Annotated in this window: 104 protein-coding genes, 3 pseudogenes and 1 riboswitch (2 of these 108 running past the window's edge); of the genes and pseudogenes, 51 read left to right on the top strand and 56 right to left on the bottom strand. The window is 72.2% G+C overall.

The genetic code is table 11. The features are described from left to right. A protein-coding gene (locus AB0O07_RS18000; protein ID WP_365633893.1) for an ADP-ribosyltransferase crosses the window boundary here: on the top strand, positions 1-1,401 show its 3' portion. 1,434 nt of this gene lie to the left of the window's left edge; only the last 1,401 of its 2,835 coding nucleotides appear in the window; its start codon lies off the left edge, out of view; the stop codon is at positions 1,399-1,401. Between the two features lie 47 nt (positions 1,402-1,448). Here the strand turns inward: AB0O07_RS18000 and AB0O07_RS17995 are convergent, their stop codons facing one another. Both AB0O07_RS17995 and AB0O07_RS17990 read right to left on the bottom strand, forming a co-directional pair. Next, positions 1,449-2,504 (bottom strand): hypothetical protein, encoded by a 1,056-nt coding sequence (locus AB0O07_RS17995; protein ID WP_365633890.1) that lies wholly within the window; start codon positions 2,502-2,504, stop codon positions 1,449-1,451. Between the two features lie 192 nt (positions 2,505-2,696). Then, entirely contained in the window at positions 2,697-5,219 is a 2,523-nt protein-coding gene (locus AB0O07_RS17990; protein ID WP_365633887.1) for a 2Fe-2S iron-sulfur cluster-binding protein, read from the bottom strand. Between the two features lie 66 nt (positions 5,220-5,285). Here AB0O07_RS17990 and AB0O07_RS17985 point away from each other — a divergent pair, with 66 nt between their 5' ends. Then, on the top strand, positions 5,286-5,906 hold the full coding sequence (locus tag AB0O07_RS17985; protein ID WP_365633884.1) for a TetR/AcrR family transcriptional regulator: 621 nt from the start codon (positions 5,286-5,288) through the stop codon (positions 5,904-5,906). A 126-nt stretch (positions 5,907-6,032) separates the two neighbouring features. Here AB0O07_RS17985 and AB0O07_RS17980 read toward each other — a convergent pair whose 3' ends face one another. Further along, on the bottom strand, positions 6,033-7,472 hold the full coding sequence (locus AB0O07_RS17980) for a gluconate:H+ symporter (protein ID WP_365633881.1): 1,440 nt from the start codon (positions 7,470-7,472) through the stop codon (positions 6,033-6,035). A 148-nt stretch (positions 7,473-7,620) separates the two neighbouring features. Continuing rightward, positions 7,621-8,658 carry a tripartite tricarboxylate transporter substrate binding protein gene (locus tag AB0O07_RS17975; RefSeq protein WP_365633878.1) on the bottom strand — a complete coding sequence of 346 codons (1,038 nt, stop codon included), beginning with the start codon at positions 8,656-8,658 and terminating at the stop codon, positions 7,621-7,623. Positions 8,659-8,804: 146 nt separating this feature from the next. On the opposite strand from AB0O07_RS17975, the gene AB0O07_RS17970 reads away from it, so the two are divergent. Both AB0O07_RS17970 and AB0O07_RS17965 read left to right on the top strand, forming a co-directional pair. Further along, a complete protein-coding gene (locus AB0O07_RS17970; RefSeq protein WP_365633875.1) occupies positions 8,805-10,622 on the top strand; it encodes an ATP-binding protein in 1,818 nt (605 codons plus the stop codon). Continuing rightward, a complete protein-coding gene (locus AB0O07_RS17965; protein ID WP_365633873.1) occupies positions 10,619-11,362 on the top strand; it encodes a response regulator in 744 nt (247 codons plus the stop codon). Before AB0O07_RS17970 ends, AB0O07_RS17965 begins: the two co-directional genes overlap by 4 nt. Positions 11,363-11,463: 101 nt before the next feature. Here the strand turns inward: AB0O07_RS17965 and AB0O07_RS17960 are convergent, their stop codons facing one another. Beyond that, a complete protein-coding gene (locus AB0O07_RS17960; protein ID WP_365633870.1) occupies positions 11,464-12,483 on the bottom strand; it encodes a hypothetical protein in 1,020 nt (339 codons plus the stop codon). Between the two features lie 218 nt (positions 12,484-12,701). Here AB0O07_RS17960 and AB0O07_RS17955 point away from each other — a divergent pair, with 218 nt between their 5' ends. After that, positions 12,702-13,520: a TetR/AcrR family transcriptional regulator gene (locus tag AB0O07_RS17955; protein ID WP_365633867.1), complete on the top strand. Its 819-nt coding sequence runs from the start codon at positions 12,702-12,704 to the stop codon at positions 13,518-13,520. A 112-nt stretch (positions 13,521-13,632) separates the two neighbouring features. On the opposite strand, the gene AB0O07_RS17950 is transcribed toward AB0O07_RS17955, so the two are convergent. Beyond that, positions 13,633-14,688 carry an amidohydrolase family protein gene (locus AB0O07_RS17950; protein WP_365633865.1) on the bottom strand — a complete coding sequence of 352 codons (1,056 nt, stop codon included), beginning with the start codon at positions 14,686-14,688 and terminating at the stop codon, positions 13,633-13,635. A gap of 415 nt (positions 14,689-15,103) precedes the next feature. On the opposite strand from AB0O07_RS17950, the gene AB0O07_RS17945 reads away from it, so the two are divergent. After that, positions 15,104-15,370 (top strand): GlsB/YeaQ/YmgE family stress response membrane protein, encoded by a 267-nt coding sequence (locus AB0O07_RS17945; RefSeq protein WP_365633862.1) that lies wholly within the window; start codon positions 15,104-15,106, stop codon positions 15,368-15,370. 34 nt (positions 15,371-15,404) lie between these two features. On the opposite strand, the gene AB0O07_RS17940 is transcribed toward AB0O07_RS17945, so the two are convergent. Both AB0O07_RS17940 and AB0O07_RS17935 read right to left on the bottom strand, forming a co-directional pair. Continuing rightward, positions 15,405-15,911: an NUDIX hydrolase gene (locus AB0O07_RS17940; RefSeq protein WP_365633859.1), complete on the bottom strand. Its 507-nt coding sequence runs from the start codon at positions 15,909-15,911 to the stop codon at positions 15,405-15,407. A 67-nt stretch (positions 15,912-15,978) separates the two neighbouring features. After that, positions 15,979-16,515: a DUF6879 family protein gene (locus AB0O07_RS17935; protein ID WP_365633856.1), complete on the bottom strand. Its 537-nt coding sequence runs from the start codon at positions 16,513-16,515 to the stop codon at positions 15,979-15,981. Between the two features lie 460 nt (positions 16,516-16,975). Between AB0O07_RS17935 and AB0O07_RS17930 the strand changes: the two genes are divergently transcribed. Further along, on the top strand, positions 16,976-17,491 hold the full coding sequence (locus AB0O07_RS17930) for a GNAT family N-acetyltransferase (RefSeq protein ID WP_365634277.1): 516 nt from the start codon (positions 16,976-16,978) through the stop codon (positions 17,489-17,491). Positions 17,492-17,717: 226 nt separating this feature from the next. Here AB0O07_RS17930 and AB0O07_RS17925 read toward each other — a convergent pair whose 3' ends face one another. After that, complete coding sequence (locus AB0O07_RS17925) at positions 17,718-18,185, bottom strand: NUDIX domain-containing protein (protein WP_365633853.1); 468 nt, start codon at positions 18,183-18,185, stop codon at positions 17,718-17,720. Next, positions 18,172-18,627 carry a DUF5919 domain-containing protein gene (locus tag AB0O07_RS17920; RefSeq protein WP_365633850.1) on the bottom strand — a complete coding sequence of 152 codons (456 nt, stop codon included), beginning with the start codon at positions 18,625-18,627 and terminating at the stop codon, positions 18,172-18,174. Before AB0O07_RS17920 ends, AB0O07_RS17925 begins: the two co-directional genes overlap by 14 nt. Positions 18,628-18,698: 71 nt before the next feature. Here AB0O07_RS17920 and AB0O07_RS17915 point away from each other — a divergent pair. Both AB0O07_RS17915 and AB0O07_RS17910 read left to right on the top strand, forming a co-directional pair. After that, positions 18,699-19,400: pseudogene (locus tag AB0O07_RS17915) on the top strand (hypothetical protein); the annotation flags it as partial. Positions 19,401-19,467: 67 nt separating this feature from the next. Then, positions 19,468-19,794 (top strand): DUF6087 family protein, encoded by a 327-nt coding sequence (locus AB0O07_RS17910; RefSeq protein WP_365633847.1) that lies wholly within the window; start codon positions 19,468-19,470, stop codon positions 19,792-19,794. Positions 19,795-19,866: 72 nt separating this feature from the next. Here the strand turns inward: AB0O07_RS17910 and AB0O07_RS17905 are convergent, their stop codons facing one another. The 3 genes from AB0O07_RS17905 to AB0O07_RS17895 form a co-directional block, all read right to left on the bottom strand. Beyond that, positions 19,867-20,094 (bottom strand): DUF397 domain-containing protein, encoded by a 228-nt coding sequence (locus AB0O07_RS17905; RefSeq protein ID WP_365633844.1) that lies wholly within the window; start codon positions 20,092-20,094, stop codon positions 19,867-19,869. A 79-nt stretch (positions 20,095-20,173) separates the two neighbouring features. Beyond that, the gene (locus AB0O07_RS17900; protein WP_365633841.1) at positions 20,174-20,383 is read right to left on the bottom strand and encodes a DUF397 domain-containing protein; all 210 of its coding nucleotides are present in this window, start codon (positions 20,381-20,383) and stop codon (positions 20,174-20,176) included. Further along, entirely contained in the window at positions 20,380-21,234 is an 855-nt protein-coding gene (locus AB0O07_RS17895; protein ID WP_365633838.1) for a helix-turn-helix transcriptional regulator, read from the bottom strand. Before AB0O07_RS17895 ends, AB0O07_RS17900 begins: the two co-directional genes overlap by 4 nt. 815 nt (positions 21,235-22,049) lie before the next feature. On the opposite strand from AB0O07_RS17895, the gene AB0O07_RS17890 reads away from it, so the two are divergent. Continuing rightward, on the top strand, positions 22,050-22,550 hold the full coding sequence (locus tag AB0O07_RS17890; protein WP_365633835.1) for a hypothetical protein: 501 nt from the start codon (positions 22,050-22,052) through the stop codon (positions 22,548-22,550). Further along, positions 22,540-22,665: a hypothetical protein gene (locus AB0O07_RS17885; RefSeq protein ID WP_365633832.1), complete on the top strand. Its 126-nt coding sequence runs from the start codon at positions 22,540-22,542 to the stop codon at positions 22,663-22,665. The genes AB0O07_RS17890 and AB0O07_RS17885 overlap by 11 nt, the downstream gene beginning before the upstream one ends. Before the next feature lie 25 nt (positions 22,666-22,690). On the opposite strand, the gene AB0O07_RS17880 is transcribed toward AB0O07_RS17885, so the two are convergent. Beyond that, positions 22,691-23,314, bottom strand: a complete 624-nt coding sequence (locus AB0O07_RS17880; RefSeq protein ID WP_365633829.1) for a hypothetical protein — start codon at positions 23,312-23,314, stop codon at positions 22,691-22,693. 192 nt (positions 23,315-23,506) lie between these two features. Then, positions 23,507-25,036, bottom strand: a complete 1,530-nt coding sequence (locus AB0O07_RS17875) for an alkaline phosphatase (RefSeq protein WP_365633826.1) — start codon at positions 25,034-25,036, stop codon at positions 23,507-23,509. Between the two features lie 357 nt (positions 25,037-25,393). On the opposite strand from AB0O07_RS17875, the gene AB0O07_RS17870 reads away from it, so the two are divergent. Continuing rightward, positions 25,394-26,173: a GntR family transcriptional regulator gene (locus AB0O07_RS17870; protein WP_365633823.1), complete on the top strand. Its 780-nt coding sequence runs from the start codon at positions 25,394-25,396 to the stop codon at positions 26,171-26,173. A gap of 31 nt (positions 26,174-26,204) precedes the next feature. Here the strand turns inward: AB0O07_RS17870 and AB0O07_RS17865 are convergent, their stop codons facing one another. The 5 genes from AB0O07_RS17865 to AB0O07_RS17845 form a co-directional block, all read right to left on the bottom strand. Continuing rightward, a complete protein-coding gene (locus AB0O07_RS17865) occupies positions 26,205-27,851 on the bottom strand; it encodes an aldehyde dehydrogenase family protein (protein WP_365633820.1) in 1,647 nt (548 codons plus the stop codon). Between the two features lie 92 nt (positions 27,852-27,943). Next, positions 27,944-28,864, bottom strand: a complete 921-nt coding sequence (gene dapA, locus AB0O07_RS17860) for a 4-hydroxy-tetrahydrodipicolinate synthase (RefSeq protein ID WP_365633817.1) — start codon at positions 28,862-28,864, stop codon at positions 27,944-27,946. A 94-nt stretch (positions 28,865-28,958) separates the two neighbouring features. After that, positions 28,959-30,338 (bottom strand): NAD(P)/FAD-dependent oxidoreductase, encoded by a 1,380-nt coding sequence (locus AB0O07_RS17855; RefSeq protein WP_365633814.1) that lies wholly within the window; start codon positions 30,336-30,338, stop codon positions 28,959-28,961. 258 nt (positions 30,339-30,596) lie between these two features. Beyond that, the gene (locus AB0O07_RS17850) at positions 30,597-31,955 is read right to left on the bottom strand and encodes an MFS transporter (RefSeq protein WP_365633811.1); all 1,359 of its coding nucleotides are present in this window, start codon (positions 31,953-31,955) and stop codon (positions 30,597-30,599) included. 234 nt (positions 31,956-32,189) lie between these two features. Beyond that, complete coding sequence (locus AB0O07_RS17845; RefSeq protein WP_365633808.1) at positions 32,190-32,894, bottom strand: GntR family transcriptional regulator; 705 nt, start codon at positions 32,892-32,894, stop codon at positions 32,190-32,192. Between the two features lie 235 nt (positions 32,895-33,129). Here AB0O07_RS17845 and AB0O07_RS17840 point away from each other — a divergent pair. From AB0O07_RS17840 to AB0O07_RS17820, 5 genes and pseudogenes are all read left to right on the top strand, one after another. Then, positions 33,130-33,879: pseudogene (locus AB0O07_RS17840) on the top strand (serine hydroxymethyltransferase); the annotation flags it as partial. A gap of 212 nt (positions 33,880-34,091) precedes the next feature. Next, positions 34,092-35,450, top strand: coding sequence for a sarcosine oxidase subunit beta family protein (locus AB0O07_RS17835; protein WP_365633805.1), 1,359 nt, complete (start codon positions 34,092-34,094; stop codon positions 35,448-35,450). Between the two features lie 188 nt (positions 35,451-35,638). Beyond that, positions 35,639-35,944: a sarcosine oxidase subunit delta gene (locus tag AB0O07_RS17830; RefSeq protein ID WP_365633802.1), complete on the top strand. Its 306-nt coding sequence runs from the start codon at positions 35,639-35,641 to the stop codon at positions 35,942-35,944. Further along, positions 35,941-39,153, top strand: a complete 3,213-nt coding sequence (locus AB0O07_RS17825; protein ID WP_365633799.1) for a 2Fe-2S iron-sulfur cluster-binding protein — start codon at positions 35,941-35,943, stop codon at positions 39,151-39,153. The genes AB0O07_RS17830 and AB0O07_RS17825 overlap by 4 nt, the downstream gene beginning before the upstream one ends. Further along, the gene (locus AB0O07_RS17820; protein ID WP_365633796.1) at positions 39,146-39,871 is read left to right on the top strand and encodes a sarcosine oxidase subunit gamma family protein; all 726 of its coding nucleotides are present in this window, start codon (positions 39,146-39,148) and stop codon (positions 39,869-39,871) included. The genes AB0O07_RS17825 and AB0O07_RS17820 overlap by 8 nt, the downstream gene beginning before the upstream one ends. Before the next feature lie 122 nt (positions 39,872-39,993). Here AB0O07_RS17820 and AB0O07_RS17815 read toward each other — a convergent pair whose 3' ends face one another. The 3 genes from AB0O07_RS17815 to AB0O07_RS17805 are packed head-to-tail and all read right to left on the bottom strand — an operon-like array spanning position 39,994 to position 41,594. Further along, positions 39,994-40,848 (bottom strand): helix-turn-helix transcriptional regulator, encoded by an 855-nt coding sequence (locus tag AB0O07_RS17815; RefSeq protein WP_365633793.1) that lies wholly within the window; start codon positions 40,846-40,848, stop codon positions 39,994-39,996. A gap of 4 nt (positions 40,849-40,852) precedes the next feature. Beyond that, positions 40,853-41,368: a DUF6879 family protein gene (locus AB0O07_RS17810; RefSeq protein WP_365633790.1), complete on the bottom strand. Its 516-nt coding sequence runs from the start codon at positions 41,366-41,368 to the stop codon at positions 40,853-40,855. Beyond that, the gene (locus AB0O07_RS17805; RefSeq protein WP_365633787.1) at positions 41,343-41,594 is read right to left on the bottom strand and encodes a hypothetical protein; all 252 of its coding nucleotides are present in this window, start codon (positions 41,592-41,594) and stop codon (positions 41,343-41,345) included. Before AB0O07_RS17805 ends, AB0O07_RS17810 begins: the two co-directional genes overlap by 26 nt. 81 nt (positions 41,595-41,675) lie before the next feature. Here AB0O07_RS17805 and AB0O07_RS17800 point away from each other — a divergent pair, with 81 nt between their 5' ends. Beyond that, positions 41,676-41,990, top strand: coding sequence for a hypothetical protein (locus tag AB0O07_RS17800; protein WP_365633784.1), 315 nt, complete (start codon positions 41,676-41,678; stop codon positions 41,988-41,990). Positions 41,991-42,191: 201 nt separating this feature from the next. On the opposite strand, the gene AB0O07_RS17795 is transcribed toward AB0O07_RS17800, so the two are convergent. Next, positions 42,192-43,556, bottom strand: a complete 1,365-nt coding sequence (locus AB0O07_RS17795; protein WP_365633781.1) for an alginate lyase family protein — start codon at positions 43,554-43,556, stop codon at positions 42,192-42,194. Between the two features lie 114 nt (positions 43,557-43,670). Here AB0O07_RS17795 and AB0O07_RS17790 point away from each other — a divergent pair, with 114 nt between their 5' ends. Next, positions 43,671-44,450: a PhzF family phenazine biosynthesis protein gene (locus tag AB0O07_RS17790; RefSeq protein WP_365633778.1), complete on the top strand. Its 780-nt coding sequence runs from the start codon at positions 43,671-43,673 to the stop codon at positions 44,448-44,450. Here the strand turns inward: AB0O07_RS17790 and AB0O07_RS17785 are convergent. From AB0O07_RS17785 to AB0O07_RS17770, 4 genes are all read right to left on the bottom strand, one after another. Then, positions 44,434-44,871 carry an ATP-binding protein gene (locus tag AB0O07_RS17785; protein WP_365633775.1) on the bottom strand — a complete coding sequence of 146 codons (438 nt, stop codon included), beginning with the start codon at positions 44,869-44,871 and terminating at the stop codon, positions 44,434-44,436. The genes AB0O07_RS17790 and AB0O07_RS17785 overlap by 17 nt on opposite strands. Further along, positions 44,868-45,209, bottom strand: a complete 342-nt coding sequence (locus tag AB0O07_RS17780; protein WP_365633772.1) for a metalloregulator ArsR/SmtB family transcription factor — start codon at positions 45,207-45,209, stop codon at positions 44,868-44,870. Before AB0O07_RS17780 ends, AB0O07_RS17785 begins: the two co-directional genes overlap by 4 nt. 292 nt (positions 45,210-45,501) lie before the next feature. Continuing rightward, a complete protein-coding gene (locus AB0O07_RS17775) occupies positions 45,502-45,705 on the bottom strand; it encodes an antitoxin (RefSeq protein ID WP_365633769.1) in 204 nt (67 codons plus the stop codon). A 165-nt stretch (positions 45,706-45,870) separates the two neighbouring features. Then, a complete protein-coding gene (locus AB0O07_RS17770; RefSeq protein WP_365633766.1) occupies positions 45,871-46,674 on the bottom strand; it encodes an SDR family oxidoreductase in 804 nt (267 codons plus the stop codon). 169 nt (positions 46,675-46,843) lie between these two features. Here AB0O07_RS17770 and AB0O07_RS17765 point away from each other — a divergent pair, with 169 nt between their 5' ends. Next, positions 46,844-47,515 (top strand): TetR/AcrR family transcriptional regulator, encoded by a 672-nt coding sequence (locus tag AB0O07_RS17765; protein ID WP_365633762.1) that lies wholly within the window; start codon positions 46,844-46,846, stop codon positions 47,513-47,515. 140 nt (positions 47,516-47,655) lie between these two features. Here AB0O07_RS17765 and AB0O07_RS17760 read toward each other — a convergent pair whose 3' ends face one another. Next, positions 47,656-48,813 carry a LacI family DNA-binding transcriptional regulator gene (locus AB0O07_RS17760; protein ID WP_365633759.1) on the bottom strand — a complete coding sequence of 386 codons (1,158 nt, stop codon included), beginning with the start codon at positions 48,811-48,813 and terminating at the stop codon, positions 47,656-47,658. Between the two features lie 199 nt (positions 48,814-49,012). Between AB0O07_RS17760 and AB0O07_RS17755 the strand changes: the two genes are divergently transcribed. The 3 genes from AB0O07_RS17755 (at position 49,013) to AB0O07_RS17745 (ending at position 52,659) form a co-directional block, all read left to right on the top strand. Next, a complete protein-coding gene (locus AB0O07_RS17755; protein ID WP_365633757.1) occupies positions 49,013-50,011 on the top strand; it encodes a substrate-binding domain-containing protein in 999 nt (332 codons plus the stop codon). Between the two features lie 244 nt (positions 50,012-50,255). Next, positions 50,256-51,497 (top strand): Gfo/Idh/MocA family oxidoreductase, encoded by a 1,242-nt coding sequence (locus AB0O07_RS17750; protein WP_365633754.1) that lies wholly within the window; start codon positions 50,256-50,258, stop codon positions 51,495-51,497. Positions 51,498-51,660: 163 nt separating this feature from the next. Beyond that, on the top strand, positions 51,661-52,659 hold the full coding sequence (locus tag AB0O07_RS17745) for a sugar phosphate isomerase/epimerase (RefSeq protein WP_365633752.1): 999 nt from the start codon (positions 51,661-51,663) through the stop codon (positions 52,657-52,659). 135 nt (positions 52,660-52,794) lie between these two features. Here the strand turns inward: AB0O07_RS17745 and AB0O07_RS17740 are convergent, their stop codons facing one another. Next, positions 52,795-53,454, bottom strand: coding sequence for a helix-turn-helix domain-containing protein (locus AB0O07_RS17740; protein WP_365633749.1), 660 nt, complete (start codon positions 53,452-53,454; stop codon positions 52,795-52,797). Positions 53,455-53,521: 67 nt separating this feature from the next. Next, positions 53,522-54,247: a rhomboid-like protein gene (locus AB0O07_RS17735; protein ID WP_365634274.1), complete on the bottom strand. Its 726-nt coding sequence runs from the start codon at positions 54,245-54,247 to the stop codon at positions 53,522-53,524. A gap of 34 nt (positions 54,248-54,281) precedes the next feature. Between AB0O07_RS17735 and AB0O07_RS17730 the strand changes: the two genes are divergently transcribed. Further along, positions 54,282-55,274 carry an aminoglycoside phosphotransferase family protein gene (locus AB0O07_RS17730; protein ID WP_365633745.1) on the top strand — a complete coding sequence of 331 codons (993 nt, stop codon included), beginning with the start codon at positions 54,282-54,284 and terminating at the stop codon, positions 55,272-55,274. Between the two features lie 53 nt (positions 55,275-55,327). On the opposite strand, the gene AB0O07_RS17725 is transcribed toward AB0O07_RS17730, so the two are convergent. Continuing rightward, positions 55,328-56,623: a helix-turn-helix transcriptional regulator gene (locus AB0O07_RS17725; protein ID WP_365633742.1), complete on the bottom strand. Its 1,296-nt coding sequence runs from the start codon at positions 56,621-56,623 to the stop codon at positions 55,328-55,330. Between the two features lie 230 nt (positions 56,624-56,853). Here AB0O07_RS17725 and AB0O07_RS17720 point away from each other — a divergent pair, with 230 nt between their 5' ends. From AB0O07_RS17720 to AB0O07_RS17710, 3 genes are all read left to right on the top strand, one after another. Next, positions 56,854-57,294: a hypothetical protein gene (locus AB0O07_RS17720; protein ID WP_365633739.1), complete on the top strand. Its 441-nt coding sequence runs from the start codon at positions 56,854-56,856 to the stop codon at positions 57,292-57,294. A 155-nt stretch (positions 57,295-57,449) separates the two neighbouring features. Beyond that, positions 57,450-58,184, top strand: coding sequence for a class I SAM-dependent methyltransferase (locus AB0O07_RS17715; RefSeq protein ID WP_365633736.1), 735 nt, complete (start codon positions 57,450-57,452; stop codon positions 58,182-58,184). After that, a complete protein-coding gene (locus tag AB0O07_RS17710; RefSeq protein ID WP_365633733.1) occupies positions 58,181-58,657 on the top strand; it encodes a GNAT family N-acetyltransferase in 477 nt (158 codons plus the stop codon). The genes AB0O07_RS17715 and AB0O07_RS17710 overlap by 4 nt, the downstream gene beginning before the upstream one ends. A gap of 93 nt (positions 58,658-58,750) precedes the next feature. On the opposite strand, the gene AB0O07_RS17705 is transcribed toward AB0O07_RS17710, so the two are convergent. The 4 genes from AB0O07_RS17705 to AB0O07_RS17690 all read right to left on the bottom strand — a co-directional run bounded on the left by AB0O07_RS17705 (position 58,751) and on the right by AB0O07_RS17690 (position 64,008). Further along, a complete protein-coding gene (locus tag AB0O07_RS17705; RefSeq protein WP_365634271.1) occupies positions 58,751-60,190 on the bottom strand; it encodes an MFS transporter in 1,440 nt (479 codons plus the stop codon). Positions 60,191-60,426: 236 nt separating this feature from the next. Next, entirely contained in the window at positions 60,427-61,815 is a 1,389-nt protein-coding gene (locus AB0O07_RS17700; RefSeq protein WP_365633730.1) for a hypothetical protein, read from the bottom strand. A gap of 147 nt (positions 61,816-61,962) precedes the next feature. Next, a complete protein-coding gene (locus AB0O07_RS17695; protein ID WP_365633728.1) occupies positions 61,963-62,946 on the bottom strand; it encodes an STM4015 family protein in 984 nt (327 codons plus the stop codon). Positions 62,947-63,126: 180 nt separating this feature from the next. Further along, positions 63,127-64,008: an SDR family oxidoreductase gene (locus tag AB0O07_RS17690; protein ID WP_365633725.1), complete on the bottom strand. Its 882-nt coding sequence runs from the start codon at positions 64,006-64,008 to the stop codon at positions 63,127-63,129. Positions 64,009-64,327: 319 nt separating this feature from the next. Between AB0O07_RS17690 and AB0O07_RS17685 the strand changes: the two genes are divergently transcribed. Together AB0O07_RS17685 and AB0O07_RS17680 are read left to right on the top strand one after the other, a co-directional pair. After that, positions 64,328-64,906 (top strand): helix-turn-helix domain-containing protein, encoded by a 579-nt coding sequence (locus AB0O07_RS17685; RefSeq protein ID WP_365633722.1) that lies wholly within the window; start codon positions 64,328-64,330, stop codon positions 64,904-64,906. 257 nt (positions 64,907-65,163) lie between these two features. Next, positions 65,164-66,186, top strand: coding sequence for a pyridoxal-phosphate dependent enzyme (locus AB0O07_RS17680; protein WP_365634269.1), 1,023 nt, complete (start codon positions 65,164-65,166; stop codon positions 66,184-66,186). 79 nt (positions 66,187-66,265) lie between these two features. Here the strand turns inward: AB0O07_RS17680 and AB0O07_RS17675 are convergent, their stop codons facing one another. Further along, the gene (locus tag AB0O07_RS17675; RefSeq protein WP_365633719.1) at positions 66,266-67,480 is read right to left on the bottom strand and encodes an amidohydrolase family protein; all 1,215 of its coding nucleotides are present in this window, start codon (positions 67,478-67,480) and stop codon (positions 66,266-66,268) included. A 200-nt stretch (positions 67,481-67,680) separates the two neighbouring features. Between AB0O07_RS17675 and AB0O07_RS17670 the strand changes: the two genes are divergently transcribed. Further along, on the top strand, positions 67,681-68,160 hold the full coding sequence (locus tag AB0O07_RS17670; protein ID WP_365633716.1) for a MarR family winged helix-turn-helix transcriptional regulator: 480 nt from the start codon (positions 67,681-67,683) through the stop codon (positions 68,158-68,160). Positions 68,161-68,211: 51 nt separating this feature from the next. Here the strand turns inward: AB0O07_RS17670 and AB0O07_RS17665 are convergent, their stop codons facing one another. Then, the gene (locus AB0O07_RS17665) at positions 68,212-69,144 is read right to left on the bottom strand and encodes an NAD(P)-binding domain-containing protein (protein WP_365633713.1); all 933 of its coding nucleotides are present in this window, start codon (positions 69,142-69,144) and stop codon (positions 68,212-68,214) included. An 84-nt stretch (positions 69,145-69,228) separates the two neighbouring features. Here AB0O07_RS17665 and AB0O07_RS17660 point away from each other — a divergent pair, with 84 nt between their 5' ends. From AB0O07_RS17660 to AB0O07_RS17645, 4 genes are all read left to right on the top strand, one after another. Further along, positions 69,229-69,600 (top strand): helix-turn-helix domain-containing protein, encoded by a 372-nt coding sequence (locus AB0O07_RS17660; RefSeq protein ID WP_365633710.1) that lies wholly within the window; start codon positions 69,229-69,231, stop codon positions 69,598-69,600. Positions 69,601-69,681: 81 nt separating this feature from the next. Next, a complete protein-coding gene (locus tag AB0O07_RS17655) occupies positions 69,682-70,302 on the top strand; it encodes a DUF4291 domain-containing protein (RefSeq protein WP_365633706.1) in 621 nt (206 codons plus the stop codon). 156 nt (positions 70,303-70,458) lie between these two features. Further along, positions 70,459-72,294 carry an Imm49 family immunity protein gene (locus tag AB0O07_RS17650; RefSeq protein WP_365633703.1) on the top strand — a complete coding sequence of 612 codons (1,836 nt, stop codon included), beginning with the start codon at positions 70,459-70,461 and terminating at the stop codon, positions 72,292-72,294. A gap of 132 nt (positions 72,295-72,426) precedes the next feature. Further along, on the top strand, positions 72,427-73,203 hold the full coding sequence (locus AB0O07_RS17645; protein ID WP_365633701.1) for a GIDE domain-containing protein: 777 nt from the start codon (positions 72,427-72,429) through the stop codon (positions 73,201-73,203). Positions 73,204-73,233: 30 nt separating this feature from the next. Here the strand turns inward: AB0O07_RS17645 and AB0O07_RS17640 are convergent, their stop codons facing one another. Next, on the bottom strand, positions 73,234-74,244 hold the full coding sequence (locus tag AB0O07_RS17640) for a zinc-binding dehydrogenase (RefSeq protein ID WP_365633697.1): 1,011 nt from the start codon (positions 74,242-74,244) through the stop codon (positions 73,234-73,236). A 187-nt stretch (positions 74,245-74,431) separates the two neighbouring features. Between AB0O07_RS17640 and AB0O07_RS17635 the strand changes: the two genes are divergently transcribed. Continuing rightward, positions 74,432-75,103: a pentapeptide repeat-containing protein gene (locus AB0O07_RS17635; RefSeq protein WP_365633694.1), complete on the top strand. Its 672-nt coding sequence runs from the start codon at positions 74,432-74,434 to the stop codon at positions 75,101-75,103. 314 nt (positions 75,104-75,417) lie between these two features. Here AB0O07_RS17635 and AB0O07_RS17630 read toward each other — a convergent pair whose 3' ends face one another. Continuing rightward, a complete protein-coding gene (locus AB0O07_RS17630; protein WP_365633691.1) occupies positions 75,418-75,915 on the bottom strand; it encodes a hypothetical protein in 498 nt (165 codons plus the stop codon). Between the two features lie 337 nt (positions 75,916-76,252). Further along, positions 76,253-76,828: a TerD family protein gene (locus AB0O07_RS17625; protein WP_365633688.1), complete on the bottom strand. Its 576-nt coding sequence runs from the start codon at positions 76,826-76,828 to the stop codon at positions 76,253-76,255. Positions 76,829-77,109: 281 nt separating this feature from the next. Here AB0O07_RS17625 and arfB point away from each other — a divergent pair, with 281 nt between their 5' ends. Beyond that, positions 77,110-77,538: an alternative ribosome rescue aminoacyl-tRNA hydrolase ArfB gene (gene arfB / locus AB0O07_RS17620; RefSeq protein ID WP_365633685.1), complete on the top strand. Its 429-nt coding sequence runs from the start codon at positions 77,110-77,112 to the stop codon at positions 77,536-77,538. 114 nt (positions 77,539-77,652) lie between these two features. Here the strand turns inward: arfB and AB0O07_RS17615 are convergent, their stop codons facing one another. Further along, positions 77,653-78,168: a flavin reductase family protein gene (locus tag AB0O07_RS17615; RefSeq protein ID WP_365633681.1), complete on the bottom strand. Its 516-nt coding sequence runs from the start codon at positions 78,166-78,168 to the stop codon at positions 77,653-77,655. Positions 78,169-78,620: 452 nt separating this feature from the next. Here AB0O07_RS17615 and AB0O07_RS17610 point away from each other — a divergent pair, with 452 nt between their 5' ends. Together AB0O07_RS17610 and AB0O07_RS17605 are read left to right on the top strand one after the other, a co-directional pair. After that, positions 78,621-80,597 (top strand): diguanylate cyclase, encoded by a 1,977-nt coding sequence (locus tag AB0O07_RS17610; RefSeq protein ID WP_365633678.1) that lies wholly within the window; start codon positions 78,621-78,623, stop codon positions 80,595-80,597. A 232-nt stretch (positions 80,598-80,829) separates the two neighbouring features. Next, positions 80,830-81,855, top strand: coding sequence for a CBM35 domain-containing protein (locus tag AB0O07_RS17605; RefSeq protein WP_365633675.1), 1,026 nt, complete (start codon positions 80,830-80,832; stop codon positions 81,853-81,855). On the opposite strand, the gene AB0O07_RS17600 is transcribed toward AB0O07_RS17605, so the two are convergent. The 3 genes and pseudogenes from AB0O07_RS17600 to AB0O07_RS17590 form a co-directional block, all read right to left on the bottom strand. After that, positions 81,836-82,927, bottom strand: a complete 1,092-nt coding sequence (locus AB0O07_RS17600; RefSeq protein WP_365633672.1) for a 1-phosphofructokinase family hexose kinase — start codon at positions 82,925-82,927, stop codon at positions 81,836-81,838. The two genes, AB0O07_RS17605 and AB0O07_RS17600, sit on opposite strands and share 20 nt — an antisense overlap. A 236-nt stretch (positions 82,928-83,163) precedes the next feature. Further along, complete coding sequence (nagA, locus tag AB0O07_RS17595; protein WP_365633669.1) at positions 83,164-84,303, bottom strand: N-acetylglucosamine-6-phosphate deacetylase; 1,140 nt, start codon at positions 84,301-84,303, stop codon at positions 83,164-83,166. A gap of 293 nt (positions 84,304-84,596) precedes the next feature. Continuing rightward, positions 84,597-85,466: pseudogene (locus tag AB0O07_RS17590) on the bottom strand (ROK family protein); the annotation flags it as partial. A 441-nt stretch (positions 85,467-85,907) separates the two neighbouring features. Here AB0O07_RS17590 and AB0O07_RS17585 point away from each other — a divergent pair. The 3 genes from AB0O07_RS17585 (at position 85,908) to otsB (ending at position 88,438) form a co-directional block, all read left to right on the top strand. Then, a complete protein-coding gene (locus AB0O07_RS17585; RefSeq protein WP_365633667.1) occupies positions 85,908-87,140 on the top strand; it encodes an extracellular solute-binding protein in 1,233 nt (410 codons plus the stop codon). 12 nt (positions 87,141-87,152) lie between these two features. Continuing rightward, a complete protein-coding gene (locus AB0O07_RS17580; protein ID WP_365633664.1) occupies positions 87,153-87,497 on the top strand; it encodes a DUF3263 domain-containing protein in 345 nt (114 codons plus the stop codon). An 86-nt stretch (positions 87,498-87,583) separates the two neighbouring features. Beyond that, positions 87,584-88,438 carry a trehalose-phosphatase gene (gene otsB / locus AB0O07_RS17575; protein ID WP_365633661.1) on the top strand — a complete coding sequence of 285 codons (855 nt, stop codon included), beginning with the start codon at positions 87,584-87,586 and terminating at the stop codon, positions 88,436-88,438. 37 nt (positions 88,439-88,475) lie between these two features. On the opposite strand, the gene AB0O07_RS17570 is transcribed toward otsB, so the two are convergent. Together AB0O07_RS17570 and AB0O07_RS17565 are read right to left on the bottom strand one after the other, a co-directional pair. Continuing rightward, on the bottom strand, positions 88,476-90,026 hold the full coding sequence (locus AB0O07_RS17570) for a trehalose-6-phosphate synthase (protein WP_365633658.1): 1,551 nt from the start codon (positions 90,024-90,026) through the stop codon (positions 88,476-88,478). Positions 90,027-90,153: 127 nt separating this feature from the next. Beyond that, the gene (locus AB0O07_RS17565; RefSeq protein WP_365633656.1) at positions 90,154-91,176 is read right to left on the bottom strand and encodes a glucosyl-3-phosphoglycerate synthase; all 1,023 of its coding nucleotides are present in this window, start codon (positions 91,174-91,176) and stop codon (positions 90,154-90,156) included. Positions 91,177-91,393: 217 nt separating this feature from the next. Continuing rightward, positions 91,394-91,521: riboswitch (SAM riboswitch) on the top strand. Here AB0O07_RS17565 and thrC point away from each other — a divergent pair. From thrC to AB0O07_RS17540, 5 genes are all read left to right on the top strand, one after another. After that, a complete protein-coding gene (thrC, locus tag AB0O07_RS17560) occupies positions 91,515-92,927 on the top strand; it encodes a threonine synthase (protein WP_365633653.1) in 1,413 nt (470 codons plus the stop codon). It overlaps the preceding riboswitch by 7 nt. 154 nt (positions 92,928-93,081) lie before the next feature. Beyond that, positions 93,082-93,357: a ubiquitin-like small modifier protein 1 gene (locus AB0O07_RS17555; protein WP_365633651.1), complete on the top strand. Its 276-nt coding sequence runs from the start codon at positions 93,082-93,084 to the stop codon at positions 93,355-93,357. Positions 93,358-93,744: 387 nt separating this feature from the next. After that, positions 93,745-93,948 carry a cold-shock protein gene (locus AB0O07_RS17550; protein WP_005315736.1) on the top strand — a complete coding sequence of 68 codons (204 nt, stop codon included), beginning with the start codon at positions 93,745-93,747 and terminating at the stop codon, positions 93,946-93,948. Between the two features lie 293 nt (positions 93,949-94,241). Then, positions 94,242-95,867 carry a chaperonin GroEL gene (gene groL, locus AB0O07_RS17545; RefSeq protein WP_365633648.1) on the top strand — a complete coding sequence of 542 codons (1,626 nt, stop codon included), beginning with the start codon at positions 94,242-94,244 and terminating at the stop codon, positions 95,865-95,867. 287 nt (positions 95,868-96,154) lie between these two features. Then, positions 96,155-96,895 (top strand): hypothetical protein, encoded by a 741-nt coding sequence (locus AB0O07_RS17540; RefSeq protein WP_365633645.1) that lies wholly within the window; start codon positions 96,155-96,157, stop codon positions 96,893-96,895. 61 nt (positions 96,896-96,956) lie between these two features. On the opposite strand, the gene AB0O07_RS17535 is transcribed toward AB0O07_RS17540, so the two are convergent. The 5 genes from AB0O07_RS17535 to AB0O07_RS17515 all read right to left on the bottom strand — a co-directional run bounded on the left by AB0O07_RS17535 (position 96,957) and on the right by AB0O07_RS17515 (position 102,372). Continuing rightward, positions 96,957-97,106, bottom strand: a complete 150-nt coding sequence (locus AB0O07_RS17535) for a hypothetical protein (RefSeq protein ID WP_365633642.1) — start codon at positions 97,104-97,106, stop codon at positions 96,957-96,959. Positions 97,107-97,194: 88 nt separating this feature from the next. Further along, a complete protein-coding gene (locus AB0O07_RS17530; protein ID WP_365633639.1) occupies positions 97,195-98,532 on the bottom strand; it encodes a DUF6056 family protein in 1,338 nt (445 codons plus the stop codon). A 187-nt stretch (positions 98,533-98,719) separates the two neighbouring features. Continuing rightward, positions 98,720-100,156, bottom strand: a complete 1,437-nt coding sequence (locus tag AB0O07_RS17525; protein ID WP_365633636.1) for a glycosyltransferase — start codon at positions 100,154-100,156, stop codon at positions 98,720-98,722. Between the two features lie 271 nt (positions 100,157-100,427). Beyond that, positions 100,428-101,411 (bottom strand): N-acetylmuramic acid 6-phosphate etherase, encoded by a 984-nt coding sequence (murQ, locus tag AB0O07_RS17520; RefSeq protein ID WP_365633633.1) that lies wholly within the window; start codon positions 101,409-101,411, stop codon positions 100,428-100,430. Between the two features lie 106 nt (positions 101,412-101,517). Beyond that, on the bottom strand, positions 101,518-102,372 hold the full coding sequence (locus AB0O07_RS17515) for a MurR/RpiR family transcriptional regulator (protein WP_365634266.1): 855 nt from the start codon (positions 102,370-102,372) through the stop codon (positions 101,518-101,520). A gap of 225 nt (positions 102,373-102,597) precedes the next feature. Here AB0O07_RS17515 and AB0O07_RS17510 point away from each other — a divergent pair, with 225 nt between their 5' ends. Genes AB0O07_RS17510 through AB0O07_RS17500 form a run of 3 tightly spaced genes read left to right on the top strand, consistent with a single transcriptional unit; the run spans position 102,598 to position 104,149 of the window. Continuing rightward, positions 102,598-103,032, top strand: coding sequence for a hypothetical protein (locus AB0O07_RS17510; protein WP_365634263.1), 435 nt, complete (start codon positions 102,598-102,600; stop codon positions 103,030-103,032). Then, positions 103,029-103,313, top strand: a complete 285-nt coding sequence (locus AB0O07_RS17505; RefSeq protein ID WP_365633630.1) for a DUF4031 domain-containing protein — start codon at positions 103,029-103,031, stop codon at positions 103,311-103,313. Before AB0O07_RS17510 ends, AB0O07_RS17505 begins: the two co-directional genes overlap by 4 nt. Before the next feature lie 53 nt (positions 103,314-103,366). Continuing rightward, positions 103,367-104,149: a TetR/AcrR family transcriptional regulator gene (locus AB0O07_RS17500; protein WP_365633628.1), complete on the top strand. Its 783-nt coding sequence runs from the start codon at positions 103,367-103,369 to the stop codon at positions 104,147-104,149. On the opposite strand, the gene AB0O07_RS17495 is transcribed toward AB0O07_RS17500, so the two are convergent. Both AB0O07_RS17495 and AB0O07_RS17490 read right to left on the bottom strand, forming a co-directional pair. Beyond that, positions 104,127-105,401, bottom strand: coding sequence for a Cmx/CmrA family chloramphenicol efflux MFS transporter (locus AB0O07_RS17495; RefSeq protein ID WP_365633625.1), 1,275 nt, complete (start codon positions 105,399-105,401; stop codon positions 104,127-104,129). The genes AB0O07_RS17500 and AB0O07_RS17495 overlap by 23 nt on opposite strands. 291 nt (positions 105,402-105,692) lie before the next feature. After that, positions 105,693-106,496 carry a hypothetical protein gene (locus AB0O07_RS17490; protein WP_365633622.1) on the bottom strand — a complete coding sequence of 268 codons (804 nt, stop codon included), beginning with the start codon at positions 106,494-106,496 and terminating at the stop codon, positions 105,693-105,695. A gap of 36 nt (positions 106,497-106,532) precedes the next feature. Here AB0O07_RS17490 and AB0O07_RS17485 point away from each other — a divergent pair, with 36 nt between their 5' ends. Then, positions 106,533-107,006: a hypothetical protein gene (locus AB0O07_RS17485; protein WP_365633619.1), complete on the top strand. Its 474-nt coding sequence runs from the start codon at positions 106,533-106,535 to the stop codon at positions 107,004-107,006. Between the two features lie 100 nt (positions 107,007-107,106). Here the strand turns inward: AB0O07_RS17485 and AB0O07_RS17480 are convergent, their stop codons facing one another. Next, positions 107,107-109,467, bottom strand: a complete 2,361-nt coding sequence (locus tag AB0O07_RS17480) for a heavy metal translocating P-type ATPase (protein WP_365634260.1) — start codon at positions 109,465-109,467, stop codon at positions 107,107-107,109. 303 nt (positions 109,468-109,770) lie between these two features. Here AB0O07_RS17480 and AB0O07_RS17475 point away from each other — a divergent pair, with 303 nt between their 5' ends. Continuing rightward, positions 109,771-110,478, top strand: coding sequence for a copper homeostasis protein CutC (locus AB0O07_RS17475; RefSeq protein ID WP_365633616.1), 708 nt, complete (start codon positions 109,771-109,773; stop codon positions 110,476-110,478). A 16-nt stretch (positions 110,479-110,494) separates the two neighbouring features. Here the strand turns inward: AB0O07_RS17475 and AB0O07_RS17470 are convergent, their stop codons facing one another. After that, on the bottom strand, positions 110,495-110,752 hold the final stretch of the coding sequence (locus tag AB0O07_RS17470; RefSeq protein WP_365633613.1) for a histidine-type phosphatase. It continues 1,308 nt past the right edge of the window; only the last 258 of its 1,566 coding nucleotides appear in the window; the start codon falls outside the window, past its right edge; it ends in the stop codon at positions 110,495-110,497.

Below are 110,752 nucleotides of genomic sequence, written 5' to 3'. Positions count from 1 at the left end.
AACAGCAGCGGCGGTTCTGGCTCTGGCGGTTCGGGTGGGTCCAGTTCCGGTGGGTCCGGTTCCGGTGGTTCGGGCTCCGGTGGCTCCGGTAGCGGCGGGGCGAGCGGCGGCAGCAGCGGATCGAGCAGTGGCGGGTCGAGCAGCGGGGGATCGAGCAGTGGCGGTTCCGGCTCCGGGGGCTCGTCGGGTGGGTCGAGTTCCGGCGGGGCGAGCGGCGGCAGCACGGGTGGCTCGTCCGGCGGGAGCACCGGCGGCCAGGACGACAAGGACAAGGACAAGGACAACGACGACAAGGACAAGGACAAGGACAAAGACAAGAACGACTGCCTGAACGCGAAAAACGTCGCCTTCTCCGGCAGCGCGACCGCAGGCGTCGGTGCGGGCGTCGGCGTCGGCATCGGCGCGGCCGGAGCGGGCCGCTACACGCTCGCCGCCGCTGCCGGTGGCCGTGCCCACCTGGTGGACGGGCGGCTGGTCGGCGGCGTCACCTTCGCGGCCGACTCCGGGCCTTCCGCAGTGGACATGATGTCGTCGGTGGCCGGGTTCTCGCTCGCCGGCGTCGACACGTACCAGAACATCAGGGACAGGGTCACGATCGCCATCGGCCTCACCGACGAGCCGAAGCCCCCGCCGGAGCGCAACCCGCCGCCCAAGGACGACAAGGACAAGGACAAGGACAAGGACGACAACAAGGACGACAACAAGGACGACAACAAGGACGACAAGCCCGAGGGCGACGACAAGGGCAAGGACAAGGACGACCCCGGCAAGGGCGGCGGGCAGTGCACCGACCCGATGCACGTGCTGGACGACATCCCGGACTTCCGTCCGGGTGACAAGAAGAAGTGGGCCGAGGAAGTCGAGAAGATCGCGCGCGGCAACCCGCTCACGAAGGACTTCACCGCTCAGGACGCGCTCATCATCGCCGACTACACCGGCTCGTGGGCCCTGGACGCCAACAAGTACCTGCGCGGCGACCCCATCAGCGGCCAGCGCCAGAAGTCCGTGCCGGAGTTCATCAAGCGCATGGACGAGGCGTTGAGCCATCTGCCGCCGGTCAAGGGGACGTTCTACCGGGGTACGTTCATGCCGGACGAGCTGCTGGATCGGCTCGCCAACGGCGAAACCGTCGAGATGCCCGAGTACCTCAGCACCTCCACCGACCTGAGCAAGGCCGAACGCGCCGCCAAGAACGCGAAGAGCAACGGTCGCAGCGGCCAGAACGTCCTGCTCGAAATCACCACGGACAACGGCCGCAACATCGACCCCCTCTCCCGCTACCGGGGCAAGGAATCCGAGGTGCTCATCCCCCGGGACGGCAAGTTCGAGAAGGTCGGCGAGGAGAAGAGGATCATCGACGGCAAGGAGTACACGGTTATCGGGCTGAAGCAGGTGGGGTGAGCGTCAGCGGCTCGCGCAGGTCGGCCGGGGCCTCAGGCTCCGGCCGGTCACGTATCCGGCGTATCCGGCGTACCCGCCGGGCGCAGGCGGCTGTCGAGGACCGCGAAGGCCGTGAAGGTGAACGGGAGGACCAGGGCCGCCGTGACCAGGATGCCGACGATGACCGGGGCGAGGATGCCGGCGTAGTACGCGGCGAAGAAGTTCCCCGTGGCCGGCTCCAGGAGCCCCCGTACGGCGGGCCGCAGCGGCAGGGCCATCTGTACGGTCAGCCGGAGCACCCCGGCGGCGAGCACGGCCGGCGGCAGCGCGAGCGCCACCACCCGGCCCCCGCCCGCCCGACTCCACGCCCGCGACCAGGAGTGGCGCAGCGCCGCGCGCGGGGTGAGCCCGGCCGCCGCGGCGGCCGGGGCCAGGGCGAGCGCGAGGCGCAGCAGTACGGCGACGAACGCGGCCACCAGGGGCGCGAACCGGACCAGGGTGAAGATCCAGGTGCCGCGCTCCAGCGGGTACGGGGTGTCGAGGGCGGGGCTGGTGAGGCGCTCCGACCCGTACGTCACGAGCAGCGGCAGCGGCCAGACGACCAGCCCGCGCAGGGCGTAGACGGCGACGACCGCGCCCCGGGCGCCCGTCCCCGCCGTGACCGCCGTGACTGCCGTGACTGCCGTCCCCGCCGTGACTGCCGTCCCCGCCGTCCCCGCCGTGACCGCCCGGGAACATGCCGTCTGGAGGGCTGCGCTGCCCATGCCGAGGAGGAGCAGGAAGAGCGGGAGGGTGCAGAGGGCGACCAGGACCAGGCCGCTGTTGTCGTGGGGGTAGAAGTCCTCGACGTACCGGTAGTAATTGACCTGGTTCCGCATGTGCGTGAAGAGGGGCCAGGAGGCCGCGAAGATCACGGTCGTGAGCAGCAGCCAGAGCGCGCCGGAGACACCGACGACGCGGGCGGTCGCGCCCGCCAGGGTGCGGCGGTGCTGCCGGAGGACGGCGAAGGCGGCGGCGAGGACGGTGCGTTGGGGGGCTTCGCCGTGGGGCGCGGGGGGTGCGGGGGGTGTGGGGGACGCAGGCGACGCCGGAGGCGTGGAGGACTCGGGGGGTGTCGGGGGCATGGGAGGGACCTTCGGGCTTTCGTGCGCGTGTTTCGGTTACGTGTGCGTGTTTGAGTTCCGTTCACCGTAGGGACGTCGGGCGGCCGGGCCTGGTTCGCCGGGTGCGCCCGGCCGCGTGCGTACGGGGTTGACCGGCGGGATCGTGCTGGTGGTGCCGGGGGGGGGCAGGGGTCGGTGGCCAGAGATCCGTGGTCAGGGGTCCGTGATGTCGAGGGTGACCTCTGTCAGGGGGCGGCCGACGCAGGTCAGGGTGGAGCCGGCGGCGCGCTGTTCCGGGGTGAGGCAGTTCGGCTCGTCCTGGGCGACCCGGCCGGCGCGGAGCCTGACCAGGCAGTCGCCGCAGTTCCCGACCGTGCAGGAGTACGGCAGCGGCAGCCCGGCCGCGAGCCCCGCTTCGAGCAGGGTCTGGCCGGGCGCGACCATCGCCGTGCCCGCGGGGCGCCCGTTCTCCCGTACGGTCATCGCCTGCGGCTCGGCCGGCAGGGAGCGCGTCCGCGACCGGGGCCCGCCCGCGAAGCGCTCGCGGTGCACCCGCTCGTCCGGGATCCCGAGCCCGGCCAGTGCCGTTCCGGCGGCGTCCATCAGGGGTTCGGGTCCGCAGAGGTAGTAGTGGGCGTCCGGGGCCGGGGCGCGGCCGGTGACCCAGCGGCGTATCCCCTCCGCGTCGAGGCGGCCGTCCCGGGAGGTCAGGACCTGGGTGACCGAGAGCCGGTCGGGGTGGGCCAGCGCCAGCCGGGCCAACTCCTCGCCGAAGATGGTCTCCTCCTCGCTCCGGCTGCTGTGGAGCAGGGTGACGCGGTCGCGGGCGGTACGGTCGGCGAGGCGGGTGCGGACCATGCTCATCAGCGGGGTCACTCCGCTGCCGCCCGCCAGGAGCACGGTCTCGCCCGGCGGTTCCGGCTCGGCGTGGAAGGAGCCGGAGGGGCCGCGTACGGCGAGCCGGTCGCCGGTACGGAGCGCGCGGTGCACATGGGTGGAGAAGAGGCCGCCCTCGATGTGCTTGACGGTGATCTCCAGCCGCTCCGAACCCGGTGCGGAGGACGCGGAGTAGGCGCGGCGGACGGGACGGCCGTCGATGTCGGCGACGAGGGTGAAGAACTGGCCGGGGCGGAAGTCGAAGGGGCGCCCGCGCTTTCGGGGCTTCCGGGGCTTTCGGGGGCGTCCGGACTTTCCGTGCCTTCTTTCGTGCTTGCTTCCGTGCCTGCTTCCGTGCCTGCTTTCGTCGGTGTCCTCCAGGACGAGGGTGAGGGTGGTCGGGGTCTCCCGGCGGAGTTCGGCTATGCGGACGTGGCGCAGGGGGGAGGGGGAGGGGGAGGAGGCGGCGGGGGTGGTTCGGGGGCTGCCGGGTACGGGGGCGGGGCCGTTGACGCCGCCGTTGTACGGGGCCGTCGCGCCGTCCGCGTAACTCTCCTCGTACCCCGGCTTCTCGTACCCCTGCTCCTCGTAACCCGGCTCCTCGTACCCCTCCTTGCGCAGCCCGGAGCGGTACGACACGTCGATCATCCGCCGCATCAGCCGGTGCAGCCCCGGGATCGCGGTGACCGCCTTCAGCAGGAACGCGGGCCCGCCGCCCTTCGCCGTGGCCATGCCGGTGGCGAGGTGGGCGCTGCCCAGGGCCATCATGTCCGGCGCCGTGGCCCGGTCCAGGTGGGTGTCCGGGGTCCAGAGCCCGGCGCCGGCCACGGCGTCGTTGCCGGTCACCTCGGCGTGCTCGACGTCGATCACCAGCGCGAGGTGCGGGGGCATCCCGCGCAGCGCCATCGTCGCCAGCAGCGCCGCGTCGTCGGTGATGGCGGCCCGGCCGCGTATCAGCAGCGTCTCGCTCCGCCCCGGGACCAGCGCGGCGAGGGAGATCCGGTCGTCCTGGAGGAGGTTGTGGAGGGTGTCGGCGCGCTTGTTGCCCCTGCGGTCGGGGAGGACGAGGGTGCGGCCGTCGAGGACCCGCGCCACCGTCCCCCGGTCGCCGCGCGGGCTCGTGTCGGCGCCGCCGCCGGTGTCCCAGGTGGAGAGGGCGAGGAAGGGCGAGGCGGCGAGGAAGGCGGCCACGCCGGGGTCGTGCAGGGGGCCTTCCCGGGAACCTTCGGGGTCGGCGGGTGCCGTGGTGGGAGCGGTGACGGGTGCGGTGGCGGGAGCAGCGATGGGTGCCGTGGTGGGAGCGGTGCGTGCACCCTGCGGCTGCCACAGGCGGGACCTGAGGACGGCCTGCGCGCAGTGGACGTACGCCTCCTGGACGGCGACGGTCACCTGAGCGCCCTTGCGCCCCGCCGCACGTTCCGTCACCTGTCCCGTCCCCCGTCCCGCCGCACGTCCCGTCACCCGCCCCGTCCCCCGTCCCGCCGCACGCCCCGTCACCGTGCCGTTGACGCGGAGGATCTCCCCGACCCCGGGCAGCAGGAAGAAGAGCGAGACCGGGCCGTACGGGTCGACGGGGCCCGGCGGCGTGAACGAGAAGCGGGTGGGGGAGTGCACGCGGGCGAACCCCGGCGCGCCCCCGATGAACGTCGTCGCGGCGGTGCCGCCGGCATCCCGGTAGCCGAGGGCCGCGACCGGGGAGCGCGCGAGGACGGTACGGCACCCCTCGTCGAGGGCGGCGACCTGCTTGAGCATCACCATCGACGCGGGGTGCCCGACGACCGCCTCCACCTGTTCCGCCGTCGTCAGCAGGGAGAAGGGCAGTGGTATGACCCCGGGCTCGGGGTTGTTTCCGCAGCTCATGGCTATATTGTGAGTAGTTGCTCAGCTCTTGGCTACTCGCCTTTCGTCCCCGAGGAGGCCTCCCGGATGCCGTCCGCCGATCGTCGTCTTCAGCCACGTCGCAGGCCCCGTCAGGTGCGTGCGGAGCTCACCCGGGAGCGCGTGCTGACCGCCGCTGCTCACGTTTTCGCCGAGTACGGGTACGCCGCGGGGACCACCAACCGCATCGCCGAGCGCGCCCGGGTCTCCATCGGCTCGCTGTACCAGTACTTCCCGAACAAGGACGCCATCCTCACCGAGCTGCTGATCCGGCACATCGACCGGGGCGACTGGCTGCGTCCCGACCAACTCGACTTCTCGGAAGGGACGTTGAAGGAGCTGGTGCGGGCGCTGGTGCGGGACGTGGTCGACCACCACCGGGACGACCCCCAGCTCCTCAGGATCATGATCGAGGAGGCGTCGCTCTCCCCGGAACTCCTCGACGCCATCGCCCAGCACGGCAAGAAGCGCGTCGCCCAGATCCGCGACGCGCTCGCGCGCCATCCGGATGTCCGGGTACGGGACCTGGACACCGCCGCCGAACTCGTCGTGACCACGGTCGAGTTGAACACGCACAAGCTGATGGCGGACCCGCAGGGCATCCCGGTGGAGACGTTCGAGGGCGAGTTGGTGGACATGGTGACGCGGTACTTGCTGGGCGACGGGTAGGGCGGCTCCGGCCATCCGGCCTTCCGGCCCTCCGGCCATCCGGCCATCCGGCCATCCGGCCATCCGGCCCTCCGGCCATCCAGCCCGGCCGGCCAGGTGTCCGGCCGACCGGGCGCCCGGCCGGCCTCAGGCGAAGACGGAGAGCAGCAGCGTCATCCCCAGGCCGATCACGCTCACCAGTGTCTGCACGGTCGTCTGCGTCTTCGTGGCCTGGCTCAGGTCCATCCCGAACGACTCCTTGACCAGCCAGAACCCCGCGTGGTTCACGTAGTTCAGGCCGAGCGAGCCCGCGCCGATCGCGACCACCAGGAGGGACGCCTCCAGGCCGCCGCCCGTGCCGACGAGCGGGGCGACGATGCCGGTGGCGGAGACGATGCCGACGGTCGCCGAGCCCGTGGTGAGGGAGAGCAGCAGGGCGATCAGCCAGCCCAGGACGATCACGTTGAGGTGCGCGCCCTTGGCGGCGGAGGCGATGGCGTCCCCGATGCCGGAGTCCTGGAGCACCTGCTTGAACGCGCCGCCACCGCCGATGATCAGGAGGATCGCGGCGACCGACTTGAGGCTGTCCGTCATCGAGGAGCGGGTCTTCTCGGCGGTGGTGGCGCCGCTGCGGGTGCCGGTCCAGAGGGTCACCGCCAGGGCGAAGAGGAACCCGGCGAGCATCGCGATGAGCGGCTCCCCGGCGAATTCCAGCGCGGAGCGCACCCCGCTGGACTTGTCGAGCACGGTCTCGGCGAGGGTACGGAGCAGCATCAGCCCGACCGGGATGAGCACGGCGGTCACCGCGAGCCCCATGCCCAGCCCGCTCCGGCCCCCGTGTCCGTCGCCGTCCTTCTCACCCTCACTGCCCGCGCCCGTCCCCGCGCCCGTCCCCGCGCCCGTGAACTGGGCCACCAGCGCCGCGTCCGGCCGTACCTCCGGGAGCCGGGGCGCGATCCAGCGCGCGTACACCGGCCCGGCGAGGATGACGGTGGGGACGGCGCAGACCAGCCCGACGGCGAGGGTGAGCCCGAGGTCGGCGTGGAGCCCGGTCATGGCGGTCAGCGGGCCCGGGTGCGGCGGCACCATGCCGTGCAGGGTGGAGAGGGCGGCGATGGCGGGCACACCGAGCAGCACGTACGGCGAACCCTGCGCACCGCCCCGGTCCTCCATCCTGCGCGCCACACTGAAGATCAGCGGGAGCAGCACGATCAGGCCGACCTCGAAGAACATCGGTATCCCGATGACGAAGGCGGCGGCCGTCACCAGCCAGGGCAGCCGGCGCGGCGTCGAACGGTCGAGGATGGCGCGGGCGATCGCGTCGGTGGCGCCCGAGTCGGAGAGCAGCCGCCCCAGCATCGCGCCGAGCGCCAGGGTGACCCCGACATCCCCGAGGGTGCCGCCCGCGCCGTCCTCGATGGACTCGATCAGATCGCCGACGGGCTCCCCGGCGGCGAGCCCGGTGCCGACGCAGACCACGATCAGGGCGGCGAAGGGATGGACGCGGAGCCGGGAGTTGATCAGGTAGATGAGCGCGGCGATGGCCACGACCAGGATCAGCAGGAGTTTCCAGGTGTGCGGGGTCATGCGGGGTGCCTTTCGGGCGTACGGGGGCATCGCGAACCCCGGTCGGGGCCGCGCGAAAAGGGGGAGTGAGGAGGGGGAGCGAGGAGGAGGAAGGGAGGGGAGCGAGGAGGGGGAGGGCGGGGGGGCTGTTCGGGGGCGCCCTCGGCGGCTACTCCAGCCCGAACTGGGCGACCAGTCGGCCGATCGCCCGGTCCTCCCGGGCCAGGAAGGCGGCGAACGCGTCCCCCGTGGCGAAGGTGTCGGTCCAGCCGTGCCGGGCCAGTTCCGCCTTCCACTCGGGGGTGTCGTGCAGCGCGGTCAGCGCGTCGATCCAGCGCCTGCGCTCCTCGTCGCCGATGCCGGGCGGGGCCACGATCCCCCGCCAGTTGTCGAAGACCAGGTCGATACCGGCGGACCTGAGCGTCGGCACGCCCGGGAGCGCCGCGACCGGCCGGGCGCCGGTGACCGCCAGGACCCGGAGCTGACCGGCCCGGATCTGGTCGAGGAACTCCCCGAGCCCGCTGGTCGCGAAGTCGACCTCGCCGTCGAGCAGCGCGGGCAGCAGGTCGCCGCCCCCGCCGTCGTACGCGACATAGGCGACCTTCCCGGGGTCGATGCCGACCGCCTTCGCGAACTGCATCGGGAAGAGTTCGTCGGGGCCGCCGACCGAGGAGCCGCCGCCCACCCGCATCCGGCCGGGGTGCGCGCGCCACGCGGCGACGAGGTCACCGACGGTGCGGTACGGCGAGTCCGCCGCCACCACCACGGCCTCGGACTCCGCGAGCAGCCGGGCCAGCGGCGTGGTCTGCGCGACGCTCGCCGTCGACCCGGAGACATGGGCGGCGCCGAGGACGCCGAGCCCCATCTGGAGGGCGAGGGAGCCGTTGCCCCGCTCGTTGACGAGACGGCGCAGGCCGACCGTGCCGCCGGCCCCCGGCAGGTTGAAGACCTGCACGTCGGAGGCGATCCCGGCCTCCCGGAAGACCCGGGCGACGGTCCTGGCGGTGGTGTCGTATCCGCCCCCGGCGGTGTTGGGGACCATGATGCGCGCACCGTCGCCGAGCGGTTCCCGCCCGCTCTCCAGCCAGGAACCGGGCCAGGGCCGGGACGGGGACGGGGACCAGGCACCGCAGCCGCCGACGGTGAGCAGCGAGAGCGCGGCGCACAGGGCGACGAGGACACGTACGGCACGTATCGGTGCTTTCATGCCACCGCCACCTCCCTCGCCTTCGAGTCGCCTCGCCCGTCGCCCGGCCTTTCGGCCCTTCCGCCCACCACGATGCGGGCGTCATGATTGTGCGGCTCCGTGCCCGCGCCGCCCAGATTGTGTCGGCAAAAGAGATTGAGTTCATTGTGTTCAGCCCGTTCCGGCGGCAGACGCTCGCCGGGGAGATGCTGGTGCTGCAACTGGGGATCGTCGTGGTCGTCCTGGTGGCGGTCGCCGGTGTCTCGCTCGCCCAGTCGGAGGCGACCTTCCACCGGGTCGAGGGGCGCCGGGTCAGCGCGCTCGCGGAGCAGCTCGCCGCGCATCCGCTCGTACGGAGCCAACTCGTGCTGCCCGCGCCGGAGGAGACCCTCGCCCCGCTGGTGCACTCCACGCAGTCCCAGTCCGAGGTGACCTCGGTGACGGTGGCGGACGCCGATGGCAAGATCGTCAGCTCCACCAACCCGACCGTGGTCGGCGACCCGCTGCCGCTGGGCGACGGGGCCGCCCCGGGGCGCGGCTGGTCAGGGGCGCTGACGCTGGACGGCAGCCGGGAGCTGGTGGCGCAGGTGCCGGTGCTCGGGGCGACGTCGCGGAACGCCGGGACGTTTCTGGGGACGGTGATGGTCGGGGAGGCGTCGCCCACCGTATGGCAGCGGCTCGGCGGGGCGTCCTCGTACCTCCTCGCGTATCTCGGCATCGCCAGCGGGCTGGGCCTGGCCGGTTCCTTGCTGCTGGCCCGGCGCGTGAAGCGGCAGACGCTGGGGCTGGAACCGCGCGAGATCGCCGGGCTCGCGGAGCACCGGGAGGCGATGCTCTTCGGGATCGCGGAGGGCGTGGTGGCGCTCGACCCCCACCACCGCCTCACCCTCCTCAACGAGGTGGGGCGGCGCCTGCTCGACCTGCCGGCCGACTGCGTCGGCAAGAGCCTGGCCGATCTCGGGGTCGACGGGCGGCTGCGGGACGTCCTGGTCGACGTGGACGGGGAGCGGGACGAGGTCGTCGTCCACCATGGCCGGGTGCTGGTGATGAACCGGATGACGGTGGTACGGAACGGACGCCTCCTCGGCTCCGTCACCACCCTCCGCGACCGCACCGAACTGGCCCGTCTGGAGCAGGAGATCGGCTCCTTCCGCAGCTCCTCCGAGCTGCTGCGGGCGCAGGCCCACGAGTTCGCCAACCAGCTCCACACCATCTCGGGGCTGATCCAGATCGGCGAGCAGGACGAGGTCGTACGGTACATACGGGCCCTGAACCAGCGCCGCCAGTCCCTCGACATGACCCTGTCCACCCGGGTACGGGACACGGCGGTGGCTGCCCTGCTGATGGCGAAGTCGTCGCTGGCGGCCGAGCGCAAGGTCACCCTGCGGATCTCGGACGCCACCGCCCTGGACCGGCTCTCCCCGGAGGACGCCGCCGATGTGGCGACGGTGGTGGGGAACCTGGTCGACAACGCGGTGGACGCGGCGGCGAGCGGCGGGAGCGAGAAGAGTTCCGGGAGCGAGAAGAGTTCCGGGGGCGGCGCGTGGGTGGAGGTGGAGCTGCGGCAGGACACCTCCAGCGTGGAGATCGTGGTCCGCGACTCCGGGCCCGGGGTCGCGCCGGAGCTGGCCCGGGAGGTCTTCGCCCACGGCTTCACCACCAAGGCGGCCCAGGAGGGCGGTGTACGGGGGATCGGCCTCGCCCTGACCCGGCTGGTCTGCGAACGTCACGGCGGAGAGATCTCGGTGACCAACACCCCCGAAGGGGCCATGTTCACGGCCCGGATGACGGTCGCCGGCCAGGACATCAGCGAAGACGCCGGCCAGGACATCAGCGAAGACGCCGGCCAGGACACCGGCCGGCACGCCGGTCAGGTCGCCGGCCGGCACGTGGGCCAGGACGTCGGCCAGGACACCGGTCAAGACGTCGGTCAAGACGTCGGCGAAGGCGCCGGCGCGGCGGCACGAGGAGCGGGAGCGCGATGAACCCCCTGACCCCCACCGGCGGGACGAAGGCAGGCGGAGGAGGGGACCGGGACCCGATCGACGTCCTCGTCGTGGACGACGACTTCATGGTCGCCCGCGTCCACCGCACCTTCGTCGAACGCGTCGCGCCGTTCCGCGTCGTCGGTACGGCGGGCACCGGCGCCGAGGCCGTCGCCGCCGCCGGGGCCCTCCGCCCCGACCTGGTCCTCCTCGACCTCTACCTGCCGGACGTCTTCGGCCTCGACGTCGTCTCCCGGCTCCGTACCGACGGCCACGACTGCGACGTCATGGTCATCAGCGCGGCCCGGGAGGCCGACACGGTACGGGGCGCGGTCCGCCAGGGCGTGGTCGACTACCTCCTCAAGCCCTTCGACTTCGAGGACCTGCGCCCGCGCCTGGAGCGGTACGCGGCCCGCCGGGCCCACCTCCACACGGTCGACGTACGGGGCCAGGCGGACATCGACCGGGTGCTGGCGGGCGCGGCGGCGCCGCTGGGGGCCGGGCAGGGCCCCGCCGCGCTCCCCAAGGGGATGAGCGTGGAGACCGCCGGCCTGATCGAACGCACCCTCCGCGCCGCCGAGGGACCGCACTCCGCGAGCGAGTGCGCCGCCCTGACCGGCGTCTCCCGGGTGAGCGCCCGCCGCTACCTGGAGCACTTCCACTCCACGGGCCAGGCGGAGGTCTCCCTCCGCTACGGCACGGCGGGCCGCCCGGAACGCCGTTACGCCTGGCGCGGCTGACCCGCCGCGGCTACCCGGTTCCGGCCGCTCGACGGTACGGGCGGCGGCGCGGTCCGGTTACCCGGCCGTACGGGCGCGGTTACCCGGCCGTACGGGCGCGGTTACCCGGCCGTACGGGCCGCGCGGCGGTCGGCTATCAGGATCAGGGCGAGGCCGAAGACGATCCAGCAGGTCAGCACGGTGCCGGGGAGCGCGGCGCCCGCGCCGTCGAAGAAGGAGTTGGCCCGCAGCAGGGTGCCGGAGGCGCCCGGCGGGAGGTACTGGCCCAGGTGGGCCCAGAAGTCCGGCAGCCAGTACGGGCCGCTCGCCATGCCGGAGAGCGGGTTGCCCAGCAGCATCATCACGCCCGCCGCCGCGCCGAACCCGGCCATGCCGGCCAGCGCCTCCAGGCCGATGAAGGTGAGGGAGAGCGCGGCCATGCCCAGCGAGAGGCCGAGCGCGGTGACCCCGTACGACCCGGCGAGGGACCCGGTGCCGTACTGGAGGAACGCGGCGACGGCCGCCCCGGCGAGCAGCGAGAAGACCACGGCCCCGGCGAGCCGCAGCCGCAGCCCGGCGTGGCCGGGGAAGAGCCGGGTGAGGAGCACGGCGGGGAACATCCCGCCGAAGATCAGCGGCAGCCCGGCGGCGGCGAACCCGGCGCCGCGCGGGTCGTCCTCCGGGTACGGGACGAGGTCGTGCACGGCGGGCTGGAGGCGCTGCTGGGCGGCGAGCCCGTTGCCGAGCGCGGTCAGCGCCGCGGTGGCGGTGGGGGCGCCCGCGGTGGCCGTGTAGATGTCGGCCTTGCCGCCGGACAGGGCGATACCGCCGACGACCTCGCGGTCCTTGATCGCGGCGGTCAGGGCCTCGGTGTCGGCGTAGACGGTGACGTCCCACTCGTCCCCGTCGAGCTTGGCCCCGAGCCCCTGGGCGGCGGGCTGCGGCCCGGTCACGCCGATCGGGACGTGGTGGGGGCCGCCGTTGACGGACGGCAGCGCGAACGCGCAGAGCATCATGGTGACCACCGCCGTGAGCCCCAGGACCACGGCGGCGAGCTTCTTGGCGGCGCCGGTGGTGCCGGTGGCGTCGGTGCCGGACGGGGGAGTGTCTGCCTCGGCGGGGGTGGAGGCGGGAGTGGACATGACGGAGGAGTCTCCTTAGGGAGAGATGCGGGGGAGAAGGCGCGCGGGGGCCGCGCGGGCGGCCGTAGCCGTAGCCCAGTAGCCGAGCGCCCAGCGGCCGAATACCGAGTAGCCGGAGTGGCGAGCCGAGTAGCCGGAGTACCGAACAGCCGGAGTACCTAGTAGCCGAGTGCCGAGAAGCAATGCCTGATACAGGATTACAGGTTACGCTTACCCGTATGTCAACCTCGCACGGCCCCGCCCCCGAAGCCCTCGCCCCCCTCGTCCAGGCGGCCCTCAAGGTCGCCCGCGACCGTGACACCCCCGTCGGCGACGTCCCCCTCCTCGCGGTGGCGGAGGAGGCCGGGATCTCCCGCAGCACCCTCATGCGGCGCCTCGGCGGCACCCGGCAGGCGCTCGACGACGCCGTGCGCGCCGCCGGGGTCGACCCCTCGGGGCAGGAGCCCGTACGCCGCCGGGCCGTCGTGGCCACCGGCACCCTCATCAGCGAACAGGGGCTCGCCGCCGTCACCCTGGAGCGGGTCGCCGAACGCGCCCGCTGCTCCGTCCACAGCCTCTACGCGGCCTTCGGCGGCCGGGACGAACTCCTCCGGGCCACGTACGAGGCGTACAGCCCCGTGGTCGACCTCGAAGCGCTCCTCGCTGGCCCCCGGGGCGACCTCCCCGACACCGTCCGCGCGATCTACCGCCTCCTGGTGGACTCCGTCCGCCGCGAACCCCGTGTCATGCCCGCCGTGTTCGCCGAGGCGCTCGCCGGCCCCACCGACTCGGCCGGCTCCACCGTCGCGGACCTCCGCCGGCACTTCTTCCCCCGCATGCTCGCCAGCGTGGGGGAGTGGCTCACCGACGAGATCGCCGCCGGGCGCATCCGGGACATCCCGGTGATCCCCCTGGTCCAGCAGCTCACCGGGCCCGTCATCGTCCACTTCCTGCTGCGTTCCGTCACCGATTTCCTTCCCGAGGACGAACTGCCCACCCCGGACGAGACCATCGAGATCTACACCCAGGCGTTCCTGCGCGCGGTCGCCCGGCCCTGACGAGGGGACCGGAACCGGACGACCGCGACACCCGGCCAGGAGGCCGAAAGGAGGAGCCCCCTCAAGGACGAAGGCCCCTCAAGGACGAAGGCCCCTCAAGGAGAAAGCCCCCTCAGTGGGCCTTGCCCTCCTCCTTGCACACCTTCGGGGCCCGCTGGTCCATGCCGAGGAGGCGGAAGTAGTTCTCGCCGAGCGCGATGCCCCGGAACGCCTTGTCCCCCAGGGCCTTGTTGATCCGGCTGGTGACCTCCAGTTCCTCCGCGTAGACCTGGTAGTCCTTGTTGTCCGCCGCCACGAAGTCGGTCCCGGGGATGGCCCTGGTCGGGTGGCGGTCGAGGAGGGCGGCGTACTTCTGCCGTACGCCCGGCTTGCTGAAGTACTGGTCCTCCAGCACCCGCCAGCTCAGATCCAGCGTCAGCCGGGGGTACGTGGCGAGGAGCCGCTCCAGGATCCGGATGTGCCGGTCCGGATCCATTGTGGCCAGCTCCTTCGAGAGCCCCATATGCGCCCAGACGATCTTGTTGTGCGGGTAGCGCTTCAGCGTCTCCTCCATCAGATGGAGATACTTCGTGGGCTCCGCGTCGTTCCCGAGGTCGGAGTGGATGGTGATGGGCATGCCGCGATCCCTGAGCACCTTCATGAACGGCGCCCAGTTCTTGATGTTCTCGCTGGTCGCGGCCTGGTGGTGGTTGGGGAAGAGCGCCTGCTTGACGAGGTTGACCTCGCCCGCCCACCGGAACACCCCGGGGAACTCCTGGTCGTACAGGGCGATGCCGTCCGGGACGGACTCCGGGCGGGCCAGGTCCAGGAAGGTCATGGACACGGTGAGTTCCGGGTCCTCCGGCGGGGCGGCCACGTAGTTCGACGCGTTGACGAAGTCGTTCCGCATGCTCGGCACCACCGGGGTGCCGGGGCAGTCCAGGTAGTACGTGCACCCCGAGTCCACGGGGAGGGTCTGGCCGATCCCGTACATGCTCGCGTGCCGGACGCCGCTCTTGCGGAGGTAGCCGTTGAGTTCGTCGTACGGGATCGCCTGGCCGCCGAACGGCCGGGTGTGCAGATGGCTGTCGACGACCGACGTGTACGGCTCCTTCGCCCGGTCGAAACACCCCTGGAGCGCCGTGCCCGCACCGGCCGGCGAGGCGCTGACGGAGACGGCGGCGAGCACGGCCCCGGCAAGCGCGAGCCGCTTACCGTAGACACGACGAGGACTCCTGCCGCTTCCGCTTCCGCTGCCGTTGCCGTCGCCGCTGGGGCTGCTGTTGAGGCTGATATTGATGGTGAATCCCTCCCTGTGAGGCGCGCTGCACAACGTGCTGTACGGCGTGCTGTACGGCGCGTTACGCGGTGTGGTGAAGGGATTCTGCTGACCTGGCGCAGGAGTTACGCGGAACTTCGCGGGTAACCGCACCCAAACACCCGGATCAGGTGAACGCGGTGGACGGCCGGGGAGGGCCGTTGACGGAACCCCGTCGACGGAACTCCGGGCCGGTCGGCTGCGTCCTTGCCGGTGGAGGCCATGAGCATAGGTGCTGGTGGCGACGTACGAGAGTCACGAGAGCCAAGAGAGAGCGGGAACAGAGATGGGCATCGTCGCGTGGATCGTTCTGGGGCTGATCGCGGGTGCGGTGGCGAAGATCCTGCTGCCGGGCCGGGACCCGGGCGGGCTGATCGGTACGACCCTCATCGGCGTGGCGGGCGCGTTCATCGGAGGGTGGATCTCCGCGACCTTCCTGAACCGTCCGATCACCAACCAGTTCTTCGACCTGCCCACCTGGGGCGCAGCCATCGGCGGCTCGCTGGTGCTCCTGATCGGCTACCGCCTGCTGTTCGGCAACTCCCGCGACTGAGCCGCCCCCCGGCCACCGTTCCCGATGCGGTACTTCACCAGGCCGCCGCACCGTCGTGCAGATACACCGGGCGTCCCCCGTCCAATGCCTGTACCGCGGCGTCCAGCCGGTACCGCATGCGCGTCCCCACCAGCTCCCGCGCCTTGTTCAGGGGTACGAAACGGGCCTCGGACAGTTCCTCGTCGTGGGGGCGCAGATCCTCAGCCGTGTCGAGGGTTCCGCCGTCGAAGATGAACGCGATCTGGTCGTCCCACGGGCCATGCGGTGCGACCCAGTCCACGACCAGGAGCCCGCGTACGTCGATGTCCCTGCCCAGTTCCTCCCGCAGTTCCCGCCTGACCGCCTGTTCCGGGGGCTCGTTCGACTCGGCCATACCGCCCGGCAGGTCCCAGCCCGGCTTATAGGTCGGGTTCACGAGCAGCACGCGTCCGGATGGATCACGTAGGAGCACATCCGCCGCGACACGCTTGCGGGCCTGCTTGGCGTTGCCCTCGGCGAGGTACGCGTTCCAGGCGTCGGGGTCGGCGGGTGTGGGCCTCATGCAGGGATCCCTCCCCTGGGCGTGATGATGCCGGCGAGGGTTTCGCGGTTCTGTTGGAAGTCGCTGCTCACATTCTCGAAGTTACCTGGGCGGCAAAGTCCTCGTGACGCATCGCGTACGGCCAGGCCGCATCCTTGATGCGGGAGAACTCCGCGATGCGCGCGGGGTCTGCTACCCGTTCGGCACCGAGGTAGCCGTCCGCGTCATCGAAGGGGAGGACCAGGGCGAGGCGGTTGTCGAACAGCCAGAAGTCGACGGCGGGGAGACCGAGGTCTTCGGCGTCCGCGCGCCACATGTTGCGGATGTCCTCGCCCGCCTCGATGTTGCCCGGGGCCCGTGCGAGAAGGAACAGTTGGCCGTCGGCAGGCGGGTCGTCGACGAGGCGGATACGCTCGACTCGCCGCCCTGCGGCCGTCTGCCGCCGGATGTTCTCCCCCCAGGCGGTGGGCCTGTCACGGCTGAAGTCGGCGCCGGCCTTCCAGCGCTCCCAGTTGGGACCGTTACGGTCGGAGGCGTAGCCCCGCCGGGTCTCCAGCCGCCAAGCGGTGTGCGTGAACGTCTCGAAGTAGGCGCCGAACGTGGAATCGTCGATGAACTCCGGCACGTTCCTACTCCTTGGGGGCAAAGCGGATCAGCAGCTCGCGGGGAACGACGACCATGGTCTCCCCGGAGAGCGGGTTCGTCATCTGTGCGATGTCCTGTCTCCTTCGCTCTGAACGTTGTTGGCGCCTCAGGATGCGACGAATCGCGGCGCTGCGCCGAGCGATCGCGTGGGATTGCGCCCAATGGGGGTGGTCTCCTTGCCCGTTGCGCGCAACCGGACATGACGGGAAGCGTCCCTCCTGCTGCTGCCAACTCGATGACTTTGCTCTCGCCGGAGACCACCGCACCGGTACTCACGCGGGCGGGTATCCGGCCCGTGCACCCGTTCGCGGAAGGGCCGTACCGCGAGGACGGAGATGCCCAGCTACTCGAAGTCCTTGACCTCCACTTCGCCGCCCGATCCTTCCTGTAGTACCTCCCAGTACCTCCCCAGCCGTCAGGAGACAGACAGCGTGTTCGCCATGCGCCCCGCCACAGCCGATGACATGCCCGTCGTGGGAAGCCTGATCCTCGCCCGTTCCACCTGGCTGGAGGAGCGGGGGCTTCCGAGCTGGCGGGAGAGCGCGCCTGAACTCGCGCGGCAGGCGGAGAACCCCGATGGTGACGTGTGGGTACTCGCGGAGGACGACGGGCGCATCATCGGATGCACGACCGTTCAGGAACAGACCCCTCCGTGGGGCTGGACGAAAGACGAGCTGGACGAGCCGGCTCACTACCTGTACTCGACCGTCACCGACCCCGCTCACCGCGACAGGAAGCCCGGAACCGTGATGGCACTGTGGGCGGTGGACCGGGCCGCGCGGGAAGGGCGTACGTGGGTTCGCCGTGGCTGCCACTTCCCCGAACTGGTGAGGTACAACGAGACCCAGGGCTTCACGCTGGTGCACGAAGTGCGGCGCACACACGCCACGGTCTATCTCATGGGCCGTCGCGCGGAGCGCGTCACCGACCTGGAAGAGAGGTTCCGGGCACTGTAGAGGCCCCCGCCGGCCCGCGAGTCCCCGCCCCGCCGACGAGTCCCTGCCGGCCGACGAGTCCCCGTCGGCCGGATGCCCCGCCTGTCCGGCGTTCCCGTCGCTGAGCCGCACTTCGCCCATCGCGCGGAGGGGTGGCGCCGAATCTGTTACTGGGTAAACGCGATACGTAGGGGCGGGAGGTGTGGGACAGGGATCAGAGAACGGTCCCCCTGACTAGGCACACCGGCTACCGCGCTGCCGGCATGCGCCCGAATCGCCAGTCATCCAGACGATTGCGGATGCTGGGGACCATGGGAAGGGCGTCCACGTCTTCTGGCTTGAACCAGCGGACGTCGGTGGATTCCTCCGAAGCGGCCAGTTGCCCGGATACGGGACGCCCCAGGAAGCAGACGGAGAATTCTTGCCTCACTTCACCATCGTCGTAGGCGAATACGTGATGGGGGTTGGTGTAGGTGCCTACGATACCGGTGATTTCAATATTGATTCCGGTTTCTTCGCGCGTTTCTCTGGCCGCGCACTCCGGCAACGACTCTCCGATGTTCATGGCGCCGCCGGGAAGTGCCCACATGCCGTTGTCGACTCGCCGTTGGAGCAGCACGCGCCCCGCGTCGTCGACGACGACGGCCGATGCGGCCGGGACCAGGCTGTTGGCGGCCGGGGCGTCCGGGTCGTTCTCGTAGTCACGCCTGCCCATGATGGGTGTCCCCCCATACCGCGGTGCCCCGGTTCCACAATTCCTCGACGTGGGAGACGAAGCGATCGAATACACCGTCGTCCTGGTGGCGACGTAGATGCAGCGTAGGGGCGTCATGGCCCACGTTGTGAGTCAGCAAGGGCGTGACGATCATGTCGTCGTCGAAGCGGAAGACGGACAAGTAGGCGTTGCCTCCGCTGTATCTCGCGTCAATGCCGTGCTGTCCCTTGATCTTCTCCAGCTCGGAAAGTGTCACACGGATGCGAGTGGACAGGGTGAGCGCAACGCCTTCATCTTTCTCGCGCGATCTGGTGAGTTCGCTTTCGGGGTCGCCCAGTAAGAAACGCACTCGGCAGCCCTGGGCCGCCTTGCGCTTGAGCGAGACGCCGAATTGGGCTTGTTCGAGCCACAGGAAGTAATTCGTGTAACCCGCGAAGGTCATTTCTCCCTCGGCTCCGGCGATCAGTGAGCGCCACAGCGACGCCGGGCAGCCGAACCGATACGGGTAGACCGTGGGTGAACCACCCCCAGCGGATCGCCGCCGCCGACTACAAGCTCGCGCAGCTCGCCCTCGCCCAGCGGCTCGGGCTCGGTGTCCTCGCGACCCTGGTCACCAACGACCCCGACGAAGCACGCGAGTTCATCACCGGCGTCCGGGGTGACGTGCTCTTCAAGACGCTGCGCTGGACTCCGTACACACGAGACGGAGTACCGGTCACCGGCTGGGCCGCCCCCGTGTCCGCCGAGGAGATCGACGAGAGCGTGCGCGTCACCCCGCACCTGTTCCAGGCACGCTCCCAGGCTGTCGTGCCGGTGGCCGGTGACCTGTCGGCCCGTACCGCCTACGCGGACAGTGAGAGGGAGACGACGGTTCCGCCGACCCTCCTGGACGACTGGATGCCCGCCTTTCTCGCCCAGCTCGCCGCGCCCGGCGCGCATCTCGTCCGTGCCGCCCGGAGCGGCGGAACGCCCCTGCTCTACCTCTTCGACCCCGACCGGGAGTCCTTCGCCGAGTTCATCGCCCATGACGGCAGGTGGACGGTCCGGCAGGGCGGCCCTGTGCCTCTGTGGGACCGGATCGAAGCAGCACTCGCCGCCTGGGAGGCCGCAGGGCAGCCCGGGATCGACTCCGTTCGCCTCCGTGTCACGCGGGCATCCCACCACTACTGGGTCGAAGGGGCGCCCGGCCTGGCCTGGGAGCACCGCCTCGACTGAGCCGAGGGGGCCTTCGCCGGGGCGCTACCCTCGCGGATGAGCGCCGTCGAGTCACAGGGAAGCCGGAATGGACGAGGAACCGCTGTCCGAGTGGGCGGACCGCCGTGACGCCAGGATCGGACGGCTCCGCGCCGTCCCGCTGGTCCCCGGCGACGGCCTGCGGGCCGGGCACGTGAACCCCGGGGCACCTCGCCTGATCCAGCGGTGGAACGGGCATGTGTGGGAGGCGTACGGCTTCGCGGCAAACCTCGCGGAGGCGAAGCGCGTCCTCTACCCCGGCGCGAAGACCGAGCCCTCGGCGCAGGAGCCGGGCCCGGGCCAGGCCCCCAGGCCCCTCGCCCCGGGCACCGGCCGGCACCGGAAGCCTCAAACCTCCGGACCCGAGCGACACTGACGACGTCAGGGCGGGACGAGGCGGGCCCCGTCACCCCGGGAAGGGTGGCGGGGCCCGCCTCGGCAGGTCAGGTCAGACGGTGGGGAAGCCTTCCCGCTGGACACCGGCGACGAAAACCGCCCATGCGTCAGGCGCCAACGTGAGCGCGGGGCCGTGCGGGTTCTTGCTGTCGCGGATGGGGACGGCGCCGGAGGCTGTGTGTGCGGGGGCCCATTCGAGGCACTGCCCGCCGTTGCCCTCGCTGTAGCTGGATTTCGTCCACTGCGCGTGGGCGAGGCCGGGGGTGGGGGTGGTGCTCATGGGTGTACTCCGCTCCGGGGGAGGGGGACAGGGGCGGGTGAGCCGGTTCGCGCTGGGCTGCGGGATCGGGGATTCGGGGTCAGGCGGGGCCGAACTTGCCTGTCTTGAGGCCCGTCACGAAGGTGGTGAACGAGCTGACCGGGAAGCCCAGGGCGGGGCCGTGGGGGTTCTTGCTGTCACGGACGGGGACGACACCAGTGATCCCCGCCCCGACCTCGATGCAGTTGCCGCCATTGGTGCTATAGCTGGACTTGCGCCAGCGGACGGGCGACTTGCTTGCGCTGGTCATCTCTTCAACCCCTTCAAGTGTTCGCTGATGCGCTCGGCTGACGCTTCCGGCGACAGCGCATAGCTGGTGAGCAGATCATAGGCTCGGGAGGCGCCCGAGACTTCTGCCGTGCCCAACGCCATCCGGCCCTCAGAGAAGCCATCCACGTAGAGCACATCATGCGGCGGCTTGCAGTCATGTTTCTGAGAGTTCTCGCCCTGGTCGAAGCTCAGGAGCGTGAACGGACCGGCCAGACCCGGATGCGCGGCCACCTCTTCCGGTACCACCTGAATTACGGTCCGTGGATGCTTCCCGGCTGTGAGCAGATGCTCAAGCTGGGTCCGCATCACGTCGGGTCCGCCGATCCTGCGACGTAGCACTTGCTCATCCACGATGAACCACATGTGTGGCGGGACTTCCCGCTCGAACACGGATTGCCGGGTCATCCGGGCAGCGACAAGGTCGTCCACATTATCCGGGCGAACTGCCGTGAGCATGGCTCGCGCGTAATCCTCCGCTTGCAACAAGCCGGGGATGATCTGAGACTCAAACACGCGGTGCCGCGTGGCCACGCGCTCCAGCTCGATAAACGGCAGAAACCACGACGGGTAGGCGTACTTCACGACCAACGGGTGGAACTCGGCGAAGAAGTCCACGCCAAGAGCGATGTCCAGATCACGGGCGAGGTCCGGTGACGGCACCCGCTTCGCGTTCTCCACGTAGCTGATCATGGCCCCGGTGGTGTGTGCCTTCTTGGCCAACTCTTGTTGAGGCCAGCCTAGTTCATTCCGCAGCTTGAGAACCCGTGAGCCGAAGAAGGCCAACAGGCTCGCTGGCGCTTCCGGTTGGCCGTTGTCGTCTTCCTGTGGCACGAGTACGCGCCCCCTTAGTGGTCTCGGGCTCTTAACTTCCGCAGCGTTAAGGCGATGCCCCTGGTGAGACTATGCGCCGCCGCCGAATCTGTAATCAGGCAAGCACAATACGTAGGCGCTGGAGGCGCGGAACATGGATCAGCGGATGGTCCCCCTAATGGGCGAAGACATGACAGACGGGCCACCGCCCACCATGACGGAGGCCAGTGGTCCCTGGCGACCGGCCCCGGTTCCCGGTTGTGACCTGTGTGACTGGTGGGATCGGCGGCGGGAGAATGCCCGTCGGGGGATCGGGGAGGCCAGTGTGGCCTACTGTGCGCGGCAGATCGCGGCGCATCCGCATCGGCGGGCCGGTGAGTCCGGATGACGACGCCCGAACCGCCTGTTCCGCCGCGCTATCCGCCGCGCCGCCGGGGCCTGCGTTCCGCCCCGTCCGCCCCGTCCGCCTCTTCCGCTTCCGAGTCGTCCTCGCTGCCTGCTCTGTCGGGTTTGCGGGTCGGGATGGCGGTGTACGACCGGCGGACGGAAATGCCGGGTGTCATCAGCTCGTTCGCGGGGTTGCTGGTCTGTCTTGTCCGTCCCTCGGGGCATACCTGGCAGGCCACGTTGAACGCGGTACGCCCAGCGACGGAGCGGGAGCGGATCCAGCTTCGTGCCCTGGCCGAGTTGCATCGGCGGCAGCGGCCTCCGGTCACGCCTCCTGCCCCGGCCACTCCTCCCGCTGAGCCTCCGGCCGGGTGGCGTCCGGTATGAGTGTTGCTCGGTTCTACAACGTGACCGTGGTGTGTGAGGGGCCTACGGTCGATGGCACCCGGGTGCGGTTTGTTCTCGCTGCCCGGCAGGCGGTGACGGCGGATGCGGCGCTGGTCTTCCTGCGTCAGCAGGCCCGGCGTATCGCGGACGGCCTTGATCCCGGCCCGGGGGGCGGGTGGGCGCCGCGGGGCACGCTTGTCCCCGTATGGTCCCCGGATCCGGATGTGCCCACCGTTCTGCGGATCTGGTGCCGTACCCCTCGCGCGCAGCGGGCGGCGCGGGAACGGCTGCTGGGCGGGGCGGAGTTCGTCCTCGACGCCGATGACTTCAGCGGGCGGTACATCTTCAGGGCGCTGCCCGTCCCCGTCCCCGTACCCGTACTGGCGCCCCTGTCCGTGCCCGGGTACCTGCCCCTGCCCCTGTCCGCGTACCCACTGGCACGCCATGCGCAGCCCCCGGGCCGCCGCAGACACCGCAAGAGCAAGCCCCGGTGGCTCGACCGGGTCCGCCACTGGTTGCGCCTTCCGTTCCGGCGGCGGGTCCGGACGGCGCATGCGGCCTGATCCCGATGACACCGCACGGGTCCTACGCGTCGTACGGACCGTGCTCGTCGTCAGTGCCGCGCTCGCCGCCTATGCCGTGGGCGGATGGCTGCTGGCCGGGTTCTTGGGGTGTTGACGGGGCGGGAGGGGGCGTACTCCTGTTACTCGTTGACCAGGACCGGAACCGAGAGCACTGCCGACGTGGCCGTACCGGTGAGCGTGGTCGCGGGGGCCTTGAAGTCGATGCCGTCCGCCGCCGCGCGGGGGCCGTCGTGGTGGTGGCCGCCCTCGCTGTCCTCGCCCTCTTCCTGGTACTGGAAGGTGCCGGTGCCCACCAGGCGGCCCTTGGCGTCGTAGTACGCGGCCCGGAGTTCCAGGGCCAGTACGTCGCTGACGTCGGAGGTGATCGTCAGGTGGCCGCCGACGGTGGAACCGGAACCGGAACCGGAACTGGAGCTGGAACCGGACGTGGAGTCGGCGGTCAGGGTCAGGTCCTTGATGCTGACCCGGTCGGTGAACGGGCCCTCCTCGATCCGTACTTCGCCCTCCTTGAGCGGCGCCGCGAGCGTCGCCTCCGGGGCGGGCGCCGAGCGCGGGGGCGGGAGGGGGAGCGGGGAGGTGGTCGCGGCCTTGGCCTCGGCCCCGGAGGTGGAATCGGAGGCGGAATCGGGGGTGGAGCCGGAGGTGCAGCCCGTCAGCGCGGTCAGGGTGAGGGCGGTCAGTGCGGCGGCTGTCGCCAGGCGGGGGAGGGTGGGGCGGAGGGTGAGGGCGAGGGGGTGTCTCATCTGGGGGCTCCTGGGGGAGGCGCGGGGAGGACGCGGGGAGGGGGTACGCGAACCGGGCCGGGGGGAGGCCCCCCGGCCCGGATCCGGTCGTACGGCCAGCAGTTAGGCGTACGGCCTAGCAGCTAGGCGTACGGCCAGCAGCTAGGCGTACAGCCAGCCGTGCAGCCGGTCGTACGGCCTACTCGCCGCCGCTCAGTGGCCGCGCGGCGCGCTGCCGAAGAGCGAGCGGTACATCTTGGTGTACAGCTCCGTGTTGTCCTGGCTGGTGGCGAAGGCCGCGTTGCCCGGACCGTACGCGTAGATCGGGACGTCCGCGCCGGTGTGGTTGCCGGACAGGTAGGTCAGCCAGAGGCTGGCGTCCTTGCTGCCGTCCTTGACGCCCTTCGGGTCGTCGGGGGTACGGAAGGTGGCCGGGCCGAAGTTCTTGGCGTCGCCCGAGCCGTCACCGTTGACGATGCCGCTGGAGCGGGCCGGGTCCTTCACGTTGTTCGCGGCGGAACGGGCCGGCTTGGAGCTGTTCGCCGTGTTGCCCGAGTCGTCGTTGGCCGGCGGGGCCGCCGCCTCGGCGTTGGTGAAGGTGCCCTTCTCGATGATGTTGAAGCCGGCGCACTCGTGGTCCGCCGTCACCACCACCAGCGTGTGGCCGTCCTTCTTCGCGAAGTCGGTCGCCGCCTTGACGGCGTCGTCGAACGCCTTGATCTCCTCAAGGGTCTGCGCGGCGTCGTTGGCGTGCGAGCGCTTGTCGATCAGCGCGCCCTCGACCTGGAGCAGGAAGCCCTTCTTGGAGCGGCCGTCCAGCAGCGAGATCGACTTCTTGGTCAGCTCGGCGAGGGTCGGCTCCTGCTTCTCCGGGGCACCGGAGGGCAGCTCGGCCTTGGCCTTCTCGATGGTGAGGTTGCCCCGGTTGAAGAGCCCGACGACCTTGCCGTTCTTGACCTTGTTCAGGTCGCTCTTGGTCGCCGCCTTCTGGCTGGCCGGGGTCTGCGCGGGCAGCGCCGGGTCGCCGAAGCTGCCGAGAACCTGGTAGCCCTGCGAGCGCAGCGCCTTCTGGTCGTCCGGCGTGAAGCGCGAGAGCCCGCCGCCGAAGATCACGTCCGCGGTGCCGTTGCGGGCGATCTGCTGGGCGATCGGGGTGATCAGGGTCTGGTCGGCGGGCTTCTTCTCGTAGCTCCCGTCGGCCTTCTTCGGCAGGCAGGCCGCGTCGGAGTAGACGGGGCCCTGGCAGCCGCGGAGCAGCGCGTGGCTCATCTGCGCGGCCGGGGTGGCGTCGGTGATCTCGGCGGTGGAGACGTTGCCGGTCGCGAAGCCCGCCTTCTTGGCCTGCTCCATCAGGGTCGGCAGCTTCTTGCCGTACGTGTCGACGCCGATGGCCGCGTTGTACGTCTTCACGCCGGAGGACCAGGCGGTGGCGGCGGACGCGGAGTCGGTGACCAGCGCGGGCTGCTTGCTGCCCTTCTCGACGGCGGACGTCGCGACCGCGCCGTAGCTGGGCAGGCGCTCCATGTTCAGCTTGCCGTCGGCGCCGTAGAAGCGCTCGCGGCCGGCGGTGACATGGGTGCGGCCCATGCCGTCGCCGAGCAGGTAGATGACGTTGTGGATCTCGTTCTTGCCCGACCCCTTGTGCAGGGGCAGGGGCGCGGAGCTGGCGGTGACCGCGGTGGAGGCGGCGAGCGCGCCGGTGAGGGCGAGAACGGTCAGAACCTTGCTGGATCTGCTGGGCATCTGGGGAGTGTGCTCCTCGGACGTTTGCGATCGGCGTTCACGGCCCCGCGGTCTCTCGACCGCGCCGGGCGTGAACCGCACCGGTGTACGTGCCGGGCGGCGCAACCGTAGGAGCGGGACATGAACACACCGCGAATGACGGGCGGCTTCCGCGTGCCGAAGCGTGGCATTGTCCCGAACAGGGAGGTAGGGGAGGTAGAGGAGGTATCGGGGGCGGTGGAGGAGGTGGGGAGGTATCAGGGGCGGTAGAGGAGGGGGAGGTATCGGGGGCGGTGGAGGAGGGGGAGGTATTGGGGGCGGTGGAGGAGGTGGGGGAGGGATCTGGGGAGGTATGGGGGCCGCACCTATAATTCTGCCGTGGACCTGTCGAAGCGTGTCGAGCCGTCCCCCTCCCTGACGGACCAGGTGTACGCGCTGATCCACGAGGCCATCATGAACGGCGACCTCCCCGCCGGCGCCCGCCTCCGGATCCGGGATCTCGCCGAGCGGGTCGGGACGAGTGTCATGCCCGTACGGGAGGCGATCCGGCGCCTTGAGGAGGCCGGTTTCGTCGAGCGGGAGCCGCACAAGGGCGCCGTGGTGAAGACCCTGCCGCTCGCCGAACTCCTCCATGTGTACGGGGTGCGGCGGCTGCTGGAGGTCGAGGCGGCCCGGATGGGGAGCCGCCGGATCGACGAGGCGGGCATCGCCACCATGCGCGCCGAGTACGACCTGATGCGCCGCGCCCTCGCCGAGGGCGCCGTCGTCGCGTACCTCGACCACGACGAGGCGCTGCTGACCGCCCTGTACGAGGCGGCCGGCAACCCGGTGCTGGTCGACACGATCAGGACGCTCTGGCAGCACTGCCGCGCGTACAAGATCGTCGGCGCCAGGGCCTCGATGGAGGCGTCCGGCGCCGGCTCCACGGGCTCCACCGGCTCCGACGGCTCCGACGACTCGCTCTGGCGGTACCAGGAGCGCCTGGTCCGGGCCGCGCGGGAGCACGACGAGGACGTCGCCGCCGCCGCCAGCACCGATTCGCTGCTGGACGCCACGGCCCGGATCAAGGACCGGCTCGTGGCGCATCGGGAGGGGGCCGAGGGGCCCAAGGGAGCCGAGGGGGGCGAGCGGGCCCAGGGAGTTACGGGCTCGCCGTGACCCGGGGGTGCGTGCGGCGTCGGCCGGGGTGTCAGCCCGCCGGGGTGTGGTCGTGCCGGACCTGCTCGTGCGGGACCTGGTTGTGCGTGTCCTGGCCCTGCGGGTCCTGCCCCTGCGTGTCCTGGCTCTGCGGGACCTGGCCCTGCATGTCCTGACCCTGCGGGACCTGGTTGTGCATGACGTGCTTGGTACGGGAGTAGTCGTCCAGCGCGTACAGCGACAGGTCGCGCCCGTATCCCGAGCCCTTGAAGCCGCCCCAGGGGACCTCGCCGGCGAGGACCAGATGGGAGTTGACCCAGACCGTGCCCGCGTCCAGCCGCGCGGCGAGCGCGTGGCTGCGGCGGGCCGACTCCGTCCAGAGCGAGGCGGAGAGGCCGAAGGCGCCCTCGTTCGCCCGGCGGACCGCCTCCTCCTCGTCGGTGAACGTCTCCACCGTGACGACCGGGCCGAAGACCTCCTCCCGGGTGATCTCCGCGCCCGGCGCCACATCGACCAGCACCGTAGGGGCGACGAAGTACCCGGGTCCGTCGAGCGCGCCGCCGCCGGTCACCGCACGGGCGCCCGCGCCCAGCGCCCGGCCCAGGTAGCCCCGTACGCGGTCGAAGTGGGCCTTCGAGACCAGCGGGCCGACCTCCACCTCCTCGCCCGCGCGCGGGTCCCCGACCACGAGTCCGGCCACCTCCCGGGCGAGTTCGGCGACGAGCGCGTCGGCCAGGGACTCATGGACGAGGACCCGGCAGGCGGCGCCGCACTCCTGGCCGGAATTCCAGAATCCGGCGACGCGCAACGACGCCGCGACGGCCCGGACATCGGCGTCGGCCAGCACCACGACGGGCGCCTTGCCGCCGAGTTCGAGGTGCACCCGCTTCAGCGAACCGGCCGCCGCGCGGGCCACCGCCTTTCCGCTGCCGACCGAGCCGGTGAGCGCGATCATCGCCACGTCCGGGTGTTCCGCGAGCCGGGCGCCGACGACCGGGCCGAGGCCGGTGACGACGTTCAGTACCCCGGGCGGCAGCAGATCCGCGACCAGCTCGGCGAACTTGAGCGTGGTCAGCGGGGTCTGCTCGGACGGCTTGAGCACGACCGTATTGCCCGCCGCCAGGATCGGAGCGAGCTTCCAGGCGGCCATCAGCAGCGGGTAGTTCCACGGGGTGACGACACCGACGACACCGAGCGGCTCGCGCAGGACGACGGAGAGATGCCCCTCGGCGTACTCCCCGGCGGCCATGCTGGTGGGGGCGCGCAGGGCGCCGGCCATGAAGCGGAAGGTGTCGACGGTCCCGGCCACGTCGTCGCGGGCGACGGACAGCGGTTTGCCGGTGTTCGCGGCCTCCAGCCGGACCAGGACGTCTGCGTGTTCCGCGATCCGGCCGGCGATCGCGTGCAGGATCTCCGACCGCTCCTTGGGCACCAGCCGCGCCCATCCGCCCCGCGCGGCGTCGGCGGCGGCCCGTACCGCACGGTCCACGTCCTCGGCGCTCCCGTCGGGGATCCGGGCGATCACCTCCTCGGTGGCGGGGTCGATCACGTCCGTACGTTCCGTACGTTCCGGGGCGACGGTGTCGGTGAACGTGCCGCCGATGAAGAGCCGGGCAGGCGGCAGTTCCTTCGGGTCGAGGAGCGGCGCGGCAGCGGGTGCGCTGCTCGCGGCCCGGCGAACGGTGAAGGTCGTCGTCATGGGGTGAACTCCTTTATGGGGGAGGGGAGTTAGGGGAGTGGCTTGGCCCGGCCGTCGCCGGGCCGGTTGCGCTCGCCGGGCCCGCGCGAGGGTCAGTCCGTCGCCGTGAGCGTGAGGTGCGGGAGCGCCGCCAGGGCGGTGGCGATGTGCTGCCGGGTTTCGGGGGACACCGGCAGCAGGGGCTCGCGCGGCGGGCCGACCGGGAGGCCGATCTCCTCCAGCGCGGCCTTGACGGCGGGGATGAAGGGCGCCGACATCAGGGTGTCCATGAGCGGATACACCCGGCCCCACACGGCGCGCGCCGCGTCGAGATCGCCGGCGGTCAGCGCCCGGTGAACGGCGACCAGTTCGGCCGGCATGATGTTGGCGGTACCCGCCATCACCCCGGCCGCGCCCTCCGCCACCGCCGCGAGCAGCAGGCTGTCCCAGCCGACGAACGTGGAGATCACCTCCCCGTGGTGGTGGATCAGCCGCCCCGCCTGCGCCATGTCGGCGCTGGTGTCCTTGATGTAGCGGATGTTCTCGTGGCGGCGGGCGAGCGCGCCGACCGTGTCCGGGTCGAGGTTGACGCCGGTCGCGTCCGGGAGGTTGTAGAGCATGACGGGGATCCTCACGGAGTCCGCGACGGTGCCCAGGTAGCGCACCGTCTCGTCGAGGGTGAGCGCCTCGTAGTACGGGGCGACGACCATGACGACGGAGGCCCCGGCCGCCTCGGCGTGCCGGGAGAGGGCGACGGCCTCCCGGGTGGCGACCGCGCCGGTCTGCGCGATGACGGGGACCCGGCCCGCGGCCTGGTCGACCACGGTCTCCACGAGCAGCCGCCGCTCGTCGCCGGTCATCGCCGCGAACTCGCCGGTGGAGCCGCAGGCGACGACCCCGTCGACGCCGCCGTCCACACTGCGGTCGACCAGGCGGCGCAGCAGCTTCGCGTCGATGGCACCGTCGGGGGCGAAGGGGGTGGCGAGAGCGGTGAGGATGCCGCTGATACGGGGCGTGTCAGGGGTCGCGTTCATGGTGAATCTCCTTGCGGGGGAGCCGAGTTGGGCTGAATGAGGGGAAGGGGAGGGGAAGGGGAGGGGACCTGAACCGGGACCTGAACCGGTCCCGTCAGGCCGTCGCGGCCAGGTCGGCACGCGCCCGCTGCCGCTCCGAGGCGATCACGCCGCGTACCTCCTGCGCCGCGCTGAGCCCGGAGTGGATCGCGGTCTCGGTGTAGAGCGTGCCGAGGTAGTCCCCGGCCAGGAACACCCGGCCGCCCTGCCGGGAGAGCGCGGGCTGGAGCCGGGCGCGGCCGGGGAAGCAGTACGGGGCGCCGGTGGGCCAGCGCTGCACCTCCGCCTCGACCACATGGCCGGCGAAACCGGGCAGCACCTGGTCGAGGTCGTCCAGGTAGATCCGGCGGACGGTGTCGTCGTCCTGCTCCAGCAGTTCGCGGGCGAGGCTGCCGGGCGAGAAGGTCATGAGGCTGGATCCGGGGCGCCGCTCGTGCTCGTAACCCCGGGCGATATTGGACATGTTGAGGGCGACGTTGAAGGAGCGCTTCGGCGTGGCGATGCCGTAAGCGCCGTCCCACGCCTGGCGCCCCGTCTCGGCGCTGAGGAACGCCGCGCTGACGTACGGGCCGTAGACGATCTTCGACAGGGCCTCGCGCACCTCGGGGTCGAGGTCGACGGCGATCCGGTGGGCCACCGTCGCGGGCGTGGCGAGCACGACGCACCGCGCCGCCACCTCGTGCGCGACACCCGCCTCCTGGTAGCGGACGACGACATGGTCCTTCTTCTGGACGATCTCGTCGACCGGGGCCCGCAGCCGCAGCCGCTCGCCCAGCGCCGCCGCGATCGACTCGGTGAGGGTGGAAGGGCCGCCCAGGATCGACTGGTTGAGGCCGCCGCCGATGTTCCACACCAGGCTGAAGTAGCCGACCCCCGCGCCGGCCGAGAGCTGGTCGATATCGGCGGCGGAGCGGGTGACGGTGGGCTTGAAGAGCGCCTCGGCGTCCTCCGGGAGGTCGCCGATGAACTCCTTGAACGAGCGGTCGTTCATGAAGTCGTAGATGCGCTGCTGCCGCTGGGCCTGGCTCTCGCCGGGGCGCCGGCCCACGATACGGGCGTAACGGGCCACGGAGAGCGCGACTTTGGCGCCCGCCCTGACCATGCCGACCCGCGCGGACATCGGCATCGGGATACGGAAGGGGTACGTCTCCACCCGGCCTTTGAGGAGCAGCTTGCCGTTCATGGCGAGCCCGGCCAGCGAACCGGGCACCGGTACGGCGTCCACCCCGGTGTTGTCCAGCAGCCACCCGGTGGCGGAGTCGCCGCCCGCGTAGACGTGCCCGCCCCAGTTCAGCCAGTAGTCGCCGCGCCGCTCGGAGCGGATACGGCCGCCCACCCGGCCCTCGGACTCCAGCACCAGGGTGTCCCAGTGGCGCAGCCGCCAGGCGGCGGAGAGGCCGGCGATCCCGGCGCCGACGATGACGACGTCTTTCATGTGCGTTCCATTCTGTGATCCTGATCCAGGTTCGTGATCTGTGATCTGTGATTTGTGATCACATCTGAGATCAAGGGGCAGGGCCGAGAAGCGGGGGGCAGGAAGGGGGGCGGAGCAGGGAGGGGGGTGGAGCAGGGAGGGGGTGGAGCAGGGAGGGGGGTGGAGCAGGGAGGGGGTGGAGCAGGGAGGGGAGTGGAGCAGGGAGGGGGTGGAGCAGGGAGGGGAGTGGAGCAGGGAGGGGGAGTGAAGCGGGAGGGGTCAGGAAACCGGTTCGAGGGGGCGGCTGTCCAGTGACGCGCTCTCCGCCAGCGTCATGCCGCGCGTCTCCGGGGCCCAGGCGATCGAGATCCCCATGCCGACGACGCTGACCGCCGCCGCGATGAGCATCGTCGCCCCCACGCCCAGGGCGGAGAGGGAGATCGGCACCAGATACGTGCCGATCGCCGCGCCGATCCGGCTGAGCGAGGAGGCCAGGCCCACCGCGGAGCCCCGGATCTCGGTCGGGAAGAGCTCGTTGGGGTAGACCCACTGGAGGATCTGGGAGCCGCCGGTGAAGATCGCGTACGCCACGAACAGGATCATGATCACCGCGGCCGTGGAGTCCGGGAAGACCCCGAGCAGCAGCAGCGCCGCCCCGGACCAGGCGAAGCTGTGGATCAGCAGCGGGCGGCGGCCGATCCGGTTCACCAGCAGGACCGCGATTACGCAGCCGACCAGGAACATGACGGTGATCAGCGCCGACCCGTAGTGGACCAGGTCGCCGCCGAGTTTCAGGGCGGTGAGGATCGCGGGCGCGAAGGCGTAGACGGCGAAGAGCGGGATGACCGAACAGCTCCAGAAGAGCGAGATGAACAGCATCCGCTTCCCGTAGCCGGAGCGGAGCAGGGCGCGCGGGTCGAGGTTCTCGGCCGGCTCGGGCTCCAGGTCGTCCACCGTGACACCGGGGCCGAAGCTCAGCTCCAGCGCCTTGTTCGCCTCGTCCCTGCGCCCCTTGCTCGCCAGCCAGAGGGGCGATTCCGGGGTGCCGAACCGGGCGAGCACGATCGCGAGGGCGGGCACGGTCGCACTGGCCAGCATCCACCGCCAGCCGTCCGGGCCGACCTGCCGCAGCACCTCGCCGACCAGGTACGCGGCGGCGGCGCCGACGAACCACATGACGACGAACGCGCCGAGCAGCGGCCCCCGGTACTTGCGCGGGGTGAACTCGGTGAGGAGGGAGGTCGCGATCGGGTAGTCGGCGCCGACCGCCACCCCGATGACCAGGCGCAGCGCGATCAGCCAGAAGGCGTCCTGGACGAAGAACTGGGCGAGGGAGGCGGCGATGATGACGATCAGGTCGATGGTGAAGAGCGCCTGGCGGCCGAACCGGTCGGTCAGATACCCGCCGGCGAAGGCCCCCAGCAGGATGCCGACCAGCGTGGACGCGCCGATCAGCCCCTGGGTGGAGGAGCTGAGCCCCCACTGGGTGGTGATCTGGGCGAGGGCGACCCCGATGATCGACAGCACGTATCCGTCGAGGAACGGGCCGCCCGAGGCGTAGAGCGTGAGTTTCTTGTGGAACGTGGAGAGTGGCGCGTCTTCCAGGGGGTTCGTGGACATCGCTGGCTCCGTGGACATCACTGGCTCCTTGGTCCTTGGTCCTTGGCGGACGGGAACGGTCCTTGGTGAACGGGATCGGTCCCTGGCGAACGGGAACGGGAACGGCGCCGGGCCCGGCTGGCGTTTGCGCGGACACTAGGATGTGATCACAGATCACACAAGAGTTTGCGCAGGATTCGCTTCGGGGCGGGGTTCGGGAGGTTCGGGCGGTTCGGGTGGGGGCCTGCCCCGGAACGTGTTCCGGCAGCCGGATCAGATGACGGCGCGGATGGCCCGTTCGAAGCCGTCGACGTGGTTACGGGCCAGGTCGGCGGCGCTCTCCGCCTCGCCGGCGACGATCGCGCGCAGCAGCGGGCCGTGCTCCTGGATATGGCCGGCCATGCCGGGGAGCCGGTCGAAGAAGAGGCACCACACGCGGGTGGCGAGGTTGTCGTACTGGACCAGGGTGTCTTCGAGGTACGGGTTACGGACCGCCGCGTAGATCCCCCGGTGCACCGCGAGGTCGAGCCGCATCAGCTCCTCGGCCGTCTCCCCGGCCGCCAGCCGCTCCACCTCGCCCAGCAGCGCGGTGAGCCGGGCGCGCTCCCCGGCGCCCGCGCGGTGCGCGGCACGGGCGGCGGCCATCGGCTCCAACTGCCGCCGCACCTCGGAGATATGGGCGAGGTCGGTGATGTTCACCTCGGTCGCGAAGGTGCCGCGCCGGGGGTACGCGGTGATCAGCCGCTCGTACTGGAGCCGCTTCAGCGCCTCGCGTACGGGGGTCCGGCCGAGGCCGAGGGAGTGGGCGAGCTGGTCCTCGTTGATGGGGGCGCCGGGGCGGATGTCGAGCATGACCAGACGGTCGCGGATGGCGCGGTAGGCCCGCTCGGCGTGGGAGAGGGCGGGGGTGGGGGCCGGGGCCGGTTCCGGGGTCCCGGCCGCCGGGACGGTGGGGCCCTCGGGGTACTCCTGGCTCATAGGTCCCGTCCCCGCCGATCCCGTCTCCGTCGATCCCGTCCCCGTCGTCACGTGATGCCCTTAATGCCTCGATGTACCGATGCCCTCTTGACCTGCTCTCCGGAGTCCCATACGTTACCGCAGCAGTTGATATATCAGTTGTCGACCAGCCGCATTTTAGGATGGTGCGCAGCAGATGACAGCGAACCCGGTCACCACCCCCGCCACACCCTCCGCCCCCGCCACGCCCTCCACGTACCACGTCCGCGAGGACGACCTCCGGATCGACATGGCCGAGGTCGAGCGGCTGGCGCGGGAGCACCGGCCCAGGCTGATCGTCGCGGGGTGGTCCGCGTACCCGCGCCGGCTCGACTTCGCCGCCTTCCGCCGTATCGCCGACGCGACCGGCGCCCTGCTCCTGGTCGACATGGCGCACTTCGCGGGCCTGGTCGCCGCCGGGCTCCACCCGAGCCCCGTCCCGTACGCCGATGTCGTCACCACGACCACCCGCAAGACCCTCGGCGGCCCGCGCGGCGGGGTGATCCTGGCGCGCGGCGCGTACGCCAAGAGGCTCGGCTCGGCGGTCTTCCCCGGGCAGCAGGGCGGACCGCTGACGCATGTGATCGCGGCGAAGGCGGTCGCCTTCAAGATCGCCGCCACCGAGGAGTTCCGCGCGCGGCAGCGCCGCACGCTGGAGGGCGCCCGGATCCTCGCGGGCCGGCTGCTCGCGGACGACGTCGCCGAGACCGGCGTCTCCGTGCTGACCGGGGGCACCGAGGTCCACCTCGTCCTGGTCGACCTGCGCGGCTCGGCCCTCGACGGGCGGCAGGCGGAGGACCGGCTGCACCGTATCGGCATCACCGTCAACCGCAACGCCGTCCCGTTCGACCCCCGCCCCCCGATGGTCTCCTCCGGCCTCCGCATCGGTACGCCGGCACTCGCGACCCGGGGCTTCGGCGCGGCGGAGTTCCGCGAGGTCGCGGACATCGTCGCGGAGGCGCTGAAGGGGGATGCGGGGTACGGGGGATACGGGGCGTACGGGGGATACGGGGCGTACGGGGGATATGAGAGGCACGAGAGGCGCGCGGTCAGGCGGGGGCACGGAGCGGCGGACGGCCTCACGTCGGAGCGGGCCGCTGAACTGCGCGCCAGGGTAAGGGCGTTGGCGAGGGCGTTCCCGCTCTACCCGGCGGGCTCGGAGCGGAAGGACGCGACGGCATGACAACCGATGCTCACCCCGGACACCCCGAACGCCCCGGACACCCCGAACGCCCCGGACACCCCGGACACTCCGGACACCCCCGGCGCCCGGGACTCCGCGAGCACCCCGAACTCGGCGAGCACCCGTCCCACCTGTGGCGGAACCCCGACCCCCGCCCCTCCTACGACGTCGTCATCATCGGGGGCGGCGGGCACGGCCTCGCCACCGCGTACTACCTCGCCAGGAACCACGGCATCACCAACGTCGCCGTCCTGGAGAAGGGGTGGCTCGCGGGCGGCAACATGGCCCGCAACACCACCATCATCCGCTCCAACTACCTCTGGGAGGAGAGCGCGGCGATCTACGAGCACGCCCTCAAGCTGTGGGAGGGGCTCCCCGACGAACTGGGGTACGACTTCCTCTTCAGCCAGCGCGGCGTCCTCAACCTCGCCCACACCCTCCAGGACGTACGGGAGAGCGTGCGCCGCGTCGGGGCCAACCGGCTCAGCGGGGTGGACGCCGAGTGGCTCGGCCCCGAGGAGACCGCCGAGGTCTGCCCCATCCTCAACGTCTCGCAGGACACCCGCTATCCGGTGCTCGGCGCCACGTACCAGCCGCGCGCCGGTATCGCCAAGCACGACCACGTCGCCTGGGCGCTGGCCCGCCGCGCCGACGAGATGGGCGTCGACCTGATCCAGAACTGCGAGGTCACGGGCTTTCTCATCGACGGCAAGGGAGGCGGCAAGGGCGGGGACGGCAGGGGCGGCGGCGGCCGGGTCGTCGGCGTCGAGACGACCCGGGGCCGGATCCACACCGGGCGGGTCGGGCTCGCGGCGGCCGGGCACAGCAGCGTCCTCGCGGAACGGGCCGGGTTCCGGCTCCCCGTGCAGTCGCATCCGCTCCAGGCCCTCGTCTCCGAACTCCACGAGCCCGTCCACCCGACCGTCGTCATGTCGAACCACGTGCATGTGTACGTGTCGCAGGCGCACAAGGGCGAGCTGGTCATGGGCGCCGGGGTGGACCCGTACAACGGTTACGGCCAGCGCGGCGGCTTCCACGTCATCGAGCAGCAGATGGCCGCCGCCGTCGAACTCTTCCCGGTCTTCGCCCGCGCGCATGTGCTCCGCACCTGGGGCGGCATCGTGGACGTCACACCGGACGCCTCGCCGGTCATCTCCGCCACGCCGGTCGAGAACCTGTACGTCAACTGCGGCTGGGGGACCGGGGGGTTCAAGGCCACCCCGGCGGCGGGGTGGACCTTCGCCCACACCATCGCGACCGGCGCCCCGCACCCGCTCAACGCGCCCTACGCGCTGGACCGCTTCGTGACGGGCGCCCTCATCGACGAACACGGCGCGGCGGCCGTGGCCCACTGACCCGCAGGCCCACTGACACCGCAGGCCCACTGACCCGCCGGGCCCACTGGTCCACTGACACCGCAGGCCCACTGACCCGCCGGGCCACCGACACGCCGGCCCACCGACCCGAGTCCGACAGCGACACCGAGTCCGACACCCAGACCGCCCCCGACCCCGAGACCGCCCCCCCGAGAGGCCGACTCCCCATGCTCCTGGTCAACTGCCCCTGGTGCGGCCCCCGGAACGAGACCGAGTTCCGTTACGGCGGCCAGGCCCATGTCCCGTACCCCGCCGACCCGCACGCCCTGGACGACGCCGAGTGGGCCGCGTACCTCTTCTACCGCGACAACCCCAAGGGCCCCTTCGCCGAACGGTGGATGCACGGCACGGGCTGCCGCCGCTGGTTCAACGCCGTACGGGACACGGAGACGTACCGGATCCTCGCCACGTACCGCCCGGGGGACCCCCGCCCCGACCTGCCGCCCACCCACCCGGCCGGAGAGCGCCGATGACGCCGAAGAACGACGAAGCCCAGCCCGTCCGGGGGCGCCCCGCCCAGCCCGGCCGGCTCCCGAGCGGAGGCCGTATCGACCGTACGACCCCGCTCCTCTGCACGGTGGACGGCCGCGAGCTGACCGCCCACCCCGGCGACACCGTGGCCTCCGCCCTGCTCGCCGCCGGCATCCTGGAGACGGCCCCCTCCCTCTACCGGGCCCGCCCGCGCGGTATCACCGCCGCCGGGACCGAGGAGCCCAACGCCCTGCTCCAGCTCTCCGGCGCGTGCGGGGAGGGGATGCTGCCCGCGACCACGGTCGAGGCGTACGACGGGCTGTCGGCCACCCTGCTCTCCGGGCGCGGGCGGCTCGACCCGACGCCCGACCCGGCGGTGTACGACAAGAAGTACGTCCACACCGACGTCCTCGTCATCGGCGCGGGCCCGGCCGGCCTCGCCGCGGCAGCCGCCGCGTCGGCGACCGGGGCGCGCGTGCTGCTCGTGGACGAACAGCCGGAAACCGGCGGCTCGTTGCTCTCGGAACGCGCGCGCGATCCACGCGACGCCGCTGCGGAGGGCGCCACCGCGATCGAAGCCCGCCCGGCCGCCGAGGGCCATCCGGCGCCCCACACCCCGTCCGACTATCCGGACCGACCGGACTATCCGGACGGTCCGGACCGTCCGGACCGTCCGGACCGTCCGGACCGGCCCGGTTGCCCCGACTGGACCGGCTGCCCTGACCGGCCGGACTGGCTCGACTGGCTCACCGCCACCCGCGCCGCGCTCGCCGCCGCCCCCGGGACGACCGTCCTCACCCGCACCACCGCCTTCGGCGCGTACGACGACAACTACGTCCTGGCCCTCCAGCGCCGCACCGACCACCTTGGCCCCAACTCCCCTGTCCCGGCAGGCGTTTCGCGCCAACGGGTCTGGCACATCAGAGCCGCCCGCGTCGTCCTCGCCACCGGCGCCCAGGAACGCCCCCTGGTCTTCGCCGGCAACGACCGCCCCGGAGTGATGCTGGCCTCGGCGGTCCGTACGTACGTCAACCGGTACGGCGTGACCCCCGGCACCCGGATCGCCATCGCCACGACGGACGACAGCGCGTACGACACGGCGGCGGACCTCCTCGCGGCGGGCATCGGGGTGGCGGCGGTCATCGACACCCGCCCCGAACCGACCCCCCGTGCCGAAGAGTTGCGCCGTACGACCGGCACCCCGGTCCACCTGTCCGGCGCGGTGACCGGCACGCACGGCACCCCCCGCCTGACCGGCGTGACCGTCCGCACCCTGGACGCCGAAGGCAGGCCGACCGGCGACCGTACGGAGCTGGCCTGCGACACCCTGGCGGTCTGCGGCGGCTGGAGCCCCGTGGTCCACCTGCACAGCCAGCGCCAGGGCACCCTGCGCTGGGACCCGGCCCGCGCCGCCTTCCTCCCGGCGGCCCCGGTCGACGGCCAGCACCTGGCGGGCGCGGTGTGCGGGACGTGGAGCATCCCGGAGTGTGTGGCGGAGGGCGCGTACGCGGGCGCCGTGGCAGCGCACGAGACGGGCCACGCCCCCGTACGTACCACACGTACCCCGGAACCCCCGGCCCGCTCGGCCCCGGAAACCCCGGTACGCCCCCTGTGGTACGTACCGGACGACACCCCTGGCGGCGGGGACGACACCCACTTCGTAGACCTGGCCCGCGATGTGACGGTGGCGGACATCCGCCGGGCCGTCGGCACCGGGATGCGCGGCCCGGAGCACATCAAGCGGTACACGACCGCGGGGACCGCCGCCGACCAGGGCAGGACGTCCGGGGTGAACACGCTGGGCGTCCTGGCCACGCTGCTGGCCGAGAACGCCGACACCGAAATCGCCGACACCGAAATCGCCGACACCGAAATCGCCGACACCGGAATCGCCCCATCCGAGCCCCCCGAGAGAAGGCCATCCCCCTCCCCCGGCGACCTCGGCACCACCACCTACCGCGCCCCGTACACCCCCGTGGTCTTCGCCGCCCTGGCCGGCCGCGAGCGCGGCGAGCTCTTCGACCCCGAGCGCCGCACCGCGATGCACGACTGGCATGTGGCGCACGGCGCGGTGTTCGAGAACGTCGGCCAGTGGAAACGCCCCTGGTACTACCCGCGCCCCGGCGAGGACATGGCGGAGGCCGTGGAACGCGAGTGCCGCGCCGCGCGCGAGGGCGTCGCGGTGATGGACGCCTCCACGCTGGGCAAGATCGAGGTATGGGGCGCGGACGCGCCGGAGTTCCTGGACCGCGTCTACACCAACAACTTCCGCAAGCTCAAACCCGGTTCGGCCCGATACGGGGTGATGTGCAAGCCGGACGGCATGATCTTCGACGACGGGGTCACCCTGCGCGTGGCGCCCGGCCGTTACGTGATGACGACGACCACGGGGAACGCCGCCGCCGTACTGGAGTGGCTGGAGGAGTGGCTCCAGACCGAGTGGCCCGAACTGGACGTCACCTGCACGTCCGTGACGGAGCAGTGGGCGACGGTGGCGGTCGTGGGCCCGGCTTCCCGGGAGGTGGTAGCGGGACTCGCCCCCCAACTCGACGTTTCCGTACCGTCCTTCCCCTTCATGACCTTCCGCGAGACAACTCTCGCGTGCGGGGTGCCCGCGCGGATCTGCCGGATCTCCTTCTCGGGTGAACTGGCGTACGAGGTCAACGTGTCGGCCTGGTACGGCCAGGCGGTCTGGGACGCGGTGCTGGAAGCGGGGCGCCCGTACGGCATCACCCCGTACGGCACCGAGACCATGCATGTCCTGCGCGCGGAGAAGGGTTTCGTCATCGTGGGCCAGGACACCGACGGCACGGTGACTCCCCAGGATGCCGGAATGTCCTGGGCGGTCTCCACGTCCAAGGACTTCCTGGGCAAACGCTCCTTCACCCGCCCCGACACCCGCCGCCCCGACCGCAAACACCTGGTGGCGCTCGTGCCGGAGGACGGCACGACCCACCTCCCGGAGGGCACCCAGCTCATCCCCGCCGACACCCCCCGACCGCCCCTGACTCCGCCGGTGCCCATGCTCGGCCATGTCACCTCCGGCTACCGGAGCCCGGCGCTGGGCACCCCGTTCGCCCTGGCGCTGCTGAAGGCGGGCCGCGAGCGGGTGGGCGACACGGTCCACGCGGTGGTGGACGACACACGCATCCCGGTCCGGGTCTGCGCCCCCGCCCTCTACGACCCGGAAGGCACAAAACGAGATGGCTGACCCCAAGCCCCCCACCCCCGTGCCCGCCCCCGTGCCCACCCCCGACCCTTCCCCCCTCCTCCCCCTGACCGACACGGCCGGGGGCCCCACCCCCCTCCTCCGCGCCCCCCTGACCCACCTGACCGACACCCTCCGCCGCGCCACGGTGACCGGCCCGCGCGCCGTCAGCGTTCGGGAGATCCCGTACGCGGTGATGCTCAGCCTGCGCGTGGAGCCCGGCTCGGCGGCGGCCACCCGGATCGAGCGACACCTGAAGGCCCGGCTCCCCGCCCGGTGCGGCGAGACGGCCCCGGTCTCCCCCGCCGGCACGCTGCTCTGGCTCGGCCCCGACGAATGGCTCCTGGTCACGCCCCCGGGCAGCCGCCCCCCTACCGCCGAACTCCACCAGGCACTGGCAGGCGCCCCCGGCTCCGTGGTGGACGTCTCGGCCAACCGCACCACCCTGGAACTACGCGGCCCCTCCGCCCGCCCCGTCCTGGAAAAGGGCTGCCCCCTGGACCTCCACCCCCGCTCCTTCCCTCCCGGCCAGGCCCACACCACCCAACTGGGCCCGGCCCCCCTCATCCTCTGGCACACGGCGAACACCCCCGAGACCCCAGAGACCCCCAACACCCCCGAGGACACCTGGCACCTCCTCCCCCGAGCCTCCTACGCCGACTACGTCGCCCGCTGGCTGGTCGACGCGATGACCGAGTTCGCGGGGCCGGAGGTGGCGTGACGGCGCGCCCGGGTCGGCCTGCTGGCCTGTCGGCCTGTTCGAACGCCGCTGCCCCCAGCACCGTGTCCGGATCACCATCCGGATCACCATCCGGATCACCATCCGGACCACCACCTCCGGGATCAGCTCTGCGCCGCTATCGCCTTCAGGATCAGGGCGCGGGCCTCCGGTCCGTACACGGCCAGTTCCGTGAGCCGTGCGAACGCACGCAGGTAGATGTCCAGTTCGCCGGGGGCGGTGATGGTCACCTTCGCGGCGAGCAGTTCCACGTGGATACGTGCGTCGTCGAAGACGGTGAACTGCTCAAGCGGCCACATGACCGCCTCTCTGCCGGCCGCCGCCGGGACGATGCCGATCGACATGGACGGCAGGGACATCGCGGCGAGCAGACTGCCGAGCTGGCCGGCCATCACGTTCTCGTCGCCGACCCGGTGATGGAGGACGTTCTCTTCGATGAGCGTCGCGAAACGGTGGTCGCCCTCATGGACGACCCGGGCCCGGCGCATCCGGACCTCCACCGCCTCGCCGACATCGTCCGGCGTACCACGGAAGGCGGCGATCGTGCCCATGAGCGCCGTCGCGTAGCCGGGCGTCTGGAGATAACCAGGTATCACATGGGAGGCGTACACGCGGAACAGGCGGGTGCGTTCGTACAGCTTGGCGGAGCTCTCCGCCAGCCGCTTCATGCCCGTGCGCTGAACCCGCTTCCACTGGAGGTACAGGGCGTCGGCCTGGCGGTTGGCCGCTATCAGGTCGGCCGCCTGCCCGTCGTCGCCGCACGCCGCGCACCAGGCGCGGATGTCCGCGTCGGACGGGGCGGTGACCGCGTTCTCGATCCGCGAAGACTTGGCGACGGACCAGTCGCAGCGCGCGGCGAGCTCCTTGCCCGTGATGCCCGCGTCCAGGCGCAGCTCCCGCAGCCGGGCCGCGAGAGCCGTGCGTGCCTCCTGCACACCGGACGTGGGGAATGTCGGCACCGGTCTACTCGGCCTCGTACTGATCGTGCGGGACAGCCCGCTGCCAGACCCGCTCGAACGCGGCCGCGTGCCGGCCGACCACGGCGGGATCGTCGCACAACTCCTTGCCGGTCCATTCCCCGTCGCCGGAGAAGTGGTGGACGCGCATGAGACGCCCGTCGAAGATCCACAGATCGCTGCCGGGCAGCAGCAGATCCCACGCCTGGTGCCGGGGCAGCCATCTCACCTGCTCGCCGGCCTCCAGGTTGGCCCGGGTCTGGTAGTGCTCCCAGCGGATGTACGCGGTTGTCGGCTCGGATACGATCCGGGCGCGTCGGACCCGGACGCCGCGCGCGACGGCGTCCGCGATGTCCTGATGGAAGGGGCGCCACCACGCCGCGCGGTCGTCCCAGTCGACACGGCCGCCGTTCCGCCACGCCTCGAAGCGGGGGTTGCTGTAGTAGGCGTCCCGCATCTCCAGGTGGACCGCCGATGCCGAAGCGCCGGCGAGAAGCTCAGTGAACTCCGGGATCGAGCTCATCGCATGCCTTCCTGATGATCGGGATCATCCGCTTGGGGATCCTGATGATGGTCTCACCGGGCGGGATCGGCGCCCGCGCCGGAGACAGTGCCTCGCACGCCTCGGTGGTCTCGTCGTCCGCCTGGAAGCTCTGGAGGAGCAGATCTTCTGCCTGTTTGTCCACCCAGGCCGTGGGGCACCCGTCCTCGTCCGTCTCGGGGTCGATCCCGACGAAGTGAATCGTCATGGCGGCTGGCCTCCCGCGCTCGTCAGTTGCAGGGTTTTGCACCACTGTCGCGGCGCGCCGGCCACCCGGTCTCCCGCCGAGGTGCTGAAGGCCCTGGTCCTGCCGCAACTGGACCTCCTGGCCCCGGAGAAGGCGCGCGGTGCCGAGTGTGTCTGGTGCCCCGCACGGCTGTCCGGTGACGCCGTGGTCGATCTCGGCGGGCGCGAGTCCGGCAGGGGCTGGTGGGTCTTCCCCCGGGCCTGCCCGCCCTGCGCCGGTGTCGCCGCGCACCGCGCGCTGCTCGACCATCGCGGCCGGTGCGAGCAGTGCGTGGACGAGGCCGCCGAGTGCCCGGCCGGACACGGCCTCCACCGGCTCATCAGGGCCTGCCGAACCCGTCGGGCGGGCACCCGGTGAGCCCGGTGAGTTCCGTGAGCCCGGTGAGCCCCGTTACCTGGCGTCCGGTGGCCGGTCCGGGCGACCACCCGCCGCCCGGGCGATGAGATCCCGTACACCGGACCAGGGGTGCTCACCCTGGTGTACGGGACAGGGCGGGCCCCGGCCGTGCGTGGCCGGGGCCCGTTGACAGGGATGTTGACGGGGATGGGGACGCTCGGGTCAGGGGAAGAGGGGCCCGTCGAGTTGTTCGGTGGCGGGGCGGAGGGGCCAGAGGTCGCCTTCCGGGGGTGGTTGCAGGTGCGGGACGGCGGCTCGGGCGGCGCGGTCGCCCGCGTCGGCCGCCGCGTGGACGATGTCCGTGGCCGCGTAGCGGTGGAACTCCAGCTCGGGGTGGGGCCAGGGGGCCGCGCCGGTGGCCGCCGGGAGCAGGGTGCCGACCGCCTTGCGCAGGCTCTGGCCCCGGGGGCCCTCGTACGCCCAGAGGTCGACGCCGACCTGCCTGCCGATCGCGGCGAGGCGTGCGTACGCGACCAGGTTGAAGGTCGAGTAGTGCCAGCTCCGGGTACGGGCCAGCTCCTGGGGCTGGCTGCCGTCGGACGCGATCTGCACGTCGATCCGCCCCGCGCGCGCGTCGAGGACGGTACGGCGCGCGAGCGCCCGGTCGCCGGTGGCCAGGGCGAGCGCGGCGACCTGCATGTCCATGAAGGTCCCGTGGTTGTTCTCGGCGGCGGACTCCTCCTTGCCGAACGGCGAGTCGACCAGCCACTCCAGGAACTCCCGGTTCCACGCCCGCATCCCGGCCCGGTCGCTCCTCGTCCACCCCGGGGCACCGGCGTCCAGGAGGGCGATCGCGTCCAACGCGCTGGTGAACTGCTGGGAGAAGTCGATGATCCCGATGGCCCGGCCGTCGTACTTGCACGGGATGAACTGCCCGTGATTCAGGTTCGGGTTCATCCGGGTGGCCGGGGCCACGAACCAGGTGCGCAGGATCTCGGCGGCATGCTCCGCGTACCGCTGCCGTCCGGTGTAGTACCAGGCGAGGCTGAGCGTCGTCGCCGAGGTCACGACCCGGCTGAGGTCCCCCCGGTCGGTGCCGGTGTCGATCTCCGGGTTGCGCTCACCGTCGCGCGAGACGTACGGGCACCCCCAGGGGTTCTCCTCGGTCTTCGGCTGCGAGGGCCACCAGTACGGGGCCTGGCTCAGATAGTCGTGCGGGTCACCGCTGGGCGCGGGCCGCGGCTTGTCGACCACGGTCCACGGGCCCCGCCCGAGCCAGGAGTCCGCCTGCGCGGTGAGCGTGGCGACGGCGCGCCGGAGCCCCGGGTCACCGTGGGCGACGGCGGTACGGGTCCGCCGCATCCGCTCGCCGTCGATCACGACGGTGGCGGGGGCCGCCGCCCGCGTTCCGTCACCGGGTGCCGCGGCGGCGGCGGGCGGGGGGAGGGTGGTGAGGGTGAGGGTCAGGGCGAGGACCAGGGTGAGGACTACGGCGAGGGGCGACGCGAGGACCAGAGCGAGGACCGGCGACCGGAAGGACGGCGGCCGGAAGAGGGTTGTCGTGCGTGGGTGAGGAGTGCCGTGCATCGAACGCTCCCATCATGTATATGAACACGATTCACGAACGAGACCGTGCGAGCGTAGGGGCAGGGCATGCTCCTGACAACCTGGCCGTGGGATGTGGGATGGAGGATGTGCTCCATGAGCGATGGAGACTTCGAGGTGGACGTTGTCCGGGTGTTCGTGGGCGCGGACGGCGCCGGAGGGAGCCCGCTGGGGGTCGTGTACGACGGGGGTACGGTGCCCGGGCGCCCGGCACGGCAGGAGGTGGCGCGCCGGCTCGGCTACTCCGAGACCGTGTTCGTGGACGACGCCGCCCGGGGCGAGGTGGACATCTACACCCCGAGCGTACGGCTCCCCTTCGCCGGCTACCCCCTGATCGGCACCGCCTGGCTGCTGCGGCGGCGCGGGGCCCCGGTGGAGGTGCTGCGGACGGTGGCGGGGGAGGTGGCCACCTGGGTGGAGGGGGCCGGGGGAGTCGAGGAGGGTGCGGGGGAGTTCACCTGGATCCGGGGGCGGCCGGAGTGGGTGGCGGGCAAGCGTACGCGGCGGTACGGGTCCCCCGAGGAGGTCGACGCGCTGCCCGCCCCGCCGCCGGGCGAGGGCTGGCTGTACGCCTGGGCCTGGGCCGACGAGACCGCGGGCACCGTACGCGCACGGGGCTTCCCCCGGCGCGGCGACGCCATCGCGGAGGACGAGGCGACCGGCGCCGCGGCGCTGCTGCTCGCCGGGGAACTCGGCCGTGACCTGCGGATCCGTCAGGGCGCGGGCTCCGAGATCCTGGTCCGGGCCGCCGCCGGGGGATGGGTCGAGGTCGGCGGGCGCGTCGTGGCGGACGCCGGAGCCGGAGCCGGAACCGAAGCCGGAGCCGAAGCCAACGTCGAAAGTGACGGAGGGTCAGTGCTCAGAGAGGGAGCGTGATGCAGATGCTCTTGCCGCCGCCGTCGCCGTCCTCGTGGACGACCGCCGTGCCCGCGAGACCGGCCGTGAGTTCCATGACGGTGGCCAGCCCCTTCGCCCCGTCCCGGACGGTGGCCGCCGCCGGAGGGGCCGGGAGGTGCGGGCGGTAGGGGTGGCGGTCGTGGACCGCGAAGACGAGGGTGTCGTGGCCGGCCGCGTAACTGACGGTCACGTTGGGGGAGAGCGCGGCGGCGTGCCGGACGCTGTTGGTGACCAGTTCGCTCAGGATCAGCAGCGCCGGGTCGACTGCCGGGTGGCGCGGGCTGATGCCCCACTCGGCGAGGAGCTGCTGCGTGGTCTCGCGCGCCGTCCGTACGGCCGCGGGCATGGCCGGCAGGGTCAGCACATGCCGGTGCGGCAGCGGTGCGATGCGGCGGCTCACCGCGCCGGGACCTCGGCTTCCCGCAGCTCCTGGAGGAGTTGGTGCTGCCCGGCCAGCAGTTCGGTCAGGATCCGCCGCGCCGAGCGCAGGAGTTCGGCGACATCCCCGCCGGCCAGCTCGTAGACGACGGTCGCCCCCTCGCGGCTGGAGGTGACGATCCCGGAGCGGCGCAGCACGGCCAATTGCTGGGAGAGCGCGGAGGGTTCGATCTCGATCGCGGCGAGCAGCTCCCGTACCGGCATCGGGCCGTCCTGGAGCAGCTCCAGGACCCGGATGCGCACCGGATGCCCGAGCATCCGGAAGAACTCGGCCTTCGCCTCGTACAGCGGTACTCCCACGGAACCCTCGCCCTCCCTTCAGCCGCACTGCCCTCACGGCAGCGGACACAGCCCGTACAGCATGTAGGCAATTGCAGAACTTTGCAATTCCTGGGGACGCTGTACGGGCTTTCGAGTCCGGGGCAGGTGAGGGCGCCGGCGGGGAGTGCGGGGGGATGCGGGGGACTGCGGGGGTGCTGAAGGGGTGCTGAAGGGGCGCTCTCAGTCGTCGGACTCAGTCGTCGGACTCGTGCGTCGGACTCGTGCGTCCGACTCGTGCGTCCGACTCAGCCGTCCGACTCAGCCGTCCGACTCAGTCGTCGGACTTCTTCTCCTGGAGCCCGCCGAGGAAGTCCTTCGCCTTGTCGACCCCGGTGTCGAGGTGCTCGCTGTACTTGCCGTCGGTCTTGTCGTCGATGACGTCGGCGACCTTCTCCAGACCGGTCCCGATCACCTCGCCGTGCTCGCTCGCGAGATCCGTGGCCTTGTTCTTCAGGTCCTTCAACGCGTCAAACATGGGGGCGTCCTCCGGTGTGAGCTGCCCAAAGCAATGGTCAACACTGGATCATATCGGCCCCGGTGCGGGTGAGTGGGGTGTATGGCCGGGATGCGATCCCGAACGGCTCACCGGGGCCCTGGGGGCAGGCGTTCCGGCGCTGGGCGGCGGAGAACTCGGCCGCCCTCACCTGACGGTGAGCCCGCCGTCGACGGTGAGGATGGTGCCGGTCGTCCACTCCGCCGAGGCCAGATACGCGGCAGCGGCGGCGATGTCGTCGGCGGTGCCCAGGCGCCCCAGGGGATAGGTGTGCTCGACGCGCCGGTCATGGGCCGCGCGCTGCTCGGCCGTCATGGGGGCGAGGTAGGCGCGTTCGTACGTGGGGGTGCGGACCGCGCCGGGGGCGATGGCGTTCACGCGGACTCTCTGCGGGCCCAGTTCGTTGGCGAGGGCCAGAGTCATGGAGTTGAGCGCTCCACGGGTGGCGGAATACGCGGCCGAGTGGCGTCCCTCGGTCATCTTGTGGGCCCAGTAACTGCTGATGTTGATGATGTTCCCGCGCGCGTTCAGGAGGGCGGGCAGCAGCTCCCGGCTCAGCAGCAGTGGCACCTGGACGTTCAGGTGCCACATGGTGTTCATCGCGTCGGCGGTGGTCTCGGCCAGCGAGGCGAAATGGGCGGTGCCGACGTTGTTGACCAGGGTGTCGACCCGGTCGGTCACCGCTCCGACCTGCGCGGCGATACGGGCGGGGGCGTCGGGCGCGGAGAGGTCGGCCGGGACCGTCCGTACGGCGGTGCCGTGACGCGCCAGTTCCCCGGCGGCGGCCCGGAGTCTGTCGGCGTTACGGGCGATGAGGACCAGGTCGGCGCCGTCGCGGGCCAAGGCGTCGGCGATGGCCAGACCCAGGCCCTCGCTGCCGCCGGTGACGACGGCGGTTCCGGTGGTCCCGGTGGTCCCGGTGGTTCTGGTGGTGGCGTTCGGGGGTGCCATGTTCCCCACCTCTCCTCTCCTCGCGTCCTCGCGAGAGCTTCAACGAGAGCTAAGCGGACAGGGTGTGTCCGTTTCTGTCTCTCGGAGTGTACCCGGAAGCGGACAGGTGTTGTCCGCTTCCGGGTAGGGTGAGGGCATGAAGGCCGAGCGCGAGGGTGAGGGTGAGGGCGTGCGTGCAGGTGTGCGTGCGGAGGCGGAGGCGGCGACGTCCGTGACGACGGCGACGTCCGTGACGGCGACACCGGCGGCGCCCCTCCGCGTCGACGCGCGGCGCAACGCCGCTCGCGTCCTCGCGGCGGCGCGCCGCGCCGTCGCGACGCACGGACTCGGCGTGAGCTACCACGAGATCGCGCGGGAGGCCGGTGTCGGCGTGGGCACCGTCTACCGCCGCTACCCCGAACGCGACCAGCTCATGGCGGCCGTACTGGGCGACATCCTCACCGAACTGACCGCCACCGCGCACCAGGCCCTGGAGTGCGACGACGCCTGGGAGGGCTTCGCCCTCCTGTTCACCGGCCTGGCCACGCGCACCGCGCAGAACGCGGGCCTCTCCGGCCTCCTCGGCGAACACGGCGGCCCCGCCATCGCCGAGCAGCGCGGGGAACTCCTCGCCCTCACCCGGAGGGTCATCACCGGCGCCCAGGACAGGGGGGTGCTGCGCCGGGATCTCGCCTGGCAGGACGTGCTGCGGATGACGGGGGTGGTGGCGGTGGCGGCGGCGGTACCGGGCTGCGTACTGGGACTTGAGGCCGATCCCGCACGGGACGACCGTGACCGCCACGACGACCACAGCCCTGTGCTGACCGTCCTTCTCGACGGTCTCCGGGCGCCCGGCGGCTGACGCCACCGTTCCGGGTACCCGTGGGGACGGCTGCCCCCGGCCGTCACCGGCCGACGGACCGGCTGTCACCCGCTGACGGACCGGTTGTCACCGGCTGACCGATCGGCTGCCCCCGGCTGACCGGCCGGCTGCCCCGGAACTCACGCGGGCGCGGCCGTCGTACCGCGTACGACCAGGTGCGGGGTGAGGACGACTTCCCGGGGCTCGGTACGGCCGTGGTCGAGGCGTTCGACGGCGGCGGTCACCGCGTGCCGGGCCTGCTCCCGGGCGTTCTGGCTGACGGTGGTCAGGTTGAAGCTGCTCAGCCGGGAGAGCTTGTCGTCGTCGTACCCGGCCACGGACACGGCGCCGGGGACGGCGAGACCCGCGCGCGCGAGGGCGGTGAGGACGCCGATGGCGCACTGGTCGTTGAACGCGACGATCGCGGTGGGCAGCCGGGGGCTGTCGAGGACCTGCTCGGGGCCGTTGGGGACCTGCCGAGGGCCGTTGGGGACCTGCCGGGGGCTGTTGAGGACCTGGCGGACGGCGCGTTCACCGGACGCCTCGGTCTTGTCGCCCGCCAGGATCCGGATGTGCTCGCCGAGGCCGTGGCGGCGCATGGCCGTACGGTAGCCACGGCGCCGGTCGGCGGCGATGCCCCCCTTGCCGCCGTCGACGTACGCGATCTCGCGGTGCCCGAGCCCCACGAGGTGACCGACGATCTGGCCCACGCCGTCGTCGTCCGCCGTACGGACGACATCCAGCGCGGCGGCGTCGGAGATCCGGCGGCCGACCGCGATGACGGGGGCTCTGCCGTCGAGCGCGGCGAGCGCGTCGGCGGCCATGGTCGGACCGAGCAGGATGAGCGCCTCGCTGCGGAAGGCCAGCAGGGTCTCCACCGCGACCTCTTCGCCCCGGGTGCGGGTGAGGGTGCTCAGGACGAGGTCGTAGCCGACCTCCTCGGCCGCGCTGTGCAGATGCTCGACCAGGTCGGCGTGGAACGGGCTGTGGATGTCGACCATGACCCCGAGCAGCCGGCTGCGCCTGCTGGCGAGCGTGCTGGCGGTGCGGTCGACGCGGTAGCCGAGGTCGGCCGCGGCCCGCAGCACCCGCTGCCGGGTCCGCTCGCTCGGCCCCGGCACGCCACGGAGCACCAGCGAGACCGAGGCCGTGGAGACACCCACGCGGGCGGCGACGTCTTCCAGCCGGGGCCGCTTCGGCGCCCCGTTCCGGGGCTTTCGGTACGCGGCCCCGCTTGCGCCGCCCCCGTCCGTCCCGGCTTCGCCCGTCTCCGCCTCGCCCGTCCCGGCTCCGCCCATGCCTGCCTCCCCGGGGCACATCGCCTCGTACGACACCCTTGACACTCCCACGAGACGGGGCCGATAGTACCAGGACTTAAAGCGCTTGAAATTGTCCTGTTGTTCTAATGATCCAACTCGGGGACGCTCCCTTCATCCCCCTCCCCCTCCCCCACCCGTCCTCCCTCTCCCTCCCGTTGCACAGCGAGGTGCATACGCCATGAACCGCACACCCCTGGCCATAACCGCCGTGGCCGCTGTCGCCGCCCTGACCCTGGCGGGCTGTTCCAGCGCCCAGGGCGGGAAGAAGGCCGAGGAAACCGCGGGCGACGTCTCCGCAGGCAAGGCCGGCACCCCCCGTATGACGGTCGCGATGGTCACCCACGCCCCCGCCGGGGACACGTTCTGGGACACCATCCGCAAGGGCGCCCAAGCCGCTGCCGCCAAGGACAACATCGAGCTGATCTACTCCAGCGACGAGAACGCGGGCGACCAGGCGAACCTGGTGCAGAACGCGATCGACCAGAAGGTCGACGGCATCGCCGTCACCCTCGCCAAGCCCGACGCCCTGAAGGCGGTGGTCGCCAAGGCGGAGAAGGCCGGGATCCCGGTCGTCGGCCTCAACGCCGGCCTGGACGAGTGGAAGGGGCAGGGCCTGCTGTCGTTCTTCGGCCAGGACGAGTCGGTCTCCGGACAGGCGCTGGGCACCAAGCTCAACGGCACCGGTGCCGAGCACACCCTCTGTGTCATCCAGACCCAGGGGGACGTCAACCTCGAACAGCGGTGCGCCGGCGTGAAGAAGGGGTTCGGCGGCACGACCGACACCCTCTACGTCAACGGCACCGACATGCCGTCGGTGAAGTCGACCATCACGGCCAAACTCAAGCAGGACCCCTCCATCGACGAAGTCGTCACGCTCGGCGCCCCGTTCGCGCTGACGGCCGTGGAGTCGGTGGCGGAGGCGGGCGGAAAGGCGAAGGTGGCCACCTTCGACCTCAACAAGGAACTCGTCTCCGGGATCAAGAGCGGCGCCATCCAGTTCGCCGTCGACCAGCAGCCCTACCTCCAGGGATACCTCGCCGTCGACGCGCTGTGGCTGTACCGGACCAACGGCAACTTCAGCGGCGGCGGCGAGCAGCCCGTGCTGACCGGCCCGGCCTTCGTCGACAAGTCCAACGTCGCCCGGATCGCGGAGTTCGCGGTGAAGGGCACGCGCTGACGAGGGCGACCAGTACGCCCGTACGCCCTGCACCAGTACGGCCGTACGCCCCGCAACAGCGAGCTCGTACCCCCCGCACCAGTACGCCCGTACCTCCGTACGCCCGTACTTCCCGTACCTCCGTACGCCCGTACTTCCCGTGCCTCCGTACGCCCGTACTTCCCGTACCTCCGTACGCCCGTACTTCCCGTACCTCCGTACGCCCGTACACGGCCTGATCCCCCGACCCCCGAAAGGCACCGCCATGAGCGCATCCAGCGCATCCAGCACGCCCGCCACCTCCACCACCTCCACCGCACCCGCCAAGCCCCTCTCCGTCGCGGTGATCGGGGCCGGTATGGCCGGCCGCAGCCATGCCGCCGGATACCGCAACGTCAACACCGTCTTCGGGGCCGGGCTGCCGCCGGTGCGGCTGGCCGCGATCGCCGACGCCAACATCGCGCTCGGTGAGGACGCCGCCCGCCGCTACGGCTTCGAGAAGGCGCTGCCGAGCTGGGAGGCGGTCGCCGAGGACCCGACGATCGACGCCGTCAGCATCGTCGTCGGCAACGCGCTGCACCGGCCGATCGCCGAGGCCCTGGTCGCCGCGGGCAAGCACGTCCTCTGCGAGAAGCCGCTCGCCGGATCCCTCGAAGACGCCCGGGCCATGGCCGAGTTGGAGCGGGGCGCCGACACCGTGACGGCCGTCGGCTACACCTTCCGGCGGGCCCCGGCCATCGCCGCGATCCGCGAGCACGTACACCGTGGCGAGCTGGGCGCCCTCACCCTGTTCGGCGGCCGGTACTGGTGCGACTACGCGACCGACCCGAAGTCGCCGCTGAGCTGGCGTTTCAAGGGCGGTCCCGGCTCCGGTGCGCTCGGTGACGTCGGCTCCCACATCATCGACGCCGCCGAGTACGTCGCCGGGCCCATCGTCTCGGTGTCCGGAGCGTCGCTGTCGACGCAGATCGCCAAGCGCCCGCTGCCGCTGGGCGCGGTCGTCGGGCACAACGCGGCGCCCGTCTCCGACGAGTACGGCGAGGTCGAGAACGAGGACACCGCCTCCTTCACCGCCCGCTTCGCGTCGGGCCTCGTCGGTACGTTCTCGGTGACGCGCACCGGGTTCGGGCTGCCGAACGGGCTCGCCTTCGATGTGCTGGGCGTGGCCGGGCGGGCCGCCTTCGACCAGCACCGGCCCGCCGAATACCTCTTCGACGACGCCCAGCCGGAGGCCCGCACGCGCGGCGCCCGTCAGCTCATCGCCGGTCCGGACCTGCCGTACTTCGCTGGCGGTGTCCCGATGGAGGCACCCGGGGTCGGTGCCGCCAACGCCGACAACTTCGTCTACCAGGCGCGCGCCTTCCTCGACCAGGTCGCGGGCGCCGCCGATCCGCTGCCGCCCTGCGCCACCTTCGCCGACGCCCTGCGGACCATGGAGATCATCCAGGCCGTCGTCGACTCGTCGCGGCGGAACGGCGCCGCCGTAACGGTCCCGCCCACCGCCTGACCCCCTCGCACCCCGCCCCCACCGAGCTCACCCCCACCGAGCTCACCTCCACCGGCCTCACCCCCCACCCGCCTCAACCCCACCGAAGCCCACCCCAACCAACCCACCCCAACCAACCCACCCCAACCCAACCGACCGGCCACCGAAGGGAAGACCCGGCCCCATGTCACTCAAGCTCGGCGCCTACACCGCCTGTCTCCACGACCGCACCCTCACCGAGGCACTCGACATCCTCAAGGCGAACGGGCTGACCTCCGTGGAGGTCAACACCGGCGGCTTCATCCCCTCCCCGCACTGCCCGGTCGACCTGCTGCTGTCCTCCGCCACGGCCCGCGAGGAGTACCTCGCCGTCTTCGCCGACCGGGGGATGGAGCTGACCGGCCTGAACTGCAACGGCAACCCGCTCAACCCGCTCCCGGGCGTCGGCCCGAAGCACGCCGACGACCTGCGCCGGACCATCCGGCTGGCCGGCCTGCTCGGGGTGAGGCACGTCGTCACCATGTCCGGCACCCCGGGCTCGGACCCCGGTGCCGCGTACCCCTCCTGGGTCGTCAACCCCTGGGACGGCGTCTACCTGGACGTCCTCGACTACCAGTGGGGCGTCGCCGTCGCGTTCTGGAAGGAGATCGACGCCCTCGCCCGGGAGAACGGCGTCCGGGTCGCCATCGAGATGCACCCGCACAACGTCGTCTTCTCGCCCGTCACCCTCAAGAGGCTGGTCGACGAGGGCGCCCTGACCAACGTCGGCGCCGAGATGGACCCCTCCCATCTGATGTGGCAGGGCATGGACATCGTCGCCTCCGTCAAGTGGCTCGGCCCGCTGGTCTTCCACGCCGCCGCGAAGGACGCCACGCTCTGCCCCGGCGTCGACATCCGCGGCGTACTGGACACCTCGTTCACGCGGGTGCCCGCCGACGCCGAGGGCAAGGTGCCCACGGGGTACGGCTTCTGGTGCGGCGCCTGGCCGGAGAACCCCGCCTGGAAGTTCGTCGCCGTCGGCCTCGGCAACGGCATCCCCTTCTGGACGGAGTTCCTGCGCGCCCTCGCCGAGATCGACCCCGACATGGCCGTCAACATCGAGCACGAGGACGCGGCGTACTCGCAGACCGAGGGCCTGGCCCTGGCCGCGAAGAACCTGCACACCGCTGCCTCCGCCCTCTGACCCGACGCCGAACACCTCCGACCCGTCGCCGAACACCTCCGACCCGTCGCCGAACACCTCCGACCCGTCGCTGAACGCCTCGGGCCCGGCTCCGGAAGGACCGGGCCCGAGCCACTCCCACCCCGCCCGCTCCCGTCAGGCCGGCAGGCCCCGCATCGCGATCCGTACCGCTTCGAGCAGCGTGTCCGGGAGGTCGGCGTGGCGGGCCTCCGGGGGCGTCCACGCGTACTCGCGCAGCGCGAGCTGGAGCGCCGAGAGCAACATCCCCGCCTGCACCGTCGCGTCCAGGTCGGGCCGCGAACGCCCCGCGCGCGCCGCGATCGCGCTCGCGACCAGCGGCAGCGCCGCGAAGCTCTCGCGGAGCCAGACCGCGTGCACGACGGGTTCGTCGCGCGCCAGCCGCAGCGCGTCGAGCGCGGCGTCCAGCCGCTCCGCGCCGTCGCTGCCCGCCGGCACCAGCCAGTTGCCGCCGTCGCCGCCCTCGGTCCCGAAGGTCTCGTACGCGTCGAACGCGTCGATCAGCGGACGGTCCATCGACCAGGAGTCCATCCGCCGGGCGATCCGCTCCGTGGCGTACGAGAAGAGCGGCACGAGGCAGTCCTCCTTGGCCGCGAAGCGGTCCCACAGCAGGCTGGTCGGTATCCCGGCCGCGTCCGCTATGTCGGTGAGGGAGGTACGTTCCACCCCCTTGGCGGCGAAGACCGCGGTGGCGGTGCGGGCGATCTCCAGCTCCAGCCGGTGTCCGGCCCGTACGGGCGCCGGCTGCTGCATCGTCGCTGTGCGACCCGCGTTCATGCTGTCACTCCATTATCCGATGTTCCGGGTATCCGACTTACCGAGAACCACAAGGTCATAAGATCGTTCAGGGTAGTCGGAGTTGGCGATCCGTCAGGACATCCTTTTCCCCTCCGCTTCCTCCACTTCCTCTGTTTCTTCTGCTTCTTCTTCCTCCGCTTCCTCCGTTTTTCCCGGCCCCGCGCGTCAGCGGATAGCAGCCGAGGCCGATGACCACGGCCGCGAAGTGCCCCAGATCGGTGAAACTCCGCCCGATGACCAGCGGCGTACCGAAGAAGATCAGGACCGCGCCGAGATACGGCAGGTGCCAGGGGCGCGGAATCCGGTACGTGAGGACGGCGGCCACCCCGGCCAGCGCGTAACTCACCCCGATGTCCAGCGTGTCGACCGCCGCCTGCGGCGCGTGCCCGGTCCGTACCGCCCAGGCCAGCACCCCCTCGCTGATCAGCGTCGCGCCGACATGCGCGAGCACGACGACCCCGAGCCAGCGCGGCGTCCCGAGCCACCGCTCGGCCGGGGCGTGGAAGACGGTGTAGAGGACGGCATACGGCAGCCAGGTGCCGCCGTCGATCCAGAACGCGCTGGAGACGAGGACGCGCAGCGGGTCCGTGGACAGCTCGTGGATATTGGTGGAGCGCTGGCGCAGGAAGTGCTCCTCGAACGCGGGCGACATCCGGTGCAGCGCGACAGTCGTGACGAAGAGCGCGGCCAGCCAGAGATAGGTGCCCGGAGCACGGCCGACCCAGGCGCGGACCGTACGGAGCAGGTGGACCCTGTGGAGGAAGCGGCGCATGGGGCGATTCACCCACGGTCCTAGGATCGGAGCCGTGATCGACATTCCGAGGGAGTTCGCGCGTACCCGGTCGAACGAGAACGACCCCGGCGGCCGGGCCTTCCTCGCGGCCCTGCCGGCCCGCGCGGCGGACCTGCTGGACCGCTGGGAGCTGCGGGTCGACGGCCCTTCGCTGAGCGGCAGATGCGCGCTGGTGCTCCCGGTGGAGGACGCGACGGGCACCCCCGCGATGCTCAAGCTCCAGGAGGTGGACGAGGAGACCACCGGAGAACCGCTGGCCCTCCGCGCCTGGGCCGGCCAGGGCGCCGTACGCCTCCTCCGCTACGAAACGGAAGCGCCCCCCGAGACAGACACGCCCCCCGCACAGAAAACGAGCCCCACACAGAACAGGAACCCCGCCCCCACCGCCGCCCTCACTTCCGCTGCGGCCCCCGCCCCCGCCATAGCCGCCCTCCTCCTGGAACGTCTGCGCCCCCGCGACCTGAACGCCCTGGAGCCGCGCGCCGCCCTCCCCGTCCTCGCCGGGCTCCTCGCGCGGCTCGGCGCGGTGCCCGCCCCGGCCGGGCTGCGCGGTCTCGGAGACATCGCCCGGCGTCTGCTGGCCGAGACCCCGGCCCGCGCGGCGGCCGTACCGCCGGGCCCCGAGCGGCGGCTGCTCCTGACCTGCGCGGCGGCGCTGCGGGAGGTCGCGGACGACCCGGGGGAACGGCTGCTCCACTGGGACCTGCACTTCGAGAACGTCCTCGCGGCCGACCGCGCCCCCTGGCTGGCCATCGACCCGAAACCCCTCGCGGGCCACCCGGGCTTCGAACTCCTCCCCGCACTGCGCAACCGCTTCGACCCCGACGACACCCTCTGGCGCTTCGACCTGATGACGGAGACCCTGGCCCTGGACCGGGAAGCGGCCAGAGCCTGGACCCTGGGCCGCGTCCTCCAGAACCTCCTCTGGCGCCTACGCGACAAGAACGCCGGGGCCGTACAACTCCCCGTGGAGACATCCATCGCCCAAGCCCTGCTGGCGCGCTGACGGGGGGAAGCGGGCGCAGCCCCCGTCGGCCGTCTCACTGAGACGGCCGCCAGTCAGATGCGTACACCCGTCGCTGCGGCCAGCTCGCGGACCCCGCTCACCCGCGAGTGCCGCATGGAGAGGTCACTGACGATCTGCCGGATGGCCGGGCGGTCGCGGACCTCTCCGGGGGAGACCCGCAGGGCGGAAAGCAGCGCGCCGGCTGTCTGCTCGGGTTTGCCCCACTGCCACCATGCACGGCCGAGATCAGTGTGCATCCGTCCCTTGCGTTCGGCGGTCGGGAACTGGTCCGGATGCAGTGCTCGGCCTGCCTGGAGGGCGGCTCCGGCGTCTCCCAACGCCCAGTGAACACCGACCTCGTAGAGATGGACGGCTGCCGGGGTGATGGGGAACGGCCTGCCCGCAGGGACTTGCCACGGGATCTTGCGCGCGGCTCGGGATGCCTCGCGGATCATGGCCAGCGCCTGATCCCGGTCGCCGGCCCGTGCTGCCGTGTACGAGGTGGTACAGAGCATTTGCGCGTACGTGGCCGACTGAGTGGGGGTCGTCAGCCCCGTGGATTCGACTTTGGCGGCGGCGCTCAGGATCAGACGCTGGGCGGCGTCGGGCTGGTCCTGGTGGCGCAGGACGATGCTCAGTTCCCGGGCGGCAGCGGCGGCGGTCGGTGAAGAGCCGGAGAGTTCCGCGTAGACGGTGGCTCGGTCCGCGGTGAGGCGGGCCCGGTCGTAGCGGCCGATCTTGACCAGGAGCCGGGCGGCCAGGCTGTAGCACGACGAGAGGCGGGCGTGTGCGAGGTCGCTCCGGGACCGGGCGGCGTCGTGGGCGTCGGCGAGAAGCCCCGGCAGCGATTCGAGGAGATCAGTGTGCCTGCCCGCGTCGAAGAGGGAGCGTGCCCGTGCGAGGCGGGTGTCAAGCGGTACGGCCGAACCCGTGGGGGCGGGCGTGATCGCCAAGGCGTCGTCCACGCCGGCGAGAAGCTGGGCGGGGGCCGCGAGCCCGGCGGCCGCGAGCAGTGTCCGGCGGCGCATAGGGTCCTCCTTGGCGCAACGTGGACCATCGGCCGTCACTCTAGTGGCTTGGAGCATGTTCAATCCGAGTGCCGCACTCAAGACCTGCGGTGGCACACCGACCTCATGGGCAGCCTGACGCAGGAGGCGCAGGTCAGTGGTTCGGCTGCCGCGCTGCTCCATCCGGGAGACAGTGGAGGCGGAGCAGCCCAGGCGTCTCCCGAGGTCGGCTTGCCGCCATCCTCGGCCGACTCGGCCCATGCGGATGAGCCCGCCGGGGTCCTGGCGGGCGACGAGCGTACGGGCCTGGACGGAGTTCCACAGCGGGTCCACGGTGCGCATCGCGTCGCCCTTCCCCGAGCTCTCGGTCCCGCTCGATCAGGGGAGACCCCGTCGCCGGGGCCGGGCCTCAACGGTAGCGAGCGTGCGAAGGGGCGTCGACGGCGCGTGCAGAACCTGCAAAAGGCATGCATGGTTGGGTTGTTGACCACTGCCGGCCGTCAGCCAGTGGTGTCGTACGAATACGGGCCCGCTCGGGGCACAGAGCCCACGACGACACGACGGAGGACAGCATGACGGCAGCGGCAGAGACCAAGGTCCGAGACTCCCGGGACTATGTGAAGCGCGAGGTGTGGGACCGGGAGATCCGGCTCCTGATGCGGGATCATCCGGTGGACGAGGTGATGGCCGACCGGCTGTTCGGCGCGGCGGTCTCGTATCTGATCACGGCCATGGAGAAGTGGGGTCAGGGTCTGGAGATGTGCTGTGGCCGCCTGGTCGACCTGGCGGTCCACGTCTTCATCCTGGACACGAAGAACTACCGCGAGTTCTGCGCCGAGCACTTCGACGGCAAGTTCCTGGAGCACATCCCGGAGATCGAGTTCAAGCACGACGGCTCGGTGGAACGCACTGCTCAGATCATCGCGGACGCGGGCTTCGCCGTGGACTGGAAGCTCTGGGAGCGGGACTACGGCAAGTGCGGGCCGTGCAGTCCGGGGGCGAACTGCCACTGATCCGAACCGGTCGGGCCCGGGGGCGTCACGAACGCTTCCGGGCCCTTCGCGTGCGCATCCGGTGAGGTGGTGTCATTCGGGGACGTGCGGGAGGGAGCGCCGGTACGGTGTCCAGCTCCACGGACACCGGTCACTCCACCCTCCCGAGGAGCTTCATGCCCCACGCGCCCATGACACCGGCCGAATACTGGGACACGTACAAGCCCTTCAAGGGGGAGGGCGTCCAGCCGGCTCCGCAGGCCGAACGGTTCGACTGGACGCAGTACCCCGGGCACGGCCCCGGGGCCGAAGTCCTCGGCCACCCTCGCCATGCGCTGGAACTCGGGCCGGCGCAGGGCAAGGAGGCAGCCCACCTGGCCCGCCAGGGTGGTGAGGTGACCGGTGTCGACTTCTCCCCGGTCCAGGTCGAACGCGCTCGTGCCTGGTGGAAGGAGGTCCCCGGGCTCTCCTTCGTCCAGGGCGAGGCATGCGCCTACCTCGCGTCGACCTCTGCCCAGTACGACGCGATCTATTCGGTATGGGGGGCCATGTGGTTCACGGACCCCGAAGACCTGTTGCCGTGCGTCTTCAAGCGCCTGGCTCCCGGCGGGGTCTTCGCGTTCTCGCAGGCCGAACCAGCCGCCGGTTCCTACGGACCTCAGCAGATGCGGGGCAGGTGGCTCGAAGGCCGCGAGCGCGAACTGACCGTACTTCGTTGGCAGTACGCCCCCGAGACGTGGGCCGACATCCTCAAGAGGCACGGCTTCACCGACATCGACGCCCAGGTCCTCCAGGCCCCGGAACCGGGACTTCTGGGCACGCTCCTGGTGCGCGCCCACGCCCCCACAGACATCCATCGCCCGGGCACTGCTGGCGCGCTGACGGGGGAAGCGGGCATGCTGGCGGGATGATCCGTACCGCGACCCCCGCCGACGTACCCGTGATCCACGCGATGATCCGGGAGCTGGCCGAGTACGAGAAGGCCCTGCACGAGGCGCGGGCGACCGAGGAGCAGCTTCACGAGGCCCTTTTCGGGGAGCGTCCCGCCGTTTTCGGGCACGTGGCCGAGGACGAGAACGGGGACCCGGTCGGGTTCGCCCTCTGGTTCCTCGCCTTCTCCACCTGGCGCGGTGTCCACGGCGTATATCTGGAGGACCTGTATGTACGCCCCACCAGCCGGGGGGCGGGTCATGGCAAGGCCCTGCTGACCGAACTGGCCCGTATCTGTGTGGAACGCGGCTACCAGCGCCTGGAGTGGTCCGTTCTCGACTGGAACGAACCGTCGATCGCCTTCTACCGCTCCCTGGGCGCCCGCCCTCAGGACGGCTGGACCGTGTACCGCCTCACCGATGACGCCCTGAAGAACCTCGGCACGGGCGGCTGACCCGGCCCGGCTGACCCGGCCCGGCTGACCCGGGGCGGCTGACCCGGCCGGGTACGGCCACCGGGGAGGCGGGAGCCCCCGGTGGCAAGGCGCTCATGTGGGGACGGACTCCGGTGCCGTCCGCTCGCCCCGGCTCGGGGCGCGTGCCGTGACCAGGGTCATGGCCAGGAGCGACGCCGCCACCAGGATCAGGGCCGCCCAGCCGATGGCGACGGTGAAGCCGTGGACCGTGCCGGTGTTCACCAGGGCCGTCCGCTGCGCCGGGGTGAGTGTGCCGGTGGCCGACGCCCGGGCCAGGCGGTCGGTCAGGTACGCGGTGGTGCTGGTGGTCGCCACCGTGTTCAGCAGCGACGTACCGATGGAGCCGCCGACCTGCTGCGCCGTGTTGACGGTCGCTGAGGTCACCCCGGAGTCCTTCGGCGCCACCCCGGCCGTGGCGACCGACATGACGGGCAGGAACGTCAGCCCCATCCCGAGGCCGAGCAGCAGCGTGCCGGGGAGGATATGGCCCAGGTAGCTGGAGTGCGTGTCGATGAACGTGAGGCTGAAAAGGCCGCCCGCGGCGAGCAGCAGCCCCGGGCCCATGAGCAGGCGCGGCGGTACGGAGGGGAGCAGCCGGGCGGCGATCTGCGTCGACCCGAGGACGATCACCGTGCTCATGGGCAGGAAGGCCAGCCCCGTTCTGAGCGGCGAGTAACCGAGCACGTTCTGGAGGAAGAACGTCATGAACAGAAACAGCCCGAACATGCCGATCGTCGTCAGGCACATCGTGAGCACCGCCCCGCCCCGGTTGCGGTTCCGGATGACATGCGGCGGCAGCAGCGGGCTCGGCGCGCGCGTCTGCCACCGCGCGAACACCGCCAGCATCAGCACGGCGCCGCAGAGCAACCCGATGACCAGCGGCGACGACCAGCCCGACGACTCGGCCTCACTGAATCCGTAGACCAGCGCGACCAGCCCGCCGCAGCCGAGCACGACGCCCGGGATGTCGAGGCGCGACTCCTTGTGCCCGGCCCGGTCGTGCAGCAGCGTCAACGCTCCGGTGACGGCGAGCACCGCGATCGGCACGTTCACGTACAGACACCAGCGCCAGGACAGGAACTCGGTCAGTACGCCGCCCAGCAGCAGCCCGATCGCGGCCCCGCCGCCCGCGATGGCGCTGTAGATGCCGAACGCCTTCGCGCGCTCGCGGCCGTCGCTGAAGGTGGTGGTGAGCAGGGAGAGCGCGGAGGGCGCGAGCACGGCGGCGAACATGCCCTGGAGGGCGCGCGCCGCGAAGAGCATGGACGGATTCTGGGCGGCGCCGCCCAGCGCGGAGGCGGCGGCGAAGCCGATGAGGCCGACGATGAAGGTGCGCTTACGGCCGACCCGGTCGGCGATCCGGCCCCCGAGCAGCAGCAGACCGCCGAAGGCGAGGGTGTACGCGGTGATCACCCACTGCCGGTTGCCGTTGCTCAGCCCCAGCTCGCGCTGGGCGGAGGGCAGGGCGATATTCACGATGGTGGCGTCCAGCACGACCATGAGCTGGGCCATCGCGATGACCGCGAGCCCCCACCAGCGGTGGACCTCGGGGTCCGTATCGGAGGTACCGGGCCGCCCGCCGGCGGCCCCGGGCGTCGCCGGGTCGCTCATCGCACTCTTCCTGGTCTCGGTTCCGATCCCTGGTCGCGCTTCCCCGACCGCGACACCCGGACAGAAGACCATGAATCGGGTGCATTCGCCTGTTGGAGGGGGGAGTGGTCCCTCCAGGCCCGGGGCTATGGGGGCAGCTACGGGGCAGTTACGGGGTCAGCTATGGGGTCAGTCATGGGGTCAGCTATGGGGTCATGGGCCGGCCGGGGGCCGGCCGAGCCCCGGCCGGGGGCCGGCCGAGCCCCGGCCGGGCGTATCTCCGGGTACGCCACCTCGTCAGGGAGCCGGTGGCCGAACGCGGTCAGCCGTGCCGCGACCTCCGCCGGACTCCACCCCGTCAGGCTCGCGCTCCGCAGCACGTGCTCCAGGTGCACGGTGTCGAGGAACGAGCGGTCGACCGTCTCCAGCAGCCGTACGTCCTCGGCTTCGGCGGTCTCGGGCAGCCGGACGTTCTCGTGCACCCAGTGGCCGAGCCCGGTCAGCCGCCCGGCGATGTCGGCCGGGGGCCGCCCGGTCGCGAGGGCCGCGCGGAGGATATGGAGCGGGGAGAGCCCGACCACGGTGTTCGGCACCAGCCAGGGGGCCCGGCCGTCCAGCCGCTCGCTGAGGATGACCAGGTCATCGGCTTGCGCAGGGTCCGGTACGACGGGCAGCGCACAGCCCAGCTCCGCCATCCGGGCCAGCACGGCAGCCACCGGGCGCCCGGTCTCCCGCGCGACGACGAGCACATGCCCCGCCGCCGGGGCCCCGTAGCACCAGCCGTCGCCGTTGCCGTTGCCGTGGTCGTTGCCATGGTCGTTGCCGTCGGCCCGGCGCGCGCTGTCGGCCGGGTCCCCGTTCCCGCCCGGGGGCCCGGTCCGCGTCCTGAGGATGTCGTCGTCCTCGGGGGCGGGGGCGTACGGCAGCCGGAGGCCGAGGGCGCGCAGGCGTGTGGCGGCGGAGTACGGAGCGCACCGCAGCTCCTGGGCCGCCCGCAGCACCTGGTACGCGGGCACCTCGTCCCCCCAGTCCAGCCACTGCGCGTTCCGGCCGCGCCGCAGGCTGATCAGGACGACGTCACCCCGGTGCGGGGTCTCGGGCAGCGACGTACCACCGTCACCGCCCTCTCCGCCCTCGCCGCCGGAGCCGGTCCCGAGCCGGTACCCCAGGGCGCTCAGGCGCCGCGCCACCTCCGCCGGGGCCCGGTCCGACACCCCCGCCGTTTCGAGGACTTGGCGCAGGCCGACCGGCCCGCCGCTCTCCAGCCACGCCGGGGTGTACCGCGCGCCCACGTCCCGGAGCAGGGGGATGTCGTCCGGGGCGACGGCCTCGGGCAGCCGGGTCCCCGGAGGCTCGATGTCCGCGTACCCCAGCTCCGTCAGGCGCGCGACGACATCGGCGGGGCGCCATCCGAGCTGGGCGGCGGCGTTCAGCACATGCCCGTACGGGACCCGCTGGTCCGTGGGGAGCCAGGGGAAGCGGGCATTGAGGTTGCGGCTGGCGATCCGGAGCGAGTCCGGGTCCTCGGTCGCGGGCGGATCGAACATGGTGCGGCCCTTCGGAAGTGGGGTGGAGCCGGGCGTTGCACGGAACGGGCAGGGGCATCACGCGGACCGGGCGGGCGTACGCGGGACCGGGGTCCGGGCGGGGGTCATGCGGGAGCGGGGCCGCTGAGCACAGGGGCCCCGGAGGTGTCACTCGGCGACGGCTATGTACCGGCCGGGCTCGTCATCCCACTCCGGGACGTCCTCGCCCTCCCCGTACTCCTCCGGCTCCCGCCGGGCGCCCAGCTCCACCCGTACGCCGGCCGGTTCCAGCTCGGTCCAGAGGCGCACCATCATGGCGTGGCTCAGAAAGTGGTGCGAGAGGTCCAGCTCCCGCAGGTGGGCCAGGGGCCGGCCGTCCAGCAGGGCCGCCGCGCCCGTATCGGTGAGCGCGCCCATGGACAGGCTCAGCGAGTCGAGCCGGGCCACCACCGGCGCGGCGGCCAGCGCGGCGGCGAACGCGTCCTGGTCCGGGCTGTTCTGGATGCCCAGGTGACGCAGGGCCGGCTTGCCCTCGCCCCTGAGCAGCGGGGCGAGATCCCCGGGCGTGGTCCCGCCGCCGTACTCCTCGTCGCCGAGCCAGAGCTCCAGCCGCTCCAGCGAGGGGAGTTCGGCGGCGGCGATCTGCCGCGCGGCCTCCGGGGGCAGCCCGCCCGACTCGACGCGCAGCGCCCGCAGCGCCCCATGGCCCGCCGCCGGGAACCGCAGGCCCTCCCCGCCCCGTACGGCCAGCTCGCGCAGGGCGGGGAAGGCCTCCAGATACGGTGCGAGGTCGCCCAGGAAGATCGTGGAGATCATCGCCTCGTCGTCCTCCAGGTCGCTCAGGAAGAGCGCCTCCAGGGCGGTCAGCCGGGGGCCGACGGCGAAGAGTGCTTCGTCCGGGAGGCCGCCGCCCGGCCCCCACCAGGGGGCCCCGAAGATCAGCGCCCGCACCCGCTCCAGCTCGACCGACGCGACGAAGCGCGCCCAGTACTCCTCCACCCGGCCCGCGTAATCGGACTCGTACGGCTCCTCGGGACACCGCAGCCGCCAGGCCACGGAGCCGGGATCCGGCAGATCCCCGGGCTCGATATAGGGGGAGTAGGTGAACGCGGGCAGCCCGTGGAACTGCTCGACATGGCGTACGTACGACACGGTGGGGCTCCTGACACTCCTGACACACCAGCACGCTGACGGAACGGACGCGGACGGATGCGTGGACGACCGGCCGGCCTCATTTTTCTACCAGCCGCCTCTGACAATCCCCCGTCTCCGCAGGTCAGGTGAGGGGAACGAGGGAGAGGGGCAGGGGGCAGGTGCGGGGTGGGCGGCGGATCAGCGGCGGATGGTCGCCAGCTCCGCCAGCAGGCCGGGGTGCCGGGGCTCCCAGCCGAGGGTCCGCCGGGTGTGGGCGCTGGAGGAGGGCTGGTCGGCGGCGAAGATCGGGCCGAGGGGCCCGTACGTCTCCGTCGGCACCGACGCGACCGGCACCCCGAGCCGTTCCCCGATGACCTCCGCGATGTCGCGCACCGCGTCCCCCTCGTCGGCCACGGCGTGCCAGGACGTACCGGCCTCGGCCCGTTCCAGGGCGAGCCGGAAGAGGACCGCCGCGTCGAGCGCGTGCACGGCCGGCCAGCGCTGGGTGCCGTCGCCCGGGTAGCCGGAGACGCCGCTGTCGCGCGCGATGTTCGTGAGCAGGCCCGCGAACCCGCCGGTGCCCTCGCGGTGGACGGTGCGGGGCAGCCGTACGGCCGAACTCCGGACCCCGCGCGAGGCCAGCTCCAGGGCCCCGGTGACCGCCCGCCCGCGCCCGCCGACCGGCCCCTCGGTGGGCACCGGGTCGGCCTCGGTGGAAGGGCGTCCCGGGGTGTGGGGCGTTCCCGAGACGGTGACGAACGGCCGGTCGCTGCCGACGAGTTCCTCGCCGATGGCGGCGATGGCGGCGCTCTCCTCCGCGACCGCGTCCGCGAGGGCCTCGGGGCTGCTGAAGTCGTTGCGGAAGGCGAGATGGACGACCCCGTCGGTCCGGGCGGCGCCGGTGCGCAGGGTCTCCAGATCGGCGAGGGAGCCCCGCAGCGGCTCGGCCCCGGCCGCCTCGGCGGCCTTCGCCGAGGCGTCGGAGCGGGCGAGAGCGAGGACGGTGTGGCCGGTGCCGAGCAGTTCGGCGAGGACGGCGGAGCCGATCAGACCGGTGCCGCCGGTGACGAAAACACGCATGGAGCCCTCCAGGGGCGGTGAAGTGACGGGACCTTTGTCCCGTCACTTCACCGTACAGGAGTGAGCGGGGTGATGGGACAGGTGTCCCGTCACTTGGGCGGGCTCCGTGGGGTGTGCGGGCCCCGCGCGCTGCATGGGATGTGTGGGGCACATGGGGAACATGGGGCACATGAGGCACGTGGGGTGCGTGGGTGCTGTGGACTGTGCGGGCCGTGTGGGTCGCGTGGGTCGCGTGGGTTCCGCAGGCCTCGGGCGCCGTGCGGGCTGCGTGGGCTGTACGGGCCTCGGGTGTCGTGCAGGCCGCATTTAGGATGGGGCCATGGGGAGATGGGAACCGGGAGCGCGCGAACGCCTTGTCGTGGCCGCCGTCGACCTCTTCACCGAGCAGGGTTACGACGCCACGACGGTCGCGCAGATCGCGGAGCGCGCCGGGGTCACCAAGAGCACCTTCTTCCGGTACTTCCCCGACAAGCGCGAGCTGCTGGTGGCCGGCCAGGAGACCCTGAGCGCGCTCCTGACCGAGGGCATCGCGGAGGCGCCCGCCGACGCCCGCCCGCTGGATCTGGTCGCCGCCGGGCTCGTACGCGCGTCGACGGCGATGGGCCCCCTCAACCGTGAGCTGGCCCCCCGCCTGAAGGCGGCCGTGGCCGCCAGCACCGAACTCCAGCAGCGCGACGCCCTCAAGAGCGTCAGCCTGGCGGCCGCGATGACCGCGGCCCTGGTCGCGCGCGGCGTCCCGGACCCGACGGCGGCCCTCGCGAGCGAACTGGGCCTCCTCGCCTTCAAACGCGGCTTCGCCGCCTGGTCGGAGGGCGGCCGGGCCGAGGAGGGCGAGCTGGCCGGGCTGCTGCTGGCGGCTCTGGACGAACTACGGGTGGCGAGCGCGTCGTTGGGTTGACGGCCGGGAGCCGCATACGGGCCGTATGGGGGTCGTATGAGGGCCGTATGAGGCCAAGGGCCCCGCCTGAGGGCGAGAGGCCCCGATCCCCTCCCGCCCTACCGCCTCTCCCGCCCTACCGCCCCTCCTGCTCCGCCCCTTCTGCTCCTGCACCCCTGCTCCGGTTCTCCTGTTCCGGTCCTCCCGATCCGGCGCTACGCTTCCGTGCCGTGTCTGAGATCCGTGGCGTACCCGGGACGCGCCTCGACACCGCCCGGATCCGGGCGGCCCGCCGGGTGATCGACCCGGTCTTCCTCGACACCCCGCTGTACCGCTGCGAGGCGCTGGAGCCCGCCCTGGGGTGCGCGGTGAGCGTCAAGCTCGAAACGGCGAATCCGGTACGGAGCTTCAAGGCCCGTGGCACCGAGGTCATCGCGAACCGGCTCGCGGGGGAGAACTGGTCGGCCGGGGAGGGGGCGTACGAGAACGGGCCGCGCGCCGTCGTGTGCGCCAGCGCGGGCAACCTCGGCCAGGCCCTCGCCTGGTCGGGGCGGCGCCGGGGGCTCGACGTGACCGTCGTGGCCGCCCGCCGCGCGACACCGGCGAAGCTCGACTCCATCCGCGCGCTGGGCGCCCGGCTGGAACTGGTCGACGGCGACCACGAGGCGGCACGCGAACGGGCGGCGGCCATCGCGCGGTACGACGGCATCCGGCTGGTCGAGGACAGCCTCGACATCGAGACCTGCGAGGGCGCGGCCACCATCGGCCTGGAGCTGCTGCCCTCACGGGAACCCCTGCATCCCCCGCATCCCCCGCATCAACCGTATCCCTCGCATCCCTCACCGCCCTTCGACGCCGTCCTGCTCGCGCTCGGCGGCGGTGCGCTGGCCACCGGTGTGGGACACGTGATGAAGGACCTGGCGCCCCACATCGAAGTGGTCTGCGTCCAGCCGCTGGGCGCCCCGGCGCTGACCCGGTCGTGGCACCGGCGCCGTATCGTCACCACCGACGCGACCGACACCATCGCCGACGGCGTCGCGGGCCGGTACCCCATCCCGGCCGTCCTGGACGATCTCCTCCTGGTCGCCGACGACGCCGTCCTGGTCCGGGAGGCGTCGATCGTCGCCGCCATGCGGCTCCTCCTCGACCATGCGGGCCTCGTCGTCGAGCCGTCGGCCGCGCTCGGCGTCGCCGCGCTCCTCGAAGACCGCGACCGCTTCGCCGGCCGCCATGTGGTCACCGTCCTCTGTGGCGGCAACGTCGACATGACCGCCTATCGCCGCTGGACCGGCGCGGGGTGAGCCGGTGGAGAGAAGCCGGTGGAGAGAAGCCGGTGGAGAGAGGCCGGTGAAGAGAGAAGAGGGCCGCTCACTCCCTCGGTCAGGCCCCCAGCCGGGCCCCCCGTCGCCAGACGGCGCGCGTGTTGAGGGTGTCGCCGATGTCGCTGGTCGGGTCGCCGTCGACCAGCAGGAGGTCGGCGCGGAGCCCCTCCGCGATACGGCCCCGGTCGGCGAGGCGGAAGCGGCGGGCCGTGGTCGCCGTCGCCGCGCGCAGGGCCCGTACGGGCGTGAGGCCCGCCGCCACGAGGTACCGCAGTTCGTGGTGGAGGCTCGCTCCGTGGGCCAGGCCCCCGAAGAACGTCTCGGGCATGGAGACATCGGTGCCGGCCAGCAGGTCGACACCGGCGGCGTCCAGGGCGCGTACGGTGTCGAGCACGTCGTCGAGGCTGCCCTGCGGGTAACGGTTGTAGCTGGAGCGCAGGGTCCGGTCCCAGGCGCTGTCGAGGCGGGCGGCGACCCGGGGATCGTCGGCGAGTTCGGCGCCGGTGATCCCCGTCATCGAGGCGTTGAGGGTGACGCAGGGGATGACGAACATCCCCGCGTCCTTGATGATGCCGATGATCTCGGCGGTGTGCGGCCGGTCCATGAAGACATGGGTGACACCGTCGACGCCCGCTTCGGCGGCCATCTCGGTGGCTTCCACGGTGAGCGCGTGGGCCACGGTCAGGGCCCCGTACTTCTTGGCCTCCGCCACCCCGGCGTTCAGGGTGGCCTGGTCGAGCGAGGGCAGCCCGGGGTGCCCCTCGACGCTGCCGTCGTCGACCATGAACTTGATGAAGTCCGACCCCCGGGCGAGGAGCTGGGGCACGAAGGCGGCGGCTTCCTCGGGCGTCGTGGAGAACGGCATCAGGGGCATCACCGGCGGGAGTTCCCACTTCGGACGGAACCCTTCCGGCATCAGCTCGCTCGGGTGGCCGCCGGGCGGGGTGATGGCGAACCCGGAGGAGCGGACATCGGCGACGGTGTCGTCCTCGGTGATGAGCCCCCGGTTCTCCCGGGTGTTCATCCCCTGCATCTCCAACTCGGTCGTCACCCCGAACCTGAGGGCGAGCGCCAGGGAACCCGGCGCGGAGTGGACATGCGCGTCGATGAGCCCCGGCAGCAGGGTGGCGCCGCCGCCGTCCACGATCTCGCTTCCCTCGGGAACGTCACCGCCGACCCGCGCGATCCGTCCGCCGTCGATGACCACGGTCTGTACGCCGAGTGCCTTCTCCCCGTCGAAGACCTGGGCATGGGTGATCGTGGTGAGTGCCATAACAGCCGCCTTGGTTCCGCGCTCCGCACTCCGCGCTCGGTGCTTGGTGCTCGGTGCTCGGTGCTCTGCGCTCCGTACTCCGCACTCTGCGCAGGGGGTGCTCGTCGCTCGTTGTTTCGTCGCTCGCTCAATTTACATAGCCGATGCTATGCACTTACGTAAGGGTATGCAAATGTGCGAGGTGGCCTAGACTCGGGCGCATGAGCAGCGCGTCGCCTTCCTCCGATTTCTCCGATCGGGCCCCTGAGGACCTGGTGCTGGATCAGATCGGTCCGGCGCTCTCCCGGTTGCGGCGGCGCGCACCGGCTTCGGGCAAGGACCTCTCCCGCAACCTCGTGCTCAATGTGATCGCCGACGCGCTGGGCGAGGCGACCGTCGGCGGCCTCGCGGCCGAGATGGGCGTCACCCAGCCGGTGGCCAGCCGGACCGTGGCCGCCTGCATCCAGGACGGGCTGCTGCGCCGGGCCGCCTCCCAGCTCGACGGGCGCCGTACCGTACTCGAACTCACCGAGGCCGGCGAGGCCGAACGCGACCGCTTCGCGGCCGAGCAGCGCGAGGCGTTCCAGGAGATCACCGTCGCCTGGTCCCCGGCGGAACGGGTCCAGTTCGCCCGCCTCCTGATCCGGTACGGCGCCGACGCCACCGCATGGTCCAGGCGCCGGGCGGCGCGCCGCGACTGAGCGCGCCTGTCACGCGTATCGCCCCGGTTGCGCGTAGCGCCCTGGATGCGCCTACCGCCCCGGAACGGCTCCCCGGATGCTGTCGATGATGCGGGTCCAGTTGTCGCCGCCATGTCCGTTCTCGATGGCGTGCCGGTAGTGGGCCTGCACGGCCAGCGGGAGCGCGAGGTCGAGCCCGAGCGAGGTGCTGGTCTCCACGATGTGGTCGGACGTCGCGCCCATCATGGTGACCGTGCTGAGATCACCGGGATGCTCCCCGGCGTCGAGCGCGGTGCCGGGGTTCTCCTCGCCGGCCCGCACGATGGCCCCGGTCGAGTCGGCGGAGGCGAGCAGCTCCGGGAGGGCGTCCCGCGCCGTCATCCCCGCGCTGCCGAGCATCGCGGTGGCGTGCATCAGCCCCGACAAGGTGGTGAGGAACAGCGCGAGTTGGGCCTGGTACATCATCTGGGCAAGGCCCGGGTCCGCACCCAGATACCTGGGCGTTCCCAGCGACCCCAGCGTCCCCAGGTGCCCGTCCAGCACCCGGCGGGGGCCGCTGTAGTACACGTACGCCGCCTCCGTGCCGACCATCGGCGCGGGCACCATGACACCCCCGGTGAGGAAGACGGCCCCGCGCCCGGCGGCCCAGGCGGCGGCCTCGCGGGAGCGGTCGGGCGTGTCGGAACCGAGGTTGACCAGCGCCCGCCCGACAAGCGACGGGCCACCGCCACCGCCATGGCCGCCGAGGATGTCGTACATGGCCTGATAGTCGGTGAGGCTGAGGATCACGAGACCGCTCGCCGCGACCGCCGCCTCGGGTGTCGCCGCGAGCGTCGCACCGGCGGCGACGACGCCGTCGGCCCGGCCGGCGGTGCGGTTCCAGACGGTGACCGGGTGGCCGGCGGCGAGGAGGGTACGGGCCATGGCCTGGCCCATCGGGCCGAGCCCTAGCACGGTGACGGGGCTGTTCTGCCGGGTGGGATGGTTCTGGTGGAGTTCGTTCACGCCTCCATGCTCGAAGAGCGCCGCCGCTCCCGGAAGTACCTACTATTTTCTGCGGTACTCACCTTTTCGTAAGGGGGATCGGCGATGGCCAGGGCACCGCGAAGCGGACCGTACATCTGCGGCATCGATGCCGCGCTCGACGTGGTGAGCGGCAAGTGGAAGGGGCTGATCCTCTGGGAGCTCGACGCCCATGGCGTACGCCGCTTCGCCCAGCTCCGCCGTGGCCTGCCGGGGGTGAGCGAGAAGATGCTGACGCAGCATCTGCGGGAGCTGGAGGAGGACGGCCTCGTCCACCGCGAGGTCTACGCGGAGGTACCGCCGAAGGTGGAGTACTCCCTCACCGAACACGGCCGTACGCTCAACCAGGCGCTCGGCCCCCTGGGCGCCTGGGGCACCGACCGGATACACCGCGAAGCCACCGGAACAGTCACCGCCCCCGAGCCCACCCACGGGTGAGCCCCCCGCCGCTGCGGCTGCCCACGGCGAGCGCGGCTAATTCGATGGCGTACGTCGAACGGGCCCCGCACCCTGATCACCGTGACAGAACCCAGCGAACCCAGCGAAACCAGCGAACCCAAGCACCGGATACGCGCCCTCCACACCGCCTCGACGGTCACCGTCTACCAGGCGTACGCGCCGGAGATCGGCCTCCCCGCCGCCCGGGACGGCCGCTTCCCGGTGGCTTGGAAGCGGGACCGGATGACGTGGATCAAGCCCTCCTTCCTGTGGATGATGTACCGCTGCGGATGGGGATCCAAGGACGGCCAGGAAACCGTTCTCGCCGTCGAGATCACCCGCGAGGGCTTCGAATGGGCCCTGAGCCATGCCTGCCTGTCCCACTACGAGCCCGGAGTGCATCCTGATCCCGCGGCCTGGAAAAGCCAGTTGAAGCGGTCCCCGGCCCGGGTCCAGTGGGACCCGGAACGCGACCTGCACCTGCGACCGCTTCCTCACCGCTCGCTGCAACTGGGTCTCACCGGAGAGGCCGCGCACCGCTACGCGGACGAGTGGACGGTATCCATCGCCGACGTCACCGCACGCGCGCGCACGATTCACGGCCACGTACGGAACGGAGACCTGGACGCGGCCCGACGCCTCCTCCCCGCGGAGCGCCCCTATCCCGTACCCGAAGGCGGACTGGACCACTTGTACCGGTGACCAGGCCGAACCGGCGCGCCACCACCCCACCCCACTCCACCACCCCACCCCACCACCGCGTGCCCCCGCCGGGCGGCCCGAGGGCGTTGTCGGACCGTCCGGCTACGCTGGGTGAGCACGGTGAAGGACCGTGGGGATCGTAACGGGGGAAAGACCATGCGGAGCGAGCAGCATCGTACGGAGCGACAGCGCATCGCGCGGCATCACGTCGACGACAAGACACTCGTGGCGGCGCGTACGGAGTTCGCGGCGCGGATCGGCGGGCAGGTCAGGAGCATGTCCCGGGCCGGGCGGATGGGGACCTGCGAGTGGCGGATCCTCGCGGGGGAGTTCCTCGACTATCTGGGGGCGCTCTCCGCGCTGACGCCCGGGCTGGACCGGGGGCGGGCCGGGGCCGAGGCGAAGGCGGTGCTCAGGGACGGAGCCGAGGCGGCGGCCGGGGCGGTCGCGTTCGCCGCGTACTTCCCGTACTCGCGGTTCGACATCATGCTGAGCTACGTCAACTTCGGGATGGGGTACGAGCCGGAGCGCGGCGCGGTGCGGGAAGCACTGGACGACCTCGCCGCCTTCGAGTGGATCGACGCGTTCTGCCTCGTCGTCCTCGCCGACAAGGCCGCGTCGCACGGCGAGGCGTTCCACTTCGCCCGGGAGCCGTTCAGCGGCGGCGACGGGGCGGAGGACACGGGCGGGGTGCCCTCCGTCGAGCTGGTCAGGGGGCTCATGGCGTACGTCCTCGGGGATATCGGGGACGAGGAGGCGCCGTATCCGCCTGGCGACCAGGAGAAGCTGGCCGCCATCGACGCCGCCCTCGGGCGGATCCGGGCGCGGGCGGAAGCCCGGGGCGAGGCGCTGCTCGAACGGGGCGACAGCCTTGCCCTCCGGGGGCTGCGGGCGCTGGCGGCCGGTGACCGGGACGCGTTCGACCGGGAGTTGACCGGGCTGCTGCTCGCGCACCGGGAGACCCCGGGGCACCACGGCCGGCCCCGCACCCTGCTGCCCCTCGTTCCGCTCGCGCTCGCCGCGCTCGCGTACCGGGGGCCCGGCTGGCTGCCCTCCGTCGAGACGGACTACCTGCCCCGCGCCCTGGTCACCGGCTTCGCGGACCAGGGGCCACGCGTCGGCGGGCTGGGGCGGGAGCGCCGCCCGGACGCGGTGGCCGCGCTGGCGGACGGCGGGCGCCTGGCGGTGGCGCGGCCGGAGAACCCCCGGCCGGTGAACCCGGAGAGCGAGGCCCTTTTCGCCAAGTACACTCGGGAGGCGCTCGAACCGGGCGACGGCAAGCAGCCCTCCGCCCGCCGGATCGCCTGGGCCCTGCGGTACCAGGAGATGCTGTTCACCGGACGTGCCGCGCTGGCCGACGATGTCGACGACGCCCAGTGGGCCACCCTGCGGCTGGCCTCACAGATGGGCGCTGCTCTCTTCCGTATCGCGGAGGCCGAGCCGGGCACCGAGGCCGAAGTGACCGTCGAGGGGCGCACGGTGCGCTGCCCGGCCTCCCGGGGAGAGGACGAGGCGGGGCCCGGCATCTGGCGGAAGGCCGCCTCGTACGCCCTGATCTCGGGCGTACGCGAGGACCTGGCGCCGCTGATCCGGACCGGCCCCGCGTTCGTCGCCCGGGACCGGGGCGCGTTCCCCTCGTACAACGAGGCCCTTCACGCCCAGCTCGCGGGCGCGGACCCCCGCCCGGCCATGGAACGGGCCCTGAGGGAGGTGGAGAAGGCCGAGGACTGGGGCGTTCTCGCACCCCCGGCGGTGCTCCTCTCCCAACTGGTCGCCGGGGACGAGGAGAGCTTCACCCTGGCCCTGGCCGACGCCCTCGAAGCCCACCGCGCCCACTACCAGGTCGGTGACCGCGCGGACGACCCCGACGCGGCCCTCAACCTCGACATCCTCGCCCTGACCTGCCACGCCCGCCGCCAGGCGGGCCACCTCATACGCGTCGACTCCCCCTACCTTCCGCCCCGCCTCCTCGCCGCCGCGACACCCCGGTAGCCCGGTAGCCCGACCCTTGCCCACTGCCCACTGCCCACTGCCCCTTGCCCCCTTGGGCCTTGTCCCTTGAGCCTTCGCGGCCCGGGGGTAGGGTCGCCGTCGGACAGGACCGACGGCGGGGCGGGGGATGTTGTGATCTGGATAGGTCTGGTGGCTCTGGTGGCGGCGGCGATCTGCGGCTTTCTGGCGCGCGTCGCCTCCGTCCGGGCCCGCGTGATGGAGAGCACCGAGACCCTTCCGGCGCGGGACCTGAGCGCGCTGCACGAGGCGGCGGTGGAGGCCGCGGGCAAGGGGCACTTCCGGTACCGCTCGGAGATCGTCGGCGAGGCCCGCCCGCCCGAGAACGGTGCCCTGCGCTCCGAGCTGGCGGGGCTGGAGTGTGTCTGGCACAGGCACCGGATCACCCGCAAGTACGAGGAGACCTATCGCGACAGCGAAGGCAACCGCAAGCGGCGGACCCGCACCCAGGTGCTCTCCGAGCACTCCAGCTCCACCGCCTTCTTCGTGCGGGACGCCACCGGGCAGGTGGTGATCCACCCCGGTGAGCACGAGGTGGTCGGGGCGGAGAAGGTGCTCGACCGCTTCGACGCGCACAGCAGGGGCGGTCACCGTCTGGAGATCGGCCCGCTGAGCCTGGACCTCGGCGGTGGCGACGGGACGATCGGCTTCCAGCGGGAGGAGTGGCTGGTCCGCCCCGGCAGCCCGTTCTATGTGCACGGTGAAGCCACCGACGCCGACGGCGGGCTGGCCGTGACGGCGCCGGCCGAGGGCGGCCTCTTCATCATGTCGGTCAAGTCCGAGAAGGAACTGCTCCGCCGCGAGAACAACAAGGTCCTCGGCTTCGGCATCGGCACGGCCGTCACCGCCGTCGCCGGAGCCGTCCTCCTGGTGCTCGGCATCATTTACTGATCCCGGCCATGGGCCGGCCCGGCCGGTCCGCTACGGCTCCAGGATCACCTTTCCCGTCGTCGCCCGGGTCTCCAGTGCGTGGTGTGCCCGGGCCGCCTCCGCCAGGGGGAAGCGGTGTACGGCGGGGCGGAGGCGGCCGGCCGCCGCCTCGGCCAGGGCCCGGGTCTCCAGGGTGCGGAGGTCGCCGCCCGCCTTCCGGACCATCGCCGGGCCCAGGACGGAGTGGGAGGTGATGCCCCGGTCCGCCAGTTCCGCTTCGGTGAAGGTCAGCGGGGTGCCGTTCAGGAGGCCCGTACCCGTCCAGCCGAAGACGATGTGGCGTCCGCCCCTGGCCAGGAGGCCGACCGCGGCACGGCCCGCCTCGCCGCCCACCGAGTCGAAGACGACCGTCGCCCCCCGGCCGGAGTGGCGGTCGCCCAGGTGCGCCCGTACCTCCTCCGGCCAGGTGGGGCGCAGGTAGTCGACGGCCAGGTCGGCGCCGTTGGCGGCGACCCGGGCTGTCTTGGCCGGGCCGCCCGCCAGGCCGATGACGGCGGCGCCCGCGTTCTTCGCGTACTGCACCAGCAGCGTGCCGATGCCGCCCGCGGCGGCCGGTACGAGGGCGATGTCGTCCGGGCCCAGCGGCGCGAAGAGCAGGATGCCCAGCGTCGTACGGCCCGTGCCGACCATCGCGACCGCCTCGGCCTCGTCCAGCCCGGCCGGGATCTCGTGGAGCCGGGCGGCGTCGGTGACGGCGAGTTCCGCGTACCCGCCCGGGACCATGCCCAGGTGGGCCACGACGCGCTTGCCGAGCCACCCGGGGCCGACCCCTTCGCCCAGCGACTCGACCGTCCCCGCGACCTCCCGTCCCGGGATCGTGGGCAGCTCGGCCGGGGCGGGGAACGGACCCCGCGCGCCCTCGCGCAGCGCGGTGTCCAGGACATGAACCCCCGCCGCGCGGACGGCGATACGGACCTGACCGGGGCCCGGAACCGGGTCCTCCGCCGGCTCGTACGTCAGGTTCCCGGCCGGGCCGAAGGCGTGGAGGCGTATCGCGTGCATGGGGGCTCCGTGGGTGAGTGGGGTTGGGTGGAGTGGAGTGGAGTGGAAGGGGCGGTGCGGAGTCCAGGGTTCTGCCTCAAGTTTGGTTGAGGTCAAGGGGGTGTCCGGGGTCGGATGGGGTGCCGTCGGGCTCGTGGAGCGGGGCGCACTCCGGGGCGATGTCAGTGCCGTAGGCCACCATGGGGTCATGGCGAGGAAGACGGCGAAGAGCGGGGTGGCGGCGGCACGGCGCGCGGAGGTGCGGCTCCCGCCCCTGAGTCCTTACCGGGGGGATCTGGAACCGGACGGGGATTACGACGGCCTGGAGTTCACCGGCCTGGATCTGCGCGGGCAGACGGGGCGGGGCGCGCGGTTCATCGACTGCGCGCTGCGCGAGTGCGCCTTCGACGAGACGGCGCTGGGGCGGGCGCGTTTCGTCGACTGCGTCCTCACCAAGGTCCGGGGCGTGGGGACGGATCTGGCGGAGGCGTCCCTGCGGGATGTGGAGGTGGTGGACGCGCGGCTGGGCGGTACGCAGTTGCACGGCGCGACGCTGGAGCGGGTGCTGATCAGAGGCGGCAAGGCCGACTATCTGAACCTGCGCAAGGCCCGGCTGAAGGACGTGGTCTTCGAGGGGTGCGTGCTGGCCGAGCCGGACTTCGGGGGAGCGGAGCTGGAGCGGGTGGAGTTCCGCGACTGCGTGCTCCGGCGGGCCGACCTGAGCGGGGCCCGGCTGAAGGACGTCGATCTGCGGACCGTTTCGGAGCTGGACATCGCGCGCGGCCTGGACCGGCTGGCGGGGGCGGTCATCAACTCGGCACAACTGCTGGATCTCGCCCCGGCGTTCGCGGCGCAGATCGGAGTCAGGGTGGAGGACTGAGGGACGGGGGAGGGGGGTACGTCGTGGGCCCCGGCCTGGGGGGAGAGACCGGGGCCCACGCGGTAATTCCGGGGCGCGCCGAGAAGGGTGGGGGGAGGAAACGGTCGCCCGTTTCCCTCGGCAGTGCCCCGGCAGTCACCATCTGCCCGGGAAGGCGGGAGCTACGCCTGCCGACACGCGAAACCATGAGTGGGCTGTGTGGTGACTGTGAGGTGACTCTGTGCGCACCAGGGGGGCCTGAGGGATGCGCGGGGGTACGGCGCCGGGAATGCCCCGGGGGTACGGCTCCGGGGATGCCCCGGGGGCATCCGACGTCAGCAGCGGGGGAAGCGGCTCTGGAGGTCCCAGACGGCGGGGTTGTCGGCGAGGCCGTCATGGAGATCGGTGAGGTCCGCGATCAGGTCGTGGAGGAAGTCCCGGGCCTCCCGGCGCAGCAGCCGGTGGCTGAAGGTGAGCGGCGGCTCGTCGCCGGGCAGCCACTCCGCCTCGATGTCGACCCACCCGAACCGCCGCTGGAAGAGGATCCGGTCCGCCGACTCGGTGAAGTCCAGCTCGGCGTATTGCGGGGTCGAGGAGCGGCTGCCCCGGGGATCCTGGTCGATCCGCTCGACGATGTCGCACAGCGCCCACGCGAAGTCGAGCACGGGCACCCACCCCCACGCCGTGGACACCTCACGGTCGGCGGAGGTGTCGGCGAGATAGACGTCCCCGCAGAACAGGTCGTGCCGTAGCTCCTTGACCTCCGCGCGGCGGTAGTCGGTCTGCGGGGGGTCGGGGAAGCGCCGGGAGAGGGAGTAGCCGATGTCGAGCACATCCTGATGGTCCCATGACCCCGCCGCGCCCCCCACGGCCGTACGGACCTCGGGGCCTGCCGGGCACAGGCAGATGACCCGGCGGCAGATATCTGCGGGGCGCGCCGGGCGGGGGGGCGAGGTGCGGGGACCCGGCCGGAACCGGGGCCCCGCACCTGCTGATCAGCGCTCGAAGCCTCCGAAGCCTCCGAAGCCTCCGAAGCCTCCGAAGCCTCCGAAGCCTCCGAAGCCTCCGAAGCCTTCGGAGCGCTCAGCCGTCAGCCGTCAGCGCTCCGCGCTCAAAGCGTTCAGGCCCTTCGGGACTTCAGCCCTTCAGGACTTCAGACCCTTCAGGGCCTCAGAGGTTGACGCCGAAGTCCGTCGCGATGCCCACCAGGCCCGAGGCGTAGCCCTGGCCGACCGCGCGGAACTTCCAGTCCGCGCCGTTGCGGTACAGCTCGCCGAAGACCATCGCCGTCTCCGTGGCGGCGTCCTCGCTGAGGTCGTAACGGGCGATCTCCTCGCCGCCGTTCTGGTTCACGACCCGGATGAACGCGTTCCGCACCTGGCCGAAGTTCTGGCCGCGCGTCTCGGCGTCGTAGATCGAGACCGGGAAGACGATCTTGTCGACCTCGGCGGGCAGCGCCGCCAGGTTGACGTTGATCGCCTCGTCGTCGCCCTCGCCCTCGCCCGTCCGGTTGTCACCCGTGTGGACGATCGACTGGTCGGGCGTGGCCTTGTTGTTGAAGAAGACGAAGTGACCGTCGGAGACGACCTTCCCGCCGTCGTTCACCGCGATCGCCGAGGCGTCGAGGTCGAACTCCACGCCGGTGGTCGTGCGGACGTCCCAGCCGAGGCCGACCGTGACGGCGGTGAGGCCCGGGGCCTCCTTGGAGAGCGAGATGTTGCCGCCCTTGGACAGGCTGACAGCCATGGGGTGTCCCTTTCATCGTCGTCTGAGGGCTTCGAGTGGACCCGAAGCAACCGTCATCCGGCATAACGCGGCCCAAGGCCCCCAGGGTTCCAGTCCCTTTGCATTCTTTACCTTGTGGCCGATCCGGTACGGGTGTGGCCGAGAGGCACCCTGCGGGGAGGCGGCGCACGGGCCCGGACAGACACACAGGCCTGGATAAAGAGGCGGCGCACGGGCCCGGACCAACGCACAGGCCCGGATAAAGAGGTGACGCGCGGGCCCGGACAGGCGACCATGGAGGCATGTCCGGGCCTCCTCATGTCATCCGCGGCTCGGTCTCCCTGCCGGAGGCCGAGCTGATGTGGCGTTTCTCGCGCTCGTCGGGGCCCGGCGGCCAGCACGTCAACACCAGTGACTCCCAGGTGGAGCTCCGCTTCGACCTGGCGGGGACCGAGGCCCTGCCACCGGTGTGGAAGGAGCGGGCGCTGGAGCGGCTCGCGAACCGGCTGGTGGACGGCGTGGTCTCGGTCCGCTCCTCCGAGCACCGCTCCCAGTGGCGCAACCGGGAGGCGGCGGCCGTCCGGCTCGCCGCGCTGCTGGCCGAGGCGACGGCTCCGCCGCCGCGCCCCCGCCGCAAGACGAAGATCCCGCGCGGGATCAACGAGCGCAGGCTGCGCGAGAAGAAGCAGCGCGCCCAGACCAAGCGCGGACGCACCGGCCGCGACTGGTAGGGCGCGGACGCGGCGGCGTACGGCGTACGGTGCCGGTTCCGCCGACCCCGCCGGCTACCCCGTTCCAGCCCGTCCCCTGCCCCCGTCCCGTACCCCCGCCCCCTGCTCCGCTCCCTACCCCCGCCCCAACTGCCGGTACTTCCCCTTGAAGTACGTCAGCGGGCCGCTCTCCCCGCTCGACACCTCCGCCGTCAGCACCCGGCCGATCACCAGCGTGTGGTCCCCCGCCTCCACCCGCTGCTCCGTACGGCACTCCAGCGTCGCCAGCGCGCCCTCCACCAGCGGCGCCCCGCTCACCGGGCCCCGGCGGCTCGGGAGGTCCTGGAAGAGCAGCCGGTCGCTGATGCGGCCCTTCATCGCGAACCGGCCCGCGATGTGCCGCTGGTTCTCGGCGAGCAAGGACGCGGCCCACAGCGGCTGTTCCGCGAGCAGGTCGTCCATCCGGGAGCCGGTACGGAGGCTGACCAGCACCAGGGGCGGGTCCAGCGAGACCGAGAGGAAGGCCGTCGCCGTCATGCCCGCGTCCTCGCCGCGCGGGCCCTCCGCGCTCAGGGCGGGTTCATGCGCCGTCACCAGCACCACACCCGCGGCCAGCCGGGCGAGGGCCGCGCGGAACTCGTCGTCACTCACCCCCTCAGCATGGGGGACGTCATCGGTGCGGGGGGCTGAAGTCGTCTGGGACACGGGGGAGACGCTAGTCTCGGCCCTTCCGCATCCGCATCGGGCCAGGGAACCAGCCAGGTCCTAGGACCGGACTCGGCCCCCGCGCCCGGAGCCAGCAGAACTTGGCGTCCGCAAAGGGGCGGAAGCGCTTCCGCCGGATCTGCCGCCCCACCTCGGGCCCCGCACCGGCCGGTGTGACTTGAGACACAGAGAGGGGCAATTGTTGACCCTGTGTACCGGGCGCACAGCTCGCTGTGATTCAGTTGCGAGGACAGTGCGAGGACAGTGCGAGGGCAGTGCGCGGCGGTGCGGGGCAGTGCGCGGGGGAGTGCGGGCGGTGCCGCGGAGGGCAGTGCCGCACAAGCGCCGATGAGAGTCGAATTCCGGAGTTGCTGTCGAGGTCTCGGGGAGAGCGAGCAATGGAGACCGAGTCGGAGCCGTATGTCCGTCTTGCGACCCTGCGGCAATTGCACCAGGCCGTCGCGGAGCTCAACACGGCCCGCAGCCTGGCGGACACCCTCCAGACCGTCGCCGACGGCGTCGTCACGGGGCTCGGCTACGGCCTCGCCTGCGTCAACATCGTCCAGGCCGACAACGACCTGGTCGTCGCCGCCTTCGCCGGGTCCGCCGCCGCCGAGGCCCTGATCACCGGCCGGGTCGGCTCCCGCACCTCCTGGGAGCGCCGCCTCGCCATGGGGCAGGCCTGGGGCGATCTGCGGTTCATCCCGCACACCGAGGGCTGGGTGCTGCTGGAGGACGACGTACCGCAGTGGTACACCGAGGGCCCCGAGCCGCGCTTCGAGGACGAGTGGCACCCCGCCGACCGCCTCTACGCCCCCATGTACTCCTCGCCCCGCAAGGACCCGCCGGCGCACGCCGCCGGGCGCGGCGGCGAGCTGCTCGGGGTCATATCCGTCGACCGGCCGCGCGGTGGCCGCCGGCCGGGCCCCTGGGGGCAGGAAGCGCTCCAGATGTACGCGTCCCAGGCGGCCATTGCGATCGGCAACGCCCGGCTGCGCGCAAACATGCAGCGCGCCCTGGTCCGGCTCGAACGCGAGAAGGCGCTGCTCCGGGCGAGCGAGGAATCCTTCCGCCAGGCCTTCGAGTACGCGCCCAGCGGCATGGCCGTCGCCGAGATGGGCGGCGACCAGCACGGCCGGCTCATCCGCACCAACGACGCGCTCTGCCGGCTGCTGGGCCGCCCCGCCTCCGCCATGCGCCGCTTCGCCTTCTCCGACCTCGTCCACCCCGAGGACCTCACCACCCTCCTCCACACCTCCGCCGAGGGCGGCCGGGCCGAGCTGCGGCTCGAACGCCGGGACCGCAGCTATGTCTGGGTCTCGCTGCGCAACTCCGTCGTCGCGGACACGGAGGGCGGCCCGCGCCTCCTTCTCACCCACGTCGAGGACATCGAGGAGCGCAAAGGGCGCGAACTCCAGCTCGCCCACCGGGCCTCGCACGACTCCCTCACCGGCCTCCCCAACAGCGCCGAACTGCGCTCCCGCCTCAGCGCCCGGATCTGCTCCCGCCCGTTCACGGCGCGCGACCGGGACCTGGAGCGGGGGCGGGAACGCGGGCGCGATAACGATGTCGAGAAGGTCGACGCGGCGTACGGAGGGTACGGGGGGTACGGGGCGGCCGGTCCGCCCGCCGAGCCGGGGAGTTACGAAGCCCACGCGGGCCACGGCGGCCACGGCGGCCCCGGGGCGTACCCGGGACACCAGGGCATGGCCGGCTACGAACCCGGCTATCTCCCGGGCGACCCCGGCGCCCTCGGCCCCGCCTCCCTCGGGACCGGTCCCGGCCAGGACGGGTACGAGGAGTACGGCGGCCACCGGGGCGGCGTACGCGACGGCGGCCTCGTACCGCCGCCGTTCGGCTCCGGCCCGTACGGTTCCGGCTCGTACGGCTCCGGTTCCTTCGGCTCCGGCTCGTACGACCATCACGATCACCATGTCCATCTGGTCGCGCCCGCCGAGGGCGAGGTGGACGACGGGACGAAGGGCCTCGCGGTGCTCTTCTGCGACCTCGACGGCTTCAAGTCCATCAACGACCGCTTCGGCCACAACACCGGGGACGAGGTGCTGATCGAGGTCGCGCGCCGGCTCACCACCGGCGTACGGGACGGGGACACCGTCGCCCGGCTCGGGGGTGACGAATTCGTCGTTCTCGCGGACGGCCTCGGCTCGGCGGACGCCGCCGACCTCGCCGTGCGGCTGCGGAACGCCATCATCCCGCCGATCCGGGTGGACGGCAGGGCGGTCCGCGTCGGGGCCAGTTTCGGTATCGGCTGGGCCAGTTGCGGCATGACGGTCGAGGAGGTCCTGCAATCCGCCGACCAGCGCATGTACGTCGAGAAGCGCTCCCGCAAGCAGGTCCAGCGGCGGGCCGGTTGACACCGGGCCCGGCGCGTGGCCCGGCGCGTCCCGGGCGGACTCCGGGGGAGTCGTGGTGACCGGTACGGGACCGTCGGCTGATCGGGACAGGGCTGGGACATGTCCGCGATCGGTTGTTCACCCAGGGGCCGCAGACTGGCAGCCACCCGTCAAGATCCGTCCGTAGGCTTGCCCGTACGAGGTAGGCTCGGCCGGTCGGCGACGCTGGCGAGACGGTAAGGAGTGACCACCGATGACGGCCGGGAACAACGGCGCGAACAGGCCCGAGGACGACGACCCGTTCGGCTACCTGTACGAGGACGGGCAGGCGGCGGCGGGCGCGGGCCAGCGGCGCCAGGGCGGTTACGGTTACCCGGGTCCCGCCTCCCAGCCGGGCGTCCCGAGGACGTCGTACAACCAGGTCAGGGCGGTCGGCGAGCGCCAGTACGGCGGCCCGCAGGCGACCCAGCAACAGCAGGCCGGGTACGGCCAGCAGCAGTACGGCCACTCCCCGTACGGCCAGCAGACCGCCCAGCAGCAGGCCCCCGCCGCCCAGCAGCTCCCGGGCCAGCGCGGCGGCCACGGTGGCCACGGCGGTGGCGGTCGCGGCGGACGCGGCGAAGGCCCCAACACCAGGGGGCTGCTGATCGGAGCGGTCGCGGTCGTCGCGGTCGTCGTGATAGGCATCACAGCGGCGCTGCTCTCCAGCGGCGACGACAAGAACACCGACGCCGGCGCGGGCAACACGGACCCGGGGACCTCCGTCGGGCAGTCCCCGGACGCGAGCTCCTCCGCGTCCGCCGACGGCGGCGGTGACGGCGACAGCGAGGGCGGCGACTCGTCCAAGGACGGCATCGGCCTCCCCAAGCAGGACGCGGCCACCCTCCAGCTCGGCCCGCCCGCCGCGCTCGCCACCGACGTCAAGGGCGCCCAGGGCACCAACGGCTCCTATGTGACCGGCTTCAACGCGGTCGGCGCCTCGGTGACCTGGACCGCCGACATCGAGAAGGCCGGCAGCTACGCGCTCTCCGTGCGCTACTCGATCCCGGCCAAGGACGCCAACGCCACGCTCACCGTCAACGGCAAGGCGAACAACTCCCCGCTCGGGCTGAAGAACTTCATCAACTCCGACGACCCGGACCTGGCGAAGAACTGGCAGACCACGTGGGCGCCGGTCGAGCTGGAGAAGGGCAAGAACACCCTGAAGATCTCCTGCGAGGAGGGCAACCAGTGCGATGCCATCCTCGACTGGCTTGAGGTCACGCCCCCGAAGAGCTGACGCCGGTCCGGCCCTCCGGCTCCCTCCCCACCTCCGTCACCGTGACGCGCGGCAGCAGTTCCTCGTAGACGCGCGCGTCGAACTCGCCCGCCGCCGGGGCCCGTACCGTCGCCGTCGACAGGGCGACCGCGCGGGTCAGCCTGGCCGGCCAGGGCAGGCGTTCCACCAGGCCCGAGAGGAGCCCGGCCACCGCCGAGTCGCCCGCGCCGGTGGGGTTGCCGTGCGCCGGGCCCGGGGGCGCCGCGCGCCAGGCGCCCTCCGGGGTGACCGCGAGGAGCCCGGCCGGGCCGAGCGAGGCGACGACCGTATGGGCGCCGCGCCGCCGGGCGTCGTACGTGGCGCCCAGCGGGTCGTGGGAGCCGGTGAGCCGGGCGAGTTCCTCGGCGTTCGGCTTGAGGAGGTCGGGGCGGGCGGCGACGCCCCGGCGGAGCGGTTCGCCGCTGGTGTCGAGGAGTACGGGGACCTTCGCGGCCCGGGCCCGCCGCACCAACTCCCCGTACGCGCCCACGTGCAGGCCCGGCGGGAGGCTGCCGCAGAGGGCCACCGCCTCGGCGCCCGCGCGCAGCAGCCGTTCGTAGTGGGTGAGGAAGCCGGTCCACTCGGCGGCGGAGACGACCGGGCCCGCCTCGTTGAGCTGAGTGGTCTCGCCGGTCGAGGCGTCCACGAGGGCGACGGTGCGGCGGGTCGCCCCGGCGATCGGCAGCAGCGCGTCCACGGGCCGCAGGGAGCGGCCCCGGCCCCGGCTGCCGTCCCGCCCGTCTCCCCCGTCCCGCCGGTCTCTCCGCTCCGTCCGCTCCGCCCTCTCCGTCCTCTCCGGCCCTTCCGGCCTCTCCGGCCCTTCCGGCCCTTCCCGCCGGGCGAGCAACTCCCGTACGACATCGCCGGTCCGGCCGCCCGCGAACCCCGTCACCACGGTCTCGTGCCCGAGCGCCGCCAGCACCCGGGCGACGTTCAGCCCCTTGCCGCCGGGCCGTTCGACGACCTCGTGGACGCGGTGGGTGGCGCCCGGGAGGAGCGCGGGTGTGCGGTACGTGATGTCCAGCGCGGTGTTGAGCGTCACCGTGAGGATCATCCAGCCCCCTGCCTGGCCTGGGGACGGGTGCCCGCGCGTACGGGCCCGGCGGCGTGGCCTCCGGCGGCGTGGCCGTCGGAGGCGTGGCCCGCGGCGGCCGGGCCGGCCGGGGCCCGGTCACCGGCCGCTGGCCCGCCGGTGCGCCAGCCCGCCGGCCCGCCGGTCCGTCGGCCCCGCCGGTCCCGTCAGCGTCAGTTCCCCGTCACTGTCAGTGTGGTCGTCAGGCAGTATGGCCGTCAGGGCACCCGCGGGTCGACCACCCAATCCCCCTTGTACAGAACGCCCTTGAGCCGGAACCCGGCGTCCAGCACCACCGCGTCCGCGTCCTTGCCCGGCTCCAGCGAGCCGACCCGGTCGTACAGGCCCAGCAGCTTCGCGGGGTTGGCGGAGAGCGCCCGTACGACATCCTCGACCGGCAGCCGGTCCACCGTCGCCGCCCGCCGGAACGCCGTGTCCTGCGTCAGCGTCGAGCCCGCGATCGAGCCGCCCTCCACCAGCCGGGCGACCCCGTCCGTCACCTCGACGGCGAGCGGCCCGAGCTGGTAACGCCCGTCGCCGAAGCCCGCCGCGTCCATCGCGTCCGTCACGAAGGCGACCCGGTCGGCGCCCGCGCGGTGGAACGCCAGCTCCAGGGCGGCCGGGTGGAGATGCGTGCCGTCGTTGATCAACTCGACGGTGACCCGGCCGTCTTCGAGCAGCGCGGCGATCGGCCCGGGGGCGCGGTGGCCCAGCGGCGGCATCGCGTTGAAGAGGTGGGTGGCGACGGTCGCGCCCGCGTCGATCGCCTCCACGGTCTGCTCGTACGTCGCGTCCGTGTGCCCGATCGCGGCGATCACCCCGTGCTCGGCGAGCAGCCGTACGGAGTCGACGCCGCCCGGGAGTTCGGTGGCGAGGGTGACCATCTTCGCCGTACCGCGCGCCGCGTCGAGCAGCTTCCGCACCTCGGCCGGGTCGGGGTGGCGGAGCAGCGCCTCGCTGTGGGCGCCCTTGCGGCAGGGCGAGATGAAGGGGCCCTCGAAGTGGATCCCGGCGAGGTCGCCCTGCTCGACCAGTTCGGAGAGGAGCCCGGCGCGCTGGGCGAGGAAGTCCATCTCGCCGGTGACGGTGGAGGCGACGAGGGTGGTGGTGCCGTGCGTACGGTGCGTACGGACCCCGTGGAGCACGTCGTCCACGGAGCCGGAGGTGAAGGAGGCGCCGCCCCCGCCGTGGTTGTGGAGGTCGACGAAGCCGGGCACGAGCCAGTGCCCCGTCAGGTCGACCGTGGCGGCGCCGGCCGGGGCGTGCCCCGCGATCCTCCCGTCCTGGACGATCACCCGGCCCCCGTCCACGACCCCGGTGGGCAGCACCACCCGAGCACCGGTGAGAACGAAGGGCACACCGGGCACGGCCGGCCCGCCGGCTGCGTCGGATACGGCACGAACGGCCATCAGGCGGTTACCTCCGGGGCGAGGGAATGGGGCTGGGACGGGGGACGAGGGACAGCGGGATCCGGGGGAGCCTGCGGATCCACCGGCGGAGTCGCCGGATCCGGAGACGAGGGAGGAGCCGGCGGAGGAACCGGGGACGAGGAAGAAACCGAGGACGAGGAGGAAGAAACCGAGGACGAGGAGGAAGAAACCGAGGACGAGGAGGAAGGAACCGAGGGGGATGGCGCATCCGCAGCGTTCGCCAGGTCCCAGGCCAGCAGGCCCGCGCCCAGGCAGCCCGCCGCGTCCCCCAGTTCCGCCGGGACGATCGCGGGAAGGTGCTGGAAGGTGACGCGTTCCGCCACCGCCGCGCGCAGCGGCGTGAAGAGCGTGTCGCCCGCCTCCGCGAGGCCGCCGCCGATGATCAGGGTGCCGGGGTCGAGCAGGGTCAGGGCGGTGACCAGCCCGGCGGCGAGCGCGTCGACCGCGTCGCGCCAGACCCGTACGGCCGCCGGATCGCCCGCCTCGACGGCCCGCGCGCACCCGGCCGCTTCCGCCGCCGGGTCGCCGCTCGCCCGCCGCCACGCGCGGGTCACCGCCGCCGCCGACGCCAGCGTCTCCAGACAGCCGCGCTGCCCGCAGCCGCACGCGGGCCCGTCCGGGCGGACCACCACATGGCCGATCTCGCCCGCCGCCCCGTGCGCGCCCGCCTCGATCGCGCCGTCGACCCCGATGGCCCCGGCTATCCCCGTCCCCAGCGCCAGGAAGAGGAACCGGTCGCTCCGCCGGCCCGCGCCGAGCCGGCCCTCCGCGAGCCCTCCGGTCCGTACGTCGTGCCCCAGCGCCACCGGTACGCCGCCCAGCCGCGCCCCGAGCAGATCGCGCAGGGGTACGTCGCGCCAGCCGAGGTTCGCCGCGTACACCGCGATGCCGCGCTCCGCGTCGATGATGCCGGGCACGGCGAGGCCGACGGCCACCGCGGTCCGCCCGAAGCGCTCGGCGCCGTAAGCGCGCAGCTCCGCGGCGAAGCCGAGGATGGACTCGACGACGGCCTCGGGGCCGCGCTCCCGGCCGGTCGCGCGCCGCGCCTCGTGGAGCAGCGCGCCGTCCGCGCCGACGAGGGCGGCCTTCATCCCGGTGCCGCCCACGTCCAGGGCGATGACGTGGCTCACCTGCCGGCCGGGTTCGACGTGGTGGTCGTGGCTGTCGGATCTCACGGGGACAGTGTCCCGCGTGAAGAGCCGAAAGGTCTAGTCCACTACGCCGACATCGTTCCATGTCGGCCCCGCACTGCCGCCATGGCGCCGGATTGTTGCCTTGGCATACAAAAAGCGGAACGGCTTCCGGGAAATGAGACGTTGCGGAAGCGCAACCGCTCTTTGGTGGACCCCCAGCCATGGGATGGGGGAAAATCGCTGACCAATACGTGATAACAGTGCGTCACGAGGGACCGGTAGGGGCCTTACGCGCGACGAAAGAACGATTAAAGGGCGGGGAACAGAGCTGTGCGACCTCTGCGAGCTGTGCGAGCAGTGCCACCGACACGACAGCGCCATCGGGCGATCGCCGCGGCCGTGGCCGCACTGGCCCTGACGGCGCCCCTGACCGGGTGCGGCGCCACCACCGCCGCCGGGAAGGTCACGCTCAAGGTGGTCGCCGCGGAGTACGGCACCAACTCCGAGGACAGTTCCAAGAATTACTGGGAGTCGCTCGCGAGTTCGTTCGAGGCCGAGCATCCCGGAATCAAGATCGACGTATACATACGCCCCTGGAAGACGATCGACAGCGATGTCGCCACGATGGTCAAGGAGGGCAAGGCCCCCGACATCGCGCAGATCGGTTCGTACTCCAACTACGCGAAGGCCGACCAGCTCTACGCTGCCGACGAGCTTCTCTCCATACCCACCCAGGCGAACTTCCTCGACCAGCTCTCCCAGGCCGGTGAGGTCAACCGCATTCAGTACGGGATGCCGTTCGTCGCCTCCACCCGGCTGCTCTTCTACAACAAGGACCTCTTCTCGAAGGCGGGCGTGAGCGCCCCGAAGAACTGGGACGACATCAAGTCCGACGCCCAGGCGCTGAAGGCACAGGGCGTGACGACCCCGCTCGCGGTGCCGCTCGGCACGGAGGAGGCGCAGGGCGAGACCCTGATGTGGCTGCTGGCCGGGGGCGGCGGCTACACGGACACCGCCGACGGCTCGTACAACATCGACTCGCCCGCGAACGTCAAGACCTTCACCTGGCTCCAGGGCCTCGTCGGGGCCGGGCTGACCGGCCCGGTCAAGCCGGGCGACCTGGACCGGGCGACCGCGTTCAAGGCGTTCACCAGCGGCCAGGTCGGCATGCTGAACGGGCACCCGACGCTGATGAAGGAGGCGGTGAAGCGCGGCGTCAAGGTCGGCATGGTGCCGCTGCCGGGGCCGAACGGCGGGGCGAAGTCGTCGGTGGGTGTCGCGGACTGGGTCATGGCGTTCAAGCAGAACGGCCACCGGAGCGAGATCGGCAAGTTCCTGAACTTCGCGTACGAGGACAAGAACGTCCTGGACTTCGCCGGCCAGTACGACCTGCTGCCGGTCACCTACAGCGCCAACGAGGCGATGCTCGCGGACCCGGAGCACCAGGACCTGAAGACGTTCCTGACGGCGCTGCCCGACTCGGAGCTCTTCCCGTACGGCAAGAACTCGTGGTCGTCGGTGAGCGAGAGCTTCAAGAAGAACATCGGCAAGGCGGTCGAACCGGGCGCGAGCCCCGAGGCGGTCCTGTCCCAGATAGCGAAGGACGCGTCGGCGGCGGAGGCCGCCGAGTAACGTGGAACGACCATGACCACCACCCCACCGCCCGCCAGCACCCCCGGGGCGCCCGAAGCGCCCGGCGCTCCGGAAGTGGCCGAGGCTTCAGAAGCGGCCGAGGCTTCAGACGCGTCCGGTGTCCCGGGGACGCCCGGTCTCTCCGCCCGGGATCGTGCCGTGCTCGCCGTGGAGCGGCGCGGCTGGCCGGGGCCCGGGGCCAAGGAGCGGGAGATCCGCGAACGCCTCGGGCTCTCCCCGACCCGCTACTACCAGCTCCTCAACGCACTGCTGGACGACCCGAGAGCCGCCGAGCACGACCCCGTCACGGTGAACCGGCTCCGCCGCGTACGGGCGGCCCGCCGAGAGCGCTGGTAGCGGCCCTGGTCCACGGCCCGCACGGCCCACGGCCCAGCCGCTCGACCACGCGCCCCTCCCCACCCCGCCCCGCTAGGGTCGACCCCATGGCCACCCAACCGAACTCCCTCCCGAACTCCCTCCCGCAGCCCGCCACCCCCGCCGGAGCCGAGGGCCTGGCCGCGCTCCTCGCCCGCCCCGCCCGCGCCGTCGTCGCGCTCGACTTCGACGGCACGCTCGCCGAGATCGTCCCCGACCCCGAACAGGCCCGCGCCCACCCCCGCGTCCTCCCCGCCCTCACCGCGCTCGCTCCGCGCCTCGCCTCCCTCGTGGTGATCACGGGGCGCCCGGCGGAGGTGGCGGTACGGTACGGCGGCTTCGCCGGGGTACCGGGCCTGGAACACCTCGTCGTCCTCGGCCACTACGGCGCCGAGCGCTGGGACGCCGTCTCCGGTACGGTCCACGCCCCCGTCCCGCACGAGGGCGTCGCCGCCGTCCGCGCCGAACTCCCCGGATTCCTCGCCGGCTCCGGCGCCCCGTCCGGCACCTGGATCGAGGAGAAGGGCCGCGCGGTCGCCGTCCACACCCGCCGCGCCGCCGAACCCCAGGCTGCCTTCGAGGCCCTGCGCGCCCCCCTCACCGCCCTCGCCGCCCGCCACGGCCTGATCGTCGAACCGGGCCGCCTGGTCCTGGAACTCCGCCCCCCGGGCGTCGACAAGGGCGCCGCGCTGCTCTCGTACGTCCGCGAGGTGGACGCCGAGACGGTCCTGTACGCCGGCGACGACCTGGGCGACCTCCCCGCCTACGCCGCCGTCGAGAGCCTCCGCGCCGAGGGCCACCCGGGCCTCCTGGTCGCCAGCGGCACCGAGGTCCCCGACCTCACCACCCGAGCCGACCTCACCCTCCCGGGCCCGGCCGCCCTCGCCGACTTCCTCGCCGCCCTCGTACCGGCGATGCGCTGACCGTGGTTTCCGCCGCGCCTCGGCCCCGTGCCGCGCCTCAGCCCCGTACCCCCCGCAGCGCGTTCAGCTGGTCCAGGAACCAGCGCTGCGGGGGAAGGGCCGTCGCGGCTTCCGCCAGGCGTTTCGCGCGGGCGGTGCGGTCGGGGGCGGGGAGGGTCAGGGCCTCGTGGAGGGCGGTGGCGGTGGCGGTGATGTCGTACGGGTTGATCACCAGCGCGTCCCCGCCCAGCTCGGCGCAGGCGCCCGCCTCCCGGGAGAGGACCAGGGCGCAGCCGCGCTCGGAGAGGACCGGGATCTCCTTCGCGACCAGGTTCATGCCGTCCCTGATGGGGTTGACCAGCGCCACGTCCGCCAGCCGGTACGCGGCCAGCGAGCGGGCGAAGTCGTCCTGGACATGGAGGACGACCGGGGTCCAGCCGGGGGTGGACAGCTCGGTGTTGATCTCCGTGGCGACCCGTTCGACCTCCGCCGTGTATGCGCGGTAGATCTCCAGGTCCTGCCGGGAGGGGTAGGCGAACGCCACATGGACCACGCGCTCGCGCCATTCGGGGTGGTCGGTCAGGAGCTGCCGGTACGCGTGCAGACCGCGCACGATGTTCTTGGAGAGCTCCGTACGGTCCACCCGGACGATCGTCTTCCGGTCGGTCCCCTCCGGGGTCCTGCCGATCTGCTCGCGCAGCGCCGCCATCCGCTCGGCCACATCGGGGCGGTGCGCGCGCTCGCGCAGGAAGTCGCCGTCCGCGCCGAGCCCGTGCACCGCGAGGGCGGTACGGCCGCCGGCCGGGCCCGGGGGCTGCCCTTCGCCGCCGTGGGGGTAGGTGAGGTACGTGTCCCCCGTGGCCTCCCCCGCCGGTCCCGTTGTCGTCAGGCCGCGCCCGGCCAGCACCGCCTCGGCGCACTCCCGGAACGCGTCCGCCCACCGCCGGGTCAGGAACCCCAGCCGGTCCGCCCCGAGCATGCCCAGCAGCAGCCGCTCGGCGATGTCGTCGGGGAGCAGCCGGAAGTACGCGGCCGGGGCCCAGGGCGTGTGCGAGAAGTGGCCGATCCGCAGGTCGGGCCGGAGCGCCCGGAGCAGCCCGGGGACGAGCGCCAGGTGGTAGTCCTGCACCAGCACCGCCGCGCCCTCGGCGGCCTCCTCCGCCAGCGCCTCGGCGAAGGCGCGGTTGTACGCCTCGTACGCGGCCCAGCGCGCCCGGAACTCCGGGCCGAAGGACGGCTCCAGCGGGGTCTGGTAGAGCATGTGGTGGACGAACCAGAGGGTGGAGTTCGCGATGTCGTTGTACGCCGCCGCATAGACCCCCGGGTCGATGCCGAGCATCCGTACCCGCTGCCCGCCGGTGTCCGCCGGGTCGAGGCGGCCCCCCGTACCCCGGACGGCCTCCCGGTCGCCGTCGCCGAGGGCCGCGCAGACCCAGAGGGCGTCGTCACCGGAGCCGATCGCCGACAGGCCCGACACCAGCCCGCCGCCGCCCCGCTTGGCCACCAGGGCGCCGTCCGCGCCCCGGGTGTACGAGACGGGGCCCCGGTTGGACGCCACGAGCACGCGGGCAGCGGGAGCCGGCGGAGGGGTGGACGGTGCGGTCTCCATGCCGCGAAACCTAGCCCGTGCGGGAAACGCTCAAACGTACGGGACGTGTGATGTCCCCGGCTCCTGAGGGGCGCCTGCGTCCGGTCCCGGGCGGCCCCGTGCGAGGCCGCCCGGGACCCGGCGCAGGTCACGCCGCGCGGCGTGCCGGGTACTCGGCGATCTCCCGCATCGGCGGGCGCTCCTCCGTGTCCACCGGGTGTGTGTACGGTACGAAGCCGTCCGCGCCCCGTTCGAACTGGGTGAGCCGGGGCCGCGTCAACGGGCCCCGCTGGAGGCGGAGCTGGGCCGTCCGGTAGATCGCCGCGGCCATCCGCCCCAGCGCCCGGTCGTCCTGGTGGCGGTGGAGCCGTACCCCCACATCGACCTGGGCCAGCGCGTCGAGCCCCACCGTGTGCAGCGCGTCCACCAGCAGGCCCAGCTCCACCCCGTACCCCACCGGGAACGGCAGCCGCTCCAGCAGCGAGCGGCGGGCCGCGTACTCCCCGCCCAGCGGCTGGACGAAACCGGCCAGCCGGGGCCAGTGCAGATTGAGCAGCGGGCGCGCCACCAGCTCGGTCACCCGGCCGCCCTGCGCCGCGACGCCGGGGCCGCCGCCCCTGCCGGGTCCGCTGCCGGGACCCATGCCGGGGCCGCCGCCGGCGGCGGTTCCGTCGGGCGTCGGGTGCAGCGGGCGGTCGTACATCGCCTTCACGAAGTGCACCTCGGGGTCGGTGAGCAGCGGGCCCACGATCCCGGAGACGAAGTCCGGCGAGAACTCCCGCAGGTCCGCGTCGACGAAGCAGACGATGTCACCGCTGGTCACCAGGAGCGACCGCCAGAGCACCTCGCCCTTGCCGGGCAGCGCGGGCAGCCGGGGCAGGATCGCGTCCCGGTGGACCACCCGGGCGCCGGCCGCCGCGGCGACCTCGGCCGTACGGTCGGTGGAGCCGGAGTCGATCACCACCAGCTCGTCCACGAGCCGGATCCGCTCCATCAGCTCGCGCCGTATCACGCCGACGATCGCACCGACCGTGGCCTCCTCGTCGAGCGCGGGCAGGACCACGCTCACCGTGGCGCCGCGCGCCGCCTTCGCCGCCAGGAGCTGTTCGGGCGTACGGTCCGCCGCCGACCAGGAACGCCTGGTCAGCCACTGCTCCACCTCTTCCAGCACCCTGGACACTCCCCTGCTGTGCTTTCCTCGAAAGTGATCCATCTCGCGGTGCGGACGACTATCTCAACCCTCCGCACCTTCGGTTACAGTCTTGAACAAGGCCAGTGACCATCGCATGCCGGGGTGGCGCAGGCCGGACAGACACAACGCGACAGACGTGCGTGACAGACGTACGCGCCAGACATAAACGCACCGGATCCAGCTCCGGTCGCCATAGCGCTCATCCAGAGGGACAGAGGGAACGGCCCGTTGAAGTCCCGGCAACCCTCCCGCCGACCGCGAGGTCACGGTGGGGAAGGTGCCAATTCCGTCTCGTGGCGAAGTACGTCGCGAGGAAGATGAGGAGAAAGGGCCTCGCCATCATGGCTGTGCAGACCGTCCAGAGCGGAACCGACGCCACCGGAAACGGTACGGAAGCGGTCGGAAGCGGTACGGAAGCCGCCGGGAGCACCGGGAGCGCCGGAAACGCCACCATCGATCTCGGGCCCGCCACCGCGCTCTCCTGCCGCGAATGCGGCGAGCGCTTCGGCCTCGGCCCCATCTTCGCCTGTGTGAGCTGTTTCGGGCCGCTCGAAGTCGCGTACGACCTGCCGGGCGGGGACCCCGAGGAGCTGAAGAAGCGCATCGCCGAGGGCCCGGACAACATCTGGCGGTACGCGCCGCTGCTGCCCGTCCCCGCCGACGTCGCCGCCAAGCCGAGCCTCAACCCCGGGTTCACCAAGCTCGTCAAGGCCGACAACCTCGCCCGTGAGCTGGGCATCACCGGCTCGCTCCACATCAAGGACGACTCCGGCAACCCGACGCACTCCTTCAAGGACCGCGTCGTGGCCATCGCCGTCGAGGCGGCCCGCGCCTTCGGCTTCACCACCCTCTCCTGCTCCTCCACCGGCAACCTGGCCGGCGCCGTCGGCGCCGCCGCCGCCCGGGCCGGCTTCCGCTCCTGCGTCTTCATCCCGCACGACCTGGAGCAGGGCAAGGTCGTCATGGCCGCGGTGTACGGGGGCGACCTGGTCGGCATCGAGGGCACGTACGACGACGTCAACCGCTTCTGCTCGGAGCTGATCGGCGACCCGCTGGGCGAGGGCTGGGGCTTCGTCAACGTCAACCTGCGGCCGTACTACGGCGAGGGCTCCAAGACCCTCGCGTACGAGATCTGCGAGCAGCTCGGCTGGCGGCTGCCCGACCAGATCGTCATCCCGATCGCCTCCGGCTCCCAGCTCACGAAGATCGACAAGGGGCTGCGGGAACTGATCAAGCTCGGTCTGGTCGAGGACAGGCCGTACAAGATCTTCGGCGCCCAGGCCCAGGGGTGCTCGCCGGTCTCCACCGCCTTCAAGGCCGGGCACGACGTCGTACGGCCGCAGAAGCCGGACACCATCGCCAAGTCCCTGGCGATCGGCAACCCGGCCGACGGCCCGTATGTGCTGGACATCGCGCGGCGCACCGGCGGCGCGGTGGAGGACGTCGACGACGAGCAGGTCGTGGACGCCATCAAGCTGCTCGCGCGGACCGAGGGCATCTTCGCCGAGACCGCGGGCGGGGTGACCGTCGGCGTGACGAAGAAGCTCATCGAAACCGGTCTGCTCGACCCGTCGCTCACCACCGTCGTCCTCAACACCGGGGACGGGCTCAAGACGCTGGACGCCGTGGCCCCGACGACCGGCCCCTCCGCGACCATCCGCCCGAGCCTGGACGCGTTCCGCGCCGCGGGGCTCGCGGGTGCGGGTGGCGAGGGCGCGGCGGCGGGCTGACGGCCGTACGGTTGCCCGGAACTTTCCGTTCCGGGCGATCCGGAGGACTCGTACCCCCGTACGAGGGGCACGCTGTACGACGTTGTGCGCGTGCCACCTGATCGTCCGCTCTCCGCACGCAGACCCGCCCCACTTCGCAGAAAGGTTCACCACCATGAGCGTCAAGGTCCGTATCCCCACCATCCTCCGCACCTACACCGGTGGCCAGGCCGAGGTCCCCGCGGAGGGCACGACCCTCTCCGAGGTCATCCAGTCGCTGGAGGCCAACCACCCGGGCATCTCGGGGCGGGTCCTGGACGACGACGGCAAGCTGCGCCGCTTCGTCAACGTGTACGTGAACGACGACGACGTCCGTTTCGAACAGGGCCTGGAGACCGCGACCCCGGCGGGCGCGGGCGTCTCCATCATCCCGGCGGTCGCCGGCGGCTGACGCGTGCCCGGGACGCCGTGATGTGCGTTCTGTGACGGAATCGGTCCTCTCCGCAAGAGAAGCGGAGGGGACCGTTCTACATGGTTGAGCACGGTAGAGTAGGGGAACGCCCTCCCCTTCCTCCCCTGTCGGCCGCTCGGAACGCGAGCGAGAACGCGACAAGATGAGGGCAAAGTCCTGGTGCCTTTCGCGGCGTACGTACGCTTTGCCCGGCCCGACTTGCCCCGGAGCGTGGTGTATTCAGCGCTATGCGTGTTCGGCCACGCCCAGATTTCTCGTCCGATTGACCTGTTGCAGAGGGCAGTTGGGCAGATACATTCAGCCGCGGTCGACGCGTTCCGGCGCGAAGTATGGCCCCCTGTAAGGGCCAGTAATAGGGGAGTTGGCATGGCTCAGGGCACCGTCAAGTGGTTCAACGCGGAGAAGGGCTACGGCTTCATCGCGGTCGACGGTGGTGCGGATGTATTCGTCCACTACAGCGCGATTCAGATGGACGGTTACCGCACCCTTGAAGAGGGTCAGCGAGTGGAGTTCGAGATCTCGCAGGGCCAGAAGGGTCCGCAGGCGGACATGGTCAAGCTCGCCGTCTGATCCCGGCGCGATCGGCCACCGACGCATCTGCACGCACTCACGCATGTGGGGCCCGCATCCGACACGGATGCGGGCCCCACATGCGTGTGCCCCCCTCAAGTAGACGCTTGCACTCTAAGGTGCCGAGTGCTAATTATTGGCGTTAGCACTCTCCGAGTGAGAGTGACAACTGAGGACCGGGTCGGTGAGGCCCCGAGGGCTGGTGGAGCAATGAACCACCGGCGCTCAGGCCGTCCGTCGCGGGCGCCAGCGCGGTCCGGAGCCTTCACCCCCGTCCGGGAGGACCACTTCACATGGCCAAGATCATCGCGTTCGACGAGGAGGCACGGCGCGGTCTTGAGCGCGGTATGAACCAGCTCGCCGACGCTGTCAAGGTCACCCTTGGCCCCAAGGGCCGCAACGTCGTCCTTGAGAAGAAGTGGGGCGCCCCCACGATCACCAACGATGGTGTCTCCATCGCCAAGGAGATCGAGCTTGAGGACCCGTACGAGAAGATCGGCGCCGAGCTGGTCAAGGAAGTAGCCAAGAAGACGGACGACGTCGCCGGTGACGGCACGACGACCGCCACCGTCCTCGCCCAGGCGCTCGTCCGCGAGGGCCTGCGCAACGTCGCGGCCGGCGCCAACCCGATGGCCCTCAAGCGCGGCATCGAGAAGGCCGTCGAGGCCGTCTCCGGCGCCCTGCTGGAGCAGGCCAAGGACGTGGAGACCAAGGAGCAGATCGCTTCGACCGCCTCCATCTCCGCCGCCGACACCCAGATCGGCGAGCTGATCGCCGAGGCCATGGACAAGGTCGGCAAGGAAGGCGTCATCACCGTCGAGGAGTCGCAGACCTTCGGCCTTGAGCTTGAGCTCACCGAGGGCATGCGCTTCGACAAGGGCTACATCTCGGCGTACTTCGCCACGGACATGGAGCGTATGGAGGCGTCGCTCGACGACCCGTACATCCTGATCGCCAACTCCAAGATCGGCAGTGTGAAGGACCTCCTTCCCCTGCTGGAGAAGGTCATCCAGTCCGGCAAGCCGCTCCTGATCATCGCCGAGGACGTCGAGGGCGAGGCCCTGTCGACCCTGGTCGTCAACAAGCTCAAGGGCACCTTCAAGTCCGTCGCCGTCAAGGCCCCGGGCTTCGGTGACCGCCGCAAGGCGATGCTGAACGACATCGCCATCCTCACCGGCGGCACGGTCATCTCCGAGGAGGTCGGCCTCAAGCTGGAGAACGCCGGTCTCGACCTGCTCGGCCGCGCCCGCAACGTCACCATCACCAAGGACGAGACGACCATCGTCGACGGTGGCGGCGACAGCGAGCAGGTCGCGGGCCGCGTGGCCCAGATCCGCGCCGAGATCGAGAACAGCGACTCGGACTACGACCGCGAGAAGCTCCAGGAGCGCCTGGCGAAGCTGGCCGGCGGCGTGGCCGTCATCAAGGCCGGTGCCGCGACCGAGGTCGAGCTCAAGGAGCGCAAGCACCGCATCGAGGACGCGGTGCGCAACGCCAAGGCCGCCGTCGAGGAGGGCATCGTCGCCGGTGGTGGCGTGGCCCTGCTCCAGGCGTCCTCGGTCTTCGAGAAGCTGGAGCTGACCGGCGACGAGGCGACCGGCGCGCAGGCCGTCAAGCTCGCGCTGGAGGCCCCGCTCAAGCAGATCGCCGTCAACGGTGGCCTTGAGGGCGGCGTCGTCGTCGAGAAGGTCCGCAACCTGGCGGTCGGCCACGGCCTGAACGCCGCGTCCGGCGAGTACGTCGACATGATCGCCGAGGGCATCATCGACCCGGCGAAGGTCACGCGCTCCGCGCTCCAGAACGCCGCGTCGATCGCCGCGCTGTTCCTCACCACCGAGGCCGTCATCGCCGACAAGCCGGAGAAGGCCGGCGCGGCCCCGGCCGGCGGCGGCATGCCGGGCGGTGACATGGACTTCTGATCCCCTCGCGGATCAACCGTCCTGACCGACCGGGGGCGGCACCCCTCATCACGGATGAGGGGTGCCGCCCCCGGGCTTTTCCGTGGACGGCGACGGTAAGGATGTGCCCGGTCCACGACACCTAAAGGGTGTGGAGACGTTGAAGACCGGGAGCGACCGTGACCGCGCCGCGCGGTTCACGGCCTTGTATGTTCGTGACCACCCGCGTGTGTTCGCCTTCGTGCACCGGAGGTCGGGGGAGCGGGCGGCGGCCGAGGAGCTGACCGCCGAGGTGTTCCGTACCGCCGATGCGCGTCAAAACCCTGATCAGGAACGCCAATCCGGTCCCGCCCCCGAAGCCCGGAGCGCTCTCCCCCCGCGCCGCCGCCGAACTGGCCGCGCTGGCCGGGCAGGCGGAGAGTCCGGCCGGTGGGCGGTCCGGCGGGCAGGGCGACCGGGGGGCGGACCGGCCCCGTACGACCGTGGTGGCCGGCCGTCCGTCCCTGCGTGGCTTCCTGCTGACCGCCGCCGCGTGCGGGGTCGCCGTCGTCGTCGGGGGCGCCGCCCTCCTGCTGGCCCCGGGCGGTCCGGCCGACTTCGCGGACACCGGGGGCGGGCCCGGCCAGATCGTCATCGACCAGCCGTACTACGAGACCACGGCGCGGCTGGAGGGCGCCGCGCGGGTGATCGTACGGGTGGAGCTCGGCCCCGGCCGCGCCGAGAACCCCGATGACCCCGAGGGCACCGGCGGGCTGCCCATGACCGTCGCGGCGGCGCGGGTGGTGGCGACCGGGAAGGGCACGGTCCCGGGCCGCTCGATCGAGGTGGCGTACATGACCCCCGGCACGGGACCCGAGACCCCCGGTCTCACGGCGGGCCGGGAGTACGTCCTGCTGCTGAAGGAGGACGACGACGGGCGCTATGGCCTCGTGAACACCACCCAGGGGTGGTACGGCATCGATGCCACCGGCCGGCGGGCGGTCCCCGGGAAGGAGAACGGCGTGGCCCTGTCGCCCGGGGTCCTCAAGGCGCTCCGCCTCACGGAGTAGGAGAGGCGGGGCGTCACGGAGAACACCCCGTGACGCCCCGCCGGGTGCGGCTCCTACTCGCTCACCTGGCGCTGATCCGCCGCGTCCGGTCGGCGAGCATCAGCACGTACTGGGTGCCGCCCTTGGCGAGTGTCGTGGTGTTCCGGTCCTTGTACGTGACGCCCTTGTACGTGCCGCCGAGCTGGCTGACGTGTTGAAATACGTGACCCACTGGTCGTTGATGCCGACGGTCTCGACATTGAACGACCGGCCCGGCATGCCCCCGCTGTAGTACGTGGCCTGCGCGGACGTAGCGCCGGTCAGCGCGCCGGCGACTGCCAGTGCGGTGGGGTGGCGGCCTCGGGGTTTTCCGGTGGGGCGGGGGTGGGCGTGGGGTTCTCCGCCTGGTAGATCCGCTCCACCTGGTAGTAGGTGGCGACACAGGAGGCGGGCCACTGGCGTTTGCCGTCGCGGCCGAAGGGTTCCGACATCCCGCTGATGACCAGCGGTGTGTAGGGCAGCGCCGTCGCCCCCGCCGTGGCCTGGTCCCGGAGCAGGCGGTCCTGGGTGTCCCAGGCCGCTGCCCGCGTCCGTATGTCCGACTCCAGACCGTGCAGCGACACGGCGAGTGCGGCGGTGACGCCCGCGCACAGGAGCGCGGAGCCCAGGGCCACCGGCCTCGCGCCACGGCGGTGGCGCCGTACCGCTCGGTTCCCGAGCAGGCCGCCCGCGCCGACGAGCAGGAGGAGCAGAAGGAACAGGTAGTCGTTCCACAGGCGGTTGGCGGTCGAGACCGAGGAGCCGAACGCCGGATAGGCCATCACCGTGCAGACGTATCCGGAGAACAGCAGCGCCGCCGCCCCGGATACGAGGATCAGGCGCGCCCTGCGGTCGGGCCGGGGGACGCCGCCGTCCGCGCGGCGGACGAGGACGCCGACGAGCACCCCCACGGCGATCGGCGCGAGGTACTGCCATGTCGTCCCCAGGGTGAGGACGACGCGCGCGTACCCCCGCAGGGAGGCCACGAGCGACTCCGGGGTGAGGAGGGAGTCCGCGTGGTGCCGGGCGCGCCGGTTGCGCGAACCCGGCGAGGTCAGGAGCACGGCGGTGCCGATGAGGATGCCCGCGCCGGTGGCGGCGCACCAGGCCCGTACGAAGGCGAGCCGTCCGGCGGGGAAGAGCCGGCGGCTCAGCGCCAGGGCCGGGGCGAGGAGGGTCAGGGCGACCACGGAGGTCTCCTCCGACAGCGTGCCGATGACGGCTCCGGCGAGGCATCCGCAGGCGATGGCGGCGGCCTTCGCGCGCCGGGAGGCCGCCGGCAGGGCCGGGATCGTGGCGGCGGCCGCGAGGACGGGCGGGAGGGTGTGGGAGACCGACGCGGCCGGCCAGAAGAAGGTCTTGTACGTGTTGGTGGAGCTGAGGCAGAAGACGGCCAGGACCATGGCCGCCGAGAACAGCGGGACCCCCCGGGGCAGCCGCCACCCGGAGTTCCGCAGCAGCGCCGCCGCCCACGCCCACAGCAGGACCAGCATCAGGGCCGCGCTGATCCCCGCGTACCACTGCTGGCCCGGGACGCCGAACGCGGCGTAGGAGGCGACGAGCAGGCCGTTGGCGATCCGGCCGTTGTCGGTGGAGTAGAACGTGTCCACCAGGGCCATGAAGCCTCCGTCGCGTACGAGAGGCAGGAAGCACCAGTCGTCACCGCTCGGGCGCACCCAGCGCGCGTACCACGCGGCCGCGCCGAGGAGCGACAGGGGAACGAGCGGCAGCAGAAGGAGCGGCAGGGGAAGGAGCGGCGGCGGGGCCGTGACCGGCGGGTGGTTCTCCGCGTCCGGGCGGGTGCTGTCAGCCGGGGGTGGCGTTGTCCTGTTCCGTCTGTTCCGTTTCGGCAGGAGCGTCCGGAGCCATGCCCGTGGTGTCCACCGGCCGGGCCCCGGAGTCGATGGCCCAGCGGGCGAGGAGGAAGGAGAGGGGGGTGACGAGGACCCCGGCGATGAGCGCGGCGGCATTCTTGTCCATTTCGAGTCGGCCGACGGCCACGTAGAGAAGCGCGCCGGAGGCGACGAGGTTGAAGCCGCTGGACACCGGATACCGGAGGAACCCGCGCCAGGTCGGACGGGTCCGGCAGGTGAGGCGGGAATTGAGCAGGAAGGAACCGACGAAACTGACCGCGTATCCGAGGACATGCGCCATGAGGTACGGGATCCATGGGTTCAGGGCGATGTAGACGCCCAGGTATACGGCGGTGTTGACGCATCCGATCGCCACGAACGTCGCGAACTGCCGTGCCGTGGCCGGGCGGTCCGCCGGGCGCGTGAGCGGTTTCCGGCGTGGCGGGCGGGGGCTCGGCGCGGGACGTCGGTCCGTCTCCCGGACCACGAAGGGCGGACGGCGTTTGACCTCGTGGTAGATGCGCCCGACGTACTCGCCGATGATCCCCAGGGTGATCAGTTGGATCCCGCCCACCGCGACCACGACCATCAGAAGCGTCGCGTAGCCGGGGACGGCGGCCCCGTGGAGCGCCACGTCGAAGGCCACCCACGCCGCGTAGACGACCGCCGCCAGAAGGCACCAGAAGCCCGCGTAGATGGCCAGTCGCAGCGGCCGGTTGTTGAAGGACAGCAGCCCGTCGATGCCGTAGTTGAGCAGGCGGCGGCCTCCCCACTTCGACGTGCCGGCGAGCCGCTGGGCGTTCCGGTAGGTGAAGGTGGCCGTGGTGAAGCCGATCCAGGAGAAGATGCCCTTGGAGAACCGGTTGGTCTCCGGCAGCGACACCACCGTGTCCACCGCCTGGCGGGACAGCAGCCGGAAGTCCCCGGCGCCGTCGAGCACCTCCACATCCATGACATGGCGCACCAGGGCGTAGTAGGCGCGGCTCACCATGGCGCGCGCCGCCCCCTCGCCCTCGCGGTCCCTCCGGGGGATCACCTGGTCGTACCCCCGCCGGTGGAGTTCGAGCATCCGCGGGATCAGCTCCGGGGGATGCTGAAGGTCCGCGTCCATGAGGACCACCGCCCGCCCCCGCGACATGCGCAGGCCGGCGAGCATCGCGGCCTCCTTGCCGAAGTTCCTGCTGAGCACCGTGTACCTGACGCGCCGGTCGTCGGCGCCGAGGCCGCCGAGGATGTCCCGGGTGCGGTCGGTGCTGCCGTCGTCCACGTAGCAGATCTCGTAGTCGAGCCCGGCCGGGCCGAGAACGGCCCCGACGGCCGCGTGGAACCTCTCGATGACGGCGGCCTCGTTGAAGCACGGAACGACCACGGAAAGCTGAGGAGTCGTCAAACCAGTCTCCTGACCGAACACGCAGGAGCGGCGCTGTCCCCCGCACGGAGGTGGGGCGGCTGTTCCTGAGCTGGCAGGGGCCGGATCCCACGGGCATTCGGTCCGTATCTACCGGACGAGGGGCGCGATCAGCCCGCTACCGCGCCCGTGGATGCTCCGTTTGGCCTTGTCGGGCGATCTGACGGGCGTGGCGTCGGTGGCGTCCGGGGTGGCCGGGGTGCCCTTGGTGCCCGTGGTGTCCTCGGTACGGGCAGACGGCTCCGGGCCCGGGTCAGAGGGGGCGCGGGGGCGCCGCGTGGCGGAGGGCGGTGCGGAGGTGGCCGTCGGACGCGGTGAGGAGGCGGGCGGCGGTGGGGGCGTCGACCGGGCCGAGCAGGGTCAGGATGGCGTTCTTGACCTCGCCGTCGGTCGCCGTGAGCGCCGCCTCGATCTCCTCGTCGGACGCGCCGGTCGCCAGCGACACGATCCGGCGGGAGCGGGCCCGCAGCTTGGCGTTGGAGGCGCGGACGTCGACCATCAGGTTCCCGTAGGTCTTGCCGCGCCGGATCATGGTGATCGTCGAGAGCATGTTGAGGACGAGCTTCTGCGCCGTACCGGCCTTGAGGCGGGTGGAGCCCGTGAGCAGCTCCGGTCCCACGACCACCTCGATACCGTGCTCGGCCGCCGCCGCGAGCGCGCTGCCCGCGTTGCAGGAGAGGCCGATGGTGAGCGCGCCGAGGGCGCGGGCGTGTTCGACGGCGCCGATGGCGTACGGCGTACGGCCGGAGGCGGAGATGCCGACGACCGTGTCGTCCGCCGTCACCTTCACGGCCGCCAGATCGGCGCCCGCGAGCTCCGCGGAGTCCTCCGCCCCCTCCACCGAGGTGACCAGCGCGCCGGGGCCGCCCGCGATCAGGCCGATGACCTCGTCCGGTCCTGTGTTGAACGTCGGCGGACACTCGCTGGCGTCCAGTACGCCGAGGCGCCCCGCCGTACCGGCGCCCGCGTAGATCAGCCTGCCCCCGCGCGCGGCGCGCTCGGCCGTGGCGTCGATGGCGGCGGCGATCCGGGGGAGCTCGGCGGCGACGGCGGCGGCGACGGTGGCGTCCTCGCCGTTCATGATCCTGGCGATGTCGAGGGTGGGGAGCCGGTCGATCTCGGCGAGTTCGGGGCGGAACGCCTCGGTGGTGAGGACGTCCAGTTGCGCGCGGAGGTCGTCGTGCGCGCGGGGGCCGTCGGGACGGCCGCCGTTCCGGGCGCTGTGCGGGGAGGACATGGCGAGGCGGCTCTTTCTCTCCGGGGGTGCGGGTGCCGGGGGAAGGGTGGGACCACCGGTTATGACCACTGGTTATTACGTACCGGGGCGGCCCTTGTGTCAGCGGTCAGCGGGTGCTGTTCCGTGGGCTGTGGCGGTGCGCGAGCGCCTCGTACGACGCGGCGAGCGCGGGCGCGGCGGTCGCGTACGTACGCTGCGCCACACCGATGAAGAGGCAGTCCACGACGAGGAGTTGACTGGTCCGGCTGGACATCGCGGCGGGGCGCAGCTCGCTCTCCCGGGCGGTGGAGGTGGTCAGGACGTGGTCGGCGTACTGGGAGACGGGGCTGTCCGGGCGGCCGGTGATGGCGACGGTCGTGGCGCCCCGGTCGAAGGCGACGCGGAGCGGTTCGATGACATCGCCGGTGGAGCCGGAGTGGGTGATGGCGATCGCCACGTCGCCGGCCTGGAGCTGGACGGCGTTGGTGACGGCGAGGTGCGGGTCGTTGTGGGCGTGCGCGATGAGCCCGATACGGAGCAGCTTCTGCGCCAGGTCCATGCCGACCAGCGCGGAAGCGCCGACGCCGTAGATGTCGATGCGGCGGGCGGCGACGGACGCGGCGACGACGGCGCCGAGCTGGACGGTGTCGAGCCCGGCCGCGGTGTCGGCGAGGGTCTGCTGTTCGTCGTAGGCGAGCTTGGCGACGACATCGCCGATCGGGTCGTCCACGGCTATGTCGGCGGTGACGGAGGGCGCCCGTCCCGACTGCTGCTGGGCGGCGAGCCCGGCGAGGGCGAGGCGGAGGTCGCGGTAGCCGGGGTAGCCGAGGAGGCGGGCGGTGCGGACGACGGTGGCCTCGCTGGTCCCGGTCAGCTCGGCGAGCCCCGTCACGGTGAGCGCGGCGCAGCCGGCCGGGTCGCCGGCGACGGCTTCCGCGACGAGCTGCATGGAGCGGGTCATGGTCGGAGCGAGGGTACGCACCTTGGCGGCGAGGGCCGCGGGGGCGGGCGGCGGCGTACCGGTACCTGTACTGGTACCGGTGCTCGCACCGGTGCCCGCACCGGCCCCCGTGGTGCTGAAACTTTCCTTCACGTCGTAGGTCACTCTTGAAAGATATTTTCGTAGGAAAAGTGCGTCAACCCCCCTCGCCGGCCCGTGTCGCGGCGCCCGCGCGACAATTGCGGGATGGATGACGGGATGGATGACATGAGCCCGCCGCCGCCCGCGCCGGATCCGCTGGAGCGCGCGCTGCACGGCGCCCGCGCGCTGGTCCTCGCCGACCTCGCCGCCGGGGACGTGGCGAGCCCGGAGGTGGTGTCGCTGGTCGAGGAGTCGGTCGCGCACCGCCGCTGGTGGGTCGAGCAGTGGCCGCAGGGCGCGGAGTACGTGGCGGGGCTGGTCGCCCAGGATGTCCAGGGCGCGCTGCTGGAACGGTACGGCCGGTGGCCCCTCTGCCCGCTCTGCACGGTGGATTCGGAACCGCACGCCCTGGAAGTCGAACCGGAACTCGGCCCCGACCCGCACTGGGTCTGCGCGAAGGCGGGCGTGGCGCTCGCCCCGGTCGGCGCGCTGGGCGAGGCCCTGGGGGACCCGCGCGGGGCGGGCGGGACGGGCGGCTTCGGGGGGCCGGGGGCCGTATGACCGTGTACATCGACCCGCCCACCTGGCCCGGCCACGGCCGGCTCTGGTCCCACCTGGTCAGCGACGAGTCCTTCGCCGAACTGCACGCCTTCGCCGCCGCCATCGGCTGCCCGCCGCGCGCCTTCGAACGGGACCACTACGACCTCCCGGCGGAGCGTTACGCGGATGCCGTACGGGCCGGCGCGGTGGAGATCGGCCCGAAGGAACTCGTCCGCCGCCTCACGGAGGCGGGGCTGCGCCGCCCGAAGGGGAGGGCTCCCACCCCGTTTCCCGCTTCGTGATAGCTTCTAACGAAGCCTAGATGTTATTCGGCGCAGGGGAGAGGTGGCGGAGCATGACGGGACCGGGGGCGACGACGCCGCGCGAGCGTTACCGCGCCCAGGTACGCGCCGAGGTGAAGGAGCACGCCTGGGAGCAGATCGCCACGGCGGGGGCCTCCGCGCTCTCCCTCAACGCGATCGCCAAGCAGATGGGCATGAGCGGACCCGCCCTCTACCGCTACTTCGCCGGCCGCGACGAGCTGATCACCGAGCTGATCAGGGACGCGTACCGCAGCGTCGCCGACGCCTTCAGGGCGGCGTACGAGGCCCATGAGGCGACCCGGGCGGCGTCCGGGGGTTCCTCGGAGGCCGACGCGCCGGGCGCCGGGGTGGCCGCGCTGGCGTGGACCCTGCGGGAGTGGGCGCTGGCCGATCCGCACCGGTACTTCCTCGTCTACGGCACCCCCGTCCCCGGCTACCACGCGCCCGACGAAATCACCGCCATCGCCGCCGAGATGCTGGGCACCCTGCTGGACGCGTATGGGGCGCAGCCCCCGGAAGGTGGCCTCACGGGGGCCGCGGGAGCGGAGGCTCCGGGGGGCGCGGGAGCGGAGGGCGGCCTGCCTCCCGACCCGTTCGCCGCGCATCTCGCCGAGCACCGCGCGTGGACGGCCGGTCACCCGGCCCCGCCCGAGATCCTCCACCAGGCCCTCTCCTTCTGGACCCGGATGCACGGCGTCCTCTCCCTGGAGCTGGCCGGGCACTTCACCGGGATGGGGTTCGACCCGGCCCGGCTCTTCGCGGCGGAACTGGCCGGCCTGACCGGCCCCGGGACTACTCGGCCACCGAGCAACTGACCGGCCCGGAAGCCGGCTTACCGGAAGCCGGCTTACCGGAGGCCGTGGAGGCCGTGGAGGCCGCACCCGCCGTCGCCGAACCCGTCACCACCCGGCTCGCCTTCGCCGAAGCACGGTGGAAGCGCAGCGACACCGCCGCCAGCACGATCGCGGCCAGCGTCATCGCCCCGCCCGCCCAGGCCGTCGAGGCGAAGCCGAAGTCCGCGTCGATCACCCGGCCGCCGAGCCAGGGGCCGCTGGTGTTGCCGAGGTTGAAGGCGGCCGTCGCGGTGGCGCCCGCCAGGGTGGGCGCGGCGGCGGCGATATTGAATATCCGGGCGTTGAGCGCGGGCGCCGTGTAGAACGCCGAGACCCCGAGCAGGAACGTCAGCCCGACGACGGCGACCGGCTGCGAGGCGAGCAGGGCCAGCAGTACGAGGAACACCGTGGAGGCGCCGACACCGCTGATCAGAACGGCGAAGAGGTGCGCGTCCGCATACCGCCCGCCCAGCGCCGTACCGACCAGCGCGCCCACCCCGAAGAGCGCGAGGACCGTCGGCACCCAGCCGCTCTCCAGGCCCGCCACGTCGGTGAGGAGCGGGGCGAGGTACGAGAACGCGCAGAAGACCCCGCCCGCCGACAGCGAGGTCACCAGGATGGCGAGCCAGACCTGGCGGTCGCGGTAGATGGTCAGCTCGCGCCGGAGGCGGGGCCGCTCGGTGGGGAGCGGGATCTTCGGGATCAGGGTCACGACCCCGGCGAGGGCGACCGCCGACGCCGCCCCGACCGCCCAGAACGCCGAGCGCCACCCCAGGTGTTCCCCGAGGAACGCGCCGGCCGGCACCCCGAGCACATTGGCGATGGAGAGCCCGCCGATCATGACGGCCATGGCGCGGGCCCGCGCGTCCGGCGCCACCATGGCGATCGCGACGGCCGCCCCGACCGCCCAGAACCCGGCGCAGGCGAGCGCGCTGACCACCCGGGACACGAACAGCACCTCGTACGAGGGCGCGACCGCGCCCGCGACCTGACCGAGGCCGAAGACCGAGATCAGCGCGATGAGCGTGGTACGGCGGGGCAGCCGCAGCGTGGCCACCGCGAGCACCGGCGCCCCGATCACCATGCCGATCGCGAACGCCGAGATGAGCAGGCCCGCGGTGGGGATGGACACCTTCATATCGGCGGCCAGCTCGGGCAGCAGCCCGGAGAGCATGAACTCGCTCGTCCCGAGCGCGAAGACCGAGAGACCGAGCACATACACGGCCACCGGCATCCGGACCCGAGCGGAGGACGGGGAGGGGTCCGCCGGGGACGGGGGAGCCGAGGAAGGAGAAGCCGAGGACGGGGATGCCGAGGAGGGAGAAGGGGACGAGGACGCCGAGGAAGGAGAAGCCGAGGACGGGGACGTCGAGGAGGGAGAAGGGGACGGGGACGGGGTGGGGACGGAGGGAGCGGAATCGGGCATGTCAGGTCCAACTGGGGTCGTCGGTCACGGCATTCCTGCCACGGTCGGTTGTTCATATGGTGAGACCGACGGAGCCGCCCGCTCCGGGACCCGCCCGCGTCAGCTCGGGCCGGTCAGCTCGCGGAGCTCCGCCGTCATGTTCGTCCGCGCCCGCGCCTCCCACTCCCGGACGCCGTACGGGGTACGGAACAGCCCCGGCAGCGCCAGCAGTTCGGCCAGCACGGCCGCCCGCCCGGTACGGAACTCCGGCTCCGGGACGAAGCCGTACTCCTCCCGTACGGCCGTGGTGTACGCGGCGTACGCGGCCGGGGCCGAAGCCAGGACGGCCAGGTCGGCATCGCAGAGGACGGCGCCGTTGCGGTCGCCGGGCGCGGTGGCGTGTCCGGCGGTGAGCCGTACGAGGCGGGCGACCTCGGCCGTACGGGCGGCGCTCAGCCCGGCCTCGGGCAGAGCGCGCTCGGCGAGCCGGGCGGAGCGTTCCTCGTTCTCGGAGCGGTCGGGCCGGTAGACCGCGTCGTGGAACCAGGCGGCCAGCCGGACCAGGTCGGCGTCGTCCGCGTACTCCGCGAGCGTGTCGATCCGGTCCAGCACCGCGACCAGGTGCGCGGTGGAGTGGTACCTCCGCTGCGGCTCGCCCCAGCGGGCGAGGAGGTCATCCGCGTACGGGTAGGGCCCCGGGCCCCCGCCACCCGGCCCGGTCAGCGCACCGAGGGCGGCGGCGAAACGCTCCCGGAGCGCCGAGGCGGAGGCGGAGGCGGGGGCGGAGGTTGAGGTGGGAGCGGAGGTGGGGGCGGCGGGATCGCGGTGGCCGGCGGGATCGCGGTGGCCGCCGCTGTCGGGGAGACCGTCGGGGGCGGGGTGGCCGCCGGGGGCGCGGTGGCCGGAACTGGCTGGTTCGGACATGTGACGACCATAGGCCCGGGGCGGCAGACTGCTCGGGTGACCCTGCGCCTGCTGCCCGGTACCGGGCTCGCCCTCCCCGGGAACGCGGGTGTCCTGCGCTTCGGTATGACCGAGCGGGCGGCACAGTGGACCGCCGCCACCCTGGCGGACATCCGCCCCGGCGGCTGGATCTGCGGCACGCACTGGACCTTCTTCTTCGTCCACCACGGCGTCCTGGTCACCGCCTACGCCTGTGCGGCCTGCCCCGGGCGGACCCTGGGCCATCTGACCGTCGAGCGGAGCGAGCGGGTCCCGGACCGGGGTGCCGATGTCCCGGTCGCCTTCGGCGACCTGGACCTCTTCGGCTACCCGATCCATGAACTGGCCGAGGTCCTCACCCCGCAGGAGCACCAGCTCCTCCTGCCCCCGGACCTCAACCCCCGGAGCACGCAATACTTGTCGGCCGTACGCCTCGACAGGCTCCCCGACGGGTCCTCCGCCGGGCAGGACGCGTCCTGCGCGGTGCGCTGACCGGTGACCAGATAGCCGGTCACCGCGTCGGCGTCCGCGAGCCCACCGTTTGTCAGGGCTTCGCGATGACGAATCTCCCGCCGCCGGCGGGAGATCTGTCCTACGACGCCCGGAAGCGCCGCAGCCGCAGGCTGTTGCCGACGACGAAGACCGACGAGAACGCCATCGCCGCGCCCGCGATCATCGGGTTCAGCAGCCCGGCGGCGGCCAGCGGCAGCGCGGCCACGTTGTAGGCGAACGCCCAGAACAGGTTCGACCGGATCGTGCCCAGGGTGCGCCGTGCCAGCCGGATCGCGTCGGCGGCGACCCGCAGATCGCCCCGTACCAGCGTCAGGTCGCCCGCCTCGATCGCGGCGTCCGTGCCCGTGCCCATCGCCAGCCCCAGATCGGCCTGGGCGAGGGCCGCCGCGTCGTTGACGCCGTCGCCCACCATGGCCACGGAGCGTCCCTCCGCCTGGAGCGCGCGCACCGCCTCGACCTTTCCCTCCGGCAGGACCTCCGCGATCACCCGGTCCGGGCCGATGCCCACCTCGGCGGCGACCGACTCCGCGACGGCCCGGTGGTCCCCGGTGAGCAGGACCGGGGTCAGGCCCAGCGCGCGCAGCCGCCGTACCGCCTCCGCACTGGTCTCCTTCACCGCGTCGGCCACCTCCAGCACGCCCCGCGCGGCACCGTCCCAGGCCACCAGGACCGCCGTACGGCCCGCCGCCTCGGCGGCGGCGTGGCGCCCGGCCAGTTCCTCGGGGATGTCGACGCCCTCCCGCGTGAGCAGCCGGGCCCGGCCCACGAGAACGGCGTGGCCCTCGACCGTGCCCCGTACCCCGAGTCCCGGGACGTTCGCGAACTCCGTGACCGGCGGGAGCGCCCCGACGCGCTCGGCGGCGCCGGCCGCGACCGCGCGGGCCAGCGGATGCTCGGAGGCGTGCTCCACCGCGCCCGCCAGCCGCAGGACCTCGTCCTCCGCCAGCCGCAGGACCTCGTCCTCCGCCGCGCCGTCCGCTGTCCTGTCCGCCGCCCCGTCCGTCGCGCTCCGCGCCGCCAGGCCGTGCGTGGCCAGCAGCGTCATCTTCCCCGTCGTGACGGTGCCGGTCTTGTCGAGGACGACCGTGTCCACGCGCCGCGTCGACTCCAGCACCTCCGGCCCCTTGATCAGGATGCCGAGCTGGGCGCCCCGCCCCGTACCGACGAGCAGGGCGGTCGGCGTGGCCAGGCCGAGCGCGCAGGGGCAGGCGATGATCAGGACGGCGACCGCCGCCGTGAACGCGGCCGTCAGCCCGCCCCCGGCCAGCAGCCAGCCGCCGAGCGTGGCCAGCGCGAGCACCATCACCACGGGGACGAAGACGGCGGAGACCCGGTCCGCGAGGCGCTGGACGGCCGCCTTGCCGTTCTGCGCCTCCTCCACCAGCCGCGCCATCCGGGCGAGCTGGGTGTCGGCACCGACCCGGGTGGCCGCCACGACGAGCCGCCCGCCCGCGTTGAGCGTGGCCCCGGTGACGCCGTCGCCCACGGTCACCTCGGCCGGTACGGACTCACCGGTCAGCATCGACGCGTCGACGGCCGACGACCCCTCGACGACCGTGCCGTCGGTCGCGATCTTCTCGCCGGGCCGGACCACGAAACGGTCCCCGACGCGGAGTTCGGCGACGGGCACGGTGGTCTCGCGCCCGTCGCGCACGACGGTGACCTCCTTGGCGCCGAGTTCGAGCAGCGCGCGCAGCGCCGCGCCCGCCGTGCGCTTGGCACGGGCCTCGATGTACCGCCCGGCGAGGAGGAAGGCGGTGACGCCCGCGGCGGCTTCGAGATAGATGTTCCCGGAGGCGTCGCCGCGCGCGACCGTCAGCTCGAAGGGGTGGGTCATGCCAGGCATGCCCGCCATGCCGAAGAAGAGCGCCCACAGCGACCAGAGGAACGCGGCCGAGGTGCCGAGCGAGATGAGGGTGTCCATCGTGGCCGCGCCGTGCCGGGCGTTGGTCCAGGCGGCGCGGTGGAAGGGCCAGCCCGCGTAGACGACGACGGGGGCGGCGAGGGTGAGCGACAGCCACTGCCAGTAGTCGAACTGGAGCGGCGGGATCATGGCCATGGCGACGACCGGGACGGCGAGCACGACGGCGGTGATCAGGCGCTCGCGCAGGGTGCGCAGCTCGGGGTCGTCCGGCTCCGCGCCGCCGCCACCCGCGCCGTCCCGGGGGCTCCCGGTGCTCCTGTCGTCCCTGGCGTCTCCGGTGTCCCCGGGGTTCCCCGCGTTCGCACGGTGTACGGTCGCGGGCGCGGCGGGGTGTACGGGCGCGGGCTTCCGCGCGGTGTACCCGGTGGCCTCGACGGTGGCGACCAGATCGGCGACGGAGACCCCGCCGGCGTACGTGACCTTGGCCTTCTCGGTCGCGTAGTTGACGGTGGCCGCCACCCCGTCCATCCGGTTGAGCTTCCGCTCGACGCGGGCCGCGCACGACGCGCAGGTCATACCGCCGATGACGAGTTCCACTTCCGCTTCGGCGTGCTCCTCGGCGGTGGCGCCCACCGGCGTGCCAGTGCCGGTGCCGGTGCCGGTGTCGGCACCGGCACCAGCACCGGTGGTCCTGGTGGTGCTCATGGGGCGGCTCCTTCGTGTCGGCCGGTGTCCTCATCGTACCCCCTAGGGGTATCCTGCTCCTTCCTGTATACCCCCACCCCCTATCCGATTCAAGGGGTGGCCGTGATCGCCTCCGGCCCTTAGGGTGGATATTGGACTAGACCTGTCGGAGATCCAGGGAATGAGGCCCCTCCTATGAGCAAGCGAGCACTCCTGGAGGTGATCGCCCTCGACGCCGAGGACGCCCTCGCCGCCCGGGACGGCGGAGCGGACCGCCTGGAGCTGGTCACCGACATGGCGGCGGACGGCCTCACCCCGGCCACCGCGACCTTCACCGCGATCCGCGCCGCCGTCCCCGGGCTCCCCCTACGGGTCATGCTCCGGCTCAGGGACGGGTTCGCGGCGGGCGGCCCCGAGGGCGCGGACGCGCTGGCCGCGGCGGCGCGCCGGCTGCGGGCCGCGGGGGCGGACGAGTTCGTCCTCGGCTTCCTCGACCCGGACGGCACGCCCGATCTGGTCACGGTCGAGCGGCTGATCGCCGAATTCGACGGCTGCCGCTGGACCTTCCACCGCGCCATCGACCACGCCGCGGACCGTGCCGTCCTCCGCCGCCGCCTCGCGGACCTGCCGGGGCTGGACACATATCTCACGGCGGGCTCCCCGGCGGGCGTCACCGAGGGACTGCCCACCCTGCTGGCCGAGGCGGCGGCTGCCGCCCGCCACGAACCGGGGTACGGCCCCCGCCTCATGGCCGGCGGGGGCCTCCGCCTCGCCCACGTGCCGGTGCTGCGCGAGGCGGGCGTCACCGCCTTCCACATCGGCGGCGCGGCCCGCCCCGGCGGCTGGGACGGGCCGGTCGCCGCCGAGGCGGTACGGGAGTGGCGCGCGGCCCTCGACGGCTAGGGGCGGCCCCTAGGGGTTACTTCACCGACGCGAGGCCGGACGTGAGGCCGGACGCGAGGTCGGACTTGAAGCAGCGGGCGAGTTCGTCCGCGTCGTAGAAGTAGCTGCCCTTCGCGATGGGCCTGCACCCCGCCTTGAAGGCGGTCTCCTTCTCGTTGTAGAGCATCCGCACCAGGAACGTGGCGCCGCCGCCCGCCTTCTCCCCCTTGCCCTGGCCCTTGTCCTTCCCGCTGCCCTTGCCGTCCTTGTCGTTCCTGCCGTCCTTGCCGTCCTT

Origin of the sequence: Streptomyces sp. NPDC093085 (assembly GCF_040683935.1) — a bacterium.
Lineage (GTDB): Bacteria > Actinomycetota > Actinomycetes > Streptomycetales > Streptomycetaceae > Streptomyces.
The sequence above is the reverse complement of the archived record's forward strand: the minus strand, read 5'-3'. Positions and strand labels throughout refer to the sequence as shown.

What these genes read in the sequence shown, in the direction of transcription:
- AB0O07_RS17995 (WP_365633890.1), bottom strand. Translation starts at nt 2,504, where the DNA reads ATGCCCCCGACACCCCCCGAGTCCTCCACGCCTCCGGCGTCGCCTGCG.
- AB0O07_RS17990 (WP_365633887.1), bottom strand. Translation starts at nt 5,219, where the DNA reads ATGAGCTGCGGAAACAACCCCGAGCCCGGGGTCATACCACTGCCCTTC.
- AB0O07_RS17985 (WP_365633884.1), top strand. Translation starts at nt 5,286, where the DNA reads ATGCCGTCCGCCGATCGTCGTCTTCAGCCACGTCGCAGGCCCCGTCAG.
- AB0O07_RS17980 (WP_365633881.1), bottom strand. Translation starts at nt 7,472, where the DNA reads ATGACCCCGCACACCTGGAAACTCCTGCTGATCCTGGTCGTGGCCATC.
- AB0O07_RS17975 (WP_365633878.1), bottom strand. Translation starts at nt 8,658, where the DNA reads ATGAAAGCACCGATACGTGCCGTACGTGTCCTCGTCGCCCTGTGCGCC.
- AB0O07_RS17965 (WP_365633873.1), top strand. Translation starts at nt 10,619, where the DNA reads ATGAACCCCCTGACCCCCACCGGCGGGACGAAGGCAGGCGGAGGAGGG.
- AB0O07_RS17960 (WP_365633870.1), bottom strand. Translation starts at nt 12,483, where the DNA reads ATGTCCACTCCCGCCTCCACCCCCGCCGAGGCAGACACTCCCCCGTCC.
- AB0O07_RS17955 (WP_365633867.1), top strand. Translation starts at nt 12,702, where the DNA reads ATGTCAACCTCGCACGGCCCCGCCCCCGAAGCCCTCGCCCCCCTCGTC.
- AB0O07_RS17945 (WP_365633862.1), top strand. Translation starts at nt 15,104, where the DNA reads ATGGGCATCGTCGCGTGGATCGTTCTGGGGCTGATCGCGGGTGCGGTG.
- AB0O07_RS17940 (WP_365633859.1), bottom strand. Translation starts at nt 15,911, where the DNA reads ATGAGGCCCACACCCGCCGACCCCGACGCCTGGAACGCGTACCTCGCC.
- AB0O07_RS17930 (WP_365634277.1), top strand. Translation starts at nt 16,976, where the DNA reads ATGCGCCCCGCCACAGCCGATGACATGCCCGTCGTGGGAAGCCTGATC.
- AB0O07_RS17925 (WP_365633853.1), bottom strand. Translation starts at nt 18,185, where the DNA reads ATGGGCAGGCGTGACTACGAGAACGACCCGGACGCCCCGGCCGCCAAC.
- AB0O07_RS17920 (WP_365633850.1), bottom strand. Translation starts at nt 18,627, where the DNA reads ATGACCTTCGCGGGTTACACGAATTACTTCCTGTGGCTCGAACAAGCC.
- AB0O07_RS17910 (WP_365633847.1), top strand. Translation starts at nt 19,468, where the DNA reads ATGGACGAGGAACCGCTGTCCGAGTGGGCGGACCGCCGTGACGCCAGG.
- AB0O07_RS17905 (WP_365633844.1), bottom strand. Translation starts at nt 20,094, where the DNA reads ATGAGCACCACCCCCACCCCCGGCCTCGCCCACGCGCAGTGGACGAAA.
- AB0O07_RS17900 (WP_365633841.1), bottom strand. Translation starts at nt 20,383, where the DNA reads ATGACCAGCGCAAGCAAGTCGCCCGTCCGCTGGCGCAAGTCCAGCTAT.
- AB0O07_RS17885 (WP_365633832.1), top strand. Translation starts at nt 22,540, where the DNA reads ATGCGGCCTGATCCCGATGACACCGCACGGGTCCTACGCGTCGTACGG.
- AB0O07_RS17880 (WP_365633829.1), bottom strand. Translation starts at nt 23,314, where the DNA reads ATGAGACACCCCCTCGCCCTCACCCTCCGCCCCACCCTCCCCCGCCTG.
- AB0O07_RS17875 (WP_365633826.1), bottom strand. Translation starts at nt 25,036, where the DNA reads ATGCCCAGCAGATCCAGCAAGGTTCTGACCGTTCTCGCCCTCACCGGC.
- AB0O07_RS17865 (WP_365633820.1), bottom strand. Translation starts at nt 27,851, where the DNA reads ATGACGACGACCTTCACCGTTCGCCGGGCCGCGAGCAGCGCACCCGCT.
- dapA (WP_365633817.1), bottom strand. Translation starts at nt 28,864, where the DNA reads ATGAACGCGACCCCTGACACGCCCCGTATCAGCGGCATCCTCACCGCT.
- AB0O07_RS17855 (WP_365633814.1), bottom strand. Translation starts at nt 30,338, where the DNA reads ATGAAAGACGTCGTCATCGTCGGCGCCGGGATCGCCGGCCTCTCCGCC.
- AB0O07_RS17850 (WP_365633811.1), bottom strand. Translation starts at nt 31,955, where the DNA reads ATGTCCACGGAGCCAGCGATGTCCACGAACCCCCTGGAAGACGCGCCA.
- AB0O07_RS17845 (WP_365633808.1), bottom strand. Translation starts at nt 32,894, where the DNA reads ATGAGCCAGGAGTACCCCGAGGGCCCCACCGTCCCGGCGGCCGGGACC.
- AB0O07_RS17835 (WP_365633805.1), top strand. Translation starts at nt 34,092, where the DNA reads ATGACAACCGATGCTCACCCCGGACACCCCGAACGCCCCGGACACCCC.
- AB0O07_RS17830 (WP_365633802.1), top strand. Translation starts at nt 35,639, where the DNA reads ATGCTCCTGGTCAACTGCCCCTGGTGCGGCCCCCGGAACGAGACCGAG.
- AB0O07_RS17825 (WP_365633799.1), top strand. Translation starts at nt 35,941, where the DNA reads ATGACGCCGAAGAACGACGAAGCCCAGCCCGTCCGGGGGCGCCCCGCC.
- AB0O07_RS17820 (WP_365633796.1), top strand. Translation starts at nt 39,146, where the DNA reads ATGGCTGACCCCAAGCCCCCCACCCCCGTGCCCGCCCCCGTGCCCACC.
- AB0O07_RS17810 (WP_365633790.1), bottom strand. Translation starts at nt 41,368, where the DNA reads ATGAGCTCGATCCCGGAGTTCACTGAGCTTCTCGCCGGCGCTTCGGCA.
- AB0O07_RS17805 (WP_365633787.1), bottom strand. Translation starts at nt 41,594, where the DNA reads ATGACGATTCACTTCGTCGGGATCGACCCCGAGACGGACGAGGACGGG.
- AB0O07_RS17795 (WP_365633781.1), bottom strand. Translation starts at nt 43,556, where the DNA reads ATGCACGGCACTCCTCACCCACGCACGACAACCCTCTTCCGGCCGCCG.
- AB0O07_RS17790 (WP_365633778.1), top strand. Translation starts at nt 43,671, where the DNA reads ATGAGCGATGGAGACTTCGAGGTGGACGTTGTCCGGGTGTTCGTGGGC.
- AB0O07_RS17775 (WP_365633769.1), bottom strand. Translation starts at nt 45,705, where the DNA reads ATGTTTGACGCGTTGAAGGACCTGAAGAACAAGGCCACGGATCTCGCG.
- AB0O07_RS17770 (WP_365633766.1), bottom strand. Translation starts at nt 46,674, where the DNA reads ATGGCACCCCCGAACGCCACCACCAGAACCACCGGGACCACCGGGACC.
- AB0O07_RS17760 (WP_365633759.1), bottom strand. Translation starts at nt 48,813, where the DNA reads ATGGGCGGAGCCGGGACGGGCGAGGCGGAGACGGGCGAAGCCGGGACG.
- AB0O07_RS17755 (WP_365633757.1), top strand. Translation starts at nt 49,013, where the DNA reads ATGAACCGCACACCCCTGGCCATAACCGCCGTGGCCGCTGTCGCCGCC.
- AB0O07_RS17750 (WP_365633754.1), top strand. Translation starts at nt 50,256, where the DNA reads ATGAGCGCATCCAGCGCATCCAGCACGCCCGCCACCTCCACCACCTCC.
- AB0O07_RS17745 (WP_365633752.1), top strand. Translation starts at nt 51,661, where the DNA reads ATGTCACTCAAGCTCGGCGCCTACACCGCCTGTCTCCACGACCGCACC.
- AB0O07_RS17740 (WP_365633749.1), bottom strand. Translation starts at nt 53,454, where the DNA reads ATGAACGCGGGTCGCACAGCGACGATGCAGCAGCCGGCGCCCGTACGG.
- AB0O07_RS17735 (WP_365634274.1), bottom strand. Translation starts at nt 54,247, where the DNA reads ATGCGCCGCTTCCTCCACAGGGTCCACCTGCTCCGTACGGTCCGCGCC.
- AB0O07_RS17725 (WP_365633742.1), bottom strand. Translation starts at nt 56,623, where the DNA reads ATGCGCACCGTGGACCCGCTGTGGAACTCCGTCCAGGCCCGTACGCTC.
- AB0O07_RS17720 (WP_365633739.1), top strand. Translation starts at nt 56,854, where the DNA reads ATGACGGCAGCGGCAGAGACCAAGGTCCGAGACTCCCGGGACTATGTG.
- AB0O07_RS17715 (WP_365633736.1), top strand. Translation starts at nt 57,450, where the DNA reads ATGCCCCACGCGCCCATGACACCGGCCGAATACTGGGACACGTACAAG.
- AB0O07_RS17710 (WP_365633733.1), top strand. Translation starts at nt 58,181, where the DNA reads ATGATCCGTACCGCGACCCCCGCCGACGTACCCGTGATCCACGCGATG.
- AB0O07_RS17705 (WP_365634271.1), bottom strand. Translation starts at nt 60,190, where the DNA reads ATGGCCCAGCTCATGGTCGTGCTGGACGCCACCATCGTGAATATCGCC.
- AB0O07_RS17700 (WP_365633730.1), bottom strand. Translation starts at nt 61,815, where the DNA reads ATGTTCGATCCGCCCGCGACCGAGGACCCGGACTCGCTCCGGATCGCC.
- AB0O07_RS17690 (WP_365633725.1), bottom strand. Translation starts at nt 64,008, where the DNA reads ATGCGTGTTTTCGTCACCGGCGGCACCGGTCTGATCGGCTCCGCCGTC.
- AB0O07_RS17685 (WP_365633722.1), top strand. Translation starts at nt 64,328, where the DNA reads ATGGGGAGATGGGAACCGGGAGCGCGCGAACGCCTTGTCGTGGCCGCC.
- AB0O07_RS17675 (WP_365633719.1), bottom strand. Translation starts at nt 67,480, where the DNA reads ATGGCACTCACCACGATCACCCATGCCCAGGTCTTCGACGGGGAGAAG.
- AB0O07_RS17670 (WP_365633716.1), top strand. Translation starts at nt 67,681, where the DNA reads ATGAGCAGCGCGTCGCCTTCCTCCGATTTCTCCGATCGGGCCCCTGAG.
- AB0O07_RS17660 (WP_365633710.1), top strand. Translation starts at nt 69,229, where the DNA reads ATGGCCAGGGCACCGCGAAGCGGACCGTACATCTGCGGCATCGATGCC.
- AB0O07_RS17650 (WP_365633703.1), top strand. Translation starts at nt 70,459, where the DNA reads ATGCGGAGCGAGCAGCATCGTACGGAGCGACAGCGCATCGCGCGGCAT.
- AB0O07_RS17640 (WP_365633697.1), bottom strand. Translation starts at nt 74,244, where the DNA reads ATGCACGCGATACGCCTCCACGCCTTCGGCCCGGCCGGGAACCTGACG.
- AB0O07_RS17635 (WP_365633694.1), top strand. Translation starts at nt 74,432, where the DNA reads ATGGCGAGGAAGACGGCGAAGAGCGGGGTGGCGGCGGCACGGCGCGCG.
- AB0O07_RS17625 (WP_365633688.1), bottom strand. Translation starts at nt 76,828, where the DNA reads ATGGCTGTCAGCCTGTCCAAGGGCGGCAACATCTCGCTCTCCAAGGAG.
- arfB (WP_365633685.1), top strand. Translation starts at nt 77,110, where the DNA reads ATGTCCGGGCCTCCTCATGTCATCCGCGGCTCGGTCTCCCTGCCGGAG.
- AB0O07_RS17610 (WP_365633678.1), top strand. Translation starts at nt 78,621, where the DNA reads ATGGAGACCGAGTCGGAGCCGTATGTCCGTCTTGCGACCCTGCGGCAA.
- AB0O07_RS17605 (WP_365633675.1), top strand. Translation starts at nt 80,830, where the DNA reads ATGACGGCCGGGAACAACGGCGCGAACAGGCCCGAGGACGACGACCCG.
- AB0O07_RS17600 (WP_365633672.1), bottom strand. Translation starts at nt 82,927, where the DNA reads ATGATCCTCACGGTGACGCTCAACACCGCGCTGGACATCACGTACCGC.
- AB0O07_RS17580 (WP_365633664.1), top strand. Translation starts at nt 87,153, where the DNA reads ATGACCACCACCCCACCGCCCGCCAGCACCCCCGGGGCGCCCGAAGCG.
- otsB (WP_365633661.1), top strand. Translation starts at nt 87,584, where the DNA reads ATGGCCACCCAACCGAACTCCCTCCCGAACTCCCTCCCGCAGCCCGCC.
- AB0O07_RS17570 (WP_365633658.1), bottom strand. Translation starts at nt 90,026, where the DNA reads ATGGAGACCGCACCGTCCACCCCTCCGCCGGCTCCCGCTGCCCGCGTG.
- thrC (WP_365633653.1), top strand. Translation starts at nt 91,515, where the DNA reads ATGAGGAGAAAGGGCCTCGCCATCATGGCTGTGCAGACCGTCCAGAGC.
- AB0O07_RS17555 (WP_365633651.1), top strand. Translation starts at nt 93,082, where the DNA reads ATGAGCGTCAAGGTCCGTATCCCCACCATCCTCCGCACCTACACCGGT.
- AB0O07_RS17550 (WP_005315736.1), top strand. Translation starts at nt 93,745, where the DNA reads ATGGCTCAGGGCACCGTCAAGTGGTTCAACGCGGAGAAGGGCTACGGC.
- groL (WP_365633648.1), top strand. Translation starts at nt 94,242, where the DNA reads ATGGCCAAGATCATCGCGTTCGACGAGGAGGCACGGCGCGGTCTTGAG.
- AB0O07_RS17540 (WP_365633645.1), top strand. Translation starts at nt 96,155, where the DNA reads ATGCGCGTCAAAACCCTGATCAGGAACGCCAATCCGGTCCCGCCCCCG.
- AB0O07_RS17530 (WP_365633639.1), bottom strand. Translation starts at nt 98,532, where the DNA reads ATGGCCCTGGTGGACACGTTCTACTCCACCGACAACGGCCGGATCGCC.
- murQ (WP_365633633.1), bottom strand. Translation starts at nt 101,411, where the DNA reads ATGTCCTCCCCGCACAGCGCCCGGAACGGCGGCCGTCCCGACGGCCCC.
- AB0O07_RS17510 (WP_365634263.1), top strand. Translation starts at nt 102,598, where the DNA reads ATGAGCCCGCCGCCGCCCGCGCCGGATCCGCTGGAGCGCGCGCTGCAC.
- AB0O07_RS17505 (WP_365633630.1), top strand. Translation starts at nt 103,029, where the DNA reads ATGACCGTGTACATCGACCCGCCCACCTGGCCCGGCCACGGCCGGCTC.
- AB0O07_RS17500 (WP_365633628.1), top strand. Translation starts at nt 103,367, where the DNA reads ATGACGGGACCGGGGGCGACGACGCCGCGCGAGCGTTACCGCGCCCAG.
- AB0O07_RS17495 (WP_365633625.1), bottom strand. Translation starts at nt 105,401, where the DNA reads ATGCCGGTGGCCGTGTATGTGCTCGGTCTCTCGGTCTTCGCGCTCGGG.
- AB0O07_RS17490 (WP_365633622.1), bottom strand. Translation starts at nt 106,496, where the DNA reads ATGTCCGAACCAGCCAGTTCCGGCCACCGCGCCCCCGGCGGCCACCCC.
- AB0O07_RS17480 (WP_365634260.1), bottom strand. Translation starts at nt 109,467, where the DNA reads ATGACCTGCGCGTCGTGCGCGGCCCGCGTCGAGCGGAAGCTCAACCGG.
- AB0O07_RS17475 (WP_365633616.1), top strand. Translation starts at nt 109,771, where the DNA reads ATGAGCAAGCGAGCACTCCTGGAGGTGATCGCCCTCGACGCCGAGGAC.